The organism is Desulfobacterales bacterium (assembly GCA_034520365.1).
Lineage (GTDB): Bacteria > Desulfobacterota > Desulfobacteria > Desulfobacterales > Desulfosalsimonadaceae > M55B175.
Window position 1 is genome coordinate 1 of sequence record JAXHNP010000003.1, and the last position, 115343, is coordinate 115343.

Annotated in this window: 106 protein-coding genes, 3 tRNA genes and 1 pseudogene (1 of these 110 running past the window's edge); 49 read left to right on the forward strand and 61 right to left on the reverse strand. The window is 53.0% G+C overall.

Translation table 11 applies throughout. The annotated features are described in order from the left end of the window. Positions 1-207 precede the first annotated feature (207 nt). The gene (locus tag U5L07_03200) at positions 208-873 is read right to left on the reverse strand and encodes a response regulator transcription factor (GenBank protein MDZ7830739.1); all 666 of its coding nucleotides are present in this window, start codon (positions 871-873) and stop codon (positions 208-210) included. Between the two features lie 335 nt (positions 874-1208). Here U5L07_03200 and U5L07_03205 point away from each other — a divergent pair, with 335 nt between their 5' ends. Beyond that, on the forward strand, positions 1209-2942 hold the full coding sequence (locus U5L07_03205) for a long-chain fatty acid--CoA ligase (GenBank protein ID MDZ7830740.1): 1734 nt from the start codon (positions 1209-1211) through the stop codon (positions 2940-2942). Positions 2943-3156: 214 nt separating this feature from the next. Beyond that, the gene (locus U5L07_03210; protein ID MDZ7830741.1) at positions 3157-4467 is read left to right on the forward strand and encodes an alginate export family protein; all 1311 of its coding nucleotides are present in this window, start codon (positions 3157-3159) and stop codon (positions 4465-4467) included. 59 nt (positions 4468-4526) lie between these two features. On the opposite strand, the gene mpl is transcribed toward U5L07_03210, so the two are convergent. Next, the gene (mpl, locus tag U5L07_03215) at positions 4527-5939 is read right to left on the reverse strand and encodes a UDP-N-acetylmuramate:L-alanyl-gamma-D-glutamyl-meso-diaminopimelate ligase (protein MDZ7830742.1); all 1413 of its coding nucleotides are present in this window, start codon (positions 5937-5939) and stop codon (positions 4527-4529) included. A 68-nt stretch (positions 5940-6007) separates the two neighbouring features. Next, positions 6008-7303, reverse strand: coding sequence for a glutamate-1-semialdehyde 2,1-aminomutase (hemL, locus tag U5L07_03220; protein MDZ7830743.1), 1296 nt, complete (start codon positions 7301-7303; stop codon positions 6008-6010). Positions 7304-7413: 110 nt separating this feature from the next. On the opposite strand from hemL, the gene U5L07_03225 reads away from it, so the two are divergent. Both U5L07_03225 and U5L07_03230 read left to right on the forward strand, forming a co-directional pair. Continuing rightward, entirely contained in the window at positions 7414-8142 is a 729-nt protein-coding gene (locus U5L07_03225) for an RNA 2'-phosphotransferase (GenBank protein MDZ7830744.1), read from the forward strand. Positions 8143-8214: 72 nt separating this feature from the next. Beyond that, a tRNA-Lys gene (locus tag U5L07_03230) sits at positions 8215-8290 on the forward strand. Between the two features lie 53 nt (positions 8291-8343). Here U5L07_03230 and U5L07_03235 read toward each other — a convergent pair. Both U5L07_03235 and U5L07_03240 read right to left on the reverse strand, forming a co-directional pair. Next, positions 8344-8832 (reverse strand): DUF2062 domain-containing protein, encoded by a 489-nt coding sequence (locus U5L07_03235; protein MDZ7830745.1) that lies wholly within the window; start codon positions 8830-8832, stop codon positions 8344-8346. 24 nt (positions 8833-8856) lie between these two features. Continuing rightward, entirely contained in the window at positions 8857-9051 is a 195-nt protein-coding gene (locus U5L07_03240; protein MDZ7830746.1) for a hypothetical protein, read from the reverse strand. A 509-nt stretch (positions 9052-9560) separates the two neighbouring features. On the opposite strand from U5L07_03240, the gene rpsF reads away from it, so the two are divergent. From rpsF to U5L07_03280, 8 genes are all read left to right on the forward strand, one after another. Continuing rightward, entirely contained in the window at positions 9561-10052 is a 492-nt protein-coding gene (gene rpsF, locus U5L07_03245; protein MDZ7830747.1) for a 30S ribosomal protein S6, read from the forward strand. A gap of 1 nt (position 10053) precedes the next feature. Beyond that, the gene (gene rpsR, locus U5L07_03250; GenBank protein ID MDZ7830748.1) at positions 10054-10299 is read left to right on the forward strand and encodes a 30S ribosomal protein S18; all 246 of its coding nucleotides are present in this window, start codon (positions 10054-10056) and stop codon (positions 10297-10299) included. A gap of 56 nt (positions 10300-10355) precedes the next feature. Next, complete coding sequence (locus U5L07_03255) at positions 10356-11351, forward strand: YybS family protein (protein ID MDZ7830749.1); 996 nt, start codon at positions 10356-10358, stop codon at positions 11349-11351. A 71-nt stretch (positions 11352-11422) separates the two neighbouring features. Then, positions 11423-11866: a 50S ribosomal protein L9 gene (gene rplI / locus U5L07_03260; GenBank protein ID MDZ7830750.1), complete on the forward strand. Its 444-nt coding sequence runs from the start codon at positions 11423-11425 to the stop codon at positions 11864-11866. A 78-nt stretch (positions 11867-11944) separates the two neighbouring features. Further along, complete coding sequence (dnaB, locus tag U5L07_03265) at positions 11945-13306, forward strand: replicative DNA helicase (protein ID MDZ7830751.1); 1362 nt, start codon at positions 11945-11947, stop codon at positions 13304-13306. A gap of 87 nt (positions 13307-13393) precedes the next feature. Continuing rightward, positions 13394-15043, forward strand: a complete 1650-nt coding sequence (gene hflX, locus U5L07_03270) for a GTPase HflX (GenBank protein MDZ7830752.1) — start codon at positions 13394-13396, stop codon at positions 15041-15043. An 87-nt stretch (positions 15044-15130) separates the two neighbouring features. Further along, complete coding sequence (locus U5L07_03275; protein ID MDZ7830753.1) at positions 15131-15910, forward strand: inositol monophosphatase family protein; 780 nt, start codon at positions 15131-15133, stop codon at positions 15908-15910. 13 nt (positions 15911-15923) lie between these two features. Next, the gene (locus U5L07_03280) at positions 15924-16121 is read left to right on the forward strand and encodes a hypothetical protein (GenBank protein ID MDZ7830754.1); all 198 of its coding nucleotides are present in this window, start codon (positions 15924-15926) and stop codon (positions 16119-16121) included. A gap of 23 nt (positions 16122-16144) precedes the next feature. Here U5L07_03280 and U5L07_03285 read toward each other — a convergent pair whose 3' ends face one another. Further along, the gene (locus tag U5L07_03285) at positions 16145-17530 is read right to left on the reverse strand and encodes an FAD-linked oxidase C-terminal domain-containing protein (GenBank protein MDZ7830755.1); all 1386 of its coding nucleotides are present in this window, start codon (positions 17528-17530) and stop codon (positions 16145-16147) included. Beyond that, positions 17527-18909, reverse strand: a complete 1383-nt coding sequence (dnaA, locus tag U5L07_03290; protein MDZ7830756.1) for a chromosomal replication initiator protein DnaA — start codon at positions 18907-18909, stop codon at positions 17527-17529. The genes U5L07_03285 and dnaA overlap by 4 nt, the downstream gene beginning before the upstream one ends. A 656-nt stretch (positions 18910-19565) precedes the next feature. Here dnaA and U5L07_03295 point away from each other — a divergent pair. Both U5L07_03295 and U5L07_03300 read left to right on the forward strand, forming a co-directional pair. After that, entirely contained in the window at positions 19566-20744 is a 1179-nt protein-coding gene (locus U5L07_03295) for a DUF1343 domain-containing protein (GenBank protein MDZ7830757.1), read from the forward strand. A gap of 22 nt (positions 20745-20766) precedes the next feature. Next, the gene (locus U5L07_03300; protein ID MDZ7830758.1) at positions 20767-21456 is read left to right on the forward strand and encodes a ribonuclease H; all 690 of its coding nucleotides are present in this window, start codon (positions 20767-20769) and stop codon (positions 21454-21456) included. A 118-nt stretch (positions 21457-21574) separates the two neighbouring features. Here U5L07_03300 and U5L07_03305 read toward each other — a convergent pair whose 3' ends face one another. Next, positions 21575-21856: a hypothetical protein gene (locus U5L07_03305; GenBank protein ID MDZ7830759.1), complete on the reverse strand. Its 282-nt coding sequence runs from the start codon at positions 21854-21856 to the stop codon at positions 21575-21577. A 229-nt stretch (positions 21857-22085) separates the two neighbouring features. Here U5L07_03305 and U5L07_03310 point away from each other — a divergent pair, with 229 nt between their 5' ends. The 4 genes from U5L07_03310 (at position 22086) to U5L07_03325 (ending at position 29161) form a co-directional block, all read left to right on the forward strand. Next, positions 22086-24734 (forward strand): 1-acyl-sn-glycerol-3-phosphate acyltransferase, encoded by a 2649-nt coding sequence (locus U5L07_03310; GenBank protein ID MDZ7830760.1) that lies wholly within the window; start codon positions 22086-22088, stop codon positions 24732-24734. A 32-nt stretch (positions 24735-24766) separates the two neighbouring features. Continuing rightward, positions 24767-26482, forward strand: coding sequence for a sugar phosphate nucleotidyltransferase (locus tag U5L07_03315; protein ID MDZ7830761.1), 1716 nt, complete (start codon positions 24767-24769; stop codon positions 26480-26482). 67 nt (positions 26483-26549) lie between these two features. After that, positions 26550-27380, forward strand: coding sequence for a dihydrodipicolinate reductase (dapB, locus tag U5L07_03320; protein MDZ7830762.1), 831 nt, complete (start codon positions 26550-26552; stop codon positions 27378-27380). Positions 27381-27385: 5 nt separating this feature from the next. Beyond that, on the forward strand, positions 27386-29161 hold the full coding sequence (locus U5L07_03325; protein MDZ7830763.1) for an extracellular solute-binding protein: 1776 nt from the start codon (positions 27386-27388) through the stop codon (positions 29159-29161). On the opposite strand, the gene alaS is transcribed toward U5L07_03325, so the two are convergent. The 6 genes from alaS to U5L07_03355 all read right to left on the reverse strand — a co-directional run bounded on the left by alaS (position 29158) and on the right by U5L07_03355 (position 36499). After that, on the reverse strand, positions 29158-31794 hold the full coding sequence (alaS, locus tag U5L07_03330) for an alanine--tRNA ligase (GenBank protein MDZ7830764.1): 2637 nt from the start codon (positions 31792-31794) through the stop codon (positions 29158-29160). The two genes, U5L07_03325 and alaS, sit on opposite strands and share 4 nt — an antisense overlap. Positions 31795-31806: 12 nt before the next feature. After that, positions 31807-32859: a recombinase RecA gene (gene recA / locus U5L07_03335; GenBank protein ID MDZ7830765.1), complete on the reverse strand. Its 1053-nt coding sequence runs from the start codon at positions 32857-32859 to the stop codon at positions 31807-31809. Positions 32860-32905: 46 nt separating this feature from the next. Next, positions 32906-33493: an RNA 2',3'-cyclic phosphodiesterase gene (thpR, locus tag U5L07_03340; protein ID MDZ7830766.1), complete on the reverse strand. Its 588-nt coding sequence runs from the start codon at positions 33491-33493 to the stop codon at positions 32906-32908. A gap of 183 nt (positions 33494-33676) precedes the next feature. Next, positions 33677-34129 carry a phosphatidylglycerophosphatase A gene (locus tag U5L07_03345; GenBank protein ID MDZ7830767.1) on the reverse strand — a complete coding sequence of 151 codons (453 nt, stop codon included), beginning with the start codon at positions 34127-34129 and terminating at the stop codon, positions 33677-33679. A gap of 67 nt (positions 34130-34196) precedes the next feature. Continuing rightward, the gene (gene larC, locus U5L07_03350; protein MDZ7830768.1) at positions 34197-35357 is read right to left on the reverse strand and encodes a nickel pincer cofactor biosynthesis protein LarC; all 1161 of its coding nucleotides are present in this window, start codon (positions 35355-35357) and stop codon (positions 34197-34199) included. After that, positions 35354-36499, reverse strand: a complete 1146-nt coding sequence (locus U5L07_03355) for a M20/M25/M40 family metallo-hydrolase (protein ID MDZ7830769.1) — start codon at positions 36497-36499, stop codon at positions 35354-35356. Before U5L07_03355 ends, larC begins: the two co-directional genes overlap by 4 nt. Positions 36500-36576: 77 nt before the next feature. Here U5L07_03355 and U5L07_03360 point away from each other — a divergent pair. Then, positions 36577-36674 (forward strand) — tRNA-Sec (locus tag U5L07_03360). Between the two features lie 33 nt (positions 36675-36707). Here the strand turns inward: U5L07_03360 and U5L07_03365 are convergent. The 21 genes from U5L07_03365 to U5L07_03465 form a co-directional block, all read right to left on the reverse strand. Then, entirely contained in the window at positions 36708-37790 is a 1083-nt protein-coding gene (locus U5L07_03365) for an adenylate/guanylate cyclase domain-containing protein (protein MDZ7830770.1), read from the reverse strand. Continuing rightward, on the reverse strand, positions 37787-38248 hold the full coding sequence (locus U5L07_03370; protein ID MDZ7830771.1) for a PilZ domain-containing protein: 462 nt from the start codon (positions 38246-38248) through the stop codon (positions 37787-37789). The genes U5L07_03365 and U5L07_03370 overlap by 4 nt, the downstream gene beginning before the upstream one ends. 85 nt (positions 38249-38333) lie before the next feature. Next, positions 38334-40727, reverse strand: coding sequence for an ATPase, T2SS/T4P/T4SS family (locus tag U5L07_03375; GenBank protein ID MDZ7830772.1), 2394 nt, complete (start codon positions 40725-40727; stop codon positions 38334-38336). A gap of 259 nt (positions 40728-40986) precedes the next feature. Further along, a complete protein-coding gene (locus U5L07_03380) occupies positions 40987-41352 on the reverse strand; it encodes a hypothetical protein (GenBank protein MDZ7830773.1) in 366 nt (121 codons plus the stop codon). A 44-nt stretch (positions 41353-41396) separates the two neighbouring features. Then, complete coding sequence (locus U5L07_03385; GenBank protein MDZ7830774.1) at positions 41397-42512, reverse strand: response regulator; 1116 nt, start codon at positions 42510-42512, stop codon at positions 41397-41399. Positions 42513-42627: 115 nt separating this feature from the next. Continuing rightward, positions 42628-43677: a hypothetical protein gene (locus U5L07_03390; protein MDZ7830775.1), complete on the reverse strand. Its 1050-nt coding sequence runs from the start codon at positions 43675-43677 to the stop codon at positions 42628-42630. Positions 43678-43791: 114 nt separating this feature from the next. Then, positions 43792-44976: a HAMP domain-containing protein gene (locus U5L07_03395; protein ID MDZ7830776.1), complete on the reverse strand. Its 1185-nt coding sequence runs from the start codon at positions 44974-44976 to the stop codon at positions 43792-43794. Between the two features lie 106 nt (positions 44977-45082). Continuing rightward, positions 45083-45553, reverse strand: coding sequence for a hypothetical protein (locus tag U5L07_03400; protein ID MDZ7830777.1), 471 nt, complete (start codon positions 45551-45553; stop codon positions 45083-45085). Positions 45554-45664: 111 nt separating this feature from the next. Continuing rightward, positions 45665-46387: a hypothetical protein gene (locus U5L07_03405; protein MDZ7830778.1), complete on the reverse strand. Its 723-nt coding sequence runs from the start codon at positions 46385-46387 to the stop codon at positions 45665-45667. Positions 46388-46412: 25 nt separating this feature from the next. Continuing rightward, positions 46413-47018, reverse strand: coding sequence for a GTPase domain-containing protein (locus tag U5L07_03410; GenBank protein MDZ7830779.1), 606 nt, complete (start codon positions 47016-47018; stop codon positions 46413-46415). Between the two features lie 130 nt (positions 47019-47148). Then, entirely contained in the window at positions 47149-47541 is a 393-nt protein-coding gene (locus U5L07_03415) for a roadblock/LC7 domain-containing protein (protein MDZ7830780.1), read from the reverse strand. Between the two features lie 346 nt (positions 47542-47887). After that, positions 47888-49267 carry an adenylosuccinate lyase gene (gene purB, locus U5L07_03420; protein ID MDZ7830781.1) on the reverse strand — a complete coding sequence of 460 codons (1380 nt, stop codon included), beginning with the start codon at positions 49265-49267 and terminating at the stop codon, positions 47888-47890. Between the two features lie 26 nt (positions 49268-49293). Continuing rightward, entirely contained in the window at positions 49294-51252 is a 1959-nt protein-coding gene (locus tag U5L07_03425) for an N-acetylmuramoyl-L-alanine amidase (protein ID MDZ7830782.1), read from the reverse strand. Further along, entirely contained in the window at positions 51252-53900 is a 2649-nt protein-coding gene (mutS, locus tag U5L07_03430) for a DNA mismatch repair protein MutS (protein MDZ7830783.1), read from the reverse strand. Before mutS ends, U5L07_03425 begins: the two co-directional genes overlap by 1 nt. A gap of 24 nt (positions 53901-53924) precedes the next feature. After that, the gene (locus tag U5L07_03435; GenBank protein ID MDZ7830784.1) at positions 53925-54314 is read right to left on the reverse strand and encodes a lipopolysaccharide assembly protein LapA domain-containing protein; all 390 of its coding nucleotides are present in this window, start codon (positions 54312-54314) and stop codon (positions 53925-53927) included. Positions 54315-54493: 179 nt separating this feature from the next. Beyond that, complete coding sequence (locus tag U5L07_03440; GenBank protein ID MDZ7830785.1) at positions 54494-55222, reverse strand: UPF0280 family protein; 729 nt, start codon at positions 55220-55222, stop codon at positions 54494-54496. Positions 55223-55234: 12 nt separating this feature from the next. Then, positions 55235-56395 (reverse strand): HD domain-containing protein, encoded by a 1161-nt coding sequence (locus U5L07_03445; protein ID MDZ7830786.1) that lies wholly within the window; start codon positions 56393-56395, stop codon positions 55235-55237. Next, positions 56382-57215, reverse strand: coding sequence for a RimK family alpha-L-glutamate ligase (locus U5L07_03450; protein MDZ7830787.1), 834 nt, complete (start codon positions 57213-57215; stop codon positions 56382-56384). The genes U5L07_03445 and U5L07_03450 overlap by 14 nt, the downstream gene beginning before the upstream one ends. A gap of 50 nt (positions 57216-57265) precedes the next feature. Beyond that, entirely contained in the window at positions 57266-58021 is a 756-nt protein-coding gene (locus U5L07_03455; GenBank protein MDZ7830788.1) for a hypothetical protein, read from the reverse strand. A 5-nt stretch (positions 58022-58026) separates the two neighbouring features. Beyond that, positions 58027-59796 carry a tetratricopeptide repeat protein gene (locus tag U5L07_03460; protein ID MDZ7830789.1) on the reverse strand — a complete coding sequence of 590 codons (1770 nt, stop codon included), beginning with the start codon at positions 59794-59796 and terminating at the stop codon, positions 58027-58029. A gap of 46 nt (positions 59797-59842) precedes the next feature. Then, the gene (locus U5L07_03465) at positions 59843-60835 is read right to left on the reverse strand and encodes an RNA polymerase factor sigma-32 (protein ID MDZ7830790.1); all 993 of its coding nucleotides are present in this window, start codon (positions 60833-60835) and stop codon (positions 59843-59845) included. A gap of 131 nt (positions 60836-60966) precedes the next feature. On the opposite strand from U5L07_03465, the gene U5L07_03470 reads away from it, so the two are divergent. Beyond that, a tRNA-Arg gene (locus tag U5L07_03470) sits at positions 60967-61043 on the forward strand. Between the two features lie 203 nt (positions 61044-61246). Here the strand turns inward: U5L07_03470 and U5L07_03475 are convergent. Beyond that, positions 61247-61891, reverse strand: coding sequence for a class I SAM-dependent methyltransferase (locus U5L07_03475; protein ID MDZ7830791.1), 645 nt, complete (start codon positions 61889-61891; stop codon positions 61247-61249). Between the two features lie 373 nt (positions 61892-62264). On the opposite strand from U5L07_03475, the gene U5L07_03480 reads away from it, so the two are divergent. From U5L07_03480 to U5L07_03520, 9 genes and pseudogenes are all read left to right on the forward strand, one after another. Continuing rightward, positions 62265-63056, forward strand: coding sequence for an enoyl-CoA hydratase-related protein (locus U5L07_03480; protein ID MDZ7830792.1), 792 nt, complete (start codon positions 62265-62267; stop codon positions 63054-63056). Positions 63057-63457: 401 nt separating this feature from the next. Then, positions 63458-64758 (forward strand): annotated as a pseudogene (locus U5L07_03485) (phenylacetate--CoA ligase). A gap of 44 nt (positions 64759-64802) precedes the next feature. After that, positions 64803-65234 (forward strand): ACT domain-containing protein, encoded by a 432-nt coding sequence (locus tag U5L07_03490; GenBank protein MDZ7830793.1) that lies wholly within the window; start codon positions 64803-64805, stop codon positions 65232-65234. 111 nt (positions 65235-65345) lie between these two features. Then, positions 65346-66512: an ABC transporter substrate-binding protein gene (locus U5L07_03495; protein ID MDZ7830794.1), complete on the forward strand. Its 1167-nt coding sequence runs from the start codon at positions 65346-65348 to the stop codon at positions 66510-66512. Positions 66513-66569: 57 nt separating this feature from the next. Then, positions 66570-67445, forward strand: coding sequence for a branched-chain amino acid ABC transporter permease (locus U5L07_03500; protein MDZ7830795.1), 876 nt, complete (start codon positions 66570-66572; stop codon positions 67443-67445). A gap of 37 nt (positions 67446-67482) precedes the next feature. Continuing rightward, positions 67483-68439, forward strand: coding sequence for a branched-chain amino acid ABC transporter permease (locus U5L07_03505; protein MDZ7830796.1), 957 nt, complete (start codon positions 67483-67485; stop codon positions 68437-68439). Further along, on the forward strand, positions 68411-69208 hold the full coding sequence (locus U5L07_03510; GenBank protein ID MDZ7830797.1) for an ABC transporter ATP-binding protein: 798 nt from the start codon (positions 68411-68413) through the stop codon (positions 69206-69208). The genes U5L07_03505 and U5L07_03510 overlap by 29 nt, the downstream gene beginning before the upstream one ends. Positions 69209-69238: 30 nt before the next feature. After that, positions 69239-69982 carry an ABC transporter ATP-binding protein gene (locus U5L07_03515; GenBank protein ID MDZ7830798.1) on the forward strand — a complete coding sequence of 248 codons (744 nt, stop codon included), beginning with the start codon at positions 69239-69241 and terminating at the stop codon, positions 69980-69982. Further along, positions 69966-71216 (forward strand): AMP-binding protein, encoded by a 1251-nt coding sequence (locus U5L07_03520; GenBank protein MDZ7830799.1) that lies wholly within the window; start codon positions 69966-69968, stop codon positions 71214-71216. Before U5L07_03515 ends, U5L07_03520 begins: the two co-directional genes overlap by 17 nt. Here the strand turns inward: U5L07_03520 and U5L07_03525 are convergent, their stop codons facing one another. After that, a complete protein-coding gene (locus tag U5L07_03525; GenBank protein ID MDZ7830800.1) occupies positions 71217-71660 on the reverse strand; it encodes a hypothetical protein in 444 nt (147 codons plus the stop codon). 345 nt (positions 71661-72005) lie between these two features. Here U5L07_03525 and U5L07_03530 point away from each other — a divergent pair, with 345 nt between their 5' ends. Continuing rightward, positions 72006-72578: a hypothetical protein gene (locus tag U5L07_03530; GenBank protein ID MDZ7830801.1), complete on the forward strand. Its 573-nt coding sequence runs from the start codon at positions 72006-72008 to the stop codon at positions 72576-72578. 15 nt (positions 72579-72593) lie between these two features. Here U5L07_03530 and U5L07_03535 read toward each other — a convergent pair whose 3' ends face one another. Beyond that, complete coding sequence (locus U5L07_03535) at positions 72594-73622, reverse strand: tyrosine-protein phosphatase (GenBank protein MDZ7830802.1); 1029 nt, start codon at positions 73620-73622, stop codon at positions 72594-72596. Between the two features lie 255 nt (positions 73623-73877). Between U5L07_03535 and U5L07_03540 the strand changes: the two genes are divergently transcribed. The 10 genes from U5L07_03540 (at position 73878) to U5L07_03585 (ending at position 86576) form a co-directional block, all read left to right on the forward strand. Beyond that, positions 73878-75080, forward strand: a complete 1203-nt coding sequence (locus tag U5L07_03540) for an MFS transporter (protein ID MDZ7830803.1) — start codon at positions 73878-73880, stop codon at positions 75078-75080. Between the two features lie 2 nt (positions 75081-75082). Then, positions 75083-76180: an endonuclease/exonuclease/phosphatase family protein gene (locus tag U5L07_03545; protein MDZ7830804.1), complete on the forward strand. Its 1098-nt coding sequence runs from the start codon at positions 75083-75085 to the stop codon at positions 76178-76180. Positions 76181-76417: 237 nt separating this feature from the next. Next, positions 76418-77551: a M20/M25/M40 family metallo-hydrolase gene (locus U5L07_03550; GenBank protein ID MDZ7830805.1), complete on the forward strand. Its 1134-nt coding sequence runs from the start codon at positions 76418-76420 to the stop codon at positions 77549-77551. Then, positions 77548-77748, forward strand: coding sequence for a hypothetical protein (locus U5L07_03555; GenBank protein ID MDZ7830806.1), 201 nt, complete (start codon positions 77548-77550; stop codon positions 77746-77748). The genes U5L07_03550 and U5L07_03555 overlap by 4 nt, the downstream gene beginning before the upstream one ends. A gap of 143 nt (positions 77749-77891) precedes the next feature. Next, positions 77892-79010: a cyclopropane fatty acyl phospholipid synthase gene (cfa, locus tag U5L07_03560; protein MDZ7830807.1), complete on the forward strand. Its 1119-nt coding sequence runs from the start codon at positions 77892-77894 to the stop codon at positions 79008-79010. Between the two features lie 29 nt (positions 79011-79039). After that, positions 79040-80014, forward strand: coding sequence for an NAD(P)/FAD-dependent oxidoreductase (locus U5L07_03565; protein MDZ7830808.1), 975 nt, complete (start codon positions 79040-79042; stop codon positions 80012-80014). Between the two features lie 52 nt (positions 80015-80066). Then, the gene (locus U5L07_03570) at positions 80067-80615 is read left to right on the forward strand and encodes a YIP1 family protein (protein ID MDZ7830809.1); all 549 of its coding nucleotides are present in this window, start codon (positions 80067-80069) and stop codon (positions 80613-80615) included. A 78-nt stretch (positions 80616-80693) separates the two neighbouring features. Further along, positions 80694-82193, forward strand: coding sequence for a TolC family protein (locus tag U5L07_03575; protein MDZ7830810.1), 1500 nt, complete (start codon positions 80694-80696; stop codon positions 82191-82193). Positions 82194-82201: 8 nt separating this feature from the next. Further along, on the forward strand, positions 82202-83359 hold the full coding sequence (locus tag U5L07_03580) for an efflux RND transporter periplasmic adaptor subunit (GenBank protein MDZ7830811.1): 1158 nt from the start codon (positions 82202-82204) through the stop codon (positions 83357-83359). Continuing rightward, the gene (locus tag U5L07_03585; GenBank protein MDZ7830812.1) at positions 83349-86576 is read left to right on the forward strand and encodes an efflux RND transporter permease subunit; all 3228 of its coding nucleotides are present in this window, start codon (positions 83349-83351) and stop codon (positions 86574-86576) included. Before U5L07_03580 ends, U5L07_03585 begins: the two co-directional genes overlap by 11 nt. Before the next feature lie 546 nt (positions 86577-87122). On the opposite strand, the gene U5L07_03590 is transcribed toward U5L07_03585, so the two are convergent. From U5L07_03590 to U5L07_03655, 14 genes are all read right to left on the reverse strand, one after another. After that, a complete protein-coding gene (locus U5L07_03590) occupies positions 87123-87437 on the reverse strand; it encodes a CcdB family protein (protein MDZ7830813.1) in 315 nt (104 codons plus the stop codon). Next, positions 87437-87688, reverse strand: coding sequence for a type II toxin-antitoxin system CcdA family antitoxin (locus U5L07_03595; protein ID MDZ7830814.1), 252 nt, complete (start codon positions 87686-87688; stop codon positions 87437-87439). The genes U5L07_03590 and U5L07_03595 overlap by 1 nt, the downstream gene beginning before the upstream one ends. A 375-nt stretch (positions 87689-88063) precedes the next feature. Next, positions 88064-88360 (reverse strand): type II toxin-antitoxin system RelE/ParE family toxin, encoded by a 297-nt coding sequence (locus U5L07_03600; protein MDZ7830815.1) that lies wholly within the window; start codon positions 88358-88360, stop codon positions 88064-88066. Then, positions 88357-88575, reverse strand: a complete 219-nt coding sequence (locus U5L07_03605) for an addiction module protein (protein ID MDZ7830816.1) — start codon at positions 88573-88575, stop codon at positions 88357-88359. The genes U5L07_03600 and U5L07_03605 overlap by 4 nt, the downstream gene beginning before the upstream one ends. A 180-nt stretch (positions 88576-88755) precedes the next feature. Continuing rightward, positions 88756-89106, reverse strand: a complete 351-nt coding sequence (locus U5L07_03610) for a hypothetical protein (GenBank protein ID MDZ7830817.1) — start codon at positions 89104-89106, stop codon at positions 88756-88758. A gap of 24 nt (positions 89107-89130) precedes the next feature. Then, positions 89131-90111, reverse strand: a complete 981-nt coding sequence (locus U5L07_03615) for an alcohol dehydrogenase catalytic domain-containing protein (protein ID MDZ7830818.1) — start codon at positions 90109-90111, stop codon at positions 89131-89133. A 229-nt stretch (positions 90112-90340) separates the two neighbouring features. Next, entirely contained in the window at positions 90341-90892 is a 552-nt protein-coding gene (locus tag U5L07_03620) for a class I SAM-dependent methyltransferase (GenBank protein MDZ7830819.1), read from the reverse strand. After that, entirely contained in the window at positions 90889-92211 is a 1323-nt protein-coding gene (larA, locus tag U5L07_03625) for a nickel-dependent lactate racemase (protein ID MDZ7830820.1), read from the reverse strand. Before larA ends, U5L07_03620 begins: the two co-directional genes overlap by 4 nt. A gap of 33 nt (positions 92212-92244) precedes the next feature. Beyond that, on the reverse strand, positions 92245-92931 hold the full coding sequence (locus U5L07_03630; protein ID MDZ7830821.1) for a TIGR00266 family protein: 687 nt from the start codon (positions 92929-92931) through the stop codon (positions 92245-92247). Between the two features lie 185 nt (positions 92932-93116). Continuing rightward, positions 93117-93800 (reverse strand): TIGR00266 family protein, encoded by a 684-nt coding sequence (locus U5L07_03635; GenBank protein MDZ7830822.1) that lies wholly within the window; start codon positions 93798-93800, stop codon positions 93117-93119. An 11-nt stretch (positions 93801-93811) separates the two neighbouring features. Continuing rightward, positions 93812-94474 (reverse strand): TIGR00266 family protein, encoded by a 663-nt coding sequence (locus U5L07_03640; protein ID MDZ7830823.1) that lies wholly within the window; start codon positions 94472-94474, stop codon positions 93812-93814. Positions 94475-94507: 33 nt separating this feature from the next. After that, complete coding sequence (locus U5L07_03645; GenBank protein ID MDZ7830824.1) at positions 94508-95674, reverse strand: M48 family metallopeptidase; 1167 nt, start codon at positions 95672-95674, stop codon at positions 94508-94510. Positions 95675-95687: 13 nt separating this feature from the next. Continuing rightward, a complete protein-coding gene (locus tag U5L07_03650) occupies positions 95688-96557 on the reverse strand; it encodes an EamA family transporter (protein ID MDZ7830825.1) in 870 nt (289 codons plus the stop codon). Next, positions 96554-96712, reverse strand: a complete 159-nt coding sequence (locus U5L07_03655; GenBank protein MDZ7830826.1) for a hypothetical protein — start codon at positions 96710-96712, stop codon at positions 96554-96556. Before U5L07_03655 ends, U5L07_03650 begins: the two co-directional genes overlap by 4 nt. 217 nt (positions 96713-96929) lie before the next feature. Between U5L07_03655 and U5L07_03660 the strand changes: the two genes are divergently transcribed. The 4 genes from U5L07_03660 to U5L07_03675 all read left to right on the forward strand — a co-directional run bounded on the left by U5L07_03660 (position 96930) and on the right by U5L07_03675 (position 99668). Beyond that, on the forward strand, positions 96930-97349 hold the full coding sequence (locus tag U5L07_03660; GenBank protein ID MDZ7830827.1) for a PilZ domain-containing protein: 420 nt from the start codon (positions 96930-96932) through the stop codon (positions 97347-97349). 127 nt (positions 97350-97476) lie between these two features. Continuing rightward, positions 97477-97899, forward strand: coding sequence for a PaaI family thioesterase (locus tag U5L07_03665; GenBank protein MDZ7830828.1), 423 nt, complete (start codon positions 97477-97479; stop codon positions 97897-97899). A gap of 28 nt (positions 97900-97927) precedes the next feature. Continuing rightward, positions 97928-98194, forward strand: coding sequence for a hypothetical protein (locus U5L07_03670; GenBank protein ID MDZ7830829.1), 267 nt, complete (start codon positions 97928-97930; stop codon positions 98192-98194). 322 nt (positions 98195-98516) lie between these two features. After that, complete coding sequence (locus tag U5L07_03675; GenBank protein MDZ7830830.1) at positions 98517-99668, forward strand: peptidoglycan bridge formation glycyltransferase FemA/FemB family protein; 1152 nt, start codon at positions 98517-98519, stop codon at positions 99666-99668. Between the two features lie 5 nt (positions 99669-99673). Here the strand turns inward: U5L07_03675 and U5L07_03680 are convergent, their stop codons facing one another. Beyond that, positions 99674-100012 carry an STAS domain-containing protein gene (locus tag U5L07_03680; GenBank protein ID MDZ7830831.1) on the reverse strand — a complete coding sequence of 113 codons (339 nt, stop codon included), beginning with the start codon at positions 100010-100012 and terminating at the stop codon, positions 99674-99676. A gap of 65 nt (positions 100013-100077) precedes the next feature. Then, the gene (locus tag U5L07_03685; GenBank protein MDZ7830832.1) at positions 100078-101727 is read right to left on the reverse strand and encodes a SpoIIE family protein phosphatase; all 1650 of its coding nucleotides are present in this window, start codon (positions 101725-101727) and stop codon (positions 100078-100080) included. A gap of 424 nt (positions 101728-102151) precedes the next feature. Here U5L07_03685 and U5L07_03690 point away from each other — a divergent pair, with 424 nt between their 5' ends. Then, positions 102152-103036 carry a DUF1207 domain-containing protein gene (locus tag U5L07_03690; protein MDZ7830833.1) on the forward strand — a complete coding sequence of 295 codons (885 nt, stop codon included), beginning with the start codon at positions 102152-102154 and terminating at the stop codon, positions 103034-103036. Here U5L07_03690 and U5L07_03695 read toward each other — a convergent pair. The 7 genes from U5L07_03695 to U5L07_03725 form a co-directional block, all read right to left on the reverse strand. Next, positions 103021-104193, reverse strand: coding sequence for a DNA polymerase IV (locus U5L07_03695; protein ID MDZ7830834.1), 1173 nt, complete (start codon positions 104191-104193; stop codon positions 103021-103023). The genes U5L07_03690 and U5L07_03695 overlap by 16 nt on opposite strands. A 68-nt stretch (positions 104194-104261) precedes the next feature. Continuing rightward, complete coding sequence (locus U5L07_03700) at positions 104262-105581, reverse strand: amidohydrolase (protein ID MDZ7830835.1); 1320 nt, start codon at positions 105579-105581, stop codon at positions 104262-104264. A gap of 25 nt (positions 105582-105606) precedes the next feature. Then, positions 105607-108132: an MMPL family transporter gene (locus U5L07_03705; protein MDZ7830836.1), complete on the reverse strand. Its 2526-nt coding sequence runs from the start codon at positions 108130-108132 to the stop codon at positions 105607-105609. Positions 108133-108186: 54 nt separating this feature from the next. Continuing rightward, entirely contained in the window at positions 108187-108747 is a 561-nt protein-coding gene (locus tag U5L07_03710; GenBank protein ID MDZ7830837.1) for an ABC transporter substrate-binding protein, read from the reverse strand. Between the two features lie 34 nt (positions 108748-108781). Then, complete coding sequence (locus U5L07_03715; GenBank protein MDZ7830838.1) at positions 108782-109735, reverse strand: VacJ family lipoprotein; 954 nt, start codon at positions 109733-109735, stop codon at positions 108782-108784. A 39-nt stretch (positions 109736-109774) separates the two neighbouring features. Continuing rightward, positions 109775-111085, reverse strand: a complete 1311-nt coding sequence (locus U5L07_03720) for an amidohydrolase (GenBank protein ID MDZ7830839.1) — start codon at positions 111083-111085, stop codon at positions 109775-109777. Further along, positions 111072-111908, reverse strand: a complete 837-nt coding sequence (locus tag U5L07_03725; protein MDZ7830840.1) for a purine-nucleoside phosphorylase — start codon at positions 111906-111908, stop codon at positions 111072-111074. Before U5L07_03725 ends, U5L07_03720 begins: the two co-directional genes overlap by 14 nt. Before the next feature lie 149 nt (positions 111909-112057). Between U5L07_03725 and U5L07_03730 the strand changes: the two genes are divergently transcribed. The 4 genes from U5L07_03730 to U5L07_03745 form a co-directional block, all read left to right on the forward strand. Beyond that, the gene (locus tag U5L07_03730) at positions 112058-112297 is read left to right on the forward strand and encodes a four helix bundle protein (GenBank protein ID MDZ7830841.1); all 240 of its coding nucleotides are present in this window, start codon (positions 112058-112060) and stop codon (positions 112295-112297) included. 3 nt (positions 112298-112300) lie between these two features. Next, positions 112301-112510: a hypothetical protein gene (locus U5L07_03735; GenBank protein ID MDZ7830842.1), complete on the forward strand. Its 210-nt coding sequence runs from the start codon at positions 112301-112303 to the stop codon at positions 112508-112510. 289 nt (positions 112511-112799) lie between these two features. Beyond that, positions 112800-114881, forward strand: a complete 2082-nt coding sequence (locus U5L07_03740; GenBank protein ID MDZ7830843.1) for an RnfABCDGE type electron transport complex subunit B — start codon at positions 112800-112802, stop codon at positions 114879-114881. 79 nt (positions 114882-114960) lie between these two features. Continuing rightward, positions 114961-115343, forward strand: the 5' portion of a protein-coding gene (locus tag U5L07_03745; protein MDZ7830844.1) for a SoxR reducing system RseC family protein. The gene runs 106 nt beyond the window's last position; only the first 383 of its 489 coding nucleotides appear in the window; the start codon lies at positions 114961-114963; its stop codon lies beyond the right edge, outside the window.

The following is a 115343-nucleotide window of genomic DNA, read 5'->3' on the forward strand; positions in this document are numbered from 1 at the left end:
CATAACCCGAAGGTCACAGGTTCGAATCCTGTCCCCGCTACCAAAAAAAATTAAAGAGTTACAAAGCTGCTCCGGCAGCTTTTTTTGTTTCTGGCGCAAGAAAAAATAAAAAAGCCGAGTGACGTTTTTCACCCGGCTTTTTTAGCTCATATATTCTGGCTCCCTGCATGCATCTGGTTAAATTAATGCTCTGCCAGCATCAATCCCTTAATTAGCGATTACGCCGATTTTAATGGCATATCGGACCAGGCTGGCCACGTTGTAGATCTCGAGTTTCTCCATTAGACTGGCGCGGTGTTTGGCCACGGTTTTGGGGCTGATATTGAGTATCTCAGCCACCTCATTGATGGTATGGCCTGAGATAATAATCCGAAAGACCTCCTTCTCCCGCCGCGTTAAGAGGTTGTACCTGTTATGCACCGGGCTTTCGTCGGTTTGCTTCAGGAAATCCTCAATGATGTCGGACTTAATCTCCGAACTCAGGTAATATTCTCCGTTAACGGCGCTTTTGATTGCGCTTAGAAGCTCGGAAAAAGGGGCGGTTTTCAGAATATACCCATACGCCCCGCCCTGTAGGGCCTGCCGCAAATCATGCTGACTCAAGCTTGAGGCCGTCACAATAACGCGGGTTTTGGGCGACGAGGCATGAATCAGCCGAATCGCATCAAAATCCGTAAACATCGGCAGCATGGATTCCAGCAAAACAATATCCGGCCGAAGCTTTTTCACACCCTTCAGCATATCATCACTGTTGGCAGCTTCACCGACAACATTAAAGCCTTCCTGCTGATTAAGCAGTACAACCAGCCCCTCCCGGACCATCAGGTTATGATCGGCAATCAATATATTTGTCTTCATATTTGTCGTCTGCATAGCAATTTCCTTAGTTTTTAAGTTATTCAGGTGCATTTGAATTACCCTTTAATATACATTTTTTCCCATATTGTAAAGCAGTAAACGCAAAATATTTCTTTGTTTCCTTACAGAGTATAATATAATTGCCTACGCACAGGCCCGTCAACAAGCCCGTTTAATGGACGACAAAGCCCCTGAAAATTCCTCCGTCCGAATACTGGTGCAAACGCCGCCTGCGGTCGAACACGTATCAGAAGACAAAACGTTTGACACAACCCCCTCTTTCATTTACTTTACCATTTCATAATACGTTAACCTCCTCACACCCACCACCATTGACAGGAGCTTCCGCTATGACAGAGACACATTGGCCAACAAACTACTGGCCGGAAAACGTAGCCTATGATGTTGACGACTATGAGCGCACCGTTTTCTCCCTTTTAGACGAAGCTGCACGGGATTATCCGGATCAGGTGTATACCATATTTAATAACGGCACCCGGACATATGCCCAGGTTAAGGAGACGGCTGACCGGCTGGCGCATTTTTTGGCCGCCAACGGGATTAAAAAGGGGGATCGGGCGGCCATTTTCCTGCCAAACATTCCCCAGTATCCGGCCATTTTTTTCGGTATCCTGAAGGCCGGCGCGGTCTGCGTCACCTGCAATCCCCTCTATACCGCCTCGGAGTTGAACTACCAGTTAAAAGATGCCGGCGCCAAAGCGGTTTTCTGCATGGATCATCCCGAGTTCTATCCGACCACGGTCGAGGCGATAAAGGATACAGATGTTAAAACCGTGGTCATTTGCAATATAAAGTCCTACCTGCCGAAATTTAAGGCCATTTTGGGCGGATTGCTTGGCAAAATCCCAAAAGCCGAACAACACGAACCGGATCATCTGTTTTTCGATCAGATTGTGGAATCCTCCAGTCCCGAACCGCCCACCGTCGATATCGATCCATTCGAGGATTTGGCCCTGATTATCTATACCGGCGGAACCACCGGCGTTCCCAAAGGGGCTGCCCTCACCCATACGAATTTTACCTATGACTTAAGGGCGCTGGAGGAATGGGGCAGGCTCCAGCATGAACCGGATGGCCCGCTGGAGCCGCTGCGAAAAGGGGGATTCCATACTTACCTGGGAGTTTTGCCCTGGTATCACAGCTTTGGAATGACGGTCTGTATGCTGGCAGCCTGCGGAACCGCCAGCCGCCTGGTCGCCATCCCTGACCCCCGGGCGGGCAATCCGCCGTTTACCGAAGTCTTAAAAGCCGTACAAAAATACAAGGCCACCATTATGCCGGCCGTTCCCACCATTTTTGTGGCCTTTACCAACCATTCACAGCTTGACAAATTTGATCTGACCTCTTTGATGGGATGCTTCTCCGGCGGGGCCCCGCTGCCGCCGGAAGTGTGCAGGCAGTTTGAGGCCAAAACCGGTGCCGTGATATTTGAAGGCTATGGGTTAAGTGAGACCGCGCCCGTGGTTTCGGCAAACCCGACCAATCGTGACGGCAGAAAAATCGGCACCATCGGATTTCCCATGCCCGGCACTGACATTAAAATCCTTGATATAGAAACCGGCCTGAATGAAATGCCTATGGGCGCGGACGGTGAAATCGGCATTTGCGGGCCGCAGGTCATGAAAGGCTACTGGAACAAGCCGGAGGAGAACAATGCCGTATTCCGGGAAATAGACGGCAAACGCTACTTCCTTACCGGCGATATCGGCCATATCGATGAAGAGGGCTACATCGTCATTACCGATCGCAAAAAAGACCTGATTATTGTGGGGGGCTTTAACGTATACCCCCGGGAGATCGAAGATTCGCTGTTCCAGCACCCGAAAGTCGCCATGGCGGCTGTAGTCGGTATGCCGGACAGCAAAAGCGGGGAGGCGGTCAAGGCCTACATCCAGCTCAAAGAAGGAGAAACCGCTACCGAAGATGACATCCGGGAGTTCTGCAAGGAAAACCTGGCCGGCTACAAGCGGCCCAAATATATTGAATTCCGGGACACCCTGCCGGTTTCTCCGGTGGGCAAAATTCTGCGCAGAAAGCTTCGGGAAGAGGAAATGGGCGGATAGGGAGTTAAAAACTCTTAGTTTGACATTTAGATAAAGCTAAATTATAAATACGGCCAAATTTTTCCCGTTTTTCCGAACATAACGATAATCTATTGATCATCCGGGGTATGTTTTTCGTGATAAGAGGGGGGCGAGAACAAATAAGCAAAAGGATTGGGCTAAGCAGCTCAATCCTTTTTTTTGACTTAACACCAAACATTGAAGGAGAGGGAAGATGAAGAAAATTTTAATTTTATGCACCATCCTACTACTAATTGCACCGACGGCCTATTCATTGACAATGGAGGACTTTAACTTCGGCGGGCACACCCGGGTCCGCGGCTATGACATGAAAAATTTCTGGACATTTAATGATGACCTGGATTTTGACAACTGGTCCACCTTCAGGCATCGCACCAGCTTATGGACAAAGGTCGACACCGGATACGATATAACCGGATATGTAAAAATCACCAATCAGAACTACGGAGAGGGCGTCACCTACGAGGATGCCTGGGAAGTCGACAATGAAAGCAACAAACTATTCATCGACAACGCCTATATCGATATCAACAACCTTTTTGATCTGCCGCTCGCGTTGCGCATCGGCCGTCAGAATGTGATATATGGCACCGGCTTTGTCCTTTTGGACGGCCAATCCCAGTTTGCTTCGACATCCATATACTTTGACGGCTTAAAATTAAGCGCCGATCTTGGTAAAAACGCCAAAGTGGACCTTTTGTATCTGAAAGATCAGGAGGGTGAACGGGATGACGGATCAGACGATGACATTACCCTTTCTGGTGCCTATTTTACGGCAAACTGCCCGGTAATCGGTGGCCAACAGGAACTCTACATACTAAACCGCGAGGACGAAAACCTTCAAAAGGACATCTGGATGGGCGGCATCCGGTTGTCTGATAAATTCGAATGCGGGCTGGATTACTCCGGCGAATTTGCCTATCAGATTGGCGACGCATTTGAAACCGAAAACGGCGAAGATATTGACCAGGAGGCCTATGGGTATAAACTGGATCTGGGCTATACCCTAAAAGATGTGGCGCCAACGCCGCGGTTCTTCCTGGGCTATGCCTTCCTGAGCGGCGATGAGGATGATACTGATGATGAAAGCAACCGGTGGGATATGTTCTACGGCGGCTGGCCGCAATTCGGGGATCAACTGGCATGGAAATATGTAAATATTGGACCGGGCAACAACATTACCGACTACGATGAGGACTACAATGAATTGAGCAGTACAGGCGGTGAAGCGGTTTATTCCAACTTGAGCATAGCGACCGCCGGTGTGGGTCTGAATTTCACCAAAAAATTAAACGCCAAAATTTCTTACTCGCTTTTGGCCGTGGATGAACCTGATCCCGGCGCAGATGATGATTTCGGCGATTACTATCAGCTTGAAGCCCAATACAAGTATACCGACTTTCTCACATTTGCCCTCTATGCCGCAGCCATCGAACCCGGTGACGCATTCGTTAATGATGACACCGCGCATGAGCTGTTCTGGGAAACCAAGCTCACTTTCTAATGCTTTTCTTTCAGGTGCAGCCGCTTTCAATCGCGGCTGCACCTTCATCTGCCCCTGCCTCAAGGCAATGCCGCAAGCAGCCTCTCATGGATGTTGTCAAACCCGCCGTTGGACATGATCAAAACCGCATCCCCGGGTTTGGCCGTACCCGCCACATACGAAATAATCCCTTCCGTCTCCTCAAAGTAGCGGGCATCCTTGCCGCGGCTTTTTAAATCCGCCACCAGCTTCTCGGACGAAAACCGCTCGCCCTCAGGTATCTTGGCCAGCAAGGGCGGTTTTCGGATGCAGATCCTGTCGGCCTCATCAAAGACCTCGGCATAAGCCCCCTGAAAAATTTTGCGCATGCTGGTATTGGTTCTGGGCTCAAAAACGGCGACAAGGCGCCCTTCGGGATAAAACGGCCGGATGGCGCGGATGGTTTCAAAAACCGCGGTGGGATGATGGGCAAAATCGTCAATCACGGTCACACCGCCCTTAACCCCGCGCACCTCCTGCCGGCGCTTAACCCCTTCAAACCGCTTCAGCCCTTTGGCGATCACCGACGTATCCACGCCCAGCTCACTTGCCACGGCAATAGCGGAAAGCACATTTCGAAGGTTATGCTCACCGGCAAACGGGGCTTTAAAACGTCCAAAAAATTTGCCAGCGCGCATGACGTCAAAATGCAGCCAGGGCGGGCTGACAAAAAATTCCCCAAGCCGCCAGTCAGCATTTTCAGTACTGCCGTAACGCACAGCCGAAACCGGCTTATCATCTAAAAGCTGGTCAATATTGGCATCCGCATCATAGGCGATTAACCGGCTATCCGGCGAAATGCCGGACAAAAACTTTTCAAAAGCAAATTTAACATGGCCAAGATCCTGATAAATATCCGCGTGATCAAATTCCACACTGGTCAACACGGTAATGGCCGGATCATAGTGCATGAATTTGGGCTGCTTGTCAAAAAATGCCGTGTCGTATTCATCCGCCTCAAGCACCACATAGCCGCCTTTATCCAGATAGTAGTTGCCGGCAAAATTTTTGACAAACCCGCCGATCATAAAAGACGGCGAAAGTCCGGCATAGTGCAGCAGCCAGACAATCATGGCGGCTGTTGTGGTTTTTCCGTGGGTGCCGGCCACCAGAATTGCCTGCCGGCTGCCCACAAGAAAGTGATTGACCGCCTGGGGCATGGAGCAGTAGGCAATCCCCATTTCAAAGGCTTTTCGGGCTTCGGGATTGTCTTTTTTGACCGCATTTCCCACAACCACCAGATCCGGGCGGTAAGCGAGGTTGGCCGCATCAAACCCGTCGGAGAGGCGCACCCCCCTGCTTTCCAGGTAGGTGCTCATGGGCGGATAAACATTCTGATCCGAGCCGGTTACCGTAAGCCCCATATCTTTCAACATAGCGGCAAGCGCCCCCATGCCGGTGCCGCAGGCAGCGATCAGGTGGACGGAGCGCACATCCGGAGGTATATGATTCACTTAAAGCGGTTCCTTCTGAGTAACTTAACGGGTTTTAGGTTTTGGGTATTAGGTATTAGGTACCATCCCTATGGCCGGCCCAATTCCTGGAACACGCTTTCCGCTGCGGCAATGGTTCGGTCAATGTCCGCATCCTCATGGGCGGCGGAGACAAAAACCGCTTCAAACTGGGACGGAGCCAGGTAAATGCCCTTTTCAAACATCTGCCGGAAATAGGCCGAAAACATATCCAGATCCGAAGTTTTGGCATCCGCGAAGCTCCGGACCGGCGTCTCCGTGAAAAAAAGACCCAGCATGGACCCGACCCGGTTTAAAACCGCTTTAGCCCCGGCTTTCTGGGCGGCCCCTATCAGACCGTCGCCCAGGCGCTGCGATTTTTCCTCCAGTTTGTCATAGAAACCGGGTTTCTTGATTTCTGTTAAGGCGGCGATGCCCGCAGCCATGGCCAGGGGGTTGCCGGACAGGGTGCCCGCCTGATAAACCGGCCCTTCCGGCGCGGTCTGCGCCATAATCGCCTTTTTTCCGCCATAAACACCGACCGGAAGCCCGCCGCCGACGATCTTGCCGAATGCGGAGAGATCCGGTTCAATGCCGTATAGCGCCTGAGCCCCGCCGTGGGCCACCCGGAAACCGGACATCACCTCGTCGAAAATAAGCACACTCCCGGATTTTTCGGTCTGTTTACGCAGCTCTTCAAGAAACCCCGGCACCGGCGGCACCAGGCCCATGTTGCCCGCCACCGGTTCTACAATTACGGCCGCCACCTCATCGCCCTGCTCTTCCATCACAGACTTAAATGTTTCAATGTCATTATAGGGAAGCGACAGGGTGTGCTTTATCATATCCTCGGGCACGCCCGGGCTGCCGGGAATCCCCAGTGTTGCCACGCCGGAGCCGGCGGCCACCAGAAGTGTATCCGCATGGCCGTGATAGCAGCCGTCGAACTTGATGATCTTGCTGCGCCCGGTATAGGCCCGTGAGACTCGAATGGCGCTCATGGTTGCCTCTGTGCCGGAATTGACCATACGGACCATTTCAAGCCCCGGCACAGCCTCAATAATCATTTCAGCCAGCCTTATTTCAAGGTCAACCGGCGCACCGAAGCTGGTGCCCCGGTGAAGCACGGACTGAATGGCCTCGATGACCGCCGGATGCCCATGGCCCAAAATCATAGGCCCCCATGAGCCCACATAATCGATATACTGGTTGCCGTCCGCATCAATTAAGGTAGCGCCCCTGGCCTCTTCAATAAACACAGGCTCCCTGCCCACTGAGCGGCAGGCCCGCACCGGGCTGTTGACCCCGCCGGGAATCAACTGTCTGGCCTTTTCGAACAAATCGCGGGATTTTTTATACTTATCCATGATCCGGGTATCCTTTCTTTACAAAACCGTTGACAGATTTCTTTTCAAAGCGTTAGACACGTTAACAAAGAGCCGTATTTTGGTCAAGCAAGGGGTTGAGAAGCTGGTCTATGGGAAAGCAGCACCCGGCAGAACAATTTGCCAAACTGTGCGAATATATCCTGGGGCGTCGGCCGGATGAATTCGGGCTGGTGCCGGATGAAAACGGTTTTGTCAAAACCAAGGAATTTTTGAAGGCGGCAAGCGAAAGCGAAGGATGGGGCCACATCCGGCAGAGCAGTATTAACGAAATGCGGCTGGTCTGCCAGAATCCGCCGGTTGAGATTCAGGAAAACCTGATCCGCGCCAAAGACCGAAGCCGCCTGCCTTTACGGAAATATTGCGAAACCCCGCCCAAGCTGCTCTACCTCTGCATCCGAAAAAAATCCTATCCAACGGTCCTGGAAAAAGGCGTCCACCCCACTTACCAGGCCGAGGTCGTGTGCGCAGAAGAGCCTCAAATGGCGGAAAAAATCGGCAAGCGGCGGGACAACCAGCCCATCCGCCTGACCGTGCATGCGCAAAAGGCCGCAGCCGACGGCATCCGGTTTTACCAAGCCGGCGAAGGACTTTATATCACGGATTACCTGCCGCCGGAGAGCTTCACCGGCCCGCCGCTGCCCAAGGAACCGGAAAAACCGGCCAAGCCCGAGCCGCCCAAAGAGCCGCCCCAGCCCGGATCTTTTCTCATGACGCCGGAAAAGCCTAAATCCAAGGCGGACAAAAGCAAACCCAAATGGAAAAAGGATAAAAAACGGGCCCGCCGCGGCAAAAAGCAGGTATGGCCGGATGAATACTGATTCGTTTGCCCCATTAAAAACCGTTGACAAACAGCTTGCCATTCGATAATAAAATTTTTTTGTTCAAACAAAGGGCCGTTAGCTCAACTGGCAGAGCAACTGACTCTTAATCAGTAGGTTCGGGGTTCGATTCCCTGACGGCCCACCAAAGATTTCAAGGGGTTACGCGATTTGGCGTAACCCCTTTTTTGTTTTTGCTGGCTAAGACCGGGCCAGCAGCCGCCATATCACCCGGACAATGATATAAGCGATCAATGCGACTGTGGCCCCAACGATCAAACCGCCGGTCCACACATAGGTGGCGTGTGAGAAAAGCCTTCGAACGGCGCCAATGTTTTCAAGGTCGCTGACTGCAAAAATACCGGGCAGATTCCCTATGATCTCCCGCCCCAGCCGGTACTCCATGAAATAAATATAAACCGCCGTAAAGGGATTGGTCACCCAGCAGGCGGCAATGGCAATCGGCAGGTTGACCCGCAGCCAGATGGCGCCCACGGCGCTAAGCAGCATCTGGGCGGGAATCGTTGGGGTAAACGCGATGAATAATCCCAGGGCCAGACCGCCGGAAATAGAGCGCCGGCTGATGCGCCAGATATCCCGGTCAAAAAGCCGGTCCCCCAGCAGCCGGTGGATGGGTTCGTCTTTAAGCCGCTCGGGTTTAATCAGATGTTTTCTAAGCCATTCTTTAATTCTGTGCCGCCTTTTGAAGTTTAGTCAAAGTCCCCGTTTGCTGCGAAGCGGTTTAATCTGTGGGGCCTTAATGCGGGCGTGGGGCCTGGCCAGTATCAGCTCCCGAAGGGATACCAGCTTGAGGAGCCGCCGCCGGCTATCGATCACATAGGCGTAATAGATGGTTTCCTTGTCCGGCGCCTCCAGTCTCAGCCGGTCAATGGCCTGGCGGGCGGTCAAATACGGGATCACCCGGCTCGGGCGCAAATTGGTCTATTGGAAACTTTAGCGGTTGGTTCATGGCCAGCCTCCTTTTTAAACGGTCCGCCCTTTAGGCAGGCGGACCCGGGGCCTTGGCCATTCAGGCTATCAGGGCATTCGAAAATGCAAGGCAGGCGGGGTTCCGCTTGTCATTAAAGGCGGAGCTGCATTAAATTTTTCTGGAATAATCGCAGGCTTCAATAAATGAGGGCGACTGCCTTCCTCATCCATTTTATGCTCCTAATTGAAGGGTTTTTAAACATGCCCGCCTAAACGGACTTTAGCGGACGCTAACGCTTATGATTCAAATTTATATACTAATAACAACAAGCTGCCTGCCGTGTCAAATAATTTTGCCTTGATTTCCAGGTTTTTTTCCTTGACAAACCGCTCCCTTAAAGGTAATAAATTTTGTTTTAACCTGGAATCCAATCCTTGCTCTGACCAAGATTGACGGGTCAGGGCTGTTTAACCCGCAAGGAGGATGTATGAACAGATACGAAACTGTATTTATTATTGATCCGGATGTCAGTGAGCCGGATCAGGAAGCCATTATCGACAGAATCCGATCCTTGATCACCCAGCATTCCGGAAAGTTCCTCGTTTTCGACGACTGGGGCATCCGCAAATTCGCCTACGAAATTCAGAAAAAAAAACAGGGGCATTACATCCGCATTGAATATGCGGGCGACGGTGATCTGGTGTATGCCATTGAACGCTTTTTCCGGATCGACCACCGGGTGCTGAAATTTATGTCCATCGTCCTGGACAAAAATGTCGACCCGGATTCCCTGCCCGCGGAAGAGCCTGAAACCTCGTTTGCCAAGGCGGTTACCCCGGAAACACCGGCCGCTGCTGAGCCCCAACCGGAAACGCCCGTAACAGCCGAGGCTGAAACATCAGAGGCGCCGGAAGCACCTGAAGCATCGCAGGCAGCGGAGGCATCCACGGAAACCGAAAGCGAAGCAAAGGAATCATAAAATGGCTTTTAATTCTAAAAAACGATATTATCCCCGGCGAAAAGTCTGCCGGTTCTGTGCAGACAGCACCCTGAAAATTGATTACAAGGATCAGAACACCCTGCGATACTTTATCACGGAACGCGGCAAAATCATTCCGCGGCGCATATCCGGAACATGCGCAAGACACCAGCGCAGGCTGGCCCTGGAGATCAAACGGGCAAGGATGATTGCGCTGCTGCCGTTTATCGGATCGCTTGACCATTAATCCGCTTTTTCGGCAAACCGCGCAGCGCTTGCCCAAGGAGTGATGGGAGCTTGGCAATGCCCTATCACGACACCCTGGTAAAGGATACCATCAGCGGGATCGCGCTGACAGCCCTGATCAGTTCCATCGCCATCTCTGTTCCGGTTCTCGGGTTTGCCTGCCTGCTGATTTTGCCGCAGCCGGCGATTTTCTACCGCCTGAAACTCGGGCGGAAACCGGCGTTGGCGGTGATCGGCGCGCCAATCCTGTTGACACTGCTATTTGCCGGAAAATTTTTTGCGGATGCGGTGTTTCTGTTCGGTATGCTGGGACTCGGGTTTTTTATGGGAGAGTGCTTTGAGCGCCGCCTGCCCCTTGAAAAAGCCGTGGGCTACGCCAGCGGCGCGGTGGTGATGGCAGGTTTTTTTGCCCTGATGATTTATGCCAATATGATGAATGTGGGCATAATGAACTGGGTAAGCGACTATGTTTCCAAAAACCTGCAGATGTCGGTGGCTCTCTATGAAACGATGGGCATGCCGGAAGAATCCATCCGGATGCTTGAGAACTCTATGGCGGAGATCACATATGTGTTGGTGCGGATCCTGCCGTCATTGATTATCGCCGGCCTGCTTTTTGCCGGATGGTTGAATATTCTGATCGGCCGGGGGCTTTTTAAGCGTTTACAACTGGCCTACCCGGATTTCGGGCCCCTGGATCAATGGAAGGCGCCGGACTTTCTGGTTTGGGCGGTGATTGCCGGAATTGTTATGGTTTTAATCCCGAACACCGGCGTAAAAGTGCTCGGGGTGAACGCCCTGGTGGTGCTGATGACGATCTATTTCTTCCAGGGCATCGCGATAATCGCCTTTTACTTTGAAAAAAAGGGGGTGCCGCGGCTGCTTCGGGGCGTGATATATGCGTTTATCGCCATTCAGCAATTCCTTCTGCTGCTGGTGGTGGGGCTCGGATTTTCTGATGTCTGGGCCAATTTCCGGCGCATTGACAACACGCCGGCCAACGGGCCCGGCAGCGGTTCGGAAACTGACGATCCCCCGGACGATCATACTTAAATAGATTTAGATGGATACAGACAGATAGATACAAACGGATTTACCCGTATAAGCAAATTGGAGGATACGCCATGAAAGTTATTCTCAGAGAAACCATTGAGCCATTGGGTATTGCCGGCTCTGAAGTGGATGTGAAAAAAGGCTATGCCCGCAACTACCTGGTGCCGCAGGGCAAAGCAGTTTCTGCCACACCCCAGAACCGCAAGCTGATGGAGCAGCAAAAGGCCAAAATTGACCTCCAGATTGCCAAGGAACGCAAGCTGGCTGAAGAAATGGCCGCCAAACTGGAAAACGTGGTATGCCGGATTCAGGCCAAGGCAGCGGACGAAACCAGGCTCTACGGCTCGGTCTCTGCCCGGGATATTGCGGATGCGCTGGCCACCCAGGGCATTAAAGTGGAGAAGCGCATGATCCTGCTCACAAACCCGATCAAGGAGCTGGGCACTTATCAGGTACCCGTGCGGGTTTACAAGGACCTTGAGCCTGAAATCACCGTGGAAGTTGTGCCGACATAAATCCGGCAGCAGGAAAAACGCCTGTTGCCGCCGACCCCATTATCGGGTATACTAAAAATATTTATGAGCACCTCCTCAATGCCCGCTGAAAAGGATTTTTCATTTAACAAGCTTCCGCCGCATAACCTGGATGCGGAGGAATCGCTGATTAGCGCCATCCTGTTGGACAACAACACCCTTCTGGAAATACTCGATATTCTGTCTCCGCTGGATTTTTATAAATCCGCCCACCAGATTATCTTTGAAGGCATCACGGAGCTTTTCAACCGGGGCGAGCCCATCGATCTTGTCACCCTGGCCGACCATATTCAGGGCAAGAACCAGCTGGAATCCATCGGCGGGGCCGTGTACCTGGCCAAGCTGGTGGATGAGGCGCCGGTACCCTCCAACGCCAAAAACTATGCGGTCATCATCCGGGAAAAAGCCGCTCTCCGGCGCCTTATTACCGCAGCCAACAAGATCACCACTTCGTGCTTCGAATACAGCACCAGCGCTGAAGATGTGATCGATTTTGCGGAAAAAACCATATTTGAAATCGCGGAGAACAAAAGCAAGCAGAGCATTTTTCCCATCAGCAAAATCATTGAATCCAACATCGACACCCTGGAAGCCCGGCGCGGCAACAAATCGGTTTTTAGCGGGGTGCCCACCGGCTACCGGAAACTCGATACCCTGACATCGGGTTTCCAGCGCTCGGATTTGATCATCCTGGCCGCCCGGCCCGGCATGGGCAAAACCGCTCTGGCGCTCAATCTGGCAAGAAACGCCGCGGTTGACGGGGAGACGCCGGTGGCGTTTTTTTCCCTGGAGATGTCCAAAGAGCAGCTGTCCATGCGGCTTTTGTGCGCCGAGGCCCGGCTTGATTCAGCCCGGCTTCGCGACGGGTTTTTCAGTGATGATGAATGGCTGAAGCTCATTCACGGGGCAGATACGCTCTCCAGCGCCTCGATCTACATTGACGACTCCCCGGAGCTCACGCCCATTGAGATTAAAACCAAAGGCCGCCGCCTGAAGCGGGAAAAAAACATCGGCTTGATTATCATCGACTATATGCAGCTCATGAAGCCAGGAAGCAGCAAGGAGCGGCGGGAGCTTGAAATCTCTGAGATGTCACGCTCGCTAAAGGGCCTTGCCAAGGAGCTTGATATTCCGATCATGGCCCTCTCCCAGCTTAATCGACGGCTTGAGGACAGGCATGACAAGCGTCCCCAGCTATCCGATTTAAGGGAGTCCGGCGCCCTTGAACAAGACGCGGATTTGGTTATGTTTATTTATAGAGATGAAATCTATAACAAGGAGGAAACCAATCCCAATAAAGGCATTGCGGAAGTCCACCTGGCCAAGCAGCGAAACGGGCCGGTAGGGGTTTCCTATCTGGCGTTTCTGGATGCATACACCCGGTTCGAGGATCTGGCCTACGATGACGGATTTTCCGGATAAAAGCCCGTTTTCGCTGGATACGCTTAAACCACGAAGCCCCGCGCAAACGGATTAAATGATGCCTTTAAAGGGCGCTTAAAACCCTATATGAAAAAAATTTTCGGAAATACCAACGGCTTGAAAGCCGTCCAGATTAAACGTATTGAAACCCTTTACCATCATCGCATCCCGCCTGAGTCGGTCATCAGCGAGACACTGGCCGACGAGATCTGTGCCATTTCCCATGAAATCCGCCGCCAGATCGGTCTTTTAATCAACCGGTCCGGAAAAGTGGATTCCGTGATTATCGGGGACCAACAGGGTATCATGCTGCCGGACACCAGCCATTACAAAGCGCCGCCCGGCCGTTTAAAAGGGCTGCGCTGCGTGCATACCCACTTAAAACAGGAACCGCTGACACCGGATGACCTGACCGACCTGGCGCTTCTTCGGCTGGACCTAATGGGTGCGATTACGCTGACGGATGACGGCAGCCCCGATAAACTCCATCTGGCGCATATATTTCCCGGCAAATCCGCCGAATACCCCTATGAAATATATCCGTCCAGGGCGCTTTCAGAGCTTGACATTAACTGCGCCGAACTGATCAAGGCCATCGAGGATGAACTTTCCCGGACCTCGACCCTTAGAAAGGTTGCGCCGGGCAAAGAGCAAGCCATTTTGATCAGTGTCACCAGCGCACCCAAGCGCCGGGCCCAGGCCTCGATTGATGAGTTAAAGGAGCTTGCGCGCTCAAGCGGCATCCATGTATTGGATACCATTATTCAGCAGCGAAAGCGCGTGGATCCGAAATACCTCATGGGCCGGGGCAAAGTGGAGGAATTAACCATTTACGCCATGCAGCAGGGCGCGACCCTGATTGTATTTGACCAGGTGCTAAACCCCTCGCAAATCCGGTCCATCACAGACACAATTGAATTCAAGGTCATTGACCGGACCCAGCTGATTCTGGATATATTTGCCCAGCGGGCCCAGAGCCGGGAGGGTAAACTTCAGGTGGAGCTGGCCCAGCTTAAATACCTGCTGCCCCGCCTGGTCACAAAGAATACGGCCATGTCCCGGCTGACCGGCGGCATCGGCGGCCGCGGCCCGGGGGAGACCAAACTTGAAATCAACCGGCGCCGGGTGCGGGATAAAATCAACCGGATCGAAAAAGAGCTGGCCAATGTGATCAAACAGCGCCAGCAGCAGAAAGCCAAGCGGGAGAAAAAGGGGCTGCCTGTGATCTCGATTATCGGCTACACCAATGCCGGCAAATCCACGCTGTTAAACACCCTGACCAAAAGCGAGGTGCTGGCGGAAAGCCGCCTGTTTGCCACCCTTGATCCGTCCAGCCGCCGGCTTAAATTTCCCCAGGACACCGAGGTCATTATCACGGATACGGTCGGCTTCATCAAGGATTTACCCCAGGAATTGAAAGTGGCCTTTCGGGCCACGCTGGAAGAGCTTGAAAGCGCGGACCTTCTGCTCCACGTGATTGATGCCGGCAATCCGGATTATCCCTCCCATATTGAGTCCGTGGAGAAAATCCTCTCAGAGCTAAAACTTGAGCGGATCCCTCAGATCCGGGTGTTTAATAAAATGGATCTTTTGGATGAGGAGACCGCTTCGGAGCTGGCCGCCCATTATAAGGGCGTTTGCATTTCTGCAATGGACGCGCAGACCCTGATCCCGCTGATCGATAAAATGGCCGCCCTTGTGGCCCCGGCGCCCGAACCGGTATACAGCGCCGTATAGCCTGATTCCCCAAACCCGGGTTGACAATCCGGTGGCAGGGATTATCGTATTGACGAACTCATGGGAGCTATGTAAGATTAATTATATATGGATTTAAACGAAATCAAAAATACCGGCATCGGCGCTGCCTATAAAAGCGCCAAAATCCTCTGCGACTATTACGGCCGCCTGGATCATATTGAAAAAAAGGGGCCCAACGACCTGGTGACAGAGGCTGACCTGGCCTCCCAAAACGCCATAATTGAAGCGATTCAGGCCAAATTCCCGGATCACGGCATTCTGGCCGAAGAAAACGGGTATGATCAGATGGATGCCGGGGACTGTCGGTGGATTATTGATCCCCTGGACGGAACCACCAATTTTACCCATCAGATACCCATTTTCTGTATTTCCATTGCATTTGCCGTAAATGGGAAAACCCGGGTGGGTATTGTATTAAACCCGGTGAGCGGGGAGCTGTTTACCGCTGCTGAAGGCCAGGGGGCGGCACTGAACGGCCGGCCCATAACGGTTTCCGGGCAGAGCGACATTTCCGAGAGCCTTTTGGTGACAGGATTCCCCTATGCGTTTCAAGCCATTATCCAGCCGGTGATGCAGCGGTTTCAGCAATGCCTGCTGGCTGCGCGCGGCATCCGCCGGCTGGGCTCGGCGGCGCTGGATCTGTGTTATGTGGCCTGCGGCCGGTTTGAGGCGTTCTGGGAGGAGAACCTGCATCCCTGGGATACCGCGGCCGGCACGGTGATCGCCGAGATGGCCGGCGGCCGGGTCACGGATTTTTCCGGCCATCCCTTCAGCATTGACAAAAAAGAAATTCTGGCCACCAACGGCCATATACACGAAGCGGTTCGATCATTACTCACGATCTGAGAAGATACTATATATGATGGAAAAAATTTACAAAACCGACAGTGACGATAATTTTGTGGAATGTTACGGCCATTTCAATTTTGATAATACCATATGCCGGAAACATTGCGCCGTGCGCCTGCGCTGTGCCATCGAACAGGGCGAGCAGACGCGCATGGAACAGATTGAGGACTGGATGGCGGTTCAGGAAATGCCGTCAAAAATTCAATAAAACTTCGATGGCAAAGTGAAAAATCAAGGCAGGCGCATCTTGCCGGGATTGAGTATACCGGCCGGATCAAAGGCCTGCTTGATCCGTTTCATCAGCGCCATCGTCTCAGGGGAAATTTCCTTGGCCATATACTTCGCTTTGGAGATGCCAATGCCGTGTTCGCCGGAAATCGTTCCCCCCAGTTCAAGGGTGTAATCAAAAATCTCTTCGACGGCGGACTCGGCTTTTTCAAGCGCTGCCCCATCCTTTTTATCCAGCATGATATTGAAATGAATATTGCCGTCTCCGGCATGGCCGAAGCTCACCATGGTAAGCCCCGTGCTTTGGCTGAGGGATCGGATTTTTCGGACCATATCCGGAATCCGGCTGCGGGGGACCACAATATCCTCATTGATTTTATCCGGCGCCAGGCTATAGAGCGCCGGGGATATGGATTTTCTGGCGCGCCATAACGCTTCGGCGGCCTCGGGCGTCGCGGCCGTTTCCACCTTTATCGCCCCAAGTTCCCGGCAAAGGGCTTCGATCGCTTCTGCGGCCTGCCGGGCGATTTCAGGGGATCCATCGACCTCAATGATCAGAAGCGCCGCCACATCCTCCGGAAATCCGGCGTTTAGATAATTTTGCACGCAACGGATCGCGGCATTATCCATATATTCAATGGTTCGCGGGATAATGCCGCGCCGGATAATCTCAGACACGGCTTCAGCTGCGGCCTCCATCCGGTCGTAGAATGCGGTCAGGGTCTTTACCGTCTCAGGCAGGGGCAGCAGGCGAAGCGTCATGCGGGTGATGATCCCCAGGGTCCCCTCCGAACCGGTTAAAAGGCGCGTCAAATCATAGCCCACCACGCCTTTGGCGGTCCTGACCCCGGCCCGGATGACTTCCCCCGTGGGCAGCACCACCTCCAGGCCCAGCACATAATCCCGGGTTACGCCGTATTTGACCGCTTTCGGTCCGCCGGCGCATTCCGCCACATTGCCGCCAAGGGTTGAAAAATCCGAACTTGACGGATCCGGCGGATAGAACAGGCCCTTTTCCTGAACCGCCCGCTGGAGCTCACCGGTCACCACGCCGGGCTCCACATGGACGATCAGGTTATCCGTATCAATTTCGATAATCCGGTTAAACCGGGTCATCACTACCACCACCCCGCCGGATACCGGAATGGCGCCCCCGGACATGCCCGAGCCGGCCCCCCGGGGAATCACCGCAAACTGGTGCGCATTGGCCAGCTTGAGAATTTCTGAGATCTCTTCGCTCTTTTCCGGAAACACCACGGCATCCGGCAGGGCCTGGGTTTTGGTGGCATCAAAGCCGTAACAGAGGCGGTCCTCCTTTGCCTGGCTGCAGTTGTTCTTGCCGACAATTCGCTGGATCTGCTTAAAAATCCGGGATGTAATCGGTATCAAAATTTACCGTCTAAGAGCTGCTTGTCGATCCGCTCCACCTGTTGCTTGACCTCGCTTTGGACTTTCAGCTCTTTTTCGATGTTATTGATGGAATGGATGACCGTGGCGTGATAGCGGTTAAAGCTCCGGCCGATAGACTGGATGGTTTGTTTGGTATGGCGGCGGGCCAGATACATGGCGATCTGGCGGGGCCGGACCACCCCCTTTTTTCGGGAATTGGATGCGATTTCCGTTTCGGTAATCCCAAACTCCTTGCAGACGACCTTTTTTATTGAGCCCAGGGTAATGGCGTTGCGGGTGATCGCCAGATTTTTGACCACACTTTCGGCAAGGGACAAGTCCACATCCATATTGAGCAGCCGGGATTTGGTGGCCACCCCCATCAGGCCGCTCTCCAGCAGCCGGACATTCTCGGTCAGCTCACTGGCCATATACTCGAGCACCTCGTTTTTTAACGCATATCCGTAATAATCGGATTTACACTTTAAAATTTTAAACCGCGTGGAAAAATCCGGGGTCTGGATTTCCGAGACCACGCTTTGAGAGAGCCGGGACTTCAAATGCTCGCCCAGCTTTGGGATATCCTTTAATGGTGTCGTGCTGGAGAAGATAATCTTTTTGCCGGAATCATAGAGATAGTCCAGGGATAATGCCAGTTCATCCTGGGTGCGGGTTCGGCCGGATAAAAAATGGATGTCATCTAACAGCAGCACATCGCAGTTATTCCGGTATTTCTGCTTGAACTCCGTAATGGTGTGATTCCTCAGGGAATGGACCATATCCGTGGTAAAGTCCTCGGCGGTGATATACATCACCCGTTCATTCGGAAAGGCCGAGAGGATCTTATGCCCCACTGCCTGGGACAAATGGCTTTTCCCCATGCCCGGCTGGGACAAAAGAAAAAGCGGCGGGAATTTGTTTTTCTGCGATGCCAGAGCCACGGCCGCATTATAGGCAAACGTGGAGTTCTCTCCTACCACAAAGCGATCAAATGTAAAGTCCTTGCGCAACAACCGGCCATACCGCGGCTGGCAATCCATCGCCGGAATAGGCAACTGGACATTTTCGGATGCGGAGACTTTGAAATGGCGTTTTTTGCTGTTGGAATTGCCATTGCCGCCGCCGTTGCCAACGCCGTTGCCATTTGAGACTTCGAGTAAAAGTTTTAACTGGCGGCCGGCCAGCCGGCTCAACTCGCTTTTTATCATCCCCCCGAAATTTTCCCACACCCGTTTTTTGAACAAAACATTCGGACACGCCAGTACAATGCCGTCATCCGAGGCTTTTAAAAATTCTACCGGCTCAATCCACATTTTATACACATGGGTGGGGGTAGACTCCTTGATCGAGGCTTTCACACTTTGCCAGATATTTTCCATAAGAACACGACCTCGCCGAGCAGTAAGGATTCAAAAAAAACTTGTTGTTAACCGGGTCTTTCGCTAAAAAGACAATAAAAAACGATTAGCGCGCAAAAAACACTCTGTGTGGCAGGTAAAACCTATATAAAAAGGAAAATTCGGATTTTTGAGAATGTGAATTGATCTGTGAAAAAATTTAGCGATCCGTCGCAATCAATTAGCCCCCTGTATAATCTATCTCCGGCGGCGGGTCAAATATGATGAGATGCGAAATTGACGCCTTTTCAAACCACCTTTCAACAATATATATATATTTGATTTTTTTATTAAACCATCAACAAGATAGTACAACTAGTTCAATGAGCTATAAAATTTTATCAATGCCCAAAGCCCCCGCAAATAAGGGGGAAATGGTTTTTCGGCGGATACCCGATGAAGTCCCGAAACGCCTGAAAGCTTCCATTTTTTTAAATTTCCTTTGATTTTTGTCGATATTTGATTTTTCGGTGACAGTTCTATGACGAATGGGTGCGTCAAAAACCGGATTCGGAAAGAATTTAGATAATTAACGCAAACGTCATAAAAGGCAGGAAACCCGGGGAATTTAAAATAATCTGTTAAATTTCAGACAAATAAAAAATTTAAAAATTTTTTATTTATTGTCCAAAAAGAGGATGCCGCCGATTAAATCCGGACTGGAAAAATTCATCGCTAATCCGCCGACTGGCCTGGAGGGACAGCGGCTCGGCCTGTTATGCAACCCCGCCTCGGTGGACCGAAATTATTGTCATGCCAAGGACTTAATCCAGCAGCGGTTTCCCGGCCGGCTCACGACCCTCTTCTCCCCGCAGCACGGCTTTTATTCGGAAAAGCAGGACAATATGGTGGAGTCCGGGGATTTACGGGACCCGGAGACAGGCCTTACCGTTTTCAGCCTTTACGGCGATACCCGGGTGCCGACCGTCCCCATGTTTGACCGCCTTGACACCCTGCTCATTGATTTGCAGGATGCGGGCACACGGGTCTATACCTTTGCCGCCACCATGTCCTACTGCCTGGAAACCGCCCGGGATATGGATAAACAGATACTCGTCCTTGACCGGCCCAACCCGGCTAACGGTATTCAGGTGGAAGGCAACCGGCTGAAACACCCCTTTGCCTCATTCGTCGGCCGGTATCCGATCCCCATGCGCCACGGCCTGACCCTGGGGGAATATGCCCGCTATATCAATACGGCAAACGGCATCGGCTGCCGTCTTGAGGTTATTCCAATGCACGGATGGCGCCGGTGGATGTATTTTTCCGATACCGGCCTTCCCTGGATACCCCCATCCCCCAACCTGCCCACCGTGCAATCCGCCATGGTCTATCCCGGGCAGGTCATATTTGAAGGGACCAATATCTCCGAAGGCCGGGGGACGACCACCCCGTTTGAAATTTTCGGCGCCCCGTTTATCGATCCGGATAAAATCGCCGGCTTTATGGGCGGCCGGCATTTTCCCGGCGGCGTGCTCCGGCCGGTGGCATTTGAACCCATGTTTCATAAATTCCAGCATGAAAACTGCCGGGGGGTCCACCTGCATATCACCGACCCGGGCGCCTACAATGCCTATCAGACAAGCCTCAAGCTCATGCAGGCGGTGATGTATCATTATCCGGAAAAATTCGAATGGCGAGCGCCCCCTTACGAATATGAGTGGGAGAAACTCCCGATTGATTTAATATTAGGCGATGCCGCCATCCGCGAACGTATAGAACGATTTGAACCGGTGGAGGCCATTGAAACCGACTGGCTGACCGATTTAGCGGACTTTCAAAAAGAGATACAACCGTTTCTGTTATATGAGCCATAGCGACAGACAAAATACCAACGGTTTGGCATCACAGATTTCAAAATGGGTGCGCAAACGGTTTAAGAAAAATAAAGTGTGGGTGGCCGCGGACCCGGCGGGCCAGCCGGTGATGGACAAAGGCAAGGTGTTGATCAAATACCAGCTGGATCAACCCCACGAATACTGGGTGCGCGGGGAGAATGTTGGGGATATTGAAGGTGAGGACAAGCAAAAAAAACAGCCAGCAAAAACGCCTGAAAATCCCACCCAAATACAGCCAACTGCGCCCCCCCTTGTCCAGGCGGACAGTGATGCCGACAAACCCAATAAGGAGGCGATCCACGTCTATACGGACGGGGCTGCCTCCGGCAATCCCGGACCGGCCGGCATCGGCGTATTTCTGCAATACGGGCCCCACGAGCGCGAAATCTCGCGCTTCATCGGTTCCGCAACCAACAACATCGCTGAATTAATGGCGGTTAAAACCGCCCTGGAGGCGATTAAGCGCAAAGACATACCGGTCCGGCTTTACACGGACAGCAGCTACGTGCTCGGATTGCTGACAAGCGGCTGGAAGGCGCACAAGAATAAGGAGCTGGTCACTGACATTCGAACGCTCTGCGAAGAATTTAAGGATTTACAGCTGATCAAGGTTAAGGGGCACGGCGGGATTTGCGGCAACGAAAAAGCGGATCATTTGGCGACCAGCGCGATTAAAAAGCACGCGCCTTAGACCGGCGGGCATCCGAAAGATTCCGGGGGGGGGGGGATAAATCGCAGTCAACGAAAAAACCCCGCAGGAAAGACCCTGCGGGGTTTTTAGGCTGTTCAAAAACTGCCGGCTGAACAGTTTACTTGGACTTCATGGATTCAATCTCTTTTTTCAGCTCTTCATTTTCCCTTTTGTATTTTTCCAGGTCATTTTCCGGTTCCGTATCCGCTGGGGCGACACTGCCCTCTTTCTGCCAGGTATCTTTCAGTTCATCGAAGCCGAGATACAGCGCCAGGCACCCACCAAGCAACAACATGACCGGCACGGCACCGGCCAGAAGCTGCAAAAACGCATTAAACCAAATCGCCAATCCGATTACACCAATTACGGCTGCTATCGCGCCCCCAATTAACGTTTTCATAAAGCTGCATCCTCCTTTAATAAGTTACGTTCCAATCCTGTAAAATCTATGGACATTGTTTGATAATCAAAATTAACATCTACCATAAGCCCCGGGGTAAAGCAAGGCAAAATTTCTTGCAACCATCCATTCTGCACCCTCTGCTTTTGCCGGTAAACGATAATGCGCTTGAAAAGCAACCGACAAATTGTTAAAACCAAATATCCTTTACAAAGCCGAGCCGATTCATATGCGTCTTAAAAAATTACAAAAAAATATTCGATCCTGGTGGGACAAACGGGTTTCCGGCGCCTACCACCCTTTTACCTGCTATTTGCCCCCGAATACCGGCATCGTCGCCAGATTGATACTCAAGTTCCTTTTCATGGGCATTCAGGTGGATTCCCAGCCCGAAGAGTTGTCCCGCCGCCCGGAAAACAAGGACCGGATTATCATCTATGTAAACAAATACAAAAGCTATTTCGAGTACCTGTTTTTTCATACCCGGCTCCGTCATGAGGGCATGCCGCATCCGGGCATCGGGTTTGACCACCGCCTTATTTTCTGGCAGCCCTTAATGCGGCTTTTTAAAATTATCCTCTCCCATGTCAACTATTTCGTCAAACACCTGGCTCTGCCGGACCCTTACAAAAGCGGCTATATCCGGGACAAACTGATGGCCGGCAATGCCGCGCTCCTGTCTTTGGTTGAGGAAAAGGGGTTTTACCGCCGGTTCGTCAAATCCAAGCCTGACCCGCTCCATTATTTAATTGAAATCCAAAAACGCATCGACCGGCCGGTCTATTTTTACCCTCAGTTGATGCTGTATGGCAAAGCCCCGGAAAAAACCCGGCTATCATTTATTGACATGCTTTTTGGCACCAATGAGAATCCGGGCCGCATCCGCCGGCTGGTGGCACTGACCAAAAGCCCCAAAACCATATTTATCGAAGCCTCCGAACCTCTCTGTCTGAAGTATTTTTTAGCGCGCCCGGAAATCGCCAAACTCTCCTCCAAAAACCAGGCGGTCGCCCTGCGCCGGCATCTGCTCGGTCAAATCAACCGCCACCGGCAAAGCATCACCGGCCCCATACTCAAATCCCGGCTGGAAATCATGGAGGAGCTGCTGACCCGGCAGGATGTGCAGAAATTTATCGCGGACTATGCCCGGCAATCCGATGTATCGCTTCACCAGGCCCATAAACAGGCGGCCGCCTATCTGGATGAAATCGCCTCTAACTACAACCTCAAAACGATCCGCATTTTTGATGTGGCCCTGCGCTGGATGTTTCGCACCATCTTTGAAGGCATGGTGGTTGACTACAGCGGACTCGACCGGGTCAAACGCATATCCCGGGATGCCCCCCTGATATTGGTCCCCTGCCATAAAAGCCATCTGGACTACCTGATCCTCTCCTATGTCTTTTTCAACAACAACATGCCCTGCCCCTTGATCGCGGCCGGCAAGAATCTTTCGTTCTGGCCGCTGGGGCCCATATTCCGGGGCGGGGGCGCGTTTTTTCTCCGACGGACGTTTAAAGGCGAAAAGCTCTACCCCAAAGTATTTGCCGCCTATCTTCAGAAAATTATCGACGAGGGTTTTTATGTGGAATTCTTTCCGGAAGGCGGCCGAAGCCGCACCGGAAAACTGCTGGCCCCGAAAATCGGCCTGCTGTCCCTGATTCTGGATGCCTACAAAAACATCCGCTGGAGCGATATGATGTTTGTGCCGATCTATATCGGCTATGACCGGGTGCTTGAGGAAAAAGCCTATATCCATGAACTGGAGGGCGGCAAAAAGGCTCCGGAAAATCTGAAGAACATGCTCAAAGCCAGAAAATTTTTGAAAAGAAAATACGGTAAAATCTACCTAAACTTTAACGCGCCCATTTCTCTGAAGCACTACCTGCAGGAAACCAATCCGGAATTAAGCGAAGCCGCCCTGGACTCCAAAAAAGCCGCTCTTCATTTGGGCCGCCGTCTGATCGGGGCAATCAACCAGGTCACCGTGGTCACCCCCTATGCCGTGCTGGCGGCATCCATTTTGAACTGCGGGCAGAAGCGGTTTTACTTAAACCAGCTATTTCATATCGTGGATACGTATATGACCTTTCTGTTAAACCAGGGCGCCAACCTGTCAGACACCCTGATCATTGACCGAAACAGCGCCTACCGGCATGTTCTGGAAACTTTTACCCAGAACAAAATTATTGAAAAAAGCACCACTGAAATCACCACCGTAAACGAATCCAACCCATTGTTCAAAATCAGCGACAGCCGGCGCCCGGCCCTGGAATACTATAAAAATAACTGCGTCATCTGCTTTATCCCCGGGGCCTATACGGCTATGGCTATTTTGCACGCCGATGCATTCCAGTTTGCCGCAGGTGACCTGCATACGCACTATGAGTTTCTCAAGGATTTATTCGCCAACGAGTTTGTCTTCGAAAATGAGCTGCCTGTGGCGCATACGGTGCGCAAAACTTTGAAATCCTTTATTGATGACGCGATCCTGATGCCGCACCCCACACTGCCGGAAACCTATAATATCACCTCCGCCGGCTACCGGAAGCTCCATATGCTGGCCGCCTTTATGGCACCCTTTTTTGATTCCTACTGGGTGGTCTTAAATTACATGAGGCACTATACCAAGCAGCCTATTTATGAAGTCAAAGATTATATCAAAAAAATTCAGGCCATGGGCAACCGGATGTACAAACGAAACGAGATCAACCGGAAAGAGGCCTTAACCAAAATCAACTATCAGAATGCGGTGGCCTATTTTACGGACAAAGGCCTGAGCAGTCCGGAAACCGATCCGGAATCCTTTGATTTTTATCTGGAAAAAATCCAAAACTACCGCAAATACCTTCAGGAAAAAATGCCCCTGCTCTCATAGCGGTTTTTTGGACATACCCGAGTGATCTACCCATGAAGGCCTTAATCCTTGCAGCCGGCTACGGCACCCGACTCCGACCGTATACCAACATCCGGCCCAAACCCCTGTTTCCCATTAACGGCGAGCCCGTCCTCGGCCGCCTGATTCACCGCTTAATCACCGCCGGCTGTACCGGCATTATCATCAACACCCATCATCTGGCGGATCAGATTGCCGCATTTATTGAGGAACAAACATTTCCCATACCGGTCACGACCCGCTATGAGCCTTCCATACTGGGTACCGGCGGGGCGATCCGGAACGCGGCCGATTTTCTGGATGGCGCGCCCTTTCTGGTGATTAACAGCGATATTGTGACGGATCTGGACCTTGACCCCGTTTATGCATATCACTGCCGCCATGACTGGCCGGCTACCCTGGTCATGCATCACCACCCGGCTTTTAATTCCGTCGTTGTTGACAATGGGCAGTTTATTCGTTCATTTGCCGCCGAACATTTGTCAGAAACGGAGGCGCTCCTTGCCTTTACCGGCATCCAGGTGATGGACAGCCGGATTCTTTCGTTTATTCCGCCGAAACAGACGGTCAGCAGCATTGCCGTCTACCAATCGCTGCTGGATAAGGGCTTGCCCATCAAGGCCTATGTGCCGGCGCCCTTTTACTGGCAGGATATCGGCACGCCAAAGCGCTATCGCACGGCAGTTTTGGATCACACCGCCCCTGCCGCCTTTTTAAGCGCCTGCGGCCGAAAACCGGCGGCTTCCGATATCAAGTATGAAAAATTAAAAGGCGACGGCTCGGACCGCGCATGGTACCGCCTGACAGGTGAAGGCGGCTGCCTGATTCTCGCCGACCACGGCATTCAGGCAAGCGATGACACCTGCGAGATTGATTCATTTATCGCCATTGGCCGGCACCTGTTTGAAAAAAACATTCCAATACCGCAGATGTTTTTTAAGGATCGCTTTGCCGGCCTCGTTTTTCTGGAGGATTTGGGCGATACCCTGTTATATGATTGGCTGCAGGCCAATCCGCCGCAGGCTGAAGTGATCGCGATTTATGAGAACGTGATTTGCGAATTGCTAAGAATGGCTGTTTCAGGCAAAGAGGGGTTTGATCCGGCGGCCGCCTACCAGGGTCCGGCCTATGACAAGCCCCTGATTCTTGAAAAAGAATGCCGGTATTTTGTGGACGCCTTTTTGAACGGATATCTCCACTTGAATCAGCCATATGAAACGCTTGCTGACGAGTTTTCCCGCCTGGCGGACCAAGCCGTTTTAAACAGCATGCCCGGGTTCATGCACCGGGATTTTCAGTCCCGAAACATCATGATCAAAAACGCGGGTATTTATTTCATCGACTTTCAGGGCGGACGAATCGGGCCGGTCCAGTACGATCTGGCCGCGCTTCTGGCAGACCCCTATGCGGCCCTTTCGCAGCCGATCCAAGCGCAGCTGCTTGATTTTGCCATGCATGAATACATGAAATACCGGAGCTTTTCCCGGAATCGTTTTCTGGCGGGCTATCAGGCCTGCCGGGTCTGCCGGCTAATGCAGGCATTGGGCGCATATGGCTATCTCACCCGGGTCAAAGAAAAGCCCTTTTTCAGTCAGTTTATCCCCAGGGCCGCACGCACTCTGAAACAGGATCTGGCCGGGATGCCGGGAGCATTTCCGCTGCTTTCCCGGACAGTGGATGCGGCGGCCGCAAGGGTTTCTGAAATTTTTGCAACCCGCCTTGACCTTTAATCGTTTTTCATTCAGTATCAACCCAACACACCATCATTGATTCGACATACCAATAGGAGGGCCTCTGATGAGCAAATTAAAACTGATGGTTAACGGCCTGCCCGGAAAAGTGGCCACCGTAATCGCCAGGCACGCGATTGCCGATACCAGTGTGGAATTTATTCCGCAGTCCATGACCGGCCCGGAAATAGCGGAAGATGAAATGACACTCGAGGATGTAAACATCCGCCTGATTAAGCCTCAGGATCGGGATCAGGCAATCCCGGCCATCAAGTCAAGCAAAGGCGAATTCATCAGTGTCGACTTTACCCTCCCGGATGCGGTGAATGAAAATGCCGAATTCTACTGCAACCAGGCGATCCCCTTTGTCATGGGCACCACCGGCGGTGACCGGGAAAAGCTGGCCCAGACCATTGCCGAATCTTCAATATCCGCGGTCATCGCCCCGAACATGGCCAAGCAGATCGTGGGATTTCAGGCCATGATGGCCTATGCCGCAAAGAATTTTCCCGGTCTCTTTGACGGCTACCAGCTTGAAATCAAGGAATCCCACCAAAAGAGCAAGGTGGATACCAGCGGCACGGCCAAGGCCATGGTCGGGCATTTCAACCAGCTGGGGCTTAATTTTTCCGAGTCAGATATCATTAAAATCCGGGATCCGGAAATCCAGCAAAAAGAATGGGGGGTGCCGGAGGAGTATCTGGACGGCCACGGATGGCACACCTATACCCTGACCTCTATGGATCAAACCGTTACCTTCTCCTTTTCCCATTTTGTGAACGGCCGTGACATTTACGCCTGGGGCACCCTGGATGCAGCCCGGTTTTTAGAGGAAAAAATCCGGCAGAGCATTCGCGGCCGGACATTTTCCATGATCGATGTTTTGAAAGGAGCTTAAATTTCATGCGGCATGCGGCCATCCTCTTAACGCTTATTTTTATGACAGCCGCCCTGGCGGCGGCCCCGGCGCACGGCGAGACCCGGTATCCGGATAAAGACTGGAAGGACCGGCCGGATCCGCTGGCCTCGCCCCATGCGGAAAAAGGCGGCGAGGTTAAAACCTTCGGCGGCCAGTATCCCAAAAGCCTGAACTACTATCTGGACAACAATACCCTTTCCGCCGAGGTCTTCGGATCCATGTTTGAGACCCTGCTCGCCATGAATCCGGTAACCCTTGCCTATGAGCCCGGACTGGCGGATTGGTGGACGATCTCGGATGACAAAAAGACCTTTACATTCCATCTGAACCCGGACGCCCGGTGGAGCGACGGCGAGCCGGTGACCGCCGAAGACGTACAATGGACCTATGACGCGATCATGGACCCGAAGCACCTGACCGGCCCCCATAAAATCAGCATGGAGCGGTTTCATCGGCCGGAGATCATTGACAAGCACACCATCCGATTTACCGCCAAAAAGGTACACTGGAAAAACCTCAGAGCCGCGGGCGGGTTTCACGTGCTTTGCAAACATGCCTACAAGGACAGGGATTTTAATAAAATCAATTTCGAGTTTCCGGTGGTTTCCGGCCCCTATGCGGTCGGGCCCATCGAAGAGGGAATGTTTATTCAGATCAAACGCCGGGATAACTGGTGGGCGGCGGATGCCAAGCGCAACCAGGGCAAGTTCAATTTTGATACCATCACCTACCGCTTCTATGCCGAGCGCACCAATGCCTTTGAAGCATTCAAAAAGGGAAAAATCGATATTTTTCCGGTCTACACCTCCCGCATATGGATCAATGAAACCCAGGGTGAGGCATTTTCCAAAAACCATATCCTCAAACAAAAGGTTTACAACCACAAGCCCGTGGGGTTTCAAGGGTTTGCCATGAATATGCGAAAGCCGCCCTTTGATGATGTCCGGGTGAGAAAGGCCATGGCATATCTTCTGGACCGGCGCAAAATGAACCGCACCCTGATGTATGGTCAGTATTTCCTGCACCGGTCCTATTTTGAGGATCTGTATACCCCGGAGGAGCCCAGCCCCAACCCGCTGATCGAAATGGACAAGCAAAAAGCCCGCAAGCTGCTTAAGGCGGCCGGCTGGGATGTGAACCCGGAGACCGGATTATTGGAAAAAAACGGCCGCAAGTTTAACTTTAAGTTTCTATCCCGGAACTCATCATCGGATAAATTTCTGTCCATTTATGCCGAAGACCTAAAGGATGTGGGCATTGAGTTGACAATCGACAAGAAGGACTGGGCGGCCTGGGCCCGGGACATGGATGAGTATAACTTTCAGATGACCTGGGCGGCCTGGAGTGCCGGGGTATTCAAAGATCCGGAAAGCATGTGGGCCTCAAAAGAGGCGGAGCGCGAAGGCGGCAACAATATCACCGGATTTAAAAACGAAAAGGTGGATGCCCTGATTGAAAAGCAGAAGACCATTTTTGACATTCAAAAACGAAATGCCATCTGCCGGGAGATCGATCAGCTCATTTTTAAGGCGCATCCCTATGCACTGCTCTGGAATATTGACTATACGCGGCTGCTGTACTGGAACAAGTTCGGGACGCCCAAGACCGTGCTCTCCAAATACGGGGATGAGTCGAGCGCCCTGGTTTACTGGTGGCGGGACCCGGATAGCCAGGCGATGTTAAGTGATGGGGTAAAACACGGCCTGCCCCTGCCGCCCAGCCCAGGATCAGTTAAATTTGATGAGGTGTTTAACGACTAAGCCTCAGCCGATTGCACAATCTCGTAAACCCTGGCAATGGCCTTGTCCAGATTTTCCGGGTTGGGACCGCCGGCCTGGGCCATATCCGGGCGGCCGCCGCCCCCGCCGCCGACTTCGGCGGCAACGGATTTGATGATATTGCCGGCATGAAACCGGTGCAGCATATCTTTGGTGACCACCACGATCAAAAGGGCTTTGCCGTTATTCACCGCCCCGAGGGTTACAATGCCTGATTTTATCCGGTCCTTGAATTTATCCGCCATATCCCGCAAAGACGCCGGGTTTTCAACTTCCACGCGCTTGGCCAGGACCTTTACATCATTTACGGTCTGAATTTCGCTGTCCGCCTGATCCGCGGAAAAGGAGGCGATTTTGTTTTTTAACCGTTCAACCTCCTTCTCTGCCGCCCGCTGCTGGGACAGCATCGCCTCGACGCGCTGATAAAGGGATTCCGGCCGTTCCTTTAAAAGTCCGGCGGTGTCCTGCAGAATTCGCAGACGGGACTGCACATGGTCAAGGGCGGCTTTTCCGGTACACGCTTCGATCCGTCGCACGCCGGCGGCCACACTGGTTTCGCCGATGATTTTAAACAGGCCGATGTTTCCGGTTTTGGCGGTATGCGTTCCTCCGCACAACTCCTTGCTGAACTGATCCAGCTCAATGACCCGGACGCGGTCGCCGTATTTTTCCTCAAAAAGCGCGATCGCCCCGGTTTGAAAGGCCTCTTCCGCATCCATTTCCTGGATGGAGACATCCACATTGGCCCGAATCCGATCATTTACCAGGGTTTCCACAGCCTCAAGGGATTCCAGGGGGACCTGGGAGAAATGGGTAAAATCAAACCGCAGACGATCCGGGCCCACATAGGAACCGGACTGCCGGACATGCTCGCCTAAAACCGATCTCAAGGCGGCGTGCAGCAGATGGGTGGCCGTATGATTGAGGGCGGTGGCCGTACGATGCTCGCGGTCGACCGCCAGGCTCGCGTGTGCACCCTTCTCGATCCGGCCGGAGTTCACCCGGCCTTTGTGGATGATAAGCCCCGTGGGGTCCTTGAACGTATCGGTGACGGATACCTCAAAATTTTTTCCGTGAATTTGGCCGATATCGCCCACCTGACCGCCGGAGGCGGCATAAAACGGGGTTTCCGCGGTCACTACTTCAATCTCCTCGCCCGCTTCTGCAGCCGCCAACGGCTGATCGCCCTTTACCAGGTACAAAACCGTTGAATCCGCGTTCAATCGATGATATCCGACAAACGCAGGGAGCTGGTCAAGGCCGGCGGTGAAATTCTTGTAGGCCTCGGAGATGCCTGAGAAGGCGGAAACCGAGCGCGATTTCTCCCGGCGCTCGGCCATGGCCGCATGAAACCCCTCCATATCCAGACCAAAGTCCTTGTCCCGGACCACATCCTCCACAATATCCACCGGAAAGCCGAATGTGTCATAGAGTTTAAAGATCACATCCCCGGGCACCACGGTTTCATTGTTTGCCTGCATGCGGGAAAGCGTTTCATTCAAGAGCTTAAGCCCGTTATCCAGGGTCTCCAGAAAACGGACCTCCTCATTTTTGATCACATTGGTGATAAACGCGCGTTTCTCCGTCAGTTCCGGGTAGCCCGCCTTCATCACGGAAAAAACGGTCTCCACCGTTTCATGCAGAAAGGGATCGGTGAGCGAAATAAACCGGCCGTAGCGAATGGCCCGCCGCAGAATGCGGCGCAGCACATAGCCGCGCCCCTCGTTTGAAGGCAGCACCCCGTCACCCACCAGAAATGCCGCGGCCCGGCTGTGATCGGCGATGACTTTCATGGCCACATCCGTGGATTCCGTTTCCCCCAGGGATTTTCCGGACAGGGCTTCGATTTTCTGCATGATCGGCATGAACAGGTCTGTGTCATAGTTGGTGGGCACATCCTGAATGATCGCGGCAATCCGCTCAAGCCCCATGCCGGTGTCAATGCTGGGCTTTGGCAGCGGGGTCATCTCACCGGTTTCATCCCGGTTATACTGCATAAACACCAGGTTCCAGATTTCTAAGTACCGGTCGCACTCACAGCCCGGCATGCAGTCCGGCCGGCCGCAGGAAAGCTCCGGACCCCGGTCAATCAGTACTTCCGAGCAGGGACCGCAGGGCCCGGTCTCGCCCATGGACCAGAAATTATCCTTTTCCCCCAGTCGCACGATCCGGTCCTCCGGCACCCCGATCTGATCCCGCCAGATCGCGTAGGCCTCATCATCGTCCTTGTAAACCGATACCCAGAGTTTTTCCGCCGGCAATCCGTATTCCTCCACCAGAAGCTCCCAGCAGTATCCGATGGCTTTTTCCTTGAAGTAGTCGCCGAAGGAGAAGTTGCCGAGCATTTCGAAAAACGTGTGGTGACGGGCCGTGTATCCGACGTTTTCCAGGTCGTTGTGCTTGCCGCCGGCCCGCAGGCATTTCTGCGAAGTGGCGGCCCGGGTATAGCTGCGCTTTTCTTCGCCCAGAAAGACCCGCTTGAACTGGACCATACCCGCATTGGTAAATAAAAGTGTGGGATCATCCTGCGGCACGAGCGAGGAACTGCGAACAATCTGATGGTCGTGCTTGCGGAAATAGTCAAAAAACCGGTTGCGTATTTCGTCTCCAGTCATGCCCTCTCCAGTTTATCCCGAGGATTTCTCGGCAGCCGCCTCGGCCTCATCATTGGCGGGTTCAGAAGCCCCGGCCAAACCCATGGCCTCCTTTACCTCCTGCAGGATCTTCTCAAAATAATCGGGGTTGTCCTTGAAAAATTTTTTCACGTTCTCCCGGCCCTGGCCGATCCGCTCCTCTTTGTAGGAATACCAGGAACCGCTTTTATCCACCACCCCGGCTTTGACCCCCATATCCAGAAGATCGCCGGCAACAGAGATACCCTCGCCGTATGTGATATCAAATTCGGCCTCCTTAAACGGCGGGGCCATTTTGTTTTTCACCACCTTCGCCTTGGTCCGGTTGCCCACCACCTCCTGTCCCTCTTTGATAGAGCCGGTGCGGCGCACCTCGATCCGGACGGATGAATAAAATTTCAGGGCGTTGCCGCCGGTGGTGGTTTCCGGATTGCCGAAGACCACACCGATTTTCATGCGAAGCTGGTTGATAAAAATAAGCGAGGTTTTGGTCTTGCTGATGGTGGCGGTCAATTTGCGAAGCGCCTGGGACATGAGTCGGGCCTGGAGGCCCATGTGGGCATCCCCCATCTCCCCTTCAATTTCAGCCCTCGGCACAAGGGCGGCCACCGAATCGATCACCAGAACATCAATGGCCCCGCTTCTTACCAGCAATTCCGCAATCTCCAGGGCCTGCTCACCCGTATCCGGCTGGGACACCAGCAGTTCATCGCAGTTTATCCCCAGCTTTTTGGCATACGAGGTGTCCAGGGCGTGCTCCGCATCCACAAAGGCTGCGATTCCCCCTTTTCTCTGGGCTTCCGCCACCGCATGGAGCGCAAGCGTTGTCTTGCCGGAGGCTTCCGGCCCGTAAATCTCGGTGACCCGGCCCCGGGGGATTCCCCCAATGCCCAAGGCCTTGTCCAGGGCCAGAGAGCCCGTGGAAATAACCGGCACATCGATAATCACATTGCCGCCGAGCTTCATGATGGAGCCTTTGCCGAACTGCTTTTCAATCTGACTGATCGCAGTTTCCACGGCCCGTTCTTTTTCAGTATTCTGGGTCATATCGCCTCCTGTCCGATACATGCCGTAAAAAGGCCGCCGGATAGATTCATCCAGCGCCCATTCGCACGGAAATCAAGTCCGTATAAACCGGACCCGATGGTTTTAGGTCACTTTTTATAAGATAGAGCGTATCCGCCACAAACCCCGGGGAGGTCATGTGGCCGTATTTGCTGACGGCATCGATCATTACATCCGGATTGACTTTGCCCTTTATACGCCCGAGTGTCAAATGGCCTTTAAATGCTTTGCTTTCCTTTTCCATGCCCAGCGCAGAAAGCTCCTCCTCCAGCCGGGCGTGCAGACGGGCAAGAACTTCCAGATCCCCCCTTAGCCCGGACCAGATGACCCGAGGCCGCTTAACGCTCGGGAAAGCCCCCAACCCGGACGCGGACAGCGTCAGGGGCGCAAACGGGGCAGCCGACGACGTTAAGGCTTTGCCCACCGCATCCACATCCGTTTGCCGGATATCGCCCAGGAACTTAAGGGTTAAATGAATATTCTCCGGCCGCACCCATTTGATGTCAAGCCCCTCATGCTTCAAGTGGGTCTGGGCCTCGCGCAGGCTCTCGATCACGTCATCCGGGAGCTTAATGGCGATAAAGGCCCGGATGGATTTGGCATTTGTTTCAGCCATTCGCTTCTGAGTAACTTCACGGTTTAAGGTATAGGGTTTAAGGTGTAAGGTCAATAAAATCAAAAATTTATGGTCGGCACGGTGGCCGACCCTACGATGAATCGGGTTTTTCCCCATTCGTAGGGCGGGCCACCGTGCCCGCCTGAAAAATAGATAGAATAAATTTACCGTGCCTCAGTGCCTTCAAACAAACAGTAAAACCCCGCGCAGCAGGATATTGGCAAAAATACCCGCCACCACATCATCAATGACAATCCCCAGCCCGCCCGGGCATCGCTTTTCCAGATAGCTGATGGGAAAGGGTTTTAATATATCAAAAAACCGAAAAAGAAAAAAACCCGCTATCCAAATTATCGGCAGCGCCGGCAGCGCGGCAAGGGCCACCATCATGCCGATGATTTCATCGATCACCACCTGCCCGGGATCTTCCACCCCAAGGATTGCGGCCGCCTGATGCGAAATCCATATAGCCCCCAGCGCAAAGCCCGCTATTAAAAGCAAAACCGCCGGCAGCGGAAGAAATGAAATCAGCCCGTACGCTGCCACCCCGAGCAAGGATCCGAATGTGCCCGGCGCGACCGGAATATAACCGACATACCCGCCGGTGGCCAAGCCCAAAACCAGCTTGCGTGTCAAATCCATGCACCGTATTTATATGTTGCCCGGGTTCCTGTCAAGCCATGATCCTTTTGCCATAAGCGGTTTATTCAGTCTGCCGGCAAACCAGATCATAGACATCCCGGATAGGGATGCTGTGGGCGGCTGCGGCCGCCTTGCAGGCTTCGTATTCCGGAACAATGCAGACGGCGCCGTCCGGGCGCTTGACACGCTTGGCGGCAATGGGTCCAAAGCGGGTCTCTACCACCACGGCCTCCCTTTCAAGAATCCGCCGGTTGACATCATAATGGCGCACCCCCAGGGTGGTGGTTTCCGTCAAAATTCGCTCTATGACCGCTTCCCTGCAGGAAAGCGGGCATAGCACCTGAAAAAGCGTGCCGGGCCGTTGCTTTTTCATAAACACCGGCACCATGTAGACATCCACGGCGCCGTCCGCCATGAGACGGTCTGAAATAAATCCGTAAAGTTCCGGATTCATATCATCAATGCAGGTCTCCACCATGACCATGCGCTCGGCACCGGCAGCTGTTTGGCCCAGAACAACCCGCAAAAGATTGGGCAACCCCTCAAAATGCCGGCTCCCGCTGCCATAGCCCGCGACCTTGATTTCCATGTCCGGCATGACGCCAAACGACTGGGCCAGGGTTTTGATAATGGTGGCGCCTGTGGGGGTTACCAGTTCATAGGGGATATCCGTGCCATAGACCGGCACATCTTTTAATATTTCAACAGTGGCGGGAACCGGCACCGGCAGCGTCCCATGCGCACATGTCACGGATCCCCGGCCAAAGGGAATCTTTGAGGCAAACACCCGGTCAATCGCCAGATATTCGACACACAGGGCGCAGCCTACAATGTCCACAATGGCATCCACCGCACCGACTTCATGGAAATGCACATCTTCTTTTTCGCAGCCATGGATACCGGCTTCGGCGGAAGCGAGGCGTTCAAACATCTCAAGGCTTCGGGCCTTGACCCCCTCAGGCAGGCCGCTGCTTTCAATCATTTTCCGGATATCCGTATAATGACGGGCTGTTTGGTCAACCGCTGTTACAGTGACCTGACGGCCGGCGATCCCCGATCGGTGAACCGCTTCCACCGAGAGATCAAATGCTATGTTTAAACCGGATTTCAGGGTCTCGGCAAGCCAGTCAGCGGGCACGCCCAGGTCAACAAACGCCCCCAGGGTCATATCCCCGCTGATCCCGGAAAAACAGTCAAAATAGGCGACACGTTCCATACTCATTCGGCATGCTCGCTGTGTTTCCTGATGATTTCAACCAAAAGTTCGGCGCTTTTTACCATATCCGCCAACCGGATCGATTCGCGTGTGCTGTGAATATCCGTCATCCCGGTACCAAGGACCCCTGTGACAATGCCGTTTGCAAAGAAAATATTGGCATCCGATCCCCCGCCGGTCCGCTTGGGGGTGATCGTCCGGCCCAGTCCGGCGGCTGCTTTTTGGGCAAGTACCACCACCGGGTGATCCTCAGGGATTTGGGTGCTGGAAAACTCTTTATCAATGGCGCTCTCAAATGTGGGCAGCTCATCTAACTGATGCTTTTTTCTGTAATCGGTCACCACCGTATCAAAAGCTGCCATGATGGTATCCGTCACCTGCTGGAGCTTTTCTTCGCTATGGCTTCTCGCCTCACCTTTTATCCGCACATGCCGGGGCACGATATTGGTTGCGCCCTGGGCCTCGATCATCCCGATATTGCAGGTCGTTTCCGCATCAATCCGGCCCAGGGAGAGAGCGGCAATCGCCCGGCTGGCCAGATGAATCGCGTTGATGCCCTGTTCCGGATCCGCGCCCGCATGGGCATCCTTGCCATAAAGGTTGATTTCAAAATGGTTGGCTGCCGGCGCCCGATTAATGATGACATCCGTATCCGAGGTATCCAGGGCATACCCGAACGGCGCGGTGATCAAATCAAAATCCAGGGTTTTGGCACCCAGCAGGCCGATTTCCTCACAAATGGTAAAAACCAGTTCAACCGGGCCGTGCGGAAGCCTGTTTTCATGAATCACTTGCAGCGCCTCAATGATTATGGCAATGGCGCTTTTGTCATCCGCCCCGAGAATGGTATCCCCGCGACTGGTAAAGACGCCGTTTTGAAATTCCGGGACCACGCCGGCTCCCGGCTCCACCGTGTCCATATGGGCGTTTAGCATTAATGGCGGCGCATTCCGGGTGCCGGCAATCCGGATAATGAGATTGCCGGTGTCACTGCCGATTTTTTCGGCCGCGCTATCCACAAGGATTTCCGGATCAAAGGGGGAGAGCATCCCGCAGATGGCATCCGCAATCCGGGCCTCCGACCTTGAAATACTGTCGATCATGACAAGTTTTTTGAATGTCCCGGCAAGCCGCTCTTGATCAATCATACGGGCTGTTTGCCTCCTGCTTAAAAAATATTGACATCACTTACTGATTGCTTTTAGGTTAAAGACCAAACATATACGGAAGTGCGAAGCTCACTGGTGGGGCTCCCGGACTTCAAATCCGGTGTAGGGCGTTAACACCGTCCTAGGTGGGTTCGATTCCCATGCACTTCCGCCATTTTTTTCTCCACCTGCGCCAGCCAGGGACCGCTCAGCTGTACAGAATATTATAACACATCACCGGGTCCCTTTTATTCTTCACGTAAACATCCCCCCGGCATTCGAAATTAAAATCACAGGCACTCTTCTGAAATGTGGATTCCCCGACAACGATCTCTTTGCCCTTTGCCATTTCCTCCAGCCTGGCGGCCACGTTTACGCAATCACCGATAACCGTGTAATCCATTCGGTTCGATGAACCGATATTCCCAATAATGGCCACCCCCGTATTGATACCGATCCCCACGTCAAATGTTACCTGATTCTCCCGATCCCGACGGGCCATAAGCGCCCGGGTGGCCTGCTGCATTTCAAGGGCGGTGCGGATGGCATTGTCGGCCGGATTGGCATCTGATTCCATCAGTCCGAACACAGCAATCAGCTGATCGCCCACGAATTTATCCAGTAACCCGTTATTCTTAAAAATGATATCCACCATGATGCTGAAGTACTGATTGAGCATCAATACCACCTCATCCGCCTTCATTTGCTCGGCAATCGCCGTAAACGAGCGGATATCGGCAAAAAGCACCGTGACCTCCCACCGCTCGGTTTCCAGCAAAACCCCGTCCTTTAGATTAATCAGCTTTTCCACCAGATTATTGCCCACATACCGGCTTAACCGATTGCGCAGGGCCTCTTCCTGTTTGGTTTTTTGATAGGACAGGGCCAGATCCCGGGAATAGACCATCAATTGGGTGGCCTGCTCCTGGTTTTTCCGTTTCATCTCCTCCAGTTTTTCCATCAGGCTGTTAAAATGACTGGCAATTTCATTTAACTCCTGATCCGCCTGAATCAGTATCGGCCCGTTTTTTTCACCGGACTGCAGGCGGGCGATTTCCCGGGTTAGAAAAAACAGCTGATCCGCCGATCGGCGAAGCAGGGAAAATCCGCACAGGATGGAGATCAGCATCAGGGGTAGAAAAAAAAGAAAGGTCTCCGTAACATTGATCTGATCGTTAAAAAACAGATACAACAAGAGCAGATAGGGAATCACCGCCATTAAGGCCAGCCCCGCCACGATTTTCCCGCCAAGGCTTCTGTAGTCACGGTATCCCGTTTTTGCCCGTTTCATTTCACCCGCCCGGTATCGCTGCCATCCATCCGCTCAAAATCAAACGTCCGATCAAACCGCACCGCCACACGCACAGACTCATCTGCCGACGGACCGTCACGGCCTTCAACGCGCACCACAGTCGCCTCGGACCGCACACACCCCTGGACATCCTGCGTGCCCGCCAGATAAATCTTTGTTTCGATCTGCTGACCGGCATAATACCTATCCGGCCGCTGAGGGAAAAACAGGGCACCGCCGCCGGATATATCCTGTAATTCCCCCTGATCCGTTTCCAGGGCGCCCTGATTTCCGAAAAACGTCACAGAAACGTCAAACTCCAGAGGATATCGGCGAAAGGCGCGCTTATTTTCGCGTTCAGGGGGTTTCAGCACGGAAGGGATGCGGGAAGGACTGTGCCAGCGGGCAGAAATAGGGTTTAACAAGCGGCGGAAAAAATCTATGAGTCGGTTTCCCATGGGCACAATCTATTGTTCGCAGGATACAGCCGGATTTGCGAAAGCTTCGGCAATTATCTGGATGGAAATTGTCATATGGGCGGCATCAAGTAATAACGCACACCCGCCGGACCTCATGAATATCGGTCAGACCTTGAAATAATTTAATAATCCCGTCCTGCATCAGGGTGGTCATGCCCTCCTTTTTGGCCTGGTGGAAAAGCTCTTCGGCGCTGGCCTGTTTTTTGATCATCCGTTTGATCTCATTGCTGCCATCCATCAATTCATGAATCCCCATACGGCCCTTATAGCCGGTGCCGTTGCACTGCTCGCATCCGACCGGCGCATAGAGCTTTAAATCCGATGAATAAGTAATCCCGAGCTTTTCAAACTCCTCCTCCCCGTAATCCCTTACCAAATCATCGAACTCCTCTTTGGAGGGCGTATATTCCTTTCGGCAGTTCTTACAGAGACGCCGTAAAAGGCGCTGCGCCAGCACCACCAAAAATGCATCCGAAAAATTCAGGGGATTTAGGCCCATATCCAGAAGCCGGGTCACGGTTTCCGGAGCGCTGTTTGTATGAAGGGTGGAGAACACCAGGTGGCCGGTCAGCGAGGCTTCAACACCGATGGAGGCTGTTTCATAATCCCGCATCTCACCGACCATGATCACATCCGGGTCCGCCCGGAGAAAGGAACGCATGATTCTGGCGAAATCAAGCCCGATTTTATTTTTAACCTCCACCTGGCGGAGGCCTAGCTGGGAGATTTCCACCGGATCCTCTGCTGTCCAGATTTTTCGCTCAGGCGTGTTGATATGATGCAGCGCGGAGTGCAGGGTGGTGGTTTTACCGGAACCCGTGGGACCGACGCACAGAACAATTCCATAGGGCTTATTGACGGCCTTTTTCAAAAGCTCGTAGTTACGCTTTGTTAAGCCGAGATCCTCTATCTGCATGGCCCCGCTTGCGGCCAGAATTCGAAGAACGACATCCTCATAGCCGCCGGCCGTGGGCAGGGTTGCCACCCGAAGTTCAAATTCGGGGATTCCCCGGCGTTTTAATTTGATCTTGCCATCCTGGGGCATGCGTCGCTCGGCAATATCCAGATTGGACATAATCTTAATTCTTGACAGCAGCGCATGCGCATAGGAGTTTGGCACCTCCAGGAAATCCTGACAGACCCCGTCGATGCGGAAGCGGATCTTGGTTCGCTTGGTCACCGGGGACGGCTCAATGTGAATATCCGAGGCATCCTTGCGATAGGCGGAAATGAGCACCTGATCAACCAGCCGGACGACTTTCCCCGAGCCTTCATCATAGTCTTCTTCTCCCTCGCCCTCATCCTCCTCGTCTTCTTCAAAGGCGATATCCGGCATGTCCGCCAATGCGTCTTCGCTGGTCCTGCCGCTTTTTTGATGGGCTGTCTGCGTTTTTTTCTCTGAAAAAAAGTGATTGATAATGGCCTCGATATCCTCTTTGATACCGACGGAAAAAATAAATTTATTGGTATTAAAAAGCGCCTTGGCGTGATCCAGCTTTCTTAAATCCTTTGGATCATCCATTAAAATTTCGATATGGCCGACCTCCCAATGAAGGGGCACCCAGAGATCCTGCAGCAGAAAGGGCTTCTTTAAATTACTGATCAACTCATAGGGCACCTCCATCTTGGGGTCAAAGGTGCGAAAGGGGCAGTTATAATAAGCGGAAAGCGACTTGCCGATATCCTCCTTGGATACCTTGAACTGCTCCATAAGGACGTGTTCCACGCTCTTTTTCATTTTTTTGGCCATCGGCAGGGCCTTCTGCAGCTGGGCGGTGGAAACGATTTCGTTTTTCAGCAGATAGTCATACCGGGATTCAAACCGCCGCTCCGGCTGGACGGCCTCCAAATGTTCCTTTAGCTTGGGATAGACGGGATTGATTTTTTGTACCCCTTCATAGCATCTGGTCGCAAGCTCCTTATAATCCCGTTGATCCAGTTCATGGCCCAGTCCGAATTTGATGGCGGCTTCGGTTTGCTGTTCAAGCTGATTTTCCCTAACGATGCGCTCGATCTCCTCACAAGCCTCGCCCGGCGGATATACGGAGAGCAGGCAATCCAGAAAATCCTGCAAAAAATCATCGATCGAAAAATCGGTCTGGAAAAGCTTCTGGTATTCCGAGACCGCCTCTTTATAAAGCCCCAGTTCCCTAAAGGCGGTTGCACTATCAAAGATTTCCGGCCCGCTCTCCCCGATGGAAAGGCCGGACTTGATGTGGGTCACCTCTTCGGAGGAGAGCTCATAGCCCGCATCCCCTTCGTCGTCTTCAACCTCCTCCTTCAAGCCATCAATCTTTTTCTGAATCTCACTGCGCCGGTCCGCATCATCCTCGGGCAATTCAGCCAAGACTTCCTGATACAAAGCCAGGGCTTCATCAAACAGACCGTGCGATTCGTACGCATCCGCTGTTTTCAGCCTGGATTCGATGCCATTGCTTGTGGTTTGAGCATCTCCCATCGTGAAGACTCCTTTATATCCCAAAAATCAAAAAGTGCCATTTACATGACATTTTTCATTTTCCATAATTTATTTAATAATAACAAAATCGGGGGATTTTGAAAAGCCCAAAGGCTGTTTCCACAATGTTTAAACGTCTACAAAAATATTTCTAATGGCAGCCAATACAGCCGGATGGGGCGGGACGCGTTATTCAGTGAGGGGGGAACCCATACGCAACATATAGTTTCGAATCTTTACCAAAGACCCGGGCGGATCCTTAAAAAATCTTTTTCCGGAGGAGTTGACCAATTCCTTTGCCGGCTTTTTGTTTTTCAAGGGTTGGCAGGAGAACTTCGCAATTTAACCGAACCATGGAAACCGGCGCATGCTCATCCAAAATCACCATCAAATAGCCGGCACCGGTTTTGCGGATATAAAACCGGCCCTCGTCAAACATGATTTCCGCTTCAGTGATCCCGGACAATTCATTTGCCATGGGGGACCAGTCTATCCCTTTTATTTTTTCTGCATCGGATTGGTAATCAGCGGTAAACTGTGAAACCGACACCTCCCCTTTGCCTGTGAACAGCAACACACCGTGAACGCCCTCAATACTTAATACATCTTTGAACATGTCCGCCATGGTTCATTCCCATTTATCCAGCTGCTGGGTTATCAAGATCTGCATCAACTCACCGCCCCTATGATTTTATCCCGCGGCGCATCCGGGTCGATGGAAATAACTGTGGTTTCTTCACCCGGCATCACCAAATACTGCCCTTCACCGCCCTTATTGGCATATACCACGCTCAATTCCCCGAAACCAAAAATCTCGCCCATTGAAGCGGCACTGGACACCAATGCCGCCCATCCCGCGTCCTCATAAATATCTCTAACCCCTGCATAGCTGCCCAAAGAGGCGGTCAAGCGGCGGCTGGCCGATTCAACCGGAGACAGTTCTTCTTCAGGGGCTTCGGCTTCGGCCGGTGACTCGGATGCCGCCTCCTCTGCCGCATTATCGGTCCGCACCTCGGAAGCTTTGGTTTCTTCCGGATTATCTGCGGCCACCGGCTCATCCAGAACAATCTCATTTTCCCCGGCGGCTGAAGCCTGGCGCGCTTCTTCATTTTCATCCTTGGAGCGCATGGCATCAAGCAGAATGGCCTGCAAATCCCCCTCAATAAGCTTTTCAGCAAACACGCACTCATTTTCAATTGAAACCGAGACACTCGACCAGGACAAAATCTCATAGGCGGCAGATTTGCCCTGCTGATCCCCGATACGGGCATTAAAAAGCTCCCCGTTTCGAAAAAACAGGACGCCCCCGGTATTGCCGGTTTTATTTAGCACCTGTAATGTACAGGTCTGCTGCTCCATTTCCACCAGCTGAAGGAATGTTTCCAGGGAGACATTATTTAAATTGCCGCCTTCGGCTTTTTTGCGCAGCATTTTATTGATTTCCCGGGCGAGGACATCGGATTCAAAAGGCTTGGTTAAATATCCGGCCGCACCGCTTCGAAACACCACATCCTTGGTTTTGGGCCGGTCATACGCGGTAACGATAATAACCGGGATATCCGGACAACTCTCAAGAATCCGGGCCAGCAGGTCAAAACCGTCCATTCCGGGCATGCGGAGGTCAGAGACCGCCAGCATGATATGATCGCGTTTAATTGCCGCCAGGGCCGCCTCTCCGCTGTCCGCGGTGTGAACGGTAAAATTTTCCGCGTAATTGGCGAGCTCCTTTTCCATCAGGCTGAGCCATGACTGATCATCATCGACAATCAATACTTTGGGCACCATCTGTTTATTCCTCTATATTTTTTTGTAACCGTTCAGGGTTTTCAGTTTACAGTTCCGGCTTTATTTGTTGTAAACGTAAACCGCAAACTGTGAACCGTGAACCGTGAACGGTTACCTAAATCTCCACATTAAAAGCATATATCTCCTCAATATATTCCTTATGCCAGGAGGCCAGATATTTGCGAAAACTTTTGGCTATACCCAGCTCTGAGACGATCTCCCGGACGCACTCGACCACCCCGCTGACCAGCTGGGTCTGCGGGGCATCCCCGGTATAAAATAACTGTCCGTTGGCATATTTGAAATCTCCGGCAAATGGATCCAGAAAATCATATTTGTCAACTTTTTCCACAAACTTTCGGTTCAGCATGGTTTCAAAATCCGTCCGAATTTTTTTATTCGAACGTACCACGCTCTCCAGCAGGGATAGCAGACTTTGCAGCATCTGCAGCACGCGCTGCTCATCCGCAGACGGCCGTTTCCGCTCTGCAGAAGCAGCCGGCTTTGCTTGCCCGGACTTCTCAGCCCGGCCAGCGGATTTTTTGGCGGTGCTTTGCGATGCCGACGCAATGGTGGCCAAATCCGTTTTCCAGACATTAAAAACCCCGCCATGCTGCCGGCACCGGCTGATCAGATCATCCCGGTACTCCCGGCTCCGATCCACATCCCCTTTTCCTCTGGCCGATGCCCCGCCGATCACCTCGCCGTTATAAAAAAACAAAACCCCCCCGCCGGCATTCTCGTTTAACTTCACATCAATATAGCCGGTTAGCTTTTCACTCTCCATCTTTTTGATCAGCGCCTCAAGATCGGTAAACTCGGAGCTCAAATCATTATAAAGGGCTTTGGAGTTGGCCAGATTCGCCCAGTAATACAGCCGGTCCGCCTGAATCCGGTAGACCGAAACCGAGAAATTGCTTCCCGTGGCCGCCTGGACAATGCGATCAATGGCCGCCTGCCCCTTTATCTGGTTCTTTTTGTCCTTATAAAAACCGTTCAGAACATTTTCGTCGTCAAAATACACGACCGCTTCCGCAGTGGGGGCATGAAAATAAATCCCGCCGCTTTCAAGCGCCCCCTGGTAATGCTCCATCAATTTATCAACTTTCAGGTAATAGCTGTTCAATCCCTCTATTACCGGCTTTTCTTTGGGTATAACGATCATCTCATTTCAGCTCCTGCGCTCATAAAATCTATACACGGGCATAGACAAAACAAGCAATGCGAAAATCTCCGCATTGCTTGTCTTTTCAATCCATTTTTCCTGTTTTCAAACGGCTTACCGGCGACGGCGCAACCGCTCGATCGAGAACCTCAGGCTGTCCTGCATTCGCGAAATAGCATCCGCCAGGTTACCGATCTCGTCCTTGGATTTCACCTCGATTTCCGCTTCCAAATCGCCCACACTGATCCGGTCTGCGGCTTCGGTCAAATACTGAATGTTGCGCGTAATCCGGTAACCGTAAATGGTAATGCACAGGCCGATGATAATGATGGCGCCGATCAAAATCCCGAAATTGATATTCCGGGTATGTCTCGCCATCTGCATGGCGGTCTCTTCCAGGCTCTCGGTCTTCTGGGTAAACTCGTCGATATAGGCGGTGGTCATCAGCAGAAACGGCTTATCCTCCAGCTGAATCGGGGCAACCGCCATATATTTTTCCCGGATTTTCCCGTCCGGATCTTTCCAGGAATAAAACCCCTGGGTCTCACTTCCGCCTTTGGCCGAGGTCAGCACCTCCCAGAATTTATCAAAATGCGGGCCCAGGGCTTTTCGGATCATATCAATATCATCAATTCCGATAATATTCGGATTGGGATGGGCCCAGATCGTCCAATCCTGGCCTTTTTCCGGCTCAGGCCACTGAATAAGGGTCGAATAGCCGGTTTCACCGACACTCTGCACCGCAATTCCGCTAAATTCAGGATCGTAATTAAAATCCTCCCGTTCTAACTCTGGGTGATTCCGCAGATAGATTTCGCATTGCAGCGCCACATCCCGGGCCTTCTGCATCAGCTTTTCTTTACCTTCCTGAAGCACGAGCTCGGTACTTTCCTCCGTAATGCTGGTCGCCAATTTATTGAGCTGCTGCTGGGAGAAAAAACCGGTGGCAGCGATCAAAAGAATCGGGATTACCAGAAACAAAAACATCATCTTGCCCCGAAGTCCCAAAAAACCTGAGGGGCGGGCGGATGAAATCTCTGCGCGGGGCCGCCGCTCCTCGCGTGGCGCACTCGGCGGCTCCTCAGCCGGCGCCCGGGACGGCGCTTCAGCCGCGCCTGTGCCGGCACCGCCACCGAAAGGCTGGGAAGCGGCGGTTTCCTGCTCTTCAATGAGTTTTGACAGATTGGTCACATGACCGCATTCACCACAGCGGACCCGGACATTTTTCCCCTTATACTGCTCCACCTTCTCCGGATCGATGTGATAAACTTTCCCGCATTCCTCGCAAATAACCGTCATGACTCGCCCTCCTTATCAAAATTGGCAACCTTATGTTGACGCTTCGGCAATTGTTTTTTCATACCCTTAAATCCCCGCCATTTTCAGGTTTCTATGGCTTGGTGTTTCAGGTTTCTATCTCTCTCAGCTTTTTCACCATGGCCTGCTGAAAAGCCACTTTTCTTTCTTCCCGAATGATCTGACGAGCCAACAAATCGACCAGTTCCGCCGCGCGATGCGCAGGAAACCGGGATGGATCCTCACCCATATCGTTTATTTCATCCTCGATCACCACATCGGCAATCGGCCCCATGGCCCGGGACAGCTCACCGGACAGCGTGTTGAAAAAATCCCGGCCAAGCGTGGGCATGGCCTCCCTGGCCACCTCAATGAGCCGGAGATTGTGCAGCTTGTTGAGAATCCCCCGAAGATGCTTCATGTTCACGTTCAAGGATCGGGCCACTTGGGCGAGATTCTTGCTCCCGTCCAGCTCCATTAAAACCTGGAGCATCTCACTGTCAAGTGACACCTCACCCAGATCAGCGCGCACGGTTCGCTTAAGCACCAGCCTGGATATATCTCCTGAGAACTCTACCATATGTCAGCCTCCGACGACCCTTATGGCATCAAGAGCCATCATGAATTAATTATTTTATTTGAATCAATGCGATCCCCTGTCATCGATTGGCCTGTCATGCTGATCAAGGCATCAGGCGCCCATATTCTTGATCAGCTGACGCATAATCCGGAATTCTTCCTGAATCGTCTTTTTAACTTCAGACAAAATATAATCCGCCAATTCCCGGGACTCGGGGGATAGGCCGGCTGGAGCCGGCGCCGCCTCGGCGGCCGGGGCCGCTTGTTCAGCCTCTGCACCTTCCTCGAACGCTTCCGCCGTCCCCTCCTGGGACAGGACCCGCAGCTTGAAGCTTTTGAATTTTTTGACCTCTCCGGATATCAGCTTCTTCTTTTCCGCTTCGCTTATTCCCGGCGAAAGCAGGGCTTTTTCAAATTTTTTGTACACCGAGGTCACCAGCTTAATGGCATCCGGATGCGCCCGGACTTTTTTGGCCTTGATATACTTACCCAAAGATTCAAGGAGTTTTAAAAACAAAAGGTAAACCCGGTCATCCTGATACCGAGTTTTTAAGCGTTTGACCTCCTGGAGGAACTCCTTCATGGTTTTATCGGTAATCTCCCAGTCAATGGAGAAAACCAGCGCTTTCAGGTTATCAATCGGAGTGGCTTCCTCAGATTTGGCGCTTGCTCCGGCCTTTTCGCTGCGGGACGGTTTTTCTTCCCGGGCTTGGCCGGCCGGGATATCAGAAGCTTCAGGAACAGGGGGTTCTTCAGGATCTTCACCCCCGAACAGTTCATCCAAGCGGCTGGACACCTCTGCATTCAGATTTGCATCTTCATTTTTGGCACCCAATTGTTTACCCTCCTCATGTCGGTAATTATTCGAGTTTTTTCCTTAAAGACGTTACGGTCAGGGCGATGATTTTTTTCATGGTGGCCGCGACATTATCGCCTTTCACCGCGCTTGCCTCAAAATATGGCGCCTTCAATCGGCTGTTTAAGTCTTTTTGAAGGGTATCAACGGTTAGAATGGGAATGCCTTCTTCTTCCAGATCCCGTTTGTTGTACTGCATGACCAGCGGAATATTGAAGATATTTTTATTAAAGGTCTCCAGATTTTCTTTAAGGTTCTGCAGGGACCGGATATTCATCTCCCGGCGCAGATCCATCGAATCCGCGACAAAAACGATACCGTCCACTCCCCTTAGCACCAGCCGCCGGGTGGCATTGTATTTGACCTGTCCCGGGACTGTGTATAACTGGACTTTAATGCTGTGCCCCTTGATTTCCCCGATATCAAACGGCAAAAAATCGAAAAAAAGGGTTCGGTCGCCATAGGTCTTAACCGTAACCATTTCATTTTGAATGCGTTTCTTGAACTTTTGGTTAATATATTCAAGATTCGTTGTTTTCCCGCCTCGGCCTGGCCCGTAGTAGACGATTTTGACCTGAACCTCCTTTTTCTTCGGATTAATTAACGCCAAATCGTTTTCCTCCAGAAATAATAAGTTAACAGTTGTGAGAAGCTTTCTCTCTATCTCGGCGGTTATACCAACAAAACCCGGGATGATCCTTGCGATGATTGATTTGACACTGGGCTGTCGGGCTTTTAGCTTAAATCAGTTTCTGAATCCGCTTGATGGCTTCAGCCACTTTCAGGCGCAAAAATCCAAGTGAGACATTTTTGTCGAAAATGGTCAAAAGCAGTAAGTCCTCTACCACCTTGCTGAAATGGATGCTTTCCTCCTCGCCCTTATGAAAAAGCAGCGAGAACTCCTGCTCCCCGATGATATTGGCCATGGCGCTGACTGCCCCATAATTGCCAGCGGCCAGGGCCGCCAGCGAAAATACGTCATGGCTTTTATCACCGCTGTCCAGATTGACGATCACATTGCCGGCCAAATCCATTAAAATAATGCTCTGAACCCCCATATCGATCAGTTCTTCCTGAAGGATATTCTCGATCGATTCAATCTGCTGTTTGTCAAATTCAATCGTAAAATCCATGAATCCTCACCTCTTAAAATATCAATTTATCCCGATTATCGGCGACTGGGCAGCCCTTGCCCGGAGTATATCTAACGCTTTGATATTAACATCCGATTATTGTTCATTAACGTAAAGCTTATGCAGAATCAAACAAAAAAAGGGCCAAATAATTCGGTTTCATTTGAAAATCGGACGGCTGCGCCCGTAAAACATCCGGCTGCCTGTCTTTGCCAAAGAATCCGAAAATTACGCAATTCCGTTTTCTACCATAAACAGCGGTTTGGATGCAAGCAGGAATCATATATTCAGCACGGGTTATTCATTCTTCAACAGTGCCGGCAGCTAAACCCCGGATGCCCTTCCCCTATTCCCTTTCAATATTGGTTTTTGAAAAATACCAGTCCACCAGATCGGCGGCCAGCCCTGTGTACTGTTCGACCCGTAAGTCCCGGAGCCGCTGCTTGACGGATTCCGGCACATTTTCCAGGGTGGCGATAAAGGCTTCTATATCATCCTGGGTGACGGATCGCCCCCGTGTCAAAGTTTTCAGCTTTTCATAGGGCTTATTTTCTTTATAAATCCGCATCACGGTCTGCATGGCCTCGGCAAGAATCTCGGGATTGGCCGCCATATCCTTTTCAAGTACCAACGGATCCACGCTGACCCTGTCCAGCCCCTTTAAGGTGCTCTTAAAACCGATCAGCAAATAGCCGAAGACCGCCCCGAGATTGCGCAGCACCGTACTGTCCGTAAGATCCCTTTGAAACCGGGAGTTCAGGAGTTTGACCGCCATGTGCTCCATTAATGAAATGGCCACGCCCATATTGCCTTCGCTGTTTTCAAAATCAATGGGGTTGACCTTGTGGGGCATGGTCGAGGAGCCGATCTCGCTGTCCACGGATCTCTGCTTGAAATAGCCGAGGGAGATATAGCCCCACATATCCCGGTTTAAATCGATGACAATGGCGGCGATCCGGATCAGGCAATGGAGGATTTCGGCAATATAGCTGTTGGGATTGATCTGGGTGGTCAAAAGAATCGGGGTCACCCCCAGGTATCCGGAAATAAAATTCTGGGAGGCGGCGATCCAGTCGACATCCGGATAGGCAAACTGATGGGCGCAGAAATTGCCGGAGGCGCCGTTCATTTTGGCCTGAATATAGGCGATTCGGAGATTGCTGTACTCCAGCCGCAGCCGCCAGGCGAAGTTCGCCATCTCCTTTCCCATGGTCGTTGGGGTGGCCGGCTGACCATGGGTTCTCGAGATCATCGGGGTCGTCTTATCAGTTTCAGCCAGGGATTCAAGCTTTTGGAGGATCTTGACCAGCTCATCCAGCAAATACTGCCGGCCGGATTTAACCATGAGCGCATAGGCGGTGTTATTGATGTCATCCGATGTGCAGGCAAAATGGACCCACTCCTTTAATCCGGAAAGCCCCATCTCGCTCATTCGATCCTTGATATAGTACTCCACCGCCTTCACATCATGATTGGTGATTTTCTCCGTTTCCTTGATCGTTTTGGCCGCGGCCACGTCAAAATTTTCGTAAATTGCGCTGATCTTTTTTAAGGCGGCCTGATCGGCGGCATCCAGGTTCAAATCCTTTAATAAAAACCGCAGCCACTGAATTTCCACATATACCCGGTGACGGATCAAACCGTATTCGGAGAAAATTTCGGTGAGATCTCTGGTATATTTCAGGTACCGGCCGTCAAGCACCGATATGGCCTGGATATCTTCCATACGCATTCCTTTCTACCAATGACCCGTCAGCTGCCGGCGTCCTCGCCTTGCTGCGGGCCGTAATTGGCTTTCGGCTGAATTTCCTTGATATACTCGAAAAGCCCCTGAACAATGCCTTCACACAAATCCGCCTGGTAGGCCGGATCCGTCAGGCGCCGGCATTCCCGCTGATTGCTGATAAAGGACGTCTCAACCAGGACAGACGGCATCTGGGCCCCCAGCAGCACGTAGAACGGCGCCTGCTTGACGCCTTTATTATTGATTCTTGAATAGTTGCCCGCCAGATGACTGCACAGGGAATCCTGCACATAGGTGGCCAGCCGGCTGGATTCATTGATTTTCGCGTTATTTAACAGATCCTTCAGAATCGAATCCAGTTCACCAATGTTTTTCCGGGAGGTGGAATTCTCGCGGGCGGCCACGGCAATGGCCTCCTCATCCGTGGTGAGATTCAAAAAATAGGTTTCAATGCCAAAAGCCCGGTGGTTTCTGGCGGCATTGGCGTGCACGGAAATAAATAAATCGGCTTTCTCCGTATTGGCGATGGCGGTGCGCTCCTCCAGGGTCAGATACTTATCCGTCTCTCGGGTCAACAGGACTTCGCAGCCAATCTCTTTCTTTATGGTTTCTGCCAGTTTTTTGGAAATCTCAAGGACCACATCCTTCTCATGCACGCCCCGAAGATAGCCGGGCGCCCCGTAATCTTTGCCGCCATGGCCCGGATCAATCACCACCCGATTGACCCCCAGATTCAAGGACCTGATAATCGAATCTTCCGGCGCCACCTTACTGGCAATTTTCGCTGGTGCGGGCTCACCCCGCACATCAATAACGATGCGGAAAGGATTTTTCAGAGAAAAAATATTATAATCTTCAAAGGATTTGATGTCCACGACCACCCGGACCACGTCCTTCTGGTACTGGGCGGCCCGGGCAGTTCTTAACAGGTTATCGTTGATGGGAATCTTCTTTTCCACATCCCCCAGCCGCGTATTATTCAGATCCACATAAAGCCGCTGATAGGGTTTATCGATCGCGGGATCCTTTTTTAACAGGTTGTTCTGAAAACTGGTCTCCTGTGTGGCATCAATCACCACCCGCGTATATTCGGCATTGGACCAGTACCGGATACCGGTAACCGTGACCATTGAGGAATTGTCTGAATCTTTGGCCCGATCGGCCGCCGGACTGGCATCGGCTTCTGGCATCGCCCGGGTAATGGCATCCTCTATGGCATCCGGCATCCGATTGAGCTTTGTCCGGGCCTTTTCCCGGTACCTGCTTTCTGGATATTTTTCGGTCACCCGCTCATAGATCTCGGCCGCTTTTTTCTTGTCTTTCAGACTGTAGGAATGCAAATAGAGCTCTTCGTATAACCGGGCGGTCATAAACATGGCGGCCGGCGCCCAGGGGTCATCCGGATGCGCCTGGTAGACCGCTGCAAACTGATCAATACAGTTTTTCCAATAAACCCGGTATTCCTGACGTTCCGGGTGTTGACGCAGGTCTTTATAACAGGCTTCGGCCTCAAAATAGGCCTGCTTGGCCGAGGCCTCAGGCTCTGATTTGACCTCCGGCAGCCGGGCCATGGCCTTTTGGGCCCGCTCCTTATATTGGCTTTGCGGATAGGTGGAAATAATTTCGGAAAATATGGATCGGGCGGCCTGGATATCCTTCGGGCTATAGGAGTGCTGGTATAATTCGGCGTAGAGTTTGCCGGTCATGTATAAACCGGCCGACGCCCAGGGCCCATCCGGATTGACGGCATGAACCTTTTCAAACTTTTCAATGCATTTTTTCCACCGGGCCCGGTATTTCTGCCATTCAGGATGATCGGAAAGCTCCTGATAGCAGGCTTCGCCTTTAAAATAGAGCTGCCGGGCGGATTCGCCAAATACCGGTTGGGAAAGGCTAAAAAGCGCCAACCCGCAAAGAATGAACATGCTGACCGCAGCGTGGGGGCGCAAACATTTGAAATGGGCCATCACCTACCCCGTTTTTTGGCATCGCCTGAATGATTAGCGGTTTCTTTTAACATATGCAGATAATTGATGGCATCAATCGGTGTAATGGAGGATACATCAATTTCACGCAATTTATCAAGTATAACCTGCTCCGGCGGCCGAAAAAGGCTAAGCTGCACATACCCCGCCCCGCCGGTTGACTCATCAGAGACTTCCTGTGGGGATTCGCCCAGCGGATATCCTGTGTTTTCGACATTGGCAAGAATTTTTTTTGAGCGTTTGACAACGGGCTCCGGAATACCAGCCAGACGCGCCACCTGGATCCCATAACTGCGGTTGGTGGCCCCGTCAACCAGTTTATGCAGAAAAATAATTTCATCATTCCATTCTTTCACCGCAATGCTGAAGTTCTTTACCCGGGGCTTGATCCGGGCCAGTTCGGTCAGCTCGTGGTAATGGGTGGCAAACAGGGTTTTCACCCCTTTGCCGCGCAGATCATGCAAATGCTCGGCCACCGCCCAGGCAATACTTAAGCCGTCATAGGTGCTCGTGCCCCGGCCGATCTCATCCATTACCACCAGGCTCTTGGGGGTGGCGTTATTGATGATATTGGCGGTCTCCTCCATCTCGACGAGAAATGTGCTTTGCCCCTGGGCCAGATTATCCAACGCCCCCACCCGCGTAAAAATCCGATCGGTAATCGAGATATGGGCCGAAGCCGCCGGTACAAACGCCCCCATGTGCGCCATTAAAACAATCAGCGCCACCTGCCGGAGCACCGTGGATTTACCCGCCATATTCGGCCCGGTGATAATCATGACCTGATTATCCGTATTATCCATGGCCACGGAATTGGGCACGAAGCGCTCCCCCGCAATCAGCTTTTCCACCACCGGGTGGCGGGCGTCATCAATGGCGATAAGGCCCTCGTCATTGATTTCCGGCCGCACGTATTGATTCAAATCCGCAATCTCGGCAAAGCTTGTCAGGCAGTCCAGCCTGGCGACAAACCGGGCCGCTTCGGCAATCTGGGAATGCCGCGCAACCACCTGCTCCCGGATGTCCTTGAACACTTCAACCTCCAGGGCGATCCGCTTTTCCTGGGCACCCAGCACTTTGGCTTCGAAGGTTTTCAGCTCTTCGGTGATATAGCGCTCCGCATTGACCAGCGTCTGCTTGCGGATATAATGGTCCGGAACGGATTCCGAGCGGCTTTTGGAGACTTCGATATAATAGCCGAATACTTTATTATAACTGACCTTTAAGGATTGGATGCCGGTGCGCTCCCGCTCCTTTGCGGCCAGTTCCGCCAGATAGGATTTGCCTTCGGTTGAGATCCGGATGAGTTCGTCCAGCTCGCCGTTATAGCCGCGCTTGATCATCCCGCCCTCGTTCAACACGGGCGGCGGATCCTCGGCTATGGCGGCATCGATTAAATCCGCCGTTTCTAAAAGCGGCGCAGACAAATCATCATCCCAGTGATATAAATCCGCGGACAAGATATTCAAATCCGATATAACGGCCGGCAGGGTCTTAAGCGAGCGCTTAAGGGCCAGCAGATCCCTGGCATTGGCCTGGCCCATGGCGATTTTGCTGCCCAGCCGCTCCAGGTCAGCCACGGATTTTAGATTTTCCCGAACCGATTTACGAAGGGAGAGCTGGTTTTTCACCTCTTCCACGGCATCCAGGCGGGCCTGAATAGCTGATGCATCCTGCAGCGGATACCGGAGCCACTGACTGAGAAGACGCCCGCCCATGGCGGTGACCGTTTCATCAATAACCCCCAGCAGCGTCCCCTGCCGGGCGCCGGTCCGAATGTTCTTTAACAGCTCAAGGTTTCTGCAGGAAATATCATCGATAAACAGATACCGATCCAGATGATAGGTCTCAATACCGGTCAGGTGGGTTATGGCCTGCTTCTGGGTATCACAGAGGTAATAAAGAAGAGCCCCGGCGGCAGCCACCCCGGATGCCGCAGATTCACAGCCAAAGCCTTCAAGGCTTTGGGTCTGAAACTGCTCGATCAGACGGCGGCGGCCGGTTTTAAATTCAAACACCGAGTCTTCGAGAAAAGTAAGCGCTGTATCCGCAAACTGCCGGCACACGGCTGCATAAGCATCACTGCTGCGGGCGCTCTCAGGCAACACGACTTCGCTTGGGCCGATGCGGCGGCCTTCCTCAAGGACGGTATCCGGGTCAGCGGACTCGGCCAGCCGAAAACTTCCGGTGGAAATATCAAGACTGGCGATGCCATGTATTCTCTGCCCGAACCACAGGGCAATGACAAAATTATTGGTTTTCTCATCCAGGAGGCTCTCATTTACCACCATGCCCGGGGTAACCACCCTTACCACATCCCGCTTGACCAGCCCCTTGGCCTCTGCAGGGTCCTCGGTCTGATCACAGATGGCCACTTTGTAACCCTTTTCGATCAGCCGGCCGATGTAGCCCTCAACTGCCTTGACCGGGACCCCGCACATAGGAACCGATTCTTCTTCGTGCTTGTTTCTTGCGGTCAGCGTGATCTCAAGCTCCCGGGAAGCCACCCTGGCATCATCAAAGAACATCTCATAAAAATCCCCCATGCGGTAAAACAGGATATAATCCGCATACTGCTCCTTAATCGAAAGATACTGCCTAATCATGGGGGTCATTTTGGGTGTTGCCATGGCCGCCGCCTGGGTGTGCAAAAATTACCCCTGATGCTGCTGGTCGACGGATGCCGACGGTTCCGAAGATTCTGCGGACACGCTCGCTGCATTCCCAGACGAAGGGGCTTGCTTGCCCAGCCGGGATTCCAGCTCCGCGACCTTTTTCCGCTCCAGGGTCAACTCCTCGCTTAGCTGCCGCATCATCTTCCGGGCCCTGAAGCGGTGGGTGAGACTGAAAAAATAGGATATCAGGAGGCCGGCCAGAAAAAGGCCCAGTAGAATAACGCCGATGTTTAATTCAATATTATATTGCTGAATCCAGAGATTGATCCGAATTGTCTCCGGGGTCATTAAAAATTTCAAGTTCTGATAAACCACCAGGGCGATCAGGCCCAGAATAATCAACCATAAAAGCAGCTTAATCTTTTTCATCTGTATCCCCCTTAATCGGTAAAGTCATCATATGCTGCGCTATATCCCAAATTTAGGTTAATCAAACAGCCCATCCCGCGTATCCGGCATGAACTTTTTATGCTGACTTTTTTTTCAAAAAAACTCAACCGTTTTTTAAACTGCGCCGTTGTCCGGCAGGATATATTTATCCATTGTTTTTAATGGGTTAACGGGACAACCGCGGTGTTGCCCCACACGCCGATCCGATCATTTACAATGACAACGATGGCTGAGACCCCATCTATCCCTCGCCCCCAACCAATGGCCCGATCGATATCATCGGCTGAGCCCACCTGATTGCCGATTGCGGTAGCCGCCGCATCCGCCAGCGGACAGGAGTGTGATACCACGCACACCGCATCCGCCCGCCCATAGCTTACGGAATGGCCGATGGTGGCCGATGAAGTGCACACCCCCAGCGGATGCGCGGAGGCGTCCAATTCCAGGCCGATTTTATGGGTAAACGGCGATCGGCCGGCATCAATCGCCAAGGTAAACGGAGCATCCAGCTTGACAAAAACATCCCCGCCATTCTCCACCATAACTTCCCCGGAATACGCCAAAAGTACTTTGCCCACATACTCGGCCATGGCCCCGGCAACCGCCGCCATTGGTCCGACATTAACGGCCCGCGCAGCCGCCGTCATATCCCGGATAATCGCGGGCGCGGGTCCCGAAAGAGGCACCGGCGTCATGGCGGATAAAAAATCAGGGACCGCAGCGATATAGGATTCAATATAGCCCCGGTACCGGAGCACATACTCCCTGGCCTTTTCCGCAAGGGGATTTATGGTTTGCACCCACAGGTCGGTCTCCTTGACGCAGACCCGGTAGCCGGAAAGATGGGCATTGCCCATGGATTGCCGATAAAGCCGCTGCTCTCCCATGGCCGGTGCCTTTTATGCCAAAGCCGCTTCCGGACGGAGCCCTTCCGGCGCCTGCCTTAAAAAATACTGATCGGTCATGCCCGAGATAAAATCCCGGGCGATTTCCGCGGGCCGGTGCGCGGTTAGATAGGCCTCGGCCATGCCGTCAATAAAGCCGGCATAAACCGGGGAATTTTTGCGCTCATGCCGAATATCATCCACAAACTGTTCAAAAAGCTCCCGGTAAAGCCGTTTGATGGCGGATAAATTTTTCTTTATCACGGGATTTTTGTAAATCCGATGGTAATTGAATGCCTTCAGCGCCTTTAAGGCATCTGAGACTTCCGGGCTAAAAGCAATCGCATCGCTTTCCAGGCTGCGGTGGATGATGTCTGTCACCAGGTTATACACAATGGTGCCGTTCGTATTGCCCAGATATTTAACGCTTTCTGCGGGCAGCTCATTTCTGTCGATTAAACCCAGCCGGATGGCATCTTCAATGTCCCGGCCCACATAGCTGACCGTATCGGCAAACCGGACCACACAGCCCTCCAGGGTCATGGGCAGCAGGGTAACCGGCGCCCCCGATTTTTTCTGCGCCATCTCCTGCTCATGATCCGCAAACGTTTTGCCCCGCTGCGGGGCGATCCGCTGATCATGCACCTCGCCGTCATGGCACAGGACCCCGTCCACGGTCTGCAGGCACAGATTCCACCCCTGTCCCTTTCTTTCCACATGCTCCAGGAAATGAACGCTTTGGACATTATGATGGAACTCGCCGATGCCGGCCTGCCGGCAGAGTTCGGAAAGGCATCGTTCCCCGTCATGGCCGAACGGCGGATGCCCGATATCGTGGCCAATGGCGATGGCCTCGATCAGATCCTCATTTAATCCGAGGAACCGGCCAATGGTTCTGGCCACCTTCGATACCAGCTGCACATGAAGCATCCGATGGGTGATATGGTCGTTTTCAATCAGGTAAAACACCTGGGTTTTATCAATATAGCGGGTATAGGCCAGAGAATGCAGAATGCGATCCACGTCCACGGCAAAATTCTGCCGATAATCGGCCTCCAGACGTTTTTCATTTCTGGGCCGTACACCGGCCCCGCTTTTCACGGCAAATTCCGAAAGCTGCAAGGCTTCCCGCTTATCCAGAATCTGACGCAGTCCTTCCAGATCAGATCTTCCCATCCCGAATCATCTCCTCCATCAATTCTGTGTAATCAATGCCGGCTTTTTTAAACCCCTGTCTACCGTATTTCATGTTGGCTTCCAATACATAACAGATACCCGCATAAATGCAAATATCGAGCCCCACATCATTCCAGCCGCAGCGGCGGGCCGTATCCAGGGCCAGGGTTTTTGCCGCCTGGGGCACATCATCGAGCTCAATCGCGCCGCCCTGCCCGATGTTACTGCGGAACTCCCCCGGACCGCCGACCCGCCAATAGGCGTGCGCGACCTGGTCGCCGATCACCACCACCCGGATATCCCGGTCGGTTGACAGGTATTGCTGAACATAGGCGACCTTTACCATTTGACAATATTGATCCAGCCCGGCCTGATTGTGAATTAAATACACGCCCCGGCCAAGGGCGGAGTCGCGCGGAATTTTGGCCACAAACGGAAAGTCAAAGTGCCGGCGGATCTTCTCTGATTTGCGGCGCCCGTAAAAAAACCGGGTACGGGGCACGGGCACATCCAGGAGCTGAAACAGGGTGGTCTGCTTGATCTTGTCCTGAACAAACCGGTAGGTGTGGCTGCTGGGGAATGTATTTTTCCCCATGGCATCGAACATGTCGATATAATGGGTTGAGGGGTAATAGATCTTTTCCGCCCGCCGGATGAGGTCGGCTTCATCCTCGGAATAATCCGAAAAATTCGGCCGCACCCCCAGCGTGCGGACATTCCGGCAGCCCTTGAGACGGGCCTCCAGAGCGATCACTGGCCTGTCAGGGGCATGGGAACTTCGGGATTTACCAGACATCGGTGTGATATATGCGGGACGCATCCCTGTATAGAATCCGCCGGGCCGCCCGGCCGTCTGATGAGGCTTTGTTTTCAGGCCGGCGAAATAACAAACTGCTGATCCTCCACTGAAACATTCGGCCAGTATTGATGCATGCGGATGGCAAAGCCGGCCTCCTTTCCATTGCTCAGAACAATTTGCCAGGGAATGGAAAAACCGTCAATCTGCCGGTAATCAGAGAGTTCTGCCGTATAGGCCGGATGGCGGCCATCATAGATGCTGACAGCGGAAACCGATGTGTGATCCGGGCTTAACGTGATCTTCTCGACCATGCCGCTCCAAAAACGGCGCAGAACCAGCTGGTCGCCGGCGGCGGCCTCTGTGCGGATCATATCCACCTCGCCATGGGCATACACCGGAAACCGGCCGGCCAGATAGTAAACCATCTCCTGGATGGTGACCGGCACATCAATCACCCGGTCCAGATTCGGATTGGCCAGCCGATGCTGCCGTACCTCCCGGGTATCCATTGAATAATAGGAAAAACATTCGCCATCATAGGCCAGTTTCATCAACGGACGTCCCACAGGGCCCAATATTTCCACGCGCAGGCGGCCGTCCATATCGCCTAGCCATGCGATCCGCGCGCTTTGTGACCCTGCGGCATTCCATATTCGTATGCTGCCGATGCCTTTGAATGTTTGAAGCGTCTGATTGCGGTGATATAGCCGGGCCAGCAGGCGTTCGTCGCGGGTTGCGCCTTCCCTGACATCCGGTTTGATCCGGGGCTGACATGCGGCAATCAGCAAAAGTACCACCGCCAGGCAAACAAGGCCGCATCGCTTCATCCCCGCTATAACCCGCTTCGTTTCAGGGCTTCGATTTTTCCTTCAAGAGAGGCCGCATTTTCCGCGTTTTTTTCAAGCGCCTTTTCGTAGGCGTCAAGAGCCCTCTGCGGCTTGCCGAGCTTGTCATACACATCGCCCAGATGTTCGAGCAAAATCGGGTCATCCCCAATCAACTGAACGGCTTTTTCAATGTATTCAATGGCTTTTTCATAATCCCCCCGCTGATAATACACCCATCCCAGGCTGTCGATGATATAGCCGTTCTCCGGTTTCTGCTCAAGGGCCTTACGGATCATGGCTTCGGCTTCTTCAAGATGGATACCCTGATCCGCATAGGTATAGCCCAGATAATTGAGCGCATCCGCATGCTCCGGATCCTGCTCAATCACCTTTTTCATCTGCTCAATGGCCGCATCGGTCTGCCCCTTTTTGTCATAGATCACGCCCAGTTCAAAATGGAGCTCTGTATTATCCGGATCCATCTCGATGCCCTTTTGAATCAGGGTCTCCGCCGCATCCAGTTCCCCTTTTTCCTTGTAAAAAGAACTCAGATAGGGAATAATTTCGGCCTTTCCTTCTTTGTCCACGGCATCCAGCGCGTTTTTGAGTATGCTGATGGCCCGGTCCAGATCCTCCTGCTGGTAGGCGATGATCCCCCGATGAATCGCGGCATTAAGGTAGAACTGCGACTTCCGGGGCACGGCCTCAAACGCCGCCACGGCTTCATCCACCGCATCCAGATTGTAATGCACAATCCCGGCTGCGTAATGCAGGCCGGGGTTATTCGGGGCGCTTGAAAGCATGCCCTGGAGCACAGTTAAGGCCTCATCGTATCTTTCCTTAAGCACCAGCCGCTGAATCACCGTGCGGATGACACTGGCATCATCAATACTTCGGCGCCCGAGGTCGGCCAGGATCTCGTCTGCCGCCTGGGTTCGAAACCGGGTGTAATAGGCCAGACTCAGTTCAATGGCTGCCGCCACATTATCCGGATCATTCGCCAGAATATCCTCATAGACGGAGATGGCCTTATCCTCCATATTCCGGGCCTTATAGAGCTTGACCAGCTCCCAGCGCGGCTGATTCAATGAAGGGGCCAGCGAAATGGTTTTTTTGAATGCGGACGCCGCCGCCTCAAAATTGTTTTGGCTGGCGTGAATTTTTCCCAAATGGAAATGCCCGACATAATCCTCGGGAAAAATATCCACCATTTTTTTGAACACCTCCCGGGCCTGATCCAGCTGGCCCTGATCCATATACAGTTTGCCCAGAATTTTATAGACTTGCTGGCGCTCGGGGTCAATGGACAGGACCCTTTCATAGATCGGAATAATTTCAGCATCCGCATCAAGGGTCTGTAAAATGGAGGCCTTCATGATCAGAAAATCCGGGGATTCCGGCTCCGCAGCCAGAATGTTTTCAACCATTTCAAGGGCTTTTTCATAGTTCTGCTTGTGCAGATGCAGAACCACAAGCTCCTTTTTAAGAAAAAGGGCGTCCGGATCGTCGCTAATAGCGGCTTCCATATACGCTATGGCCTTATCCACACGCCCCTTATTTTTTTGGAGCTGAGCCTCCAAGAAATAATAGTAGCTGTTTCCCGGCGCGCCCGGCTCTGCGTCGGATTTCTCCGGCGGCGCACTTTCCCGGGTCTGCTTGTGAGGGGATTCTTTTTTTTGTTCAGGCGCTTTGGCCGCACAGCCCGAAAATATCAGTACGGCTGGTATCAGCAGCCCCATCAGCCAACGAACCGGCCATTGCTTGATTGCATCCATTTGCGTTTCCATTGCGTATCTGCGATAGCGGCCAGCCGCCGCGGATCTATTCATAGAGTTCAAAATCAGGGATTTCCCGTTCAAAAAAGGTACGCATCTTTTTGACAATATTTTTCTCCAGCTGCCGCACCCGCTCTCTGGAAATATTGTACTTATCGCCGATGTCCTGAAGCGTCTGAGGGGTATCGGTAAAGATGCGCTTATCAAATATCTCGATTTCCCGCTCGGTCAACTGCTGACGAAACTCGGCCACTTTTTCCTGAAGCAGGCCCTCGACCTCTTTTTTGGCCATCTGGTCTTCGACCGAGGCCTCAGGTGAACTGAAAAACTGGCCCCGCTCGGTATCAGAATCATCCTTTAACGGCTCATCCAGGGATACATCCCACCCGTCCAGGCGCTGGTCCATTTGGGTAATCTCCTGCTCCGAGACCCCGAGCCGGTCTGAAAGCAGCTTGGGCTGCGGCACGAATCCCTGGTCAATCAGATTCTGCTTCTCCTTCTTTAACTTGAAAAAAAGCTTCCGCTGCCCCTGGGTGGTGCCGATCTTGACCAGCCGCCAATTATCCATAATAAACTTCAGGATATAGGCCTTGATCCAGAATGAGGCGTAATAAGAAAATTTGACATTTTTGTAAGGATCAAATTTCTGCACCGCATGCATCAGACCGATATTGCCTTCCTGAATTAAATCCAGAAGATTCTGCATCCAGACCCGCTGAAATTCCAGCGCAATTTTAACCACCAGCCGCAGGTTGGCGGTGGCTAAGGTATAGGCAGCCTCCTTATCCGCGTTTTCGCGGATGCGCTTGCCGAGCTCAATCTCTTCCTCCCGGGTTAGAAGCCGGTAATGATTGATTTCCGATAGATAGCGCTGCAGGGGATCATATTTAACCAGGCTTTTATCCGGCTCAACCGTCTCGGTTTTCTCTTCCGCCTTTTTCCGCTGGATATCGGTTTCCTCCAAGACCCCTTCCAGGGTTTCGGCAACCGCTTTATCATTTTTCTGCTTTTTTGAGGATTTCTCTTTATTGTTTGGCATAATTATACTTTTAAATCGTATGCTGCCGTCATGCAAACCCAAACAGGGCTATAAGACCGGCAGGCGGCGTTGGCTGCGTTTTTGATATGGACAAAAATGGTAGCGAATGTTAATATTAATTTTTTAATCATGCGCCTGTAGCTCAGCTGGATAGAGCAACGGACTTCTAATCCGTAGGCCAGGGGTTCGAATCCCTTCAGGCGCGCCAGAAAAATTAAGGGTTTTCTCAAAACCCGGGAAAACCCTTTTTTAATTTTAGGACCCGGCCTGATCACTAACCGCATGCAATCCCCGCGTTTACGGCCAGACCATTATTTTCCCGGCACATGCAGAATCTATTAAAATTCTAATGTAGCATCAAACCGGGGATAATTCAAATGCTGTATAAAAGATCATCTATGATGGATTTGATTAAGATGCCGAAGGCTTATTAACCGGAAATTTACGGTTTTTGGCGTGGATCAGGGTCCAGTATCCGAACAGATTCACCGGCGTGACATCCATCACGTCCAGCGCATTTTCGGCGATAAACCGCTGTTTGGAAAACCGGGGACGAAAGCCCAGGACCTTTTGAAGGGGCGTTAACATGGTCTCAAACAGGCTGGGAAAAAAATGATTATTGCTGAAATGGTTTAAAATAAAAAGATCCCCGTCCGGCTTGCAGACGCGCTTTATCTCATCCATCATTAATTGGGGGTCGGGCACAACAGTGGCCACATACATGGCTGAAATCTTATCAAAATAATTATCCGGAAAGCAAATTTTTTGGGCATCCATGATGGAGAGGCAAATATTTGACAAACAGGCCTTCGCGATGTTTTCGCGGGCAACCCCCAGCATATCCGGAGAGATATCAATACCGTACACCTGGACATCCTCAGGATAATAGGTTAGCGCCAGCCCCGTGCCGATACCAACCTCCAGAACCCTGTCCCCGCTGCAGCAACCCATCTTTGCCACCGCCGTTTTCCGGCCCTGCTCAAAAATGCGGCCGAAAATTTTATCATAGCTTCCCGCATACCGTTTATAGGTATTTATTATTGATGATTCATCCATCGAAAACCTCTGCAAAATCCGCTCCATTGATTTTAACTGCTTATAAAAAGTTAATTAGCTTAGGACAAGTGGAAAAGATGAGTCAATGCTTTATTTCATATTCTAATTTAATCGACGGAAGAACCTCACGCAATCAGAAATGCTGGCCTTTTTCCGCATGCCCGGCACCATCCGCCATTTGCCGGCCTATGATGGGAATTGACAAACCCCGTGCCAATGGATTAAAAATTTATCATCTTTTACCTAAATTGAGCGTTTCAGATTGCTAAAATCTGAAACGCTCAATTTAGGTTTTAGCTGTTTGGCCATGCCGGCACCGAAACCGGCGGACATACGTATATTTTAATTTTCAACCATTTCAGGGAGGCCCTATATGTCCTACAACACGATCATTTATGAAGAACAAAACGGTGTCGCCACCATTACCATCAACCGGCCGAAATCCTTAAACGCCCTTAACTCGGAAGTTTTACATGAGCTCACGCCTTTGCTGGAGAGCATCGCCCAAAAGGAAGAAATCCGGGTGTTAATTATCACCGGGGCCGGCGAGAAGGCATTTGTAGCAGGTGCGGACATTTCAGAACTGGCTGAGTTAAACGCCCTTCAGGGGAAATATTTTGTTAAAACCGGCCATGAATGCATGGCCAAACTGCAGAACCTGCCAATCCCTGTGATTGCAGCGGTAAACGGGTTTGCGCTGGGCGGCGGGCTTGAACTGGCAATTGCCTGCGATTTTATCTATGCCTCGGAAAACGCCAAATTCGGGCTTCCGGAAATCACCCTGGGCCTCATTCCCGGCTTCGGCGGCACCCAGCGACTGGCCAGGATTGTGGGCAAAAATATCGCCAAAGAGATGATCTTTACCGGAAAACCCATTTCTGCCAAAGAGGCCCGGGATCTGGGCATTGTAAACAAAATTCTCGCCCATGAAGATCTGATGACGGAAACCCGAAAAACCGCGGAAAGCATATCCGCCAAAGGCAGGGTCTCGCTCAATGCCGCCAAGGAAGCAGTTAATCGCGGGGTGGAAGTGGATCTGCTCACCGGCTGCAGCATCGAAATCGACGCGTTCGGGCTTTGCATGGCCAGCGAGGATGCCCGGGAGGGCACGAGCGCGTTTCTTGAAAAGCGAAAACCCAATTTTAAAGGAAATTTGAAGGGATAAGCGTTTTTTTGCTTGACAGCGGTATTCGCATTGGCTAAAAAATACAAGATTTTTCAATAATTTCCATCACAAAAGGAAAACAGCGGAAAAATGCATCGACATTGCGGACCTTTTGCTGGGTTTGGGAACTATTTCTTTTTTCACTAGTCTTCCCATGGACCAGCAATCAAGCCATTAAGCAGACCGGATTTGCATAAAGACCATGGGGAGACGCCGCAAGGATCCCCATGGGTTTATTTTCAAGGCTGTGGGGGTAAAAAAACTCCGCGGCCTTTTTTATTTTAAGCCCGGCATACCGGATGGCCCGTATCCGGCGGCCCCGGCCGACACTGGATTGAACTTGCCGGCATTCGCATCATGCGTCAACTTGTCAATGCTGTAACACAACAGGAGGGTTCAGGATGATTTTCGACATCGAATATGAAACCATGCCCCGGGAGGCACTTGAGTCCATCCAGCTCAGACGGCTTCAGACCACCTTATCCAGGGTTTATGCCACCGTTCCGTTTTATCGGAAAAAGTTTGACGAAGCCGGCGTACTGCCCGGTGATATGAAATCCCTGGACGATCTTAAACGACTGCCGTTTACGGTCAAGCAGGACCTTCGCGATAATTATCCCTTTGGCATGTTTGCCGTGCCCATGGAAAATGTGGTCCGGATCCATGCCTCCTCCGGCACCACCGGAAAACCCACGGTGGTGGGCTACACCGCCCGCGACATTAATACCTGGGCAGAACTCATTGCCCGCTCCCTCGCCTCCGCCGGTGCCTCCCGGGGGATATCATTCACAACGCTTATGGATACGGGCTTTTCACCGGCGGGCTGGGCTTTCACTACGGCGCGGAAAAACTGGGCGCCTCCGTGATACCGGTGTCCGGCGGCAACACCAAACGCCAGGTTATTATCATGAAAGATTTCGGTCCCACCATCCTTACCGCCACCCCGTCCTATGCCCTGCACCTGGCCGAAGCCGCTGAAGAAGAAGGGGTTTCCTTTCGGGATCTTAAATTTAAAAGCGGCATTTTCGGCGCTGAGCCCTGGTCCGAGGATATGCGCCATGAAATTGAAAACAAGCTGGGGCTAAAGGCCATTGATGTCTATGGATTAAGTGAAATCATCGGCCCCGGGGTCTCCATTGAGTGCCGGGAAGCCCAGAACGGTTTGCACCTTTTCGAAGATCATTTTATCCCTGAAATCATCGACCCCGAAACCGGGGAGGTGCTCCCCTATGGGGAAACCGGAGAGCTGGTGATCACATCCCTTACCAAAGAAGCCTTTCCGGTAATCCGCTACCGTACCCGCGATATTACCTCCCTTAATCCGGAACCCTGCATCTGCGGCCGCACCCATATACGCATGAACAAGGTTTCCGGCCGAACCGACGATATGCTGATTATCCGGGGCGTAAACGTATTTCCGTCCCAGATCGAAAGCGTGCTCATGCAGATTGAAGGCGTAGAACCCCATTATCAGTTGATTGTGGATCGAAAGGACAATCTGGACATTCTCACGGTTCGGGTCGAAGTCAGCAAAGAGGCGTTTTCCGATGAAGTGAAAGGCCTCCAGCAGTTTGCCGAAAACATTGAAAAAGAGATCAAGGAATACTTGGGCATATCCGCCCAGATCCGGCTCGCAGAGCCCAAATCCATTGAGCGCAGCCAGGGCAAAGCCGCCCGTGTCATCGACAACCGAAAATTATAGCCATACCATGAACGTCCTTGAACGTCCTTAATAAGGAGGGAGCCATGAAAGCCGAACAAATATCCATTTTTCTGGAAAACAAGGCCGGCCGCCTGTCCGAGGTCACGGAGACACTGGCTGAGGCCGGGGTCAACATCCGGGCCCTGTCCCTGGCGGACACCACGGATTTCGGGGTCTTGAGGCTGATTGTGGACGACAACCAAAAGGCGGAAGAGGCACTAAAATCCGCCGGTTTTACGGTCCGCATCACGCATGTGGCGGCCGTCGAAGTTGATGACCGGCCGGGCGGTCTCCATTTTATTCTCAATGTCCTGACTGAGGCCAATATCAATGTGGAATATATGTATGCATTTGTAGCCCAAAGCGGAGACAAGGCCATCATGGTTTTCCGGTTTGACCAGCTGGAAGAGGCCATCTCCATGCTTGAAAAAAATAATGTCACCGTCATCAGCGGCAGCAAGCTCTATACCCTGTAAACGGCATGCCGGTATGATCCCTGACCGCAAATCTGCGGATCACGCCGGCAGGTTTTCAAAACAATGGATAAAGACCCGTCAATTAACTAAACTAAACAAGGAGGTTCCGTCATGTTATCAAACAAGCCCCGCATTCTATCCCGGATTCCGGCTTTAATTGCCGTCATATGTCTAATTCTGGCCGGCTCCGCATTTAATGCCGCTGCCGAAAAGGTTTACAAAATCGGCGGCATCTTCTCTGTCACCGGCCCGGCCTCTTTTTTGGGGGATCCGGAAAAAAAATCCATGGAGATGGCGGTTGAACAGATCAACCAAAACGGCGGCATTAACGGCCATAAGCTTGAAGCGGTGATCTATGACACGGAGGGGGACCCCTCAAAAACGGTCATGAGTGTCAGCAAACTGATCAACAAAGACCGGGTCATCGCCATTATCGGCCCCAGCCGCACCCCCACCACCCTGGCCGTGGTTCCGATGGTCCAGAAGTCCGAGCTTCCGCTGATCAGCTGTGCGGCGGGCAATAAAATTGTGGAACCGGTCAAACCATGGGTGTTTAAAACCGCCCAAAGCGACATCCTGGCGGTTGCGTCGATCTATCAGCACATGAAAAAACAGGGATACGAAACTTTAGGCATCATCACGGTTGACAATGCATTCGGCGAAAGCGGCAAGGAACAGCTCCTGGCCCAGGCACCGGAATTCGGAATGCAGGTGGTGCGTTCTGAGACATTCGGCGGCAAGGACTCGGACATGACCGCCCAGTTGACCAAAATCCGAAAGGAAAAACCGGATGCCATCATATGCTGGGGCACCAACCCGGGACCGGCAGTGGTGGCCAAAAACCTTGAACAGCTTGACATTGATATCCCCCTGTACCAGAGCCATGGCGTGGCCTCCCCCAAATTCATTGAACTGGCCGGCAGTGCGGCCGAAGATATTCTGCTGCCCACCGGTAAAATCCTGGTGGCTGACCTGCTGCCCGAAAGTGATCCCCAGAAAGAGGCGCTGAACCGGTATATCAATGCGTATGAAAGCCAATACAAGGGCTCGGTTTCCGGCTTCGGCGGCTATGCCTATGACGCCGTTCACCTTCTGGCCAAAGCACTTGACGGCACCGGCGGGGACCGGGACCAAATCCGGCAGAACCTGGAAAACATAGACGGCCATGTCGGTGTGAGCGGGGTGTTTAATTTCAGCAAGACCGATCACAACGGCCTGTCCCCGGATGCCTTTGTCATGGTCCGGATCCAAAACGGCAAGTGGCAGCTGGTGAAATAGAAACCCTTGACCCGGCCCGGAGGCTTACCTCCGGGCCTTTAATTGATAAGACTTCGCATGCAGGAAATTCTCCAGTACTTATTTTCAGGCATTACCAGCGGCGCCATCTATGCGGTCATCGCCGTGGGATTTTCCATGCTTTACAATTCCACGGAACTGATCAATTTCGCCCACGGCGAATTCGTTATGCTGGGGGCGCTCAGCATGGTCACCCTAAGCGGCCCGCTGCAGCTGCCGCTGATCCCGGCATTTCTGATTTCGGTTATCGGTGTAGCCTGTCTGGGCATGCTCTTTGAGCGGCTGGCCATCCGAACGGTTCGGCATCCCAACCCCATCGTGTTAATCATTATCACGGTGGGGGCATCCATATTTCTAAAGGGCGTAGGGATGCTTATCTGGGGAAAAGATGCGCATACGATCCCTTCGTTTACGGATCATCCGCCGCTTGATATCGCGGGCGCCAAGCTGCTGTCCCAGAGCATATGGATCGTGTTGATCGTACTCTTAATGGCCGCCGGCCTGCATCTGTTTTATAAAAAAACCTTGACCGGAAAAGCCATGGAAGCCTGCGCCATCAGCAAAAAAGCGGCCTGGCTGGTGGGGATTCCGTCCAAATTCATGACGCTTCTGGCTTTCGGCTTAAGCACGGGCATGGGGGCGGTCGCCGGGGTGATTATCGCGCCGATCACCATGTCCAGCTATGACATGGGCACCCTGCTTGGTTTAAAAGGATTCTGTGCGGCCATGCTGGGCGGGCTCGGCAGCCTCTGGGGCTCGATCATCGGCGGGCTTCTGCTGGGCATTCTGGAATCTTTGGGGGTCGGCCTGGTCTCCTCCGGCCTAAAGGACGCCACCGCATTTCTGCTCCTTTTGCTGATCCTTTATGTCCGGCCGGGCGGCATTATCAGTTCGGCCAATGTGGAAAGATTTTAACTTATGACATCCGTGACACCCATGAGCCCGAATTGCCATGAATAATCGCGCCGCCTGGTTCCGAATTGCTTACACGGCCATGGCCGGTATCGTGATCCTGACCGGCATGCTGGTCAGCAATGCCTATCATCTGCAGCTGTTAACCTTCATCGGCATTAACACCCTGCTGGCTTTGGGGCTGAATATGCTGATGGGCTATGCCGGCCAGATTTCTCTGGGCCATGCCGCCTTCTATGGGATTGGCGCCTATACCACGGCTATATTGACCGTCCACTACAGCCTCTCCCCCTGGCTGGCGCTGCCTGCGGCCATTCTCATCGCCATGGCGGTGGCCTGTATCGTGGGCGTGCCCACCCTCAAGCTCTCCGGCTATTATTTGGGGATGGGCACCCTTGGCTTTGGCATGATTGTGCACATCCTGTTCCGGGAATGGAGCAGCATGACCGGCGGGGCTTCCGGCTTTATCGGCATTCCGCCGCTTGAACTGGGCCCAATCTCCTTTTCTTCCGGACGGAATTATTTTTACCTGGTCTGGGCGCTGGTGCTGCTTAGCATCATTATCTGTCAGCGGATTATCGACTCCCGTATCGGCAGGGGTTTGCGGGCGATTCACGACGGGGAAAAGGCCGCCCTGGCCGTGGGGGTCAATACCAGCAGCCTAAAACTTCAGGTATTCGTATTAAGCGCGGCACTAAGCGCGCTTGCCGGCTTTTTGTACGCCCACCTGGTCTACTTTATCAGCCCGGGCACCTTTGATTTCATCACTTCAATCCGGATGGTGACCATGGTGGTAATCGGCGGCATGGCCAGCATCTGGGGCGCTTTGCTGGGGGCCTCGCTGCTTACGCTTTTGCCTGAATGGCTGCATTCCTTTTCCGAATTTGAAATGGTGGTCTATGGGCTGGTACTGATGACGGTGATGATTTTTCTGCCCCAGGGCTTGACCCGTGGTTTAATGGATCTCTATGAGCGATCAAAACGAAAACAAACCTGATAATCCGCCGCTGCTTTCGGTAGAAGGGGTGTCCAAGGCTTTCGGCGGCGTGCAGGCGGTCCGGAATGTCAGTTTTTCCCTTGCCCCCGGCACCATCACCGGTCTGATCGGCCCGAACGGGGCCGGCAAGACCACGCTGTTTAATCTGATCACCAGCGTTTTTCCGGCAAACAGCGGAAAAATTGCCTTTGACGGCACAGCCGTTCATAAACTGCGGATAAATGATCTGGTCCGCCGGGGCATTGCCCGGACCTTTCAGAATGTGGAACTTTTTGAAAGCATGACCGTCCTTGAAAATATCCTCGTCGGCCAGCATACCCGGATGCGCTGCGGTATGTGGGGAAGCATTTTCCGCTTTCCCCGGGTGCGCCGGGAGGAGCGGCAGGCCCGCGAAAATGCCATGGCGCTGCTATCGTTTGTGGGCATTGATGCATACGCAAATCAGAAAAGCAGCGATCTGCCTTTCGGCTGGCAGCGGCTGCTCGAACTGGCCCGCGCCCTTGCGGCTCAGCCCAAACTGTTGCTGCTCGATGAGCCGGCGGCCGGCTTAAACATCACGGAGACCGCCCAGCTTGGGAAACTCATCCAAAAAATTCGGGAACAAGGCATCACCATCCTGCTGGTGGAGCATGATATGAGCCTGACCATGTCGGTTTCGGATAAAATCATCGTGCTTGACCAGGGAGAAAAGATCGCCGAGGGGCTTCCCCGGGAGGTACAGGATAATGAGGCCGTCATCAAAGCCTATCTGGGCACAACAAAAAACTGATTTAGATATGAATCGGATGAAGTAGCTCTTATGCTGCGCATACGAAACCTGAAATGCTACTACGGCCGAATTATGGCGATTAAGGGCGTAAGCCTGTCGGTTGCCAAAGGCCGCATCATTACCCTGATCGGCGCCAACGGGGCGGGCAAAAGCACCATCCTGTCAGCGATCTGCGGCCTGCTAAACACCTGGGAGGGGGAAATCTATTTTGAAGATACGCCATTGAAAGGGCTGGACCCGCCGCGTGTGGTCAAACTGGGGATCAGCCTGGTGCCGGAGGGCCGGCTCATCTTCCCGCCGCTTTCGGTGATGGACAATCTGAAGCTGGGCGCCTATACCCTGTACCGCAAAAACCAGGGACAGGCCGCCGCAGACACCCTTGAGCATGTCATGTCCCTCTTCCCCATTCTAAGCGAGAGGGCCAGGCAGCCGGCCGGCACCCTATCCGGCGGGGAGCAGCAGATGCTCGCCATTGGCCGCGCCCTTATGGCAAGGCCCCGGCTGCTTCTGCTGGATGAGCCTTCCATGGGACTGGCCCCGCAGATTGTGGAAAAAATTTTTCAAATCCTGGAACTTCTGCGAAGCGAGGGCTACACGATTCTTCTCGTCGAGCAGAATGCCCGGGCCGCCCTTCAGGTGGCGGACCGGGGCTATGTCTTTGAGACCGGCGCGGTGGTGCTTCAGGGCAAGGCTTCGGAACTTTTGGAAGACCAGGATGTCAAGCGCGCTTTTCTGGGAAAAGATTATGGAGACTTTTATGAAGAACGCCAATGATATCGACCTTATGACGGTGGATGAAAAGAACCAGCTACAGCTTGAACGCCTGCAAAGTACAATCAATCGGGCCTTTCGCCATGTCAACTTCCACCGGAAGCGGTTTGCCGAAGCCGGGACAGAACCTTCTAAAATTCAATCCATCCAGGATATTGCCCGGCTGCCGTTTATGCGGCGAAAACATTTGAGCGAACATTACCCCTATGATCTTTTTGCCGTCCCCCTTCGCGATATCGTCCGCATCCATACCGCCCCCGGCACCACCCACAATCCCACGGTGAGCGGCTATACCCTCCAGGATCTCCATACCTGGCAGGAGATTCTTGCCCGCGGTTTAAAAGCGGCCGGGGTAACGCCCCATGATATTCTGCAGATCACCCTCACCCCGGGGCTTGCCAACTGGGGCCGGGACTACAAAAGCGGGGCCGAGGCAATAGAAGCCAGCGTCATCCCGAACATCCCGCTGTCCATTGAAAAAAAGGTCATGGTGCTGAGGGACTATAAAACCTCGGTGCTGGTCACCACACCCGCACTGGCCATGGAACTGGCCGCCTATATCCAGCAGCAGCATATCAACACCAACGCTTTCGAACTGACCACTCTGATTCTGGCCGGTGACCTGATTTCCCCGGAACACCGCCGCTTTATTGAAGAAACCCTTCACGCCGAGACCTGGCTCCATTACGGATTAAGCGAGGTGCCGGGCCCGGCCATCGCGTTTGAATGTGAGGTCCATGACGGCCTTCACGTAAATGAGGACCATTTTCTGGCAGAGATCGTTGATCCGGATACCGGCGCGCCCCTGCCTGAAGGGGAAACGGGGGAACTGGTGCTCACGACCCTGACCACCCGCGCTTTTCCGTTGATCCGCTTTCGCACCGGCGATAAAGCGAGCTTCTACCAGACCGCCTGCGCCTGCGGGCGCTCGCTTAAACGCATCAACTGGCACCCGGGCCGTACCGATGAGATTATGAATATCGACGGCGTAAATGTGCACGGCCAGCTAGTGCTCGCCAATCTGGAAAAAACCATCGGCCCCATGCCCGCCGCTGTTCGCTTTTTTGTGCAGCAGGCAGAAGAAAAAAAATATCTTGAAATCTGGATGCCGGTATCCGCGGAGATCTTCTCGGATGAAATCAAGGAGCTTGAAAAACTGATACATCGCGCAGAAAACAAGCTTCGGGAGAATTTAGGAGTGCCCGTACATATCCGGCTTAAGGAAAAAGCGGAATAATTACTGCTTCACGGTTTCAAAGGAAACCACCTCAACCTCCAACCCATCAGGCAGTTTCTGCGGCTCTTTCCCGCTTTGATCCATCAAAAAGGTGATCCCGCGGAAACTGAAATCCTCTTCATCGCCCACCGCCAGATAGCTGATGGTATCTTTCTGCTCGGCTGTTTTCTCGTAATCGGAGACAAACCATTTGCCATTTACGAGGACTTCGCCGCAGGACTTGCAGAATCCGGTAACCACAACCTTCTTGACATCCACATCCCCGACGTTCTCCACCGTCCCCTTGGCATCAATAACCCACGAATGATCCGTATCCTGACGAATATTGAACTCTTCCTCGGTGACAATGACTTTCCCCTGTTTTTTCTCACCGCAGGATACAATCATCAGACTTGCCATCAGCAGACAAAGCCCAAAGATTGACAGGCGGGCAAAAGTCCTCATATACATCTCCTCTCCTTTCGTCGGGTTAGCTATATGCAGATAGTGAATTGGATAGCAGAATTTGGTAAATTAATCAAACATGATAACTCAAAAGGTGTCAATAAAAATTTATATGTCCCGAAGGCTATGATTGCTGTATTCAAATCCGACCTTAAAAGATTATTCCTTTCATGGTGGCCCCTCCCCGCCAGATAAAATTTTTACTCATTGATAATAAGGCAGATTATTCAGGCGCTGTTTAGATTTTTTCTTGCTTCCCTGGCGACATTCAGATAGGAATAAGATTATTAGCAAAAGACCTTGATCGAAAATGAGATATGGACGCATGCCTTAAAGGGGGAGCCCATGAAAAAACCCATCACCCTTCTTCTCTTCGCACTGAGCTTTATTTTATGTGCATTTACCAGCGCTTTCTGCCAGACGGAAAACCTGGTACTTAACCCGGGATTTGAGCAAAGGGGTGATGACACCCTTGCGGCCGGATGGCAGACCAAGGTCTACCGGGGCACGAACGTCGAATTTGCGCTGGATGAAAAAACCCGTCACAGCGGCGATCTGGCTTTCAAGACGCAGTTTACTGGAAAAGGCGGCAGCGCCATGCTCTATCCCAAAGATAAAATTGACCGGGTCACACCCGGACAGACATACAAAATCACCCTGTGGATGAAAGCCCAGGACCTTGGCTACAGCCCCAATTTCATTGCACCGGCGGTGCGCTTTAATTTCCGGCCCACCCGGATCAGGCCGGTGCCCACCATCGATTTGATGGCTGAAATGAAAGGGGCGACGGAATGGCAGGAGCTTTCCCTGACCAGCCAGGCCCCTGCGGATGCGGAAGAAATTTTAATGCAGATCCTGCTGACCAAAGGCACCATATGGATTGATGATGTCGCGATTACCCCGGTTGCCGGTGAGTAATCCAACTGCCGGCGGTTACGGACATTCCGGCTCCAGGAGGTTGTCCCGCAGTTGATCCAGGGTTTCCGGTGAAAGCCCGCCTTTCTTCTGCAGATAGGCGGCTGCCGAACCGAATTGGGCGTGCAAAGCATCCAGAAAAAGCGTGATGCCCTCGCGCGGCGCGGTCAAATAGGGCAGCAGTATTTCCGGATCAACCCCGTGGGCCGCCAGCATCTGATTGATTTTGGGCAGCCAATCGGCGAGGTAATGATTGGATAGCTGGTGATCCCGAATCACCGTTTCCTCAGACACGCCCAAAGCCAGCAATATCAGAGCGGTACATACCCCGGTCCGGTCCTTTCCGCCGGTACAGTGGAACACGGTGGCCCCGTCGGAAGTCTCCGCGATATGCCGGATCACCCGGCCCCAGGTTTCGCCGTGCAAAGAAAGACTCCCCAGATACCCATTTCTCATGTAATCCGGGGTAAGCCACGAAGTATCCCCGGCTTTAAGGCGCTTAACCGCCTGCACAAAATCGAATTTGCCATGGCTCACCGGCAGATTTCGGTATGCCGCCGGCGGCTCGGCGGGCAGCCGGCTTGGAGCATCTGCGGCCTCTGCAGCCGTGCGGAAATCAAATACATGGCCGATCCCCAGGCGACCCAGAACGGCCAAATCCGCTTCCGTTAAGCGGGATAGCCCGTCGGAGCGGAACACCCGGCCCCACCGAACCATCCGGCCGTCTGCGGTCTCGTAGCCGCCGATATCCCTGAAATTCACCGCCCCTTCTAAGGGAATCCGCCGCTCGGCCAAAATCGCGCAGCTTTCATCCCTGGCCACGATTTTAAAAAAGGGGCGGATGATGGTATCCGGCAAAACAAAGACATGCCGGGACGCCGAAATCTGCTCCGGATCTCCTGCATTCTGCCACTGATCATCCGGATCAGCCCCGTCCCGGACATAAACCGCCGGCGGCGGCGTATTGCCTTCGGGCCAAAGGATTTCAACGGTTTGGGCATCGCGTCGATGAATTACGGCTTCGGTAAATCTCAGGGCTTGGGTCATGGGCTTCTCATCTGATCTGCTTGCGATTTAACCCGCAGTGCGGGCGATTTGCCTCAAACCCTATCACCGTGGTAAATTTATAGACAAGTATTTTCGGTATGCTTATAAAATAAGATAGCATCCGCCGTAGAAATGAAAAAAACCTTAAATTGAGGCTTGAAATTGAGAAACCGCCGATTCGGATCTGCTTCGCACCCCTGGGATGTGAGCCCGGCCCGGGCCGTTGAAATTCAGCACGAACTGCGGGATTAGGCCATGGCTGAGACCCCGCAATCCAAAACCAGTGGCTTTTATACCCCCGCCCGGCTCGGCCCCATCCTGTTTCTGGCCCTGCTGTTTTTTCTATCCTTTATCGCCCGGGTGGTTTTATCTCCGCTTATGCCCGCCATTGAAACGGAGCTGCATATCTCCCACAGCCAGGCCGGTGCCCTGTTTCTTTTCATGTCCGTGGGCTATTTCATCGCCCTGCTTGGCTCAGGGTTTCTATCTGCCCGGATTACCCACAAATATTCAATCGTCGTATCCACGACCGTTGTCGGGGTGGCGCTATTGGTGATTGCCGCCAGCCGGGATCTGCTGGCCCTTCGGGCGGCCATATTTTTTCTCGGCATGGCCGCGGGGCTGTATCTGCCCTCGGGCATGACCACGCTTACGGATATGGTGGATTCCAGGGACTGGGGAAAAGCGGTCTCAATCCATGAAATTGCCCCCAATCTGGGATTTGTTGCCGCCCCGATTGTCGCCGAAATTCTCATGCTGTGGTTTTCATGGCGGGTGGTGCCCACGGTGATCGGATTTGCCGCCATCTGCATCGGCCTCTTGTTCGCCCGTATCGGCAGGTGGGGAAATTTTCCCGGTCAACCGCCGAGTCTCTCCGCAGTAAAATGTGTTTTCGCCAAAAAATCCTTCTGGATTATGGTAGTGCTTTTCGGCCTGGCCATCAGCAGCACCATGGGGGTCTATACCATGCTTCCGCTTTATCTGATAAAAGAAATCGGCATGAGCGGCGGACTCGCCAACTCCCTTATCTCCCTTTCCCGATTGGCCGGCATGGGAACGGCCCTTATCAGCGGCTGGGCGACTGACCGGTTCGGCGCGGCCCGAACCATCATGTGGGGCTTTCTATTAACCGGTATCACAACCATTCTGCTGGGCCTGGCCGCATCCAAAAGTACGGCCGCTGTCATGGTGTGTCTCCAGGCCGTACTGGCCACCATCTATTTCCCGGCCGGTTTTACGGCGCTTTCCAGCCTTTTTTCCGCAGACATCCGGAACGTGGCCATCTCCTTTACCATCCCGTTTGCCTTTGTCTTCGGAAGCGGCATTATTCCCTCAATGATCGGTTATACAGGGGATATGGGCGCTTTTTCCATCGGGTTTGCGATCACCGGTGCGCTGGTCCTTGCCGGCGCTGTGCTGCCCCTGTTTTTAAAATTAAAGCCCCAGCTCGTATGTTAAAAATGACTCAATTGACTAACCGGTTCATCAAATTATCGCTTTGGCTGGCGGGGGGCATCGCCCTCATTCTGGCGGTCCTGGCAGTTGCGGTCTGGACCCTTACCTTTCACCCCGAAGCCGTCCAGCCAGCGCCTGTTGTCTGCACCGGCCACCCCCAACCCCTTACCCCCGCTCAAACCGTTAAAATCCTTTCCTGGAACGTGCAATATATGGCGGGCAAAGGCTACTGGTTCTTCTACGAGGGCGGCACTGACACGGCACCGACCAAAGCCCATATCCGCCAGACCCTGGACCAAGCAGCCCGGGTAATTAAGGCGGAGGATCCGGATATCGTGCTTCTTCAGGAAATTGACGAGGCCGCCCGGCGCACCCATTATACCGACCAGCTGAAGCTGCTGCAAAAACACCTGCACCAACGCTACCCCTGCCGGACCGAGGCGTTTTACTGGAAATCCGGTTTCGTGCCGCATCCGGATATCTGGGGGCCGGTGGGGATGAAGCTGGTCATTTTGTCAAAATACCGAATTTCGAAAGCCACGCGGCATCAACTCCCGCTGATCCCGGAAAACTGGGTATCCCGTCAATTCAATCTCAAACGGACGCTGCTGGCGGCCCGGATTCCGTACAAGGACACCGAATTCGTCGTCATGAACACCCACCTATCTGCTTTTGCCCAGGGCACAGATACCATGGAGCGTCAGGTAGCCGAGGTCAAGTCGATCCTGGCCGGCCATACGAAGGCCGGCCGCCCCTGGGTCTCCGGCGGCGATTTCAACCTTTTGCCGCCGGGAAACGCCTACAGCGAGTTGACAGAACAACAAAAATCTGCCTACCGGCCGCAAACCGAAATCAAACCGCTTATTGAGGCATTTCATGTGATTCCGGACCCAAAAGATCTGAGTGGCCCCAACCGCCGCAATTGGTTTACCCATTTTCCCAATGATCCGGATATCAAGGCCCCGAATAAAACCATTGACTACATATTTTACGCGGATTCGCTAAAAAGAAAATCCGCCCATGTCCGGCAGGCGAATACCTGGACCATTTCCGACCATCTGCCGGTAGTGGCGGAATTTACGCTGCCGCGGGGTTCTAAGTAACTTCACGGTTTAAGGTCTTGGGTATTAGGTATTAGGTTAATTAAATCAATAATTTATGGTCGGCACGGTGGCCGACCCTACGATGGATCGGGTTTTTCCCCATTCGTAGGGCGGGCCACCGTGCCCGCCTGAAAAATAGATAGAACAAATTTATCGTGCCTTAGTGCCTTTAAAGTTATTTATACGCTCGGTCCCGGGCGCACGGCCCGGGGGGAATACTTCCAAGGAGATGCCCAGATGACAGACGAAAAAGTCTTAACCCATGCCGTGCAGCCGGCTGAGCTGCTCCAGCAGCTGATCCGTTTTGATACCACCAATCCGCCCGGAAATGAAAAGCCCTGCATCGAATTTATCGATCATCTGCTTCAGCAGGCAGGGATTGAAACGCAGATTCTGGCGCTTGATCCCGACCGGCCCAACCTGATCGCCCGCTACCCGGGTGAAGGCCATGCCCCGCCGCTTCTCATGTATGGACATGTGGATGTGGTCACAACCGAGAATCAGGAGTGGCAGCATCCGCCGTTTGAGGGGCGGCTCATTGACGGCTACCTATGGGGCCGGGGTGCCCTGGATATGAAGGGAGCGGTGGCCATGATGGTGGCAGCCCTTATTCGAACGGCATCGGCCAATATAAAACCGGCCGGGGATATTATCCTGGCGGTATTAAGCGATGAGGAGGCCGGCGGCAGGTACGGCGCCAAATTTTTAATTGAAGAGCACCCGGACGCCTTCGCCAATGTCAAATATGCCATCGGCGAGTTCGGCGGCGTGTCCATGTATATCGGCAAAAAGGCCTTCTACCCCATTCAGGTGGCGGAAAAACAGGCCTGCTGGATGACCGCCACCCTCAAAGGGCCGGCCGGACATGCCTCTATGCCCATCAGCGGCGGGGCCATGGCAAAGCTTGGGCGTCTTTTAACCCAACTGGACAGTATATCCATGCCCCCGCATATCACCCCCGTCACCCGCCAGATGATCCAGGCGATGGCCGCCCACCTGTCGCCACCGGCGAGTATGCTTCTAAAGCAGCTGTTAAACCCCGTGCTCACCGGCGGTATCCTCAAAATCCTGGGGGAAAGGGGGCGGCAGTTCAAGCCGCTTCTCTATAATACGGTCACCCCCACGGTGGTACGCGGTGGCAGTAAAATCAATGTCATCCCGGCTGAAATCGAACTCCAGCTCGACGGCCGACTGCTGCCCGGTTACACGCCGGCGGATATGCTGCGCGAACTCCGGCAGACCATTGATCCGCAAATCCCCATTGACATCCTGACCTATGATCCCACGGTTTCAGAGCCGGATATGACGTTTTTCCCGCGCTTAAAAAAAATCCTTAAGGAAATGGATCCGGCCGGCCATCCGATCCCATGATCCTGCCCGGCGTGACAGACGCCCGGTTTTTTGCGCGCCTGGGCATTCAAACCTACGGGTTTACCCCGATGAAACTCCCGCCGGACTTCAGTTTTTTCAGTACAGTCCATTCCGGAGATGAACGAATTCCGGCAGATGCGGTTGAATTCGGCACAAATGCGATATTAAGGCTGATTCAGACATATAATTACCCGTAAATGCGTGCTTTATAAGCTATTGACCATGGGGAGCGCCCAAATTTTTCCTTGACTAATTTGAGAATGCGCTTATTATTGTGTAAGTTTTTGTTTTTGTTAATTAAAATCTAACGTTCGCGAAAATTTTAGAATAGGAATAACAAATGAGTGCCAAATCCAGACAGTTTATCGAAGAATTGTTAAACAGCGCCGGTGTCACAATTAACGGAAACAAGCCTTACGATGTCCAGGTCAATAACGAAAAGGTTTATGACCGTATCCTTACCGGCGGCACCCTTGCGGCCGGCGAATCCTATATGGACGGCTGGTGGGACTGCGAGGCCCTGGACCAGTTTTTTGACCGGATTTTCCGGGCCAGGCTGAACCAAAAGATTAAGTCCCGGCACGAAACCTTGTGGTACCTTCTGAAAGCGCGACTGTTTAATCTCCAGAAAAACCAGCGGGCCTACCAGGTAGGCGAGGAGCACTATGATGTGGGCAACGAGCTCTACAAAGCCATGCTGGACAAAGATATGACCTATACCTGCGGATACTGGAAAGACGCAGGCGACCTGGATGCGGCCCAGGAAGCCAAACTGGATCTGGTCTGCCGCAAAATCAATCTCAAGCCCGGCATGACTGTACTTGATATCGGCTGCGGATGGGGCTCATTCGCTAAATATGCCGCGGAAAACTACGGGGCAAAAGTCACCGGTGTCACGGTTTCAAAAGAGCAGGTGGAACTGGGCAACCGAATGTGCAAGGATTTGCCGGTGGACATCCAATACGAGGACTACCGAAACGTGAAGGGCCAATATGACCGGGTCATTTCCATCGGGATCATGGAGCATGTGGGCCGCAAGAATTACCGGACCTACATGGAAACCGCCCATGACCGGCTAAAAGACGACGGCATCGCGTTTATCCATACCATCGGCAACAATATCAGCACCGAGGCGGCCAACCCCTGGACCACCAAATACATTTTCCCCAACAGCATGCTGCCCTCCATTGCCCAGCTGGCCAGTGCCATGGAGGGCCTGTTTGTAATGGAGGACTGGCACAACTTCGGCCCGGACTATGATAAAACCCTGATGGTATGGTATGACAATTTTGAAAGGCACTGGCCGCAATTTAAGGACCAATACGGAGAGCGCTTCCGTCGCATGTGGCATTTCTATCTATTGTCTTCCGCCAGCGCCTTCCGTTCCCGAACTATCCAGCTCTGGCAGATAGTCATGACCAAGCCCGGCACCCCGCAGCCGGAATGCCGGCTTGTTTAAGCGCCTGGCGTGTCCGTGGAGCTGCGGAAATGATTGATAAAACAGCAATTATTGTCGGCGGCGGACCCGCCGGCGCATCCTGCGCCCGGCAATTGAAAGCCGCCGGCTTGGATGTTCTGATTCTGGATAAAAAACAATTTCCGCGGTTAAAATTGTGTGCCGGCTGGGTCACCCCCAAGGTGTTTCAGCTTTTGGGAACCCATCCAAGCGCCTACCCCTATGGCCTCATTCCTTTCAAACGCCTGATCTGCTATTTCCGGGGGATTCGCGTTCCTGTCAGAACCCGGCAGTACTCCATCCGGCGCTATGAATTCGATAAATGGCTTTTGGAACGATCTGGTGCGCCTATGGAGCAGCATGCGGTGCAAACCATCCGTAAAAAAGATCAATATTATATAATTGACGAGCGGTATCGCTGCCAATACCTGGTGGGCGCCGGCGGTACGGGGTGCCCGGTCTATCGGCAGCTTTTCAGCCGGATTTCGCCCCATCCGGAGGCATCCCGTATTGCCACGGTGGAAGAAGAGTTCCAATATGATTATACTGATTCTAACTGCTACCTCTGGTTTTTTGAAAACGGGCTCCCCGGGTATGCCTGGTATGTGCCGAAAGGCCGGGGGTGGCTAAATATCGGCATCGGCGGCAAATATGCGTCCATGAAAAAACAGGGGAAAACCATTAACGACTACTGGCGGCTGTTTCAGCAAAAACTGATCGCGAGCGGACTGGTTAAGCCCCGGCGGTTTAATCCCAAAGGCCATGTTTACTACATCAGGCATCAAACACCTGCGCTTCGGATGGACAACGCCTTTCTAACCGGCGATGCCGCGGGCCTGGCAACGGTTGATATGGGCGAAGGGATTGCCCCGGCCATTGAAAGCGGCCTTCGCGCCGCAAATGCCATCATTCATGGCAGGACTTATCAAATGCCGATTAGCGCCGGATACTCCTGGCCCGGCATTATCACGGCCGGGTTCACCGCCCTATTTGACGGCAAAACCTAAATTGGGTGTTCCAAATTTTAAAAAGATAAATAATGTAAAAAGGAGATTCGAGATGACAAGTTTTGTGCAACGGATGATCGGAGCGGCCAAACTGGATGTAAAAATCTACGAAGAAGTCGAGGCGGACAAGAATGCATTGGGGCAAGCCATGGGCGTAGTGCTGATCGCAAGCCTGGCCGCGGGCATCGGGACCCTGTCCAGGGCGGGTATGAGCGGCCTGGTGATCGGGCTGATCGCCGCGTTAGTCGGCTGGTTTATCTGGGCATTTCTCACCTACCTGATCGGCACCAAGCTCCTGCCCGAGCCGCAGACCAAGTCGGATATGGGGGAACTCCTCCGGACCATCGGATTTTCCAGTTCCCCCGGGGTGATTCGGGTCCTGGGCATTATCCCGGCCCTGGAGATGATTGCATTTCTCGTTGCCGGCATCTGGATGCTGGCAGCCATGGTTATCGCCGTCAGGCAGGCGCTGGATTACTCAAGTACCTGGCGGGCCGTCGGCGTTTGCGTGATCGGCTGGATCATTCAGGTCATCATCATGGGGCTTATTTTTGCTGTTATTGCCGGCCCCCAGGGGACGGGGTCCATGCCCCAGCCTTAATATGAGGCATACCGGGACCTAAATTTAAGCGGGAGTTAGGTGTTGGGTAAAATAGGGGGAAGGAAAAGGCTTTTTCACATGAACAGAATTTCATGGATGGCATTGACTGCCATCGCGCTGATCCTGGCGGGCTGCGGCAGCACCCCGAGATATACGGCATCAAAAATCCGTTCGGAATACCGGCAAATTTCAGAGGCCCCCGCAAAGCAGGCCCGGACAGAAAGCCAGGCCCGGCCTGAACAGCGGGGGGCATCTGATACGGATGCGCCTGATACAGATCCGGCTTTCCCCCTGACCCTGCCGCAAGTGATTGACATCGCCCTGTCAAACAACCCGAACCTGCAGCAGGCCGCCTATCGCGTGGCCAAGGCCAGAGCCATGAAGGATCTGGCGGATACGGCATTCTGGCCGATGGTGGGGGTTTATACCGAGTACACCCAGGGGGATGCTCCGTCCGCCTATCTCTTTAAAACCATTGACCAGCGAAAGCTCCCCCGCAATGTCAATTTCAATGATCCCGGCTGGTTTGAAAACTATGAGACCGGCATCCAGGCCCGCATGAACCTGTTTAACGGCGGCAAAGACTACCTGGGGCTGCAAATGGCCGAACAGGGATTAGACATTTCGGAACTGGACCGGCAATCCGTGGCAAATGACCTCACGGCCCAGGTCATCACCGCCTTCTACGATGTGCTGGCGGCAGAAGACTTTGTTGCCATTGCCGAAACTTCGGTTGATAAGGTCTCGGAGCAGCTCCGGATCATCCGGGTGCAGTATGAGGGCGGCAGTGCGCTTAAATCGGATGTGCTATCCCTTAAGGTCCGCCTGGCCCGGGCCAAAGAAAGGTTGGTACAAAGCCGGAACCGATATAAACTGGCCAGGGCCGCGCTTGCCAACCTCATGGGCATGGATCCGGCCGAATTTCCGGGAAGAAAAGATTGGCTCGCCAAAACCCAGGCGCCGCCCATCCAGGTGCCGGATACATATGCGGATGGCATCGTACATGCCCTCTCCCACCGACCGGAGCTGGAAAAAGTGAGAAAACAGCTGATTAAATCCCGAATGGGGCTTGACGCCGCAAAAACCGATTATCTGCCGAGCATTGACCTCATGGGCAAATATTACGTAGACGATCCATCCATGGATTATAACCGGGACCGGGAAAACTGGACCGCCGGCGTGATGTTTAACTGGGACCTGTTCACCGGCTTTTCCACAAACGCCCGGATCAACAAGGCGGATGCCATGGTAAAGGAAATGCTGGCCGCCGACCGAGAGGCTGCGCTGGGCATCAAACTGGATGTCAAAAACGCGTATCTCAACCGCGAAGCCGCGCAGGCCCGCTACAAAGTGGCGAAAAGCAGCGTTAAAAGCGCCGAAGAATCCTATCGCCTGGTCGCCGAGCACTACAAAGGCGGATCAGTGACCATTACCCGCTACCTGGAAGCCGAACTGGACCGAAACCGGGCGCGCATCCGCGCCACGGCCGCTTTTTACGACAAAATAAAAGCCAATGCCGACCTGGCCCGCGCGATCGGCAAATGGGCCGGCCCCAACCCGCAACCCTTTGAAAGATAGCGATCCATATGAAAAACAAAAAATGGATTCTTATTCCGCTGATTGTTTGCCTGGTGATTGCCGCCGGGATTCTCTTGTTCTGGTTTTTCTCAAAAAACGATATCCCTCCCGGCATGACCGGACCGGACAAGGCCCCGCCTGTAGAAGCAGCAAGCACTGTGCCGGCAAAGATTGAAACGGTAACCGAATGGTATGATGCGGTGGGTACGGTGCAACCGCGCACCCAGGCGCGGATCGAGGCGCAGGTATCCGGCCAGGTGACCGATGTTCGCGTAAATGCCGGGGATATGGTGGAAGCCGGGGAGCTGCTGGTCACCCTGGATGACCGGCAGATGCAGGCCAGGCTCGGGCAGGCCATGCAGTCTTTACAATCGGCCATGGCCCGGAAAGAGCAGGCCAGACAGGCGGTTAACGCTGCTCAAGCCGCCTTTGCCGAAGCAGAATCCGCCTACAACCGCATCAAAAGTTTTTACGCGTCAGAGGCTGCCACCGAACAGGATCTGGAACAGGTACGTTCCAGGTATCTTCAGGCCAAAGCCGCATTGAAACGGGCCCAAGACGGACTGTCCGGTGCATCTGCCGGGGTGCGGATGGCCGAGGAAATGGTCCGGGAGGCAAAAATCGGCCTGGGATATACGAAAATCACCGCGCCCACCGAGGGTAAGGTCCTCAAACGGCTGGTCGATCCCGGGGATCTGGCCATGCCCGGAAAACCGCTGCTGCTGCTCAAAACCGCCGGCGGCCTGCGGCTGGAAGCCTATGTGCGGGAAAGCCTGATCCAACAAATTCAGCCCGGTTCCAAACTTCGCGTGGCGCTTCCCACCCTGCAGCAAACAGTTGAGTCCGAGGTCGAGGAGTTGATCCCCTATGCAGACCCGCAGACGCGGACGTTTCTGGTCAAGAGCCGGCTTCCGGACATTGCCGGCCTCTACCCCGGCATGTACGGCAAACTGCAGATCCCTTACAAGCAGGTCGAGCTTGTCCTGATCCCCCGGAATACGGTTGATAAAGTGGGGCAGCTCGAACTTGTCGAGGTTAAAACTGAAGACGGATGGGCACGTCGCTATATCAAAACCGGCAACATATACGGGGAACAGGTGGAGGTGATTGCCGGGCTTTCCGGGGATGAAATATTGAAAATTAAGGAGCCGGGAAATGACGAATAACGGCGACACGCCAGGCGGTTTTATTCCCGGCATTGTCCGGCCCTTTCTTTACGGCCGGCCCGCGATCATCTTTCTGATTGTCGCCCTCTGCCTGGGGGTTGCCGCCGTTATGGTCACGCCCCGGGAGGAGGACCCCCAGATCGTTGTGCCCCTGGCCGATATTCACGTTCAGGCGCCCGGCGCCACACCAAAAGAGGTTGAAAAACTGGTGGCAACCCCCCTGGAGCGGCTCTTGTGGCAGGTCGACGGGGTGGAATACGTCTATTCCATGTCGCATAAGGGCCGGGCCATCGTCACGGTTCGGTTTTACGTGGGCGAAGACCGGGAGGAGTCCCTGGTCAAACTGCACAACCAGATCACCATGCACATCGACCAGGTCCCGCCTCTTGTCAAGGGATGGGTGATCAAACCCGTGGAAATTGATGACGTCCCCATCGTCAACCTCACCCTGTACTCAGAGCGCTACAATGACCACGAGCTGCGGCGGGTTAGCGAAGAAGTCTGCTGGCGGCTGTCCCAGCTTGAAGACATATCCCGGAGTTTTATAACCGGTGGCCGGCAGCGGGAAGTTCGCGTTGAACTCCTGCCCGAGCGGATGAACGGGTATAACGTCTCCCTGCTGCAGGTCCGAAAAGCCCTGCAGGGGGCGGATGCAGCTGTGACCGCCGGCCATATCGACCGATTCAACCGGAACTTCATGGTCAACACCAATTCATTTCTCCAGTCGGTAGGTGCGGTGGAAGAACTGGTGGTGGGCGTGCACAAGGGCCGGCCGGTCTATCTGCGTGATCTGGCGAAAATCACGGACGGCCCGGCCCAGGCTGAAAGCTATACCCGCCTCGGCCATTCTCACAGATACCGCCGCACCCATCAAATCCAGGATGCGCCCCTGGAATATCCGTCCGTCACCCTTGCCCTTGCCAAAAAGCCCGGTACGAATGCGGTGGATGTATCCAATAACATTTTAGCGGAGCTGGATGAACTCAGGCAGAGTATCATCCCGGCGGATATAGAAGTGGCTGTCACGCGCAATTACGGCTATACCGCCCAGGAAAAGGTAAACAACCTGCTCGTCTCCCTTGGCTTTGCCGTGTTCACCGTGGTGGTGCTGCTTGCCTTTACCCTGGGGTGGCGCGAGGCGCTGGTGGTGGCTGTGGCTGTGCCGGTCTCCTTCAGCCTGGCGCTTTTCATGAACTATCTGTTAGGCTACACCATCAACCGGGTAACGCTGTTCGCCCTGATCCTATCCTTAGGCCTGGTGGTGGATGATCCCATCACCAATGTGGACAACATCCAGCGGCACATCTTCATGGGCCGCAGAAAACCCTTTTTTGCCACGCTCTTTGCGGTCCACGAGGTCCTGCCGCCGGTCATCATCTCAACCATTGCCATTATCATCTCCTTTGCCCCGCTTTTTTTCATCACCGGCATGATGGGGCCATACATGGCACCCATGTCGGCGAATGTGCCGCTGACCGTAACATTTTCGACGCTCTGCGCCCTGACTATTGTGCCGTGGATGACCTATGCGCTGCTCAAAAACCGTCCCATCTCAGCCTCTCCATCCTCAGCGGACGAGCAAAAAGGCACGCCGCAATGGATTTTTACCACCTACCGAAAGATCGTCACCCCGTTTCTGGAATCCCGGGCTAAACGCTACCTGCTTTTAATTGCCATTCTCGTGCTCCTGGGATTCTCCGCCTCCCTGGTGCTTCTGCGGCTGGTACCCTTAAAAATGCTCCCCTTTGACAACAAAAACGAGTTCCAGGTGGTCATTGACATGCCTGAAGGCACGCCCCTTGAAGCCACTGATGCGGTGGTACGCGATTTTGAAAACTATCTGCGGCAGGTCAAAGAAGTTGAAAACTTTACCTCATACGTGGGCACCCCATCGCCCATGGATTTTAACGGCATGGTGCGGCATTACTATCTCCGCAAAGGCCCTCATCTGGCCGATATCCGGGTGAATCTGGCGCTCAAGGCGGAGCGGGCCCAGCAGAGCCATGCCATCGTGCTCCGACTGCGGAACGACCTGACGGAAATCGCCGAGAAAAACAATGCCAAGATTCAGGTTGTAGAAGTTCCGCCCGGCCCGCCGGTTCTGGCAACCATTGTCACGGAACTCTACGGCACACCGGATAAATCCTATGATGAGCTGATCCGGGCCGCGGATCATATCAAGGGGATCATGGCACAGGAGCCCAATGTGGTGGATATAGATGATATGACCGAGATGCCGCACGAGCAGATCGATTTTGTGGTGGATCGGGAGAAAGCCGCACTCCATGGCATTTCCACCCGGGCCATTATCAATGCACTTAAAATCGCTGTGGGCGGAGACACCCCGGCCACGGTGCATGTGCCGGATGAACGGCAGCCCCTGCATGTCAAACTGATCCTGCCCAGAAAAAGCCGGAGCAATATGTCAAGCCTTACCCAGATCCCCATGGCCACGGCAGACGGACAAATGGTGCCCCTGGCGGAGCTGGTTGACATCGACCGCACCCCCAATGCCCAGACCATCTATCATAAGAATCTGGAGCGGGTAGTTTATGTGCTGGCCGAGGTCGCGGGCCGGGCCCCGGCCGAGGCCATCCTGGGCATGCAGGCCAAGCTCTCTGAAAATCCCCTGCCCTCCGGGATCCGGGCGGAATGGGCCGGTGAAGGGGAATGGAAAATTACGCTCCGGGTATTCCGGGATATGGGTATCGCCTTTGCGGCCGCCCTCATCGGCATATACATCCTGATGACCCTGCAGACCAACTCCTTTTTCATGCCGGTTCTCATTATGATGGCGATCCCCCTAACACTTATCGGCATCATGCCGGGCTTCTGGCTGCTAAATATTATCTCCGGCGGCGTGGTCGGCGGCTACCCGGATCTGGTCTTTTTTACGGCCACGAGTATGATCGGAATGATTGCCCTGGGCGGCATCGTGATCCGCAATGCCGTGGTGCTCATAGAATTTATCCAGGATGCGCTGAAAAACGAACTTCCCCTCAAGGAAGCTATTCTGCAGAGCGGCGCCATCCGTATGCGGCCTATTGTCCTAACCGCCCTCACCACCGCTTTAGGCGCCTGGCCCATCACCCTGGACCCGATTTTCTCGGGGCTTGCCTGGGCACTTATTTTCGGGCTGATCGCCTCCACACTGTTTACCCTGCTGGTGGTGCCGGTCACCTATTACGCCCTGTACGGCCAATCTAAAACAACCTAAATTTCCAGCTTCACCCTATCTACTGCAGCCATGGCAATGACCCCTGATCCAATTTTTTGTAAACGCCCTGGTAATGCCGGGTATAAAAAGCACGAACAGAGTAATCATGCCAGGCGGAGGAAAGCAGGGGGATATCCCCCTCCGCCATTTCCGGCTCAATTTAACACGACCCTCTACACGCCACATATGGACGCCCACAACATATAGTGGATTGCTAAAAAACTGGAAAATCAGGACTCTGTTTGAGAGTGCTTAGCGGTCCTAAAATTCGCATAGCTGAAGTTTATAGCCGCATGGTGCATTTTCTGAAATTTGATTACCCGGAAAAATCCAGTGCCTATTATTTCGATCCCTATTTCGATCGGGATAGACCAAGATTAATCTGTATATAACCGGCATTCGCCGCCTACTATAGCAAACCGGCCAACCAAATTCTGAAAATTAAAGAAACAAACTGGAGTTGTGACCATCTCGCTTTAAAACAGATAACGCACTTTGCTTTCCGGGGCGGGTACGGCAGGCGAGATTATCAAACGTTTCAGAACGTCAGAAGCCGGTGAGTAAAAAATCAAGTGCTGCAATTATCTCATCGCGCCGATCTTTAAGGGTGCCCGCCTTTTGCCCCATTGATTGGACCGAAATACCGGCTAACTCGGAGGTAGACATAATAACCAGGGTTTCATTGACCGTGAATTCGGGATTGAGATGCCGGAGAGGTTTTCCCGCAGCCGAGGCATTTATAAGAGGCACAACCACTCGTGTTGCCAGCGTATCGAGCAAGTCGGCCTGAACATCGAGCAAATAAGGAATTTCTTGATTTGTTTCCGGGTTGGAATTTCCATACACATCGAATTGAGCCATCAAAATTTCCTCAAGCCTTCACTGAAAACACCTTTTGTCTGGATGCGATGATTGTAGGCCTCAATTGCATCTCGATTCTCTTTCTTCCATTCATGCTGTTTTGCCTCGGCCAGCATTTCTATAAGATGATTTTCCAGAACATTTGAAAGGTTTATATGGAGCTCTTTTGCCTTCATGAGAAGATCGCTGTTGATGCTGAGATTGGCAGCCTTTTTTGGCGCGTTGGTGTTATAAAAATTAACTACTTTCATGTGACCTCCTTGTGCGCAAAAATTATGCGCATATTATATCCATATAAATGTATTTTGTCAAGATCTTGCTGTGAAAGTGCTGGAGATTCTTGAGTAGGAATAGTTATATTGGAAGGCTGGATCTCTAAAATCTGGGTCGATCAGAATCTCAGCCTTCCTTGCTAATATATTCATCAGCGGAGCCAGCCTGATAAATCAACATTGTAAAAAGGCACTGTCAGCTATGCGGTTGTAATGAAAAGCACAACATGTGGTGGGTAGCCTCCAATGGATCAGAGTCCCGGTTTACTGCCTTCTCTATTTGAGATTCCTGAGCGTTGCAATTGCTTGTATAAAGAGTTTTTGGGATTTCACAAGGGCTTGATAAATCTTTTTTTAGGATTCAAGGGCATGCTTGATTCTTAAGGGATTACGGCGCATATCTAAAATTCGATAAATTATAATTACGGATTCGGTTTCCATCCTGTAATATATGGCATAGGGGAATCTTTTGGACAGCATGCGGTGGTAACCGAAAACCTTTGCGTGAACTCCGCCATAAAGCGTTAGGGAATCAATATCTGAGAATAGCGAATCAAAGAAATACTCTCCGAGTCCCTCTTTCTGACTTTCATAAAACAAGCGCCCCTCATACAAATCCTCAATGGCTGAAGAGAGAAGCTTTATTTTCATTCAAACCGTTTCCGAAGTTCAGTCTTAGCATCTTGCCAATCCTTGATTGGCTCCTGACCCGCCTCTAAACGACGGCTTGTTTCCTCAAGCTTTTGTCGGTGCCACTCAGGAGATTCTATGAAATCCACTTCTTTTGTCAAATCCTCCCAAATGGCCTCCATCAACCGCAACTTCTCTTCCTTGGAGAGGTGTGTTATTTCAATTGTATTTGGCATTAGAAAAACCCCTTAATTTTATCTATAAATTTGCATTTATTGTAATTTTTGTCAAATGTTTCTCCAACAATAAACGGAGGCTTTTTTATGAAATGCGAGGTTGCGGAATCAGTTATTGCAGGAATGCACGGATCATTTATTCTGAAACGTAGCATATCCGAGCCTTGAATATCGCTCAATTTAGAGGAAGTTGACCTGATGCACCAGATGCTTCTGCCGGATCAAAGCCTTGACCTTTTCCTGAAGCCGGGCATCGGCGATGGCGGCTACCCGGGAAACCGGCCGGCCGGCATCATCGGTGGTATATCGATATGACCGGATGATCCCCGGCACCATGGCATAGGCGCATCCCCCGAATCCGCAGCAGGAGGAGTCAAAAATCGCATTACCCAGCAGATACAGCGCCTCTTCCCCATTGATTGGGAGCCTCCCCTCCTTGATGAACAGGTAACTCCCGCCGATGGCCGTAATCTGCTGATTGAGCTCGGGGTGGGGAAAATCCGTTGTTTTTTCAGTCAAATCAATGGCCACAGGATTTTTTCCTTATCTGCCTGTTTATTCAAATGCCACCAGAATTTTTCGACTCCCCGGCTGCATGGCGTGCTCAAAAGCTTTCTCAAATTCGGCAAACGGATAAACGGTATCCACCAGCGGGGCCACATTCACCCACTGGTTCGCCAGGCTTTTGACCGCAAACCCGATGTCCCCGCACCTTGAGCCGATCAGGGTGATCTCATTGACAACCATTGCCGCCAGATTCATTTTTGAGGGCTGATGGGAGGTGGTTTTGACCACAACGGTTCCTTCCGGCCCTACCAGTTGAACGGCCTGGTTAATCGCATCCGGATTCCCGGTCGCCTCCACCACCAGCTCAAAGAATCCCTTTAACCGCTGCGCTGCTGTTTCCGGATCCATTTCCGCGGTATTTATAATGCTGATCCCCTGCGAGGCGGCCATATTAAGCTTATCCGCATGCCGGCCGAGAACGGTCAGGTTGGAGGTATAACGATTCAGGGCAAATGCGCACAAAAGCCCCATTTTCCCATCCCCCATAACCGCCATCTTGGTGTCATGCCGGATATGGACCTGCTGGGCGATTTCAAGCGCGGCCGCCAAAGGTTCGGCAAATACCGCATCAATGGTTTCCAGCCTTTCGGGCAGTACGCTGAGGTTGGCGACCGGCAAGGCGCAGTACTCGGCAAACCCGCCATCCTTTCCCCGGATCCCAACGACCCGGCGCGAGGGGCAATGCCGGGTGTCCCCGGTGCGGCACTTCAGGCACTGGCCGCATCCGATATTGATATCCACGGCCACGCGTTTGCCGACCAGCTCCGGCGCCTGGGGCGCTTTTTCCACCAGGCCGACGAATTCATGCCCGGGGATACCGTGGAAATCCTGATAGCCGTTTAACAATTCAACGTCTGTGGCACAAATACCGGCCATCAAAATTTTTACCAGCGCCTCATGCTCGGAAATATCCGGCAGAGGGGCATCAATCATGGAAATCGTCTGATTGTGAAACCGAACGGCTTTCATCGGCATATCCTATCGCTGCATCCAGGTTATTGAAGCATAAAAATATAAAAGCAGCCGGCAGATGCCAACAGTTTTTTACTGTCTTTCTGATAAAATATACAATAAATCCATACAGGCACAAACATTTCTTAAAAGCAATGCACTTTCATGCCACATAAAAAAAGGCTTATGAAAACCCGCATCACAGAACTCTTGGATATCCGCTACCCGATTCTCTTATATTGTCCGATCAGGACGGCGTCCGGTAAAAATAGATGGGGTCATTCTGACGTGCCCCCGGGGGCCGCAGCACCTTGATGGGCGTAAAGGCCGGGATGGGAAAATTAAATGAGACGATCACAGCCCCGGGTTTTGCTTCGGCCCGAATCTTTTCCGCCAGTGCGGTCATAACATCCGGAAACAGGTAGCAGAAAATGATATCCGCCGCATCAATGGCTTCATGCCAGAAGTTTCGGTACCGGATATCAATGCCCGCCCCCAACGAATAAATCCGCGCCTTCACATAGGCCAATGGGTTGATTTCATAGCCGATGACGGAAATGTTGAAGCGCCGGCGGGCCGCCCGAAGCGCCCGGCCGTCCCCGCAGCCCAGGTCTATCAGCACCTGGCCGGGCTTTAAGTCGAGTTCATCCAATACCGCCCGGATGCGCGCCTGCGAGGTGGAGACATAGAGCGCCCCCTGGGTGTTTTTGATGGACAGGACCACGGCCGTCACATAGGCCAGCTTGATGACAAAAAGTCCCGCGGCCAGGCCGAGAATGATAAAAATCCATTGGCTCATTTAAATTCCATTTTTGGAAACGTCGCGCCCCCATCGGGAAATACCGCCACCCGGGCAGTCTTTTTAAGCTTCCGCGCGCCGCTGTCAACAACCGCCTGCGGGGTTTCGCAGTTTTGAAAGAATCCGAGATGCCGGATCTCCTCGGCTGACAGGCTCGGTACGTAGCAGAAAAGCTGATATTCCCGGATCAGGCGCATGGAGTAATAGGTGAGAAACCGCTCCTCCACGTTCAAACCTTTTTTGACCACATTTAAAAACTTCATGACATTGGATTTGCCGATCAGGCGCAGGATGGTTTTTAGCGCAAACAGCGGCGGGGGTTTGTCCGGCAGCGGTATGTCATCCAGGCCGCGCTCGGCCCGGAGAAACGCCATCACCACCCCGCCCGGTTTCAGGGCCGGAAGCGAGTTGCCCACGCACTTCATGCTCTGCTTGAAGTTGATCTCCATGGGGTAAGAATTAACGATTGCCCCATCCACCGGTTGATCCAGCCGAATGCCCGCATTTTTGACATTAAATGCGATGCCGGCCCGATGCGCTTCAATCGGGTCACCGGCAAACGCGGCCGTGATCTCCTGTTTTTCATCCAAGAGCACATTGAGGCAGAAAATATCTGCGGCAATGAAGTTGCGGATTTCCTCCAGGTCCTGCCGAAACAGATTCTCCTCCGGGGCAAGGCCCACCCGGTTAAACAGATACGGCGGTTCGGCGATCATGCCGTGATGGTGGCCAATCGCCTCGGCCGAAGCAAGACCGGGAAAAATGTTTTTCAGGCCCCCGCCGAACCCCGCCCACAAGTGCGGCTCGATCATGCCCACCACAATGATGATATCGCTTTCGAAAAGCTCTTTATTCAACACCACCGGCGTGCCCCGCCGGGTGTTGCCGAACTGATGGTGGGAATCGGCATCAAAGGCGTCGTGATTGGACCAGGAAACCCGCGCCAGGTTTTCGGGCCCGATTTTTTCCGCCATCTCGGCCTCGGTCATGGCCGTATGGATGCCGGGCGCCGGCATCACATGGATGGCTGCCGGATCCGCCCCCGCCCCTGTCAGCTGGTCCAGCAGCAAATGAAAGAACCGGCGGGCCGGCGTGGGCCGGGTATTGTCATCCACCACAATCAGAATCCGCCTGCCGGCAAGGGATTTTGAGGCAATCGGGCGGGCATTGATCGGATTGGCCAGAGCGTCCGCCACCAGGTCCGCCTCGCTTTTGCCCGTCGGCCGGGCCATATCCGCACGCTCCGGCAGAGTGACCTGCCAGCCGTCCGGAAGGGAAACCCCCAAAAAATCCTTTCCCCATGGCAAATTGATATCCATATCCAAACCTCCGAGAGAATTTAACTAGAAAAATCAGGACTTCTTCTTCCGCACCCGCCGGAACGGATTTATCCAGGTGATAAAGCCGGGCAGCTGACGGGTCTGGATCCATACCCGGCCCTTGCCGGAAAACCAGCAGACCAGGCCTTCGCCCGAGAAAAACAGGGATTTGTAGCCGCCCACGGATTTTACCCGGTAGTCCAGGCCTTCGGTAAAGGCCACGATATAGCTGGTGTCTACCACGTACTCCCCATCCACGTCCACCGGGATCATGGCGCCGAACGTGTTAAACCAGAGATCCCCGGTCCCGCTGCAGCGGATTAAAAACAAGGACTCCCCGGAAAAAAAGCCTTTGACCATCCCCTGCCACTTCGTCTCAATCGATACACCCATGCTGCTTGCCACGAATGCGGAGTTCTGCAGAAAAATGGTGTTGCCGTTCAAATACGCATGCGCCATATCACCGGCCGGCCCGGGCGCGATCCCGATCTCTCCGCTGCCGCCTTCTGCCGTGAATTCGTTGATAAACAGGGACTCGCCGGTCACCATCCGGCCGAAACCGCCCTTCAGCCGGGTTTTCATGGTGATATTCGTATCCATGGTGGCCATGGCCGAGGCCTCCACTTTCAGGGTCGTACCCTTGGCCATTTTAACCGTCAAAAAACTGAAATCCGGGCGTCCGTCAATGGTATAGGGAAATTCAGAATGTTCGCTTGCCATCATATCCTCCAGAGAAAAATTGAATTATGGTTCCTTGACAGTCTCGTAAAAAGTCGATTTAGAAATGGCAAAGCAAAATGTTCAAGATCGCGGCGCGCAAATCCCGCGGAATGCAGCGTACTTAATCGTACGTGAAATTCCGAGGGATGCAGCGCAACAAAGATATTGGACATTTTGCGAAGCCATCATGCTTTGCGCGGCCTTAGCATGGGCCCCAAAGCCTGGCCAAAACTGTATGGATTGTGCGACTGGCACCAGACCGTGCCCTTACCGGAAAATTTGCAGACCAGCGCCTCGCCGCCGAGAAAGGAACCGACCCAGGATTTTCCCGCCTTGGTGATGGAAAAATCAAGCGTCTCATTAAATGCCACAATATGGCCGGTATCCACAATATAGTCGCCATCCACCGAAACCGGATAAATCGCCCCGAATGCATTCAGTACGGCCTTGCCGCTGCCGGCCAGGTGTATCCAGAACAGGGATTCACCGGAAAACAAAGATTTAAATCCCTCCCAGCCCAGATCAATATCCAACCCCGACTCGGCGGCCACAAACGAGCCGCCCTGGACGATCATTTTTTCACTGGCCAACTCATAGGCCATCATATCCCCGGCAAGGGTGGGCGCCACCCAGACCTCCCCGCCGCCGGGGCCGGGCGTGAAATGATTCAGAAAAAAGGATTCCCCGGCAAACATGCGCTTGGCACCCTTTAATACCCCGCCGCTGCCCTTTTTATGGGTGGTGGTGTCAACCGACATATCATGGCTCATGGAAATCATGGCGCCGGCCTCGGCCGTGCATGTTTCGTTGGGGGCCAGATCTATTTTGGCCGCGGCATTGCCCGGGCCGCTAAATATCTCAACCTGCATATGCGCTCCTTTTAGTAGAGTTTCGGATTCAACCAGTTCGTAAGGCCGGCAAGGCTCCGGGTCTGGATGGTAATGTTGCCGCTTCCCTCAACCCGGGTGATCAGCCCCTCGCCGCTGAAAAAACTCGAAAACAGCCGGCCGGCAAGCTGCAGCTTCAGCTTGATGTCCGGGTCATAGGCCACCAGATGGCTGGTATCCACTATCATCTCCCCATCCACCCGGCGGTCCAGAAGCTGGCCGTAGGCCCCGTACCAGAGTTTTCCCGTGCCCTTGACCTTAAGCCGGAACAAACCTTCGCGGGCCATCCAGGAGCCGAACCCCGCCCATTGAACGGAGAGATCAAGCTCGGGGCTGGAGCTGATATAGGCGCCGGGCTGTAAGCAGATGGCTTCCCCGTTTAAACTGACCTCCCGGATGTCGCCCGGGGTGCGCTGGGTGAGCGTCACCCGGCGGGGTTGATCGGTGTTATTGATAAATTCATTGATGAAAAACGACTCTTTGCCAAAGAGCTTTTTCCCAAGGGCCGAAAAAAAATTGCCGTTTATTCGGGGCTTCATGTCCATATCCGCGGCCATGCTGCTCATGGCGTCGGACTCGGCCAGGATGGATTCCCCGGGGTCCAAATCCACATGGAGGTAGGCAAATGACGGGGCGCCATTTAGAGTCACATTCATAAGCGTTCTTTCCTTTCTTTCAGCACGGTTTGGTTAAGGTAAAAGCTCTGCTGCTGAGCCGCCGTTATCCGGCAGGCACTGCTTGAGCTGGTCAACATCTATCTCAAACCGCCTGAAATGCGTTTTTCCTGAAAGTTCGGCTGCTTTTTGCTTCAGGCGGGCGATCCGCTCATCCGTTGTCGGATGGGTGCTTAAAAATTCAAGGCGCTTCTTTAGCCCGACCGGCAGATCCCGGTCGGGCTGCCGGGCGTTTAATTTTTCAAAAAACGTGATCATGCCGCGGGGATCGATATCGGCTGCCATCAGATACTGCCAACCGGTATCATCCGCCTCCCGCTCATAGTCCCGGGAGTATTTAAGGTTAATCAGCCATTCGCTGTTTTCCACAATCACCGCCAAAAGCCCGGAGACATCGCCGAAAAATGCCTGAACCAGAATAAATACGCCGGCAGATCCGATTAACTGGCGCATGCTGTGCTGCTGGGTCACATGGGCGGCCTCATGGGCAAGCACGCCCAGAAGTTCCTCAATGGAATCCGCTGAGTGAATCAAACCGGTGTAGAGCACGATATCACCGCCCGGCAGGGCAAACGCGTTAATAGAGGGGTTTTTCACCACATGGAGCGCAAATCCGTATCCGGCATCCGGAATATTTTGGGAAAGCGGGGCAAAAAACGATTCAAGCAGGTCAAGGGGCTTTTCATCTTCGATAAACGGCTGCTGCTTTTTAAACTGGGCAATCATCATATCGCCCAGATTCTCTTCCCATTCGGCCGGTACCCGGGCGGCCACAGCCCGGGTGAGCGGGACTTTGAGTTTAAAAACCCCATAAGCGGAAGCCAAAATGGCGATAAAAACCATCATAGCAGCGGCGGCGGAGCAAAGCCTAAAACGGCGCCGCTCCCGGCGAATCTGCTGAACCCCCGGCAGATGGGCCAGTTGAAAATCCGTTAGAATAGACCGATCCGGCGTATACACCGTCCATCCGGGAACCTCCGGATGGTTGAAAAAAATCAAGCGCTTGCCCGCCCCGCCCGGCTTGACGGTTATACCGGAAAGCGGCAGGCGAATCGAGGCGGCCTGGCTTTCAAACAGCAAATAGCCGCCGGCCGCGCTTAGCGTGCCCGACGCCCGGCCGCCCGGCAGCTCCTCATTAAACGCGCCGGCGGCGTAACGCCCGTGCTGGCTGGATGGATGCATAAGCAGTTCCTGCCTACCCGGCCTTTAAAAGGATCAGCGCGGTGCCCAGAAACATTAAGAAAGCCCCCGCAAATCGAATAACGATATTATCCTCGCGAAAAACCATTCCCCCGTAAATGACCCCGAACAGGATGCTCAGGCGCTTGACGGAGATCATATACGCCGCTTTGGCAAGGGAGATGGCATATCCGTGAAATAATATGTGAAAATAAAGCAAAATACCGGCGATTGCCCCTTTTACCGGCATACGGAGAATCTTTTTCACGGAAACCACCCGAATGCCGGTAAACAGTATGATCAACACCAGACTCAGCGCGCTAAAAAAACTCATCTGGAAAAACATCACCGATGAATGAAGAATCGCCAGTTTGCCGATGACGGCTGAAAAACTGAAGATAAAGGCGACCAGCAGCATAATCCGGGAGCCGGCTTCCCGGCCCATGGCGCGGAACGGGTCCCATACGGAGCGCTGACCGCTCTGGATATTTAACACGTAGCTGCCGATACACACCGCGGCAATCCCTAAAATTCCCCAATGATCCGGCATCTCGCCCAGAAAGAGGTAGCCTGTGGCGATCATGAAAACCGGCGTAAAGGCGAGGTATGGCAGGGTCAAGGACAAGGGTGACTCCTTGATGGCTTTCATGTAAAGCACAAACGGAACGGCATTTAACGGGATGCTGGCCCAAAAACTGAGCCAGAAAACCCGATCCAGATCCGGGATCGGCACGAACACCAGAGTTACGGAGGTCAGCGGCAGCGCATAGGCCAGCGGATAGACAAACATTTCATAGGCGGTGAGATGGGAGAACCACTTCTTTACCCAGGCGTCCTGGGATGCCGCCGCCAAGGCCGTCAAGAGGGCAAAAATAAACCAGGTCATTGGGCTGTTTCCGGAGAAATCCTGGCGGCATCGGCATAGGCAAAGACCTGATCCGGCCGGCGCTTGGCATCATACATGGCCATGTCCGCCTTTTGGATATGATCCGCCGGCCGGCTCCAAAAGCCTTTATCGGAAGTTTTTAATATATCAGCCATGATACGCTTTTATTGTCCATAACTTTAGATCTAAACGATCGGTTAGAATCTATTTTCTAATCGAATTTGAAACACTTATCTATCAAAATTTTGGCGGACAAGAAATAAAAAAAATTGACAAATCCCTAATTTATTTTATTATATGATTATAAATGACCAAAAATTTGGAATGCTCAATTTAGGTTAATCCCAAAAAACCCTGACAAGGTCCCCGCTGATGAGCCAAAAAATAGACAGTGATCTGGCCCTGGTCACTTCAAAAATTTACGGCATCATTAACAAAATGCCGCTTGAAGAACGGCGCAACCTCTTGACGGAACTGGAACGTCATGAAAACGGGGAAAAAAGTTCCATCCGGCGGAAGCACCCCCGAAAAGATTATCTGATCAATGTGGATTACGCAGTCGGGGACAGACTCTACAACGGCCTGGCCATTAACTTCAGCGCCGGCGGTATGTATATTGAAACCGCTAAAAGCCAGTTACCCAAATTTCATCGGGGTAATCAATTAATCCTGACCTTTTCGCATCCGGAGACCAAAGACAATCTGAAAGTCACCGGTGAAATCGCCCGAATTGACGATAAAGGCATCGGCGTTAAATTTGATCAATCCATTATCGACTGGTGGTCGCCATAAACCGAAAAATCCATCCCCAACGCCCTGCCCGTATAAAACTTCTCTTTTAAACCCGTATCTCATGCGATAGTTTTTTTGAGCGGTTTTTTTTCAAACCGGATTCACAGACTCAAGGAGTTCAAGCACTTTGGATAAGGAGATTGAAAAATTCTTAAACGCCTGGCGAAGCGGCGAGATCTCTCCGTCGCCGTCGGCGGCTTTGATCGGCACAAAGATTCTAAACTTTGAGAACGGATCGGCTGACATCAACCTTACTTTGTCGGAACCGCATCTGAATTCATCCGGAACAGTTCAGGGCGGCATCCTTTGCTCTTTGGCCGATGTGGCCATGGGCACTGCGGTTTATACAAAGATTGAGAAAGGGGATCGATTTACCACCACCAACTTAAACGCCATGTTCTACCAACCGGCTACTTCCGGTAAGCTGCTGGCTGCCGCCCGCGTGGTGTATCCGGGAAAAACGCTGATGCATACCGAATGCGACATTACGGCCGATGGCCGGATGGTTGCAAAAATGAGCGCCACATTTGCCATAAAAAAGTATTCTTGATTTAACACCCAAATCGGTTAAAAAGAAAATGATTGACGTCAACGAAGCATCCCAAAAAGCCATTGACCATCTGACCAAACTCTACCCGGATGACAACCTGGGAAAAATCCTTTTTGAAGAAGCTGAATTAACTGACGATGACAAGTTCTGGCTGATAACAGTCAGCTACAAAAGCCCGGTGGCAGCCGGCGGCGTCGGCCAGTCCGTCTTTGTCGGGGACCGAAGCTACAAGGTTTTTAAAATTCTGGCGGAAACCGGCGAAATCCGATCCATTAAAAACCGACCCCTTAAATAATTTCCTTCCCGCTTAATCACCCCCGGCCGTGGCCGAGGTGACGGTAGTGGGCCAGCCGGATAATCCTTTGAGAACATTTCACGGTAAATTTGTTCTATCTATTTTTCAGGCGGGCACGGTGGCCCGCCCTACGCGACAATGCCGACATTTTGTAGGGTCGGCCACCGTGCCGACCTTACATGCGAACAACCCCATGGTTATGGGGTTGTTCGCCAGAACAAATTCACCGTGGAGAACATTTTGCATAGTTTGACATTTGGTCAATTTTTTAATAAAGGAGGCGTTTTAAATTTTTTTAGACTCGATCGAGACGGATAGATCTATGCAAATAAGCGTTCACCCCAAACCGACCAAATATATTGAACCCGGCATCCATCTTCAGCAGTCCGCCTTCTGGGGACGGCTCAAAAAACAGCAGGGCCGTCAGGCCCGGGCCTTTGCCATAACCCCGACGGATTTACCGACCGAAGAGCTGCCGGTGACAGAGACGCTGCACGGCGCGGCCCAGTGGGAAAAAGCCCGGGCAAGCCATGACATGCTGGTGGTAATTCGCTCACTTGGTGCGGCGGGCAGCATGGCCTATGTCCCCTTCGGCCCGGAGCGGCTTCCTGATGCGGATCGCCGGGGCCGCTGGCTTGAACAACTGTCTGAACGTATTCGGCCGCATCTGCCGGCGAACTGTTTTTTCATCCGGTATGATCTGCCCTGGGAATCCCCATGGGCGTCGGATGGAAGCCGGTATGCCGAAAATGACATATGGATGGGCAAACCCCGGACAGGGATTCGTGAGATGCGCATGAACTTTGACACCAAACGCTGGAACCTCCGCAAAGCGCCCACGGATCTTTTGCCCACGGATACGGTGATTCTGGATGTAACCACTGACCGGGACCGGCTGTTGAAACGGATGAAGCCCAAGACCCGCTATAACATCCGGCTTTCCGGCCGAAAAGGGGTGCGGGTGCGCGAAGCCGGTATCCAGGATCTGGCCGCCTGGTATGATATCTACTGTCAGACAGCGGCTCGGCACGGCATGATGCTAAACAGCCTGGACTATTTTAAAGCCGGGCTTGAAGTAAAAGCGGCAGACACCAGCTCTCCGGCAAGCATGCACCTGCTCTTGGCGGAAGTGGAGGGAAAACCTGTGGCCGGCATCCTCCTGGCGATCGCAGGCAGCCGGGCCACCTACCTTTACGGCGCCTCATCTTTAAGAAAAAGCCATCTGATGCCCTCCTATGCCCTTCAATGGGCGGCCATATGCAAGGCCAAGACTGTCGGCTGCTACGATTACGACCTCTTCGGCACAGCGCCCTATCCGGACCCCTATCATCCCATGTACGGCTTGTACCGGTTCAAAACCGGATTCGGCGGGGAGATGATTCACCGGCAAGGGTGCTGGGATTACCCCTATGATGAATCCCGCTATGACCTCTACCGGGCCCAGGAGATGGCAGGGCCCGCATTTGTTTCCTGAAAATTTTAAAACCCCTTCAGCGCCTCCTCTTTGGATGGATAGATATCGATGATCCGGTTCATCCGCACCAGTTCAAAGAGCCGCTCGACATTTTTCTGTACGCTGCACAGTTTCAATTCCCCGCCCCGGTCGCCCAGCTGCCGCAGGCAGGACAAAAGCGCGCCGCACCCCGAGCTGTCCACAAACTCCACCCGGGTCAAATCAATTACCACCTTGTCATGCGATTGCAGGGTCTCGGCCATACTTTTTTTAAATTGCTCGCTGTTGCTTGCATCCAGGGCTTTTTCCCGCAGGTCCACAACCGTCACGCCCATATAGGTGTTAACTTTCATTTTAACTGTCATTTGCCTGACTCCGTAGAATATATTGGATTGGATTATAGCATCTCATAAGTCATAAAAAAAACCGGCTAACACCAGCGGACCAGCATCCGGGCGCAGTTTTCCCCGTATTCGTTTCTGGAATAGGTAATATCATCCACCGACTGTTCAACAATATAGACCCCCATCCCTCCCTCTTTGGACCCGTCAAGCACCGGCGCGGGAACCTTGTCCGGGTCAAAGGGGTTGCCCCGGTCATAGAAAGAAAGCGTCATTTCCCGGGGATAGGCGATCGCCTCCAGGCGGACGGGGTGCCCCGGCTGGCTGTCATAGGCGTGGCGGATGATATTTGTGGTCAGCTCCACGGCGGCCAGCTCAATGCCCGCGATCCGGGGCTCATCAGAGGCCCGGCGCATGTATTTCTTCCCGAATATCCGAATAAACCGCCGAACCTTCTGCAATTCCTCCATGCGGCTGTCAAATACCATCGCCTGGCGGCCCAGAAGCTCAAGGGGCACGGCATTGGCCTCGATCTTGACCGGGATGCAGGTGAAATCATCCGCAAATTCCGATGAACCGGAAAAATCCCTTATCTCCCGGCGGATGGTTTGGACCAGGCCCTCCGGCGTATCCGCCGCGTGCGCCTCTAACAATGCGATCAAGCGCTTTTCGCCGAACATTTCGCCGTCCGGGCGGCTGGCTTCCGTGAGCCCGTCCGAGTAAAACAAAAACAGATCTTCAGCCTCAAAGGAGACATTAAACTGCCGGAACGGCTTCTTCTCCGGAAACCCCAGGGGCATGTTTTCGCCTTTGAGCAGGCTGACCGAGCGTGTTCTATGATGAAAATGGAGGGGACGCACGTGACCGCAGTCAACGAATGTCAGGCGGTTTTGCTTGGGATAGAATCTGGCGTAAAAAAGCGTGACAAAGGATTCCAGTTCCTGGAGCTGGGCGATCATGTGGCTGTATACGGAATCCACGATCTCTTCGGGCGCGATGTTGACCCGGCCCTCAGAGGACAGCCGGGCTTCATTGACCACGCGGAGAAAATAGCTCTTCAGGGCGGCCCCGATAAATGCGGCCCGAATCCCTTTTCCCATGACATCAGCCACCACCAGATCCATGGATTCCGAATCCAGGCGGATAAAATCATAAAAATCCCCGTCAATTGCCTGGGATGGAATGGTTAAGTGGGCGATTTCAAGCCCCGGAAAGTCCGCGGGCGGACGGCCCAGCAGCAGAGACTGCTGAATCCGGGAGGCCACATAGATCTCATTTTCCCGGGCTTCTTTAAGGCTTTCCTCCGTCTGCCGCAGGCGGATGGTCTGCTCAAAAGAGCGGACCGCATGGGTCACAAGCGCGGTGATCTGCGGGGCATGAAACGGCTTTACGATATAATCAAAGGCGCCATGCTTCATGGCATAGACCGCATCCGAAACCTCATCGCTGGCGGTCAGCATGATGGGCGACAAATCCGGGTAGGCCCGGTTGATGTAGTTCAAGCATTCAAGCCCGCTCATGCCCGGCATCTGGATGTCTAAAATCACCGCACAGATCTCATCTGACAGGTTTTCCACCGCTTCCGTGCCGCTTGCGACCGATATTGGCAGAAAGCCCGCCTTTTCAAGGGTCCGCTCCAGTATCCGGCGCGTGGTGGGATCGTCATCTGCAATGAGCACCCGGGGCGGGGATTCATCGGGCCTATCCGCTTCTCTGGTAAATGATTCAGATACCGTCATATTCGCAAAATTTTTTTCACATGGCGGCTGCGCTTTTATTTAAAACCATATCAACTATTTGCCAAATGCCCTACTTTTACCCGACTCCACCTAAGGGGTCAATCGATTTTCAATTCCGCCACCACGGTAAATTTGTTCTATCTATTTTTCAGGCGGGCACGGTGGCCCGCCCTACGCGACAATGCCGACATTTTGTAGGGTCGGCCACCGTGCCGACCTCACATGCGAGAAACCCCATGGTAATGGGGTTTCTCGCCAGAACAAATTCACCGTGATTCCGCCACAGCTCGTATTGACAGTTTAACAAATATTTCGTATCCAGATTTTGAGCATATAACCAATACCGGCGGCCAACAAACCCTGAATTCCTTGACCTGTGAATATAAAGCCCCCGGCTGAACTCAAAACCATTTTGGAGGCTGAGGTGAACAAAACCAGATACATCAAACATTTAATCCTGGGAATTGCCATTCTTGGATTATCCCTGGGGATGACGGCATCGCCCGGTCCGGCCCTTGCCGAGCAGTCGCCCCGATCGCAATGGGAGATCTTTCCAAGCGGGGACGTATTCTCCCCCCTGGTGGCAGACCCTAAAGAGCCCCGGTTTTTTCTCAGCATCAATAATTACGACAATGAATTCAGAAGCGACTTCACCGGTGCATCCGTCGGATTCGGCGAAAACTTCGGTCTGATCAGAAAACATCTTGGGGATCAGCATGCCTGGCAGTTAAGTTTAAAAGGCGGACTTTTCTCCCAGTTTGATCTGAACTCCGACTCCGACGATCTCCTTAATTCGGATTATAATATCGGTGTGACCTGGAATTACCGGATTGACGCCCTGTCCACCCGTCTTCGCGTCTATCACCAAAGCTCTCACCTGGGGGATGAATACCTTCTCAAGCATCCGCGGCTGGCAGATACCCGGACCAACTTTGACAATGAAGCCATTGACTTTCTGGCGGCGTTTACCTGGCAGCAGATCCGGACCTATGGCGGCCTCCATTTCCTGATAGAGCGCGATCCGGGAAATTTAGACCGCTGGGGCTATCAGGGCGGTATCGAATACCAGGGCACAGGAGAGCTTCTACCCTGGGGGGCATTGGTCGCAGGCCTTGACATCAAAGGATTCCAGGAGCTTCACTGGACCCCCGGCTACAGCGTAAAGACCGGGATCGCCTTCAAAGAGTTGGATCATCAGAGCCGCTATATTCAAGTCATGCTCGAATATTACAACGGATTCATCCCCTATGGCCAGTTCTATGACTATGACATGGAATCTTACGGGGCAGGCATCTATTTCGGCTTCTGATCCTTTTCAAACAGCTCGGCTTTTTTCACCACATCCCGGCCAAAGCGCCGGGTAACGGCGTCAACCGCACGGCCCAGCGCCTCCCATTTTAAATCCCCGGACGCCGGATCATCAAATAATGACATCTGAACGGGCGCGGTGTGATCAGATAAATCCGATGCGCCCATACCGATGAGCCGGACCGGCTGGGTGATTTTATACTCGGCCAGCAGCCGGCAGGCCGCCTTAAAAAGGGTTTCAGATGAGCGGGTCTGCCCGGCAAGCCCCATCTGCCGGGTAATCTGGGTGAAATCCGCGTGCTTTACTTTGAGCGTAACCGTCCGGGCTAAAAGTTCCTCCTTTCTCAGCTGCCGGCCCACGTCCTCGGCCTGCTTCAGCAGATAACGCCGCAAAAGCGCCATATCCCGCGTATCCGCCGGCAGGGTCTCCTCGCTGCTGACAGATTTTACCGGGCGAATCGTCCGGACCTCTGAATCATCAATACCTGCCGCCAGATCAGCCAGCCGCTTCCCGTATTTTCCAAACCGCCGGGTCAGCTGCTCTATCGAATACTTTTGAATATCCCCGAGCGTAGTTATGCCCAGCCGCTCCAGATGCTCCCGGGTATGGCGGCCTACCCCCGGGACCTTATTGACCGGAAGGCGGGCAATAAAATCAGGGACTGCCGGCTCGGCAATCACCGTCAGGCCATCGGGCTTATCCATGTCAGAGGCGATCTTTGCGAGAAATTTAAGCGGCGCAATACCCACCGTGCAGGTCAGCCCGGTTTCATCCCGAATACTTTCCTTAATCGCGCAACCGATCGCCTCCGGGGAGCCATGAAGTGTGCCGCATCCGGTGATATCCACATATGCCTCGTCAATTGAGACCGGCTCCACCAGCGGCGAAAAGCGGTCCAGGATGGTCATTACCATTTGGGATAACGCCTTGTACCGTTGACGCCGCGGAGGGCGGAAAACCCCGTGCGGGCACCGCTGTCTGGCCTGATACATGGGCATGGCTGAATGCACGCCGTACTTGCGGGCCTCATAGCTTGCCGCAGACACCACCCCCCGGCCGGACATGCCCCCCACAATCACACATTTGCCGGCCAGCCCGGGGTTGTCCAGGACCTCGACCGAGGCAAAAAAAGCGTCCATGTCCACGTGTAGGATCATTGGGTATTAGGTAAACAATCAATAAAGCCGATACATCCTTTGACTTCACCCTTTGAACTAAACTCCCGTCAGTCTGTCTGCCAGATCCGGCGGCCGAGCGCTGCCGCCGCCTGCATCGTTTCATCGGCATCCAGGCCGATGACTTCCCCGTTTCTGACCCGCGCTTCACCCCCGATAAACACATATTTCACATCCGCGCCCCGCACCGCATATACCAGATGGGATTCCGGGTGATACATAGGCGTCAGGTGGGGTTTTCGAATGTCCACAACAATCAAATCCGCCTCTTTGCCGCATTCAATGGAGCCGATCCGATCATCCAGCCCGATGGCCCGGGCCCCTTCGATGGCGGCCATGCGCAAAACGGTTTTGGCATCCATGACCGTGGGGTCATTGGCCATCACCTTATGGAGTTTGGCGGCGGTATCCATTTCCATAAACATATCCAGGTTATTGTTGCTGGCGCACCCGTCCGTGCCCAGGCCCACCAAAATCCCGGCGCTCAGAAAATCCGGCACCGGGGCCACCCCCGAGGCAAGCTTCATATTGCTCTCCGGATTATGCGAAACATTGACTTTTTTGGCGGCCAGGATGGCTGTATCTGCTTCATCCACCCATACGGCGTGGGAGATCAGGGTCTGTTCATCCAGAATGCCCAGGCGATCCAGATATTTCACTGGTGACAGGCCGTCTGCCCCCGCAATCTGATCCGCCTCGCCGCGGGTTTCCGCCACATGGATCTGGAATCGCACCCCGGCTTTGGCGGCCGCCGCCTTGGCCCGGACTAATGTTTCTGCCGAGCAGGTATACGGGGAATGGCAGAAAATCGATGGGGTGAGGCGATCCGACGCGCCCTGCCATCTTGATACATAGTCGGCGGCGGTTTCCACATTCCGTGCCGGATCGGGCGACCCGGGCGCCGGAAAATCAATGACCCCCTGGGCAAGCACGCCCCGCATGCCGGTCTCAAGCAGGGCTTCAGCGACGAAGTCCTCCATAAAATAACCATCGCAGCAGGTGGTGGTGCCGGACAAAAGCATTTCCAGGCAGGAAAGCCGGGTCCCGATCTTTATGGCGGCCTCGTTAATGTAGCGGAACTCCGCGGGGAAAATATGGTCATTCAGCCACTCGGAGAGCGGCAGGTCATCGGCCAGTCCCCTAAATAGCGACATGGGCAGATGCACATGGGTATTTACCAGTCCCGGCAGAATCAGACCGCCGGCCGCATCCACCCAATCATCCGCCGCATATGCATCAAAATTACGGGGCTTTTTTTCGACCCGGGTAATCCGTCCGTCCCGGATCGCCACCATCCCGTCATAAATAATGTCGAAGGCCGGATTGACGGTGATCACGCAGCCGTTGTAGATGATGCGATCATACGTCATAGAAAAACTCCAAGCCTACTTCCGGCTATCCCTTCCCGGGTTTTCGGACCGGCTGCCAGGGCTTGAATATAATAATCAGCCGGGGCAGAAGGGTCAGTGACGCCAAAAGGGCAATCAGCATGGCCACCCCGGTCATCAAACCGAAAATAATCGTGGGAATAAAGTTTGACAGGGTCAGAATGGAAAACCCCAGAACAATGACAATGGTGGTATAATACATGGCATAGCCGATGCTGCCGTGGCAGCGATGCATGGCCGCAATATAGTCCCTGTCCACACGGATCTCCTTTTTGAACCGATGGATGTAATGGATGGTGTTATCCACGGCGATACCGACACTGATAGCGGCGATGGTGATGGTCATGATATCCAATGGAATGCCGGCCCAGCCCATGACGCCTAAAACTACAGAGACCGCTATTAAATTTGGAAAAACGGCAATAAGGGCTAACTTAAGCGATTTGAAAAGCATGAAAAACATCAGCATCAAGGCCAGGAGCACAACCCCCAGGGTCAAAATCTGAGTTTCAAAAAGGGTTTGGAGCACATTGTTATAAAGCACCAAAAGACCGGTCAGCCGCACATCCTTCGAATCATAGCCAAACCCGTGGGTCAGTTCATGCTGGATATCGTTGATCAGCTCATTTCTGCGAAGCGTTGGGTTGGTGTCCTGAACCCTGGCCATAAACCGGATCTGGTTGTGCTCGATGGAGACAAAAGGCCTGACCAGATCTTTCCGGAACTTCTCCGGAATTTCGTTATACACCAGGGACAGCTCGAAACTGTCCAGACTTCTGCCATTATTGAGATCCCGGGCCACTTTCATCAGGGTGCCCAGGGAAAGCACCTTGCCGGTCTCAGGCAGACTGTCCAGATAATTATGAATCTCCAGAATCTTCTGCATCTTATAGGGAGTAAACCAATACTGATTGCCGCTATCCGCGGCATTGAACTCGGAGAACATATCAAACTCGCCGCCAGTATCATCGGCTTCGGGGCTGTTTGCCTCACCTTCTGTCTGCCCGGCACCTCCCAGATCGATCACCACATCCATGGGCGTGGTGCCGCCCAGCTTCTGGTCGATCACCTTCATGCCCTTGTATATTTCGGTGGATTCCTTGAAGTAATTCACAAATGAGTTCTCCACTTCGAGCCTGGAGATGCCGATGCCGCTTATCAGGAGCGCCAGAAGACTTAGAATCAAAATGAACCGGCCCCACTTTTCAGTAAACCTGCTCAAAAAAGTGGTTAAAAGAATGCTTCCCCCGCACACCGGCGGCGGATCGGTCTTTTTGAGCAGCACCAGCACCGCCGGCAAAAATGTGACGGTAATCAACAGAGATACCACAATCCCGCCGACCATCATCCAGCCAAAGGTAATCACCGGTTTTATATCTGCGAGCATTAGGGAGGCAAACCCGGCCCCGGAGGTAAGCGCCGCAAAGAAAATGGGGGTGAGCTTGAACCGCATGGTCTCCAGTACCAGTTTGCGGTGGTCTTCCTCCGGATGGTCGCATAACAGCTCACGGTAGCGGACAATCAGATGAACCGAAATCGCCATGGTGATAATCAGCTGCAGAGAGATAAAATTTGATGAGATCACCGTCACCTGCCATCCGAAAAGGCCCAGAAGCCCGACCATGGCAATGGCTGAAAGCCCGCAGCAGAGCATGGGCAGAATCACCCATCGGGGCCGCCGGAAAATGATGCCCAGAACGATGACCAGCAGGCAGACCACCCCCAGACCAAAGACCTTGAGGTCGTTTTTGATAAACCGGATCAGGTCATGGGCGATCATGCTCACCCCGCCCAGAAAGAGCTCGGCATCATCCTCGTATTTTTTCATGATCTCGCGGATCTGTTTAATATCCGCATCCCGCTGGGCGTTAAATTGATCGCGAAGATGCCGGATTTCCTCTATAATCCGGCTGTACTCCGCCTGCTCTGCGGCGGACAGGCCCTGCTCTTCAGCCTTTTTCTCCATTTCAACCCGCCGGACTATCAGATCCCGATAATGGGTGTCTTCTTCAAACGTGACCTGAATCCCGGTAGTCTTAAGATCCGGGCTGACCAGAAGATTCTGGTATATCGGACTGGTCTTAAGTTCCCTTCGGGCCATCTCCTTATTGACCCGATCCGACCGCAGAGTGGGAAGGTCCCCCGTCATCTCGCTTATCGCAACGGGCGGGCTCTTCAACAGGGGGGCATCCAAAAGGGTGACCACGGATACCACCCGCTTTATCCGGCTGATCTTCTCTTTAAGTTCGGCAATATCCTCTAACACCGCATCCGACAGGAGATCCGCGTTTTTCGGGGTATAGGCGATAAAGAGGAAATCCTGCACCCCATAGCGGTTGTAGATTTTCCAGGCGAACTGGATATCTTCACTGGTTTCATTGACCAGCGTATCCGCGGAGGCATCAATCTGAAAATCTTTGGCAAAAAACCCGAGGATCGCGATGATGATTAACAGACAGGCAATAATCTTGCGCGGATGGGAAAGGACAACCCTGTCATAGAAGCGGTTTATCAGCGATGACCGTCTCGGCATAAAACAACCCGTTTTAATTGGTTAGATAGAAAATGACGAATAATCTGCCGCGGATTACTCTGCCGCAGACGATTTCAGTTCCTCAAAAAGATCCCCGACCGTCCCGCTTCGCAGAATCTCATCGAATTGGGAGCGGTAGCTCTTGATCAGGCTGACGCCATTGATTTCAACATCATATACCTTCCACTGACTGCCGGCCGAATAAAACTTATACAGGACATTGGCGGTCGTATCCTCGGTTTCCACATCCATGGGGACATAAATTTTGCTCCCCTTTTTGTAAGCGGAATGATAAACAACCTCCTGATCCGCATACAGCGTGGTTTTATCAAGATAAGAGGCTTTTAAGCGCTCCACAAAGAGATCAATGAATTTCTCCTGCTCCGATTCAGACAGGCGCGCCCAGTTGGTTTTACCCAGCGTCAGCTTGGCCATCAACTCAAAATCAATGACCGGCTCCACAATGGCCATGATCTTGTCTTTTTTCCCCGCCTCGGCCATGTCCGCTTTTTCGAGCACTGTCAGCACCGCGTCAATTTTATTCTTCATCAACTGAGAAACATCCTCGGCGTCCTCAGCCATGACCGGGGCAGCCGCCGCACATGCCAGCAGCATAAAAACTGTCCATAAACAAATAAATTTTCGCATCTTATTCCTCGACCTCTCTTTTACGATTTTGTTCATACGCGTTACGAAATAAAATATACATATCCATGGCGTCCTTGCTAAAGCTTTCGTACTGACCAAGACTTAGCGACGTTTGGTTCACGATCCGAAAGACCGGGGCGCCTGCGGAAATATAAATATCCGGAACGTAATAGACCGGGTCCAGATAATCATCCGGCACCGCACCCAGGGTATCTCTGAAATTCGAAGGCCCCAGTAAGGGCAGAACCAAATGAAATCCCCCGCTTAGCCCGTAATGGCCCAATGTCTGACCGAAATCCTCTTCCTTCGGCGTTAAATTGAAGCCCTCTTTTGCCGGATCCATAAATCCGGCAATCCCCAGCGTTGAATTTACCGAAAACCTGGCTGTTTCAATACCGGCTGCCGCCAATTTTAACTGCAGCAGATTGTTGGCAAACCGGACCGGAAACCCTAAATTGTCGAAAAACCGGCGGATGCACTGTCTGGCAAACTTTGGCATCACAGCCCCATAGGCCCGGGCACTGGGTTTTAACACCCAGAAATAAAGCCGGTCATTTACCCGGGTCATGATCCGGTTATACCCGATCAAAGGATCAAACACCCCTGGTTCGTCTTCAGACTCAAACTCCTCGAATTCGTCAAACCCGCCGAATTCAGAATCTTTTTCGCCGCTGATCGCCGGCTCGGCTTGACTAAGGGGATCTCCTGACACTGTTTTCCAATGCCTGGGCGTCTCTTCCGCCACTGCGGGAAAGCCCCCCATGATAATGCTCCAGAGTGCTGCAAGCAGAACGAGTTTAGCGCCTATAGAGATAAACAGCTGCCATCTGCATTCGTATTCTTCTCGTATCCGCTGCCCCATGGATAACCCTGTTATTCGGTTTTCATCGATCCGTTTGGTATGATTATCATAATCATGTAAATCCCCGCGGTCCATTAATTTTTCGCTTCGCATGAGCCGGGGTTTTGAAACTCCCCGCACAGGCTTTGGGCATCAGCTGTTCCGCAGCTCATCGGCAATCTGATTCACATCCGCCATTGTTTTTTCAACATCCATTGCCAAAAGCTGCCGATCCTTCATAACCAGCCGGCCGTTAATCATTGTCGCAGCCACGTCGCTGCCGCCTGCGGCATACACCAGGTGCGAATAGATATTATACATGGGCGTTAAATGCGGTTTTTGGGTGTCAATCACAATCAAATCGGCTTTTTTGCCTGTTTCCAGCGATCCCGTGACCTGATCCAGCCCCAGCACCCGGGCCGCATCAATGGTCGCCATCCGGACCACCGTTTTGGCATCCATCACCGTGGGATCCAGGCGGCTGACCTTGTGAATCTTGGCCGCCGTATCCATTTCCGCAAACATATCCATATCATTGTTGCTGGTGCAGCCATCCGTGCCCAGTCCCACGCATACCCCGGCATCCAGGAGTTTGGGCACCGGCGCGATCCCGGAGGCCAGTTTCATATTGCTCTCCGGGTTATGCGATACTTTCACATCATTGTCTTTCAGCAGCACGATATCCGCATCCGACAACACCACACAGTGACAGGCCACCAGCCGGGGAGAGAGCACGCCGACATCGGAAAGATAGGCCACCGGGCTTTTGCCATACGCGGCGCGGATCTTCCCGGCTTCGCTTTCGGTTTCCGCCACATGGATAATGAGCGGCACATGATTTTCACGGGATATGGCCGCGGCCTTTTCCAGAAGATCGGGCGCACACAGATAGGTCGAATGCGGCTCCACAGCCACCGTGATCAGGGCATCATCCCGCCATTTGGAGATGAGATCTTCGGTATAGGCAAACCCGTTTTCAAGGACCCCGTAATTGGGCGACGGAAAATCATAGAGCACCTCGCCCACCACGGCCCGGACCCCTGCGGCTTTGGCCGCCTCGGCCACCGCATCCTCAAAAAGATACATATCGGAAAAACAGGTGGTACCGGAAAGTATCATCTCCGCGCAGGCAAGCAGCGCCCCGGCATAGACCTTGTCCGCATTCAAACGGGCTTCTGCCGGAAAAATATAATGGTTTAACCAGGTCATGAGATCCAGGTCATCGGCAAGCCCGCGGAAGCAGGTCATGGCCGCATGGGTGTGCGTATTGATCAGGCCCGGCATGATGATGCCGCCCCGGGCATCAATCCTTGTGCCTACTGCGGCATCCAAAAATTCAGAAGCCGGCCCGATATCGCAAATCGCGTCACCGGAAATGGCCACGGCGCCGTTTTCGATGACCGTATCCTGACCATCCACAGTCAAAACGGTGCCGTTTGTGACAAGGGTATCAATCGGTTTCATGGACTGAAAGCTCGCTTGCGATGGCTTGGATGATTTGCGCATGCCGGGGGGCGGCATTTCTGGCCACCTCGATGATCGCCGCTACAGTTGCCGGCTCCGGCTGGTCCGGATCATTGACATTGGTGATGGTGGAAAGGCCGATGATCCGCATACCGGCATGAACCCCGGCGATTGCCTCCATAACAGTGGAAAAACCGACCGCATCCCCGCCGATACGCCTTAAAAAGCGCGTTTCCGAAAGCGTTTCCAAAGACGGCCCCTTAAGGCCGATATAGACACCCTTTTGCAAAGAAAAGCCCTTTTCTTTAGCCGTTTTCTCGGCAATTTGCATGAGAGCCGGATCATAGACCCTTATCATATCCGGAAACCGGATTCCCCACTGGTCGACATTCGGTCCAATCAGTGGGTTTTCCCCGGTCATATTGATATGATCCGTTATCAGCATAATGTCTCCGTCCGAAAAATCCAGATTGATCCCGCCGGCTGCATTGGAGAGTACCAGGGTATGAACCCCCATGGCCTGCATCACCCGAATGGGAAAAGTAACAGAGGCGGGGGAATAGCCCTCATAGAGATGAAACCGTCCCTGCATGGCCAGAATCCTCTGGCCGTAGAGTTCGCCGGCCACGAGCTTGCCGTAATGGCTCTCGACGGTTGATACCGGAAAGTTGGGTATATCCCGGTAATCAACGGCGACAACCCCCTCCAGGTCCCGGATGCTTTCCCCGAGACCGGTTCCGGTCATGATCCCGATTTCCGCGCCTGATATGAATGATCGCAAATATCGGGCGGCTTCTTCAACCTGTGCTTGATAGGCGGACATACTTTATCTCCAGGAATCTAAAAATATTTATTTTAATTCGGGCATCCGGTTTCGTCAAGCAGTGTTTGTGTACGTTCCACGGCTAATTTGTTCTGTATCCAAATCGAAATCGAAATCGCTATCGGGATCGGGATCGAAATCGAAAAAATATGACCCTTAAACACGAAAAACTGGATGTCTATCGCCTTTCAATAGGCTACGTTGCATGGGTTTACGAGAAGGCCGACAGCCTGAACGGAGTCCATCGGCCCACCCGGGATCAATGGCTTCGGGCCAGCCAGTCGATACCGCTCAATATCGCCGAAGGTAATGGCAAGACCGCGGAAGCCAACCGAAGGCGTTATTTCGAAATCGCTCGTGGCTCCGCGCTTGAGTGCGCGGCGATTTAAGATGTGCTGGTTGTCGGCAAGGCGCTGGACAAGATGGAAAGCCGGAACCGCAAGGATGAACTCGACCGTATGGCCGCGATGCTCAGCCGTCTCGGCGGAAGAGGATACCAAGTTCGAGAGGATCAGGAAGTCTACAGTGTCGATTTCGATCCCGATAGCGATTTCGATCCCGATTTCGATCCCGATAGCGAAGAAAACGAATCCCAACCTTAGCGTTAACAGGACCGGGGGTATGGATTTGGCGTTAGAACAAATTAGCCGTGGTTTGCGTTCAAGTGCATAGACGAAGCCGGAACAAGGCGGAAACCGGAACTCTATTGACAACACCGGGGGATTATGGAAGAGGTATTAAACATATGAATATCGAAATATCAGTGGACATCTGTCAGGCGGCATGATAATTTTTGTACCTTTTAAATTTTATTTTCTCTTCAGCAACGGCCGTTTTGGATTCACCGTTTGCTGATAAGTTTTTTTCCAATATTGATGCGGGAGTGAGCCAATGTTTGAAGCGATTTTGATGATGGGCGGACTGGGGATAATCATCGGCTCCTGTCTGGCACTGGCGTCGAAAGTTTTTTACGTCTATGTTGATCCAAAGGTTGTTGAAATCGATGAACTCCTGCCCGGGGCCAATTGCGGGGGATGCGGCTATCCCGGCTGCGGCGCCAACGCGGAGGCCGTTGTGGCGGGCGAATCACCGCCGACTTCCTGTGTGGCCGGAAGTGCTGAACTGGCTGAACAGATCGCAGCGGTGCTCGGCCTGAGTATCGAGGCTAAAGAGCCGGATATTGCCCGGCCCGGCTGCACCTACGGAGTAGATGAGGCGGCACTCAAATACCGCTACCAGGGCCTTAGCAAATGCCAGGCAGCTGCCATGCTTTATGGGGGGATGAAGGAATGCCATATCGGGTGTCTGGGGTTGGGCTCCTGCATGACCGCCTGCCCGTTCGACGCCATTACCATGGGCGAGGATCACCTGCCGAAAGTGGACGAGAATAAATGCACCGGCTGCGGCACGTGCGAACGGGTATGCCCCAAAAATATTATCAAACTTTCCTCGGTGACGCGCCGGATTTTAAAGGAATACACCACGGAATACTGCACCACGCCCTGCCAGCGCGCCTGTCCGGCGGGCATCAACATCTGTGAATACATCCGCCAGATCACCCTTGGCGACTATCATAAATCCGTTCAGGTGATCAAGGAGCGCAACCCCTTTCCCACGGTGATCGGCAGAATCTGCCCGCGGCCCTGTGAAACCGAATGCCGACGCAATTTAGCCGATGAACCCGTGGCCATTAACTACCTGAAGCGTTTTGTGGCCGATTATGAAAGAGAAACCGGCACGCGGGTCCAGCCCTACAAAGCCCCGGCAACTCACCGGTCCATCGCTGTGATCGGCGGCGGGGCGGCGGGCCTTTCCACCGCATTTTTTGCCGCCCGACTGGGCCATGCGCCCACGGTTTTTGAGGCCACCGACCAGGCGGGCGGGCTTCTCAGAACCGCCATTGCCCAGTATCGCCTGCCGCCGGAAATACTTGACTGGGATATTGACGGGATTTTGGAAATGGGCGTCACCATGCAGACCAACCGGGTGCTGGGCCGGGATTATACCCTAGCCGGACTTTTGCGCAAGGGCTACGAAGCTGTCTATCTGGCTGCCGGCGGCTGGGACAGCCGTATTGAGCGGATCAAGGACGCGCCCATGGAAGAGGCGATTCCCGGCACCTATCTCTTGATTGATCTGATGAAAACAGGGCTTGATAATAAAAGCCGCCTTAAGATTAAATCCGATATGGTGCTGACAGATACCGGCCCGCTTACCGAAGAGGCCATCAATATCTGCCGCCATCTCGGGGCTGAAAATATCACCATCCTTTGCCAGGCCTCCCGGGATAAGGCCGGTATAGCGGAGGCGGCCATTGACTCGCTGGAAGCGGAAGGCGTTCATTTTGTTTTTAATTCAGCGGTGGCATCGCTTGTTGGCGAGGAAGACCGCCTGACGGGGATTGAATCAATTGCCCTCACCAGCAGGGAAACCCGGATAATCCCTGCTGAGACCCTGATCCTTGAATCAGGACGCCTGCCGGAACTGATATTTACCGTCCCGCAGCCGGAAACCGATGGGGAAACGCCGGCCGAAACACCCGAAGCTGAGGCTAAAACCGCCGGGCCGCTCAAATGGATCGGCATTCCGCCGACTAAAAATCCGATAGACGGCAAGCGCTCCATCGGCCTGCTCTCAAGCGCGGATGCGGTGACCGACTTTAGTGCAGCCATCCGGGCGATTGCCGCCGGGCGGCGGGCGGCGGCCGCCATTCACAAACGGATGTACGGGATTGAATTGGACCTGCCGGCGCATGTGATCAGCTGCGATACGATGCTGCAAACTGTCAGCCGGCTTGACGAAGAGATATCCCCGGCGGCCCGGCAAATTATGCCCATGTGCCGGGTCACTGACGTACCGGCCTATTGCCGGGAAATCGAAAAAGGATTTACGGAAGAAATGGCCCGGGAAGAAGCCAACCGCTGCCTTCAGTGCGGCGTCATCTGCTACTCCGGCGCCGAAGCCGCCGGATAAACAAACATCAATCCGAAAAACAGGCTGGCGGCGTCTCGTTATCTTCCGCCCGCCTGAAATATAAGGCGGAAAGTTTTTCATGGCTTTAGAAGAAGGCATTGTCACCCGGGCAAACGGGGAGACAGCCTTTATCACGACCCGACGAACCACTGCCTGCGAAGGCTGCTCCGAGCGCCATGTCTGCCACAGCACGGGCAATGTCAAGGAGATCGAAATCGAAGTGGCCAACCCGCTGGGGGCAAAACCGGGCGACACGGTATTGGTGGCATTCAAAACCAGCCAGCTCGTAACCCTCTCGTTTATGCTCTACGTCTTCCCCATCATCGCCATGGTGATTGGTGCGCTTTTCGGCAATTCCGTGGCTGAAAACTTTAGCGGCGATCCCTCCATTTTTGCCGCGGTCTTCGGGTTCCTGTTCTTCGGCATAGCCATGTCCGTCATTAAATTAAAGGACAATCAGGC

Bases quoted from the DNA above. Each gene is read 5' to 3' on its own strand.
- U5L07_03200 (MDZ7830739.1), bottom strand. From the start codon at position 873: ATGCAGACGACAAATATGAAGACAAATATATTGATTGCCGATCATAAC.
- U5L07_03205 (MDZ7830740.1), top strand. From the start codon at position 1,209: ATGACAGAGACACATTGGCCAACAAACTACTGGCCGGAAAACGTAGCC.
- U5L07_03210 (MDZ7830741.1), top strand. From the start codon at position 3,157: ATGAAGAAAATTTTAATTTTATGCACCATCCTACTACTAATTGCACCG.
- hemL (MDZ7830743.1), bottom strand. From the start codon at position 7,303: ATGGATAAGTATAAAAAATCCCGCGATTTGTTCGAAAAGGCCAGACAG.
- U5L07_03225 (MDZ7830744.1), top strand. From the start codon at position 7,414: ATGGGAAAGCAGCACCCGGCAGAACAATTTGCCAAACTGTGCGAATAT.
- rpsF (MDZ7830747.1), top strand. From the start codon at position 9,561: ATGAACAGATACGAAACTGTATTTATTATTGATCCGGATGTCAGTGAG.
- rpsR (MDZ7830748.1), top strand. From the start codon at position 10,054: ATGGCTTTTAATTCTAAAAAACGATATTATCCCCGGCGAAAAGTCTGC.
- U5L07_03255 (MDZ7830749.1), top strand. From the start codon at position 10,356: ATGCCCTATCACGACACCCTGGTAAAGGATACCATCAGCGGGATCGCG.
- rplI (MDZ7830750.1), top strand. From the start codon at position 11,423: ATGAAAGTTATTCTCAGAGAAACCATTGAGCCATTGGGTATTGCCGGC.
- dnaB (MDZ7830751.1), top strand. From the start codon at position 11,945: ATGCCCGCTGAAAAGGATTTTTCATTTAACAAGCTTCCGCCGCATAAC.
- hflX (MDZ7830752.1), top strand. From the start codon at position 13,394: ATGAAAAAAATTTTCGGAAATACCAACGGCTTGAAAGCCGTCCAGATT.
- U5L07_03275 (MDZ7830753.1), top strand. From the start codon at position 15,131: ATGGATTTAAACGAAATCAAAAATACCGGCATCGGCGCTGCCTATAAA.
- U5L07_03280 (MDZ7830754.1), top strand. From the start codon at position 15,924: ATGATGGAAAAAATTTACAAAACCGACAGTGACGATAATTTTGTGGAA.
- dnaA (MDZ7830756.1), bottom strand. From the start codon at position 18,909: ATGGAAAATATCTGGCAAAGTGTGAAAGCCTCGATCAAGGAGTCTACC.
- U5L07_03295 (MDZ7830757.1), top strand. From the start codon at position 19,566: ATGCCGCCGATTAAATCCGGACTGGAAAAATTCATCGCTAATCCGCCG.
- U5L07_03305 (MDZ7830759.1), bottom strand. From the start codon at position 21,856: ATGAAAACGTTAATTGGGGGCGCGATAGCAGCCGTAATTGGTGTAATC.
- U5L07_03310 (MDZ7830760.1), top strand. From the start codon at position 22,086: ATGCGTCTTAAAAAATTACAAAAAAATATTCGATCCTGGTGGGACAAA.
- U5L07_03315 (MDZ7830761.1), top strand. From the start codon at position 24,767: ATGAAGGCCTTAATCCTTGCAGCCGGCTACGGCACCCGACTCCGACCG.
- dapB (MDZ7830762.1), top strand. From the start codon at position 26,550: ATGAGCAAATTAAAACTGATGGTTAACGGCCTGCCCGGAAAAGTGGCC.
- U5L07_03325 (MDZ7830763.1), top strand. From the start codon at position 27,386: ATGCGGCATGCGGCCATCCTCTTAACGCTTATTTTTATGACAGCCGCC.
- alaS (MDZ7830764.1), bottom strand. From the start codon at position 31,794: ATGACTGGAGACGAAATACGCAACCGGTTTTTTGACTATTTCCGCAAG.
- recA (MDZ7830765.1), bottom strand. From the start codon at position 32,859: ATGACCCAGAATACTGAAAAAGAACGGGCCGTGGAAACTGCGATCAGT.
- thpR (MDZ7830766.1), bottom strand. From the start codon at position 33,493: ATGGCTGAAACAAATGCCAAATCCATCCGGGCCTTTATCGCCATTAAG.
- larC (MDZ7830768.1), bottom strand. From the start codon at position 35,357: ATGAGTATGGAACGTGTCGCCTATTTTGACTGTTTTTCCGGGATCAGC.
- U5L07_03355 (MDZ7830769.1), bottom strand. From the start codon at position 36,499: ATGATTGATCAAGAGCGGCTTGCCGGGACATTCAAAAAACTTGTCATG.
- U5L07_03365 (MDZ7830770.1), bottom strand. From the start codon at position 37,790: ATGAAACGGGCAAAAACGGGATACCGTGACTACAGAAGCCTTGGCGGG.
- U5L07_03370 (MDZ7830771.1), bottom strand. From the start codon at position 38,248: ATGGGAAACCGACTCATAGATTTTTTCCGCCGCTTGTTAAACCCTATT.
- U5L07_03375 (MDZ7830772.1), bottom strand. From the start codon at position 40,727: ATGGGAGATGCTCAAACCACAAGCAATGGCATCGAATCCAGGCTGAAA.
- U5L07_03380 (MDZ7830773.1), bottom strand. From the start codon at position 41,352: ATGGCGGACATGTTCAAAGATGTATTAAGTATTGAGGGCGTTCACGGT.
- U5L07_03385 (MDZ7830774.1), bottom strand. From the start codon at position 42,512: ATGGTGCCCAAAGTATTGATTGTCGATGATGATCAGTCATGGCTCAGC.
- U5L07_03390 (MDZ7830775.1), bottom strand. From the start codon at position 43,677: ATGATCGTTATACCCAAAGAAAAGCCGGTAATAGAGGGATTGAACAGC.
- U5L07_03395 (MDZ7830776.1), bottom strand. From the start codon at position 44,976: ATGACGGTTATTTGCGAGGAATGCGGGAAAGTTTATCACATCGATCCG.
- U5L07_03400 (MDZ7830777.1), bottom strand. From the start codon at position 45,553: ATGGTAGAGTTCTCAGGAGATATATCCAGGCTGGTGCTTAAGCGAACC.
- U5L07_03415 (MDZ7830780.1), bottom strand. From the start codon at position 47,541: ATGGATTTTACGATTGAATTTGACAAACAGCAGATTGAATCGATCGAG.
- purB (MDZ7830781.1), bottom strand. From the start codon at position 49,267: ATGGAAGATATCCAGGCCATATCGGTGCTTGACGGCCGGTACCTGAAA.
- U5L07_03425 (MDZ7830782.1), bottom strand. From the start codon at position 51,252: ATGGCCCATTTCAAATGTTTGCGCCCCCACGCTGCGGTCAGCATGTTC.
- mutS (MDZ7830783.1), bottom strand. From the start codon at position 53,900: ATGGCAACACCCAAAATGACCCCCATGATTAGGCAGTATCTTTCGATT.
- U5L07_03435 (MDZ7830784.1), bottom strand. From the start codon at position 54,314: ATGAAAAAGATTAAGCTGCTTTTATGGTTGATTATTCTGGGCCTGATC.
- U5L07_03440 (MDZ7830785.1), bottom strand. From the start codon at position 55,222: ATGGGAGAGCAGCGGCTTTATCGGCAATCCATGGGCAATGCCCATCTT.
- U5L07_03445 (MDZ7830786.1), bottom strand. From the start codon at position 56,395: ATGGGAAGATCTGATCTGGAAGGACTGCGTCAGATTCTGGATAAGCGG.
- U5L07_03450 (MDZ7830787.1), bottom strand. From the start codon at position 57,215: ATGCGTCCCGCATATATCACACCGATGTCTGGTAAATCCCGAAGTTCC.
- U5L07_03455 (MDZ7830788.1), bottom strand. From the start codon at position 58,021: ATGAAGCGATGCGGCCTTGTTTGCCTGGCGGTGGTACTTTTGCTGATT.
- U5L07_03460 (MDZ7830789.1), bottom strand. From the start codon at position 59,796: ATGGATGCAATCAAGCAATGGCCGGTTCGTTGGCTGATGGGGCTGCTG.
- U5L07_03465 (MDZ7830790.1), bottom strand. From the start codon at position 60,835: ATGCCAAACAATAAAGAGAAATCCTCAAAAAAGCAGAAAAATGATAAA.
- U5L07_03475 (MDZ7830791.1), bottom strand. From the start codon at position 61,891: ATGGATGAATCATCAATAATAAATACCTATAAACGGTATGCGGGAAGC.
- U5L07_03480 (MDZ7830792.1), top strand. From the start codon at position 62,265: ATGTCCTACAACACGATCATTTATGAAGAACAAAACGGTGTCGCCACC.
- U5L07_03490 (MDZ7830793.1), top strand. From the start codon at position 64,803: ATGAAAGCCGAACAAATATCCATTTTTCTGGAAAACAAGGCCGGCCGC.
- U5L07_03495 (MDZ7830794.1), top strand. From the start codon at position 65,346: ATGTTATCAAACAAGCCCCGCATTCTATCCCGGATTCCGGCTTTAATT.
- U5L07_03500 (MDZ7830795.1), top strand. From the start codon at position 66,570: ATGCAGGAAATTCTCCAGTACTTATTTTCAGGCATTACCAGCGGCGCC.
- U5L07_03505 (MDZ7830796.1), top strand. From the start codon at position 67,483: ATGAATAATCGCGCCGCCTGGTTCCGAATTGCTTACACGGCCATGGCC.
- U5L07_03510 (MDZ7830797.1), top strand. From the start codon at position 68,411: ATGAGCGATCAAAACGAAAACAAACCTGATAATCCGCCGCTGCTTTCG.
- U5L07_03515 (MDZ7830798.1), top strand. From the start codon at position 69,239: ATGCTGCGCATACGAAACCTGAAATGCTACTACGGCCGAATTATGGCG.
- U5L07_03520 (MDZ7830799.1), top strand. From the start codon at position 69,966: ATGAAGAACGCCAATGATATCGACCTTATGACGGTGGATGAAAAGAAC.
- U5L07_03525 (MDZ7830800.1), bottom strand. From the start codon at position 71,660: ATGAGGACTTTTGCCCGCCTGTCAATCTTTGGGCTTTGTCTGCTGATG.
- U5L07_03530 (MDZ7830801.1), top strand. From the start codon at position 72,006: ATGAAAAAACCCATCACCCTTCTTCTCTTCGCACTGAGCTTTATTTTA.
- U5L07_03535 (MDZ7830802.1), bottom strand. From the start codon at position 73,622: ATGACCCAAGCCCTGAGATTTACCGAAGCCGTAATTCATCGACGCGAT.
- U5L07_03540 (MDZ7830803.1), top strand. From the start codon at position 73,878: ATGGCTGAGACCCCGCAATCCAAAACCAGTGGCTTTTATACCCCCGCC.
- U5L07_03545 (MDZ7830804.1), top strand. From the start codon at position 75,083: ATGACTCAATTGACTAACCGGTTCATCAAATTATCGCTTTGGCTGGCG.
- U5L07_03550 (MDZ7830805.1), top strand. From the start codon at position 76,418: ATGACAGACGAAAAAGTCTTAACCCATGCCGTGCAGCCGGCTGAGCTG.
- U5L07_03555 (MDZ7830806.1), top strand. From the start codon at position 77,548: ATGATCCTGCCCGGCGTGACAGACGCCCGGTTTTTTGCGCGCCTGGGC.
- cfa (MDZ7830807.1), top strand. From the start codon at position 77,892: ATGAGTGCCAAATCCAGACAGTTTATCGAAGAATTGTTAAACAGCGCC.
- U5L07_03565 (MDZ7830808.1), top strand. From the start codon at position 79,040: ATGATTGATAAAACAGCAATTATTGTCGGCGGCGGACCCGCCGGCGCA.
- U5L07_03570 (MDZ7830809.1), top strand. From the start codon at position 80,067: ATGACAAGTTTTGTGCAACGGATGATCGGAGCGGCCAAACTGGATGTA.
- U5L07_03575 (MDZ7830810.1), top strand. From the start codon at position 80,694: ATGAACAGAATTTCATGGATGGCATTGACTGCCATCGCGCTGATCCTG.
- U5L07_03580 (MDZ7830811.1), top strand. From the start codon at position 82,202: ATGAAAAACAAAAAATGGATTCTTATTCCGCTGATTGTTTGCCTGGTG.
- U5L07_03585 (MDZ7830812.1), top strand. From the start codon at position 83,349: ATGACGAATAACGGCGACACGCCAGGCGGTTTTATTCCCGGCATTGTC.
- U5L07_03590 (MDZ7830813.1), bottom strand. From the start codon at position 87,437: ATGGCTCAATTCGATGTGTATGGAAATTCCAACCCGGAAACAAATCAA.
- U5L07_03595 (MDZ7830814.1), bottom strand. From the start codon at position 87,688: ATGAAAGTAGTTAATTTTTATAACACCAACGCGCCAAAAAAGGCTGCC.
- U5L07_03600 (MDZ7830815.1), bottom strand. From the start codon at position 88,360: ATGAAAATAAAGCTTCTCTCTTCAGCCATTGAGGATTTGTATGAGGGG.
- U5L07_03605 (MDZ7830816.1), bottom strand. From the start codon at position 88,575: ATGCCAAATACAATTGAAATAACACACCTCTCCAAGGAAGAGAAGTTG.
- U5L07_03615 (MDZ7830818.1), bottom strand. From the start codon at position 90,111: ATGAAAGCCGTTCGGTTTCACAATCAGACGATTTCCATGATTGATGCC.
- U5L07_03620 (MDZ7830819.1), bottom strand. From the start codon at position 90,892: ATGAGCCAATGGATTTTTATCATTCTCGGCCTGGCCGCGGGACTTTTT.
- larA (MDZ7830820.1), bottom strand. From the start codon at position 92,211: ATGGATATCAATTTGCCATGGGGAAAGGATTTTTTGGGGGTTTCCCTT.
- U5L07_03630 (MDZ7830821.1), bottom strand. From the start codon at position 92,931: ATGGCAAGCGAACATTCTGAATTTCCCTATACCATTGACGGACGCCCG.
- U5L07_03635 (MDZ7830822.1), bottom strand. From the start codon at position 93,800: ATGCAGGTTGAGATATTTAGCGGCCCGGGCAATGCCGCGGCCAAAATA.
- U5L07_03640 (MDZ7830823.1), bottom strand. From the start codon at position 94,474: ATGAATGTGACTCTAAATGGCGCCCCGTCATTTGCCTACCTCCATGTG.
- U5L07_03645 (MDZ7830824.1), bottom strand. From the start codon at position 95,674: ATGCATCCATCCAGCCAGCACGGGCGTTACGCCGCCGGCGCGTTTAAT.
- U5L07_03650 (MDZ7830825.1), bottom strand. From the start codon at position 96,557: ATGACCTGGTTTATTTTTGCCCTCTTGACGGCCTTGGCGGCGGCATCC.
- U5L07_03655 (MDZ7830826.1), bottom strand. From the start codon at position 96,712: ATGGCTGATATATTAAAAACTTCCGATAAAGGCTTTTGGAGCCGGCCG.
- U5L07_03660 (MDZ7830827.1), top strand. From the start codon at position 96,930: ATGAGCCAAAAAATAGACAGTGATCTGGCCCTGGTCACTTCAAAAATT.
- U5L07_03670 (MDZ7830829.1), top strand. From the start codon at position 97,928: ATGATTGACGTCAACGAAGCATCCCAAAAAGCCATTGACCATCTGACC.
- U5L07_03675 (MDZ7830830.1), top strand. From the start codon at position 98,517: ATGCAAATAAGCGTTCACCCCAAACCGACCAAATATATTGAACCCGGC.
- U5L07_03680 (MDZ7830831.1), bottom strand. From the start codon at position 100,012: ATGACAGTTAAAATGAAAGTTAACACCTATATGGGCGTGACGGTTGTG.
- U5L07_03685 (MDZ7830832.1), bottom strand. From the start codon at position 101,727: ATGACGGTATCTGAATCATTTACCAGAGAAGCGGATAGGCCCGATGAA.
- U5L07_03695 (MDZ7830834.1), bottom strand. From the start codon at position 104,193: ATGATCCTACACGTGGACATGGACGCTTTTTTTGCCTCGGTCGAGGTC.
- U5L07_03700 (MDZ7830835.1), bottom strand. From the start codon at position 105,581: ATGACGTATGATCGCATCATCTACAACGGCTGCGTGATCACCGTCAAT.
- U5L07_03705 (MDZ7830836.1), bottom strand. From the start codon at position 108,132: ATGCCGAGACGGTCATCGCTGATAAACCGCTTCTATGACAGGGTTGTC.
- U5L07_03710 (MDZ7830837.1), bottom strand. From the start codon at position 108,747: ATGCTGCTGGCATGTGCGGCGGCTGCCCCGGTCATGGCTGAGGACGCC.
- U5L07_03715 (MDZ7830838.1), bottom strand. From the start codon at position 109,735: ATGCGAAGCGAAAAATTAATGGACCGCGGGGATTTACATGATTATGAT.
- U5L07_03720 (MDZ7830839.1), bottom strand. From the start codon at position 111,085: ATGAAACCGATTGATACCCTTGTCACAAACGGCACCGTTTTGACTGTG.
- U5L07_03725 (MDZ7830840.1), bottom strand. From the start codon at position 111,908: ATGTCCGCCTATCAAGCACAGGTTGAAGAAGCCGCCCGATATTTGCGA.
- U5L07_03730 (MDZ7830841.1), top strand. From the start codon at position 112,058: ATGACCCTTAAACACGAAAAACTGGATGTCTATCGCCTTTCAATAGGC.
- U5L07_03740 (MDZ7830843.1), top strand. From the start codon at position 112,800: ATGTTTGAAGCGATTTTGATGATGGGCGGACTGGGGATAATCATCGGC.